Source organism: Allobosea sp. GW823-FHT02B03 (assembly GCF_058797755.1).
Genome location: NZ_JBXAJY010000007.1, coordinates 278,819 through 391,819, shown reverse-complemented (window position 1 = coordinate 391,819; position 113,001 = coordinate 278,819). Strand labels below are relative to the sequence as shown.

Annotated in this window: 101 protein-coding genes and 1 pseudogene (2 of these 102 only partly in view); 38 read left to right on the top strand and 64 right to left on the bottom strand. The window is 66.6% G+C overall.

Annotated elements, in window-relative coordinates; genetic code table 11:
* The 9 genes from AC1REK_RS24640 to AC1REK_RS24600 all read right to left on the bottom strand — a co-directional run.
* Positions 1–257 carry the start of a cbb3-type cytochrome c oxidase subunit I gene (locus AC1REK_RS24640; RefSeq protein ID WP_492269583.1) on the bottom strand. The gene continues 1,504 nt to the left of window position 1, outside the view, so 257 of the gene's 1,761 nt are visible here — the first part of the coding sequence; the start codon lies at positions 255–257; its stop codon lies off the left edge, out of view.
* A gap of 62 nt (positions 258–319) precedes the next feature.
* Positions 320–1,135, bottom strand: a complete 816-nt coding sequence (locus AC1REK_RS24635) for a cytochrome c oxidase subunit II (protein WP_327522225.1) — start codon at positions 1,133–1,135, stop codon at positions 320–322.
* 494 nt (positions 1,136–1,629) lie between these two features.
* Positions 1,630–2,988: a hydantoin-5-propionate amidohydrolase gene (gene ertD / locus AC1REK_RS24630; RefSeq protein WP_492269584.1), complete on the bottom strand. Its 1,359-nt coding sequence runs from the start codon at positions 2,986–2,988 to the stop codon at positions 1,630–1,632.
* Between the two features lie 25 nt (positions 2,989–3,013).
* Positions 3,014–3,718, bottom strand: coding sequence for an ABC transporter ATP-binding protein (locus AC1REK_RS24625; RefSeq protein ID WP_066475673.1), 705 nt, complete (start codon positions 3,716–3,718; stop codon positions 3,014–3,016).
* A gap of 4 nt (positions 3,719–3,722) precedes the next feature.
* On the bottom strand, positions 3,723–4,403 hold the full coding sequence (locus AC1REK_RS24620) for a carboxymuconolactone decarboxylase family protein (RefSeq protein WP_492269585.1): 681 nt from the start codon (positions 4,401–4,403) through the stop codon (positions 3,723–3,725).
* On the bottom strand, positions 4,400–5,125 hold the full coding sequence (locus AC1REK_RS24615; RefSeq protein ID WP_316016399.1) for an ABC transporter ATP-binding protein: 726 nt from the start codon (positions 5,123–5,125) through the stop codon (positions 4,400–4,402). The genes AC1REK_RS24620 and AC1REK_RS24615 overlap by 4 nt, the downstream gene beginning before the upstream one ends.
* Positions 5,122–6,111, bottom strand: coding sequence for a branched-chain amino acid ABC transporter permease (locus AC1REK_RS24610; RefSeq protein ID WP_327522222.1), 990 nt, complete (start codon positions 6,109–6,111; stop codon positions 5,122–5,124). Before AC1REK_RS24610 ends, AC1REK_RS24615 begins: the two co-directional genes overlap by 4 nt.
* The gene (locus AC1REK_RS24605; protein ID WP_316016397.1) at positions 6,108–6,980 is read right to left on the bottom strand and encodes a branched-chain amino acid ABC transporter permease; all 873 of its coding nucleotides are present in this window, start codon (positions 6,978–6,980) and stop codon (positions 6,108–6,110) included. The genes AC1REK_RS24610 and AC1REK_RS24605 overlap by 4 nt, the downstream gene beginning before the upstream one ends.
* A 10-nt stretch (positions 6,981–6,990) precedes the next feature.
* Entirely contained in the window at positions 6,991–8,295 is a 1,305-nt protein-coding gene (locus AC1REK_RS24600) for an amino acid ABC transporter substrate-binding protein (RefSeq protein WP_492269586.1), read from the bottom strand.
* Between the two features lie 133 nt (positions 8,296–8,428).
* On the opposite strand from AC1REK_RS24600, the gene AC1REK_RS24595 reads away from it, so the two are divergent.
* On the top strand, positions 8,429–9,352 hold the full coding sequence (locus AC1REK_RS24595) for a LysR family transcriptional regulator (protein ID WP_492269587.1): 924 nt from the start codon (positions 8,429–8,431) through the stop codon (positions 9,350–9,352).
* A 69-nt stretch (positions 9,353–9,421) separates the two neighbouring features.
* On the opposite strand, the gene AC1REK_RS24590 is transcribed toward AC1REK_RS24595, so the two are convergent.
* Positions 9,422–10,288 carry an NAD(P)-dependent oxidoreductase gene (locus tag AC1REK_RS24590; protein ID WP_327522221.1) on the bottom strand — a complete coding sequence of 289 codons (867 nt, stop codon included), beginning with the start codon at positions 10,286–10,288 and terminating at the stop codon, positions 9,422–9,424.
* 74 nt (positions 10,289–10,362) lie between these two features.
* Positions 10,363–11,265: a ketopantoate reductase family protein gene (locus AC1REK_RS24585; protein WP_492269588.1), complete on the bottom strand. Its 903-nt coding sequence runs from the start codon at positions 11,263–11,265 to the stop codon at positions 10,363–10,365.
* Positions 11,266–11,532: 267 nt separating this feature from the next.
* Here AC1REK_RS24585 and AC1REK_RS24580 point away from each other — a divergent pair, with 267 nt between their 5' ends.
* Positions 11,533–12,642 carry a PLP-dependent cysteine synthase family protein gene (locus AC1REK_RS24580; RefSeq protein WP_492269589.1) on the top strand — a complete coding sequence of 370 codons (1,110 nt, stop codon included), beginning with the start codon at positions 11,533–11,535 and terminating at the stop codon, positions 12,640–12,642.
* Between the two features lie 47 nt (positions 12,643–12,689).
* Here AC1REK_RS24580 and AC1REK_RS24575 read toward each other — a convergent pair whose 3' ends face one another.
* The 12 genes from AC1REK_RS24575 to AC1REK_RS24520 all read right to left on the bottom strand — a co-directional run bounded on the left by AC1REK_RS24575 (position 12,690) and on the right by AC1REK_RS24520 (position 24,602).
* Positions 12,690–14,120, bottom strand: a complete 1,431-nt coding sequence (locus AC1REK_RS24575; protein WP_492269590.1) for a TRAP transporter large permease — start codon at positions 14,118–14,120, stop codon at positions 12,690–12,692.
* Positions 14,117–14,689, bottom strand: a complete 573-nt coding sequence (locus AC1REK_RS24570) for a TRAP transporter small permease subunit (RefSeq protein ID WP_492269827.1) — start codon at positions 14,687–14,689, stop codon at positions 14,117–14,119. The genes AC1REK_RS24575 and AC1REK_RS24570 overlap by 4 nt, the downstream gene beginning before the upstream one ends.
* 137 nt (positions 14,690–14,826) lie before the next feature.
* The gene (locus tag AC1REK_RS24565; RefSeq protein WP_492269591.1) at positions 14,827–15,573 is read right to left on the bottom strand and encodes a response regulator; all 747 of its coding nucleotides are present in this window, start codon (positions 15,571–15,573) and stop codon (positions 14,827–14,829) included.
* Positions 15,566–17,098 carry an ATP-binding protein gene (locus tag AC1REK_RS24560; RefSeq protein ID WP_492269592.1) on the bottom strand — a complete coding sequence of 511 codons (1,533 nt, stop codon included), beginning with the start codon at positions 17,096–17,098 and terminating at the stop codon, positions 15,566–15,568. The genes AC1REK_RS24565 and AC1REK_RS24560 overlap by 8 nt, the downstream gene beginning before the upstream one ends.
* Positions 17,099–17,194: 96 nt before the next feature.
* Entirely contained in the window at positions 17,195–17,986 is a 792-nt protein-coding gene (locus AC1REK_RS24555) for an amino acid ABC transporter ATP-binding protein (protein ID WP_492269593.1), read from the bottom strand.
* Positions 17,987–18,074: 88 nt separating this feature from the next.
* Positions 18,075–18,896: a transporter substrate-binding domain-containing protein gene (locus tag AC1REK_RS24550; protein ID WP_316016388.1), complete on the bottom strand. Its 822-nt coding sequence runs from the start codon at positions 18,894–18,896 to the stop codon at positions 18,075–18,077.
* 50 nt (positions 18,897–18,946) lie between these two features.
* Positions 18,947–19,597 carry an amino acid ABC transporter permease gene (locus AC1REK_RS24545; RefSeq protein ID WP_316016387.1) on the bottom strand — a complete coding sequence of 217 codons (651 nt, stop codon included), beginning with the start codon at positions 19,595–19,597 and terminating at the stop codon, positions 18,947–18,949.
* Positions 19,598–19,607: 10 nt separating this feature from the next.
* The gene (locus AC1REK_RS24540) at positions 19,608–20,276 is read right to left on the bottom strand and encodes an amino acid ABC transporter permease (protein WP_327522212.1); all 669 of its coding nucleotides are present in this window, start codon (positions 20,274–20,276) and stop codon (positions 19,608–19,610) included.
* A 116-nt stretch (positions 20,277–20,392) separates the two neighbouring features.
* Positions 20,393–21,157: a 3-ketoacyl-ACP reductase gene (locus AC1REK_RS24535; protein WP_492269594.1), complete on the bottom strand. Its 765-nt coding sequence runs from the start codon at positions 21,155–21,157 to the stop codon at positions 20,393–20,395.
* A gap of 1 nt (position 21,158) precedes the next feature.
* The gene (locus tag AC1REK_RS24530) at positions 21,159–21,932 is read right to left on the bottom strand and encodes an enoyl-CoA hydratase/isomerase family protein (protein ID WP_492269595.1); all 774 of its coding nucleotides are present in this window, start codon (positions 21,930–21,932) and stop codon (positions 21,159–21,161) included.
* Positions 21,929–23,521, bottom strand: a complete 1,593-nt coding sequence (locus AC1REK_RS24525; RefSeq protein ID WP_492269596.1) for an acyl CoA:acetate/3-ketoacid CoA transferase — start codon at positions 23,519–23,521, stop codon at positions 21,929–21,931. Before AC1REK_RS24525 ends, AC1REK_RS24530 begins: the two co-directional genes overlap by 4 nt.
* Before the next feature lie 28 nt (positions 23,522–23,549).
* Entirely contained in the window at positions 23,550–24,602 is a 1,053-nt protein-coding gene (locus tag AC1REK_RS24520; protein ID WP_492269597.1) for a LacI family DNA-binding transcriptional regulator, read from the bottom strand.
* Between the two features lie 159 nt (positions 24,603–24,761).
* Here AC1REK_RS24520 and AC1REK_RS24515 point away from each other — a divergent pair, with 159 nt between their 5' ends.
* Together AC1REK_RS24515 and AC1REK_RS24510 are read left to right on the top strand one after the other, a co-directional pair.
* Positions 24,762–25,925, top strand: coding sequence for a dihydrodipicolinate synthase family protein (locus AC1REK_RS24515; RefSeq protein ID WP_492269598.1), 1,164 nt, complete (start codon positions 24,762–24,764; stop codon positions 25,923–25,925).
* A gap of 16 nt (positions 25,926–25,941) precedes the next feature.
* Positions 25,942–27,099: an acyl-CoA dehydrogenase family protein gene (locus AC1REK_RS24510; protein WP_492269599.1), complete on the top strand. Its 1,158-nt coding sequence runs from the start codon at positions 25,942–25,944 to the stop codon at positions 27,097–27,099.
* A 91-nt stretch (positions 27,100–27,190) separates the two neighbouring features.
* Here AC1REK_RS24510 and AC1REK_RS24505 read toward each other — a convergent pair whose 3' ends face one another.
* Positions 27,191–27,976, bottom strand: a complete 786-nt coding sequence (locus tag AC1REK_RS24505) for a hypothetical protein (protein ID WP_492269600.1) — start codon at positions 27,974–27,976, stop codon at positions 27,191–27,193.
* A gap of 232 nt (positions 27,977–28,208) precedes the next feature.
* On the opposite strand from AC1REK_RS24505, the gene AC1REK_RS24500 reads away from it, so the two are divergent.
* Positions 28,209–29,396, top strand: coding sequence for a helix-turn-helix transcriptional regulator (locus AC1REK_RS24500; protein ID WP_492269601.1), 1,188 nt, complete (start codon positions 28,209–28,211; stop codon positions 29,394–29,396).
* A gap of 23 nt (positions 29,397–29,419) precedes the next feature.
* Here the strand turns inward: AC1REK_RS24500 and mnhG are convergent, their stop codons facing one another.
* The 6 genes from mnhG to AC1REK_RS24470 are packed head-to-tail and all read right to left on the bottom strand — an operon-like array spanning position 29,420 to position 35,429.
* On the bottom strand, positions 29,420–29,776 hold the full coding sequence (gene mnhG, locus AC1REK_RS24495) for a monovalent cation/H(+) antiporter subunit G (protein ID WP_327522806.1): 357 nt from the start codon (positions 29,774–29,776) through the stop codon (positions 29,420–29,422).
* On the bottom strand, positions 29,773–30,054 hold the full coding sequence (locus tag AC1REK_RS24490) for a K+/H+ antiporter subunit F (protein WP_492269602.1): 282 nt from the start codon (positions 30,052–30,054) through the stop codon (positions 29,773–29,775). The genes mnhG and AC1REK_RS24490 overlap by 4 nt, the downstream gene beginning before the upstream one ends.
* Positions 30,051–30,536 carry a Na+/H+ antiporter subunit E gene (locus AC1REK_RS24485; RefSeq protein ID WP_492269603.1) on the bottom strand — a complete coding sequence of 162 codons (486 nt, stop codon included), beginning with the start codon at positions 30,534–30,536 and terminating at the stop codon, positions 30,051–30,053. Before AC1REK_RS24485 ends, AC1REK_RS24490 begins: the two co-directional genes overlap by 4 nt.
* On the bottom strand, positions 30,533–32,164 hold the full coding sequence (locus tag AC1REK_RS24480) for a monovalent cation/H+ antiporter subunit D (RefSeq protein ID WP_492269604.1): 1,632 nt from the start codon (positions 32,162–32,164) through the stop codon (positions 30,533–30,535). The genes AC1REK_RS24485 and AC1REK_RS24480 overlap by 4 nt, the downstream gene beginning before the upstream one ends.
* Positions 32,161–32,505 (bottom strand): Na+/H+ antiporter subunit C, encoded by a 345-nt coding sequence (locus AC1REK_RS24475; protein WP_327522810.1) that lies wholly within the window; start codon positions 32,503–32,505, stop codon positions 32,161–32,163. Before AC1REK_RS24475 ends, AC1REK_RS24480 begins: the two co-directional genes overlap by 4 nt.
* Positions 32,505–35,429, bottom strand: coding sequence for a monovalent cation/H+ antiporter subunit A (locus AC1REK_RS24470; protein ID WP_492269605.1), 2,925 nt, complete (start codon positions 35,427–35,429; stop codon positions 32,505–32,507). The genes AC1REK_RS24475 and AC1REK_RS24470 overlap by 1 nt, the downstream gene beginning before the upstream one ends.
* Before the next feature lie 67 nt (positions 35,430–35,496).
* Here AC1REK_RS24470 and AC1REK_RS24465 point away from each other — a divergent pair, with 67 nt between their 5' ends.
* Positions 35,497–35,781 carry a helix-turn-helix transcriptional regulator gene (locus AC1REK_RS24465; RefSeq protein WP_390893169.1) on the top strand — a complete coding sequence of 95 codons (285 nt, stop codon included), beginning with the start codon at positions 35,497–35,499 and terminating at the stop codon, positions 35,779–35,781.
* A 104-nt stretch (positions 35,782–35,885) separates the two neighbouring features.
* On the opposite strand, the gene AC1REK_RS24460 is transcribed toward AC1REK_RS24465, so the two are convergent.
* The 7 genes from AC1REK_RS24460 to AC1REK_RS24430 form a co-directional block, all read right to left on the bottom strand.
* A complete protein-coding gene (locus AC1REK_RS24460; protein ID WP_492269606.1) occupies positions 35,886–36,314 on the bottom strand; it encodes a GreA/GreB family elongation factor in 429 nt (142 codons plus the stop codon).
* 111 nt (positions 36,315–36,425) lie between these two features.
* Positions 36,426–36,551 (bottom strand): hypothetical protein, encoded by a 126-nt coding sequence (locus AC1REK_RS24455; protein WP_316016371.1) that lies wholly within the window; start codon positions 36,549–36,551, stop codon positions 36,426–36,428.
* Between the two features lie 610 nt (positions 36,552–37,161).
* A complete protein-coding gene (locus tag AC1REK_RS24450; RefSeq protein ID WP_492269607.1) occupies positions 37,162–38,454 on the bottom strand; it encodes a saccharopine dehydrogenase family protein in 1,293 nt (430 codons plus the stop codon).
* 36 nt (positions 38,455–38,490) lie between these two features.
* Positions 38,491–39,588, bottom strand: a complete 1,098-nt coding sequence (locus AC1REK_RS24445) for a carboxynorspermidine decarboxylase (protein WP_492269608.1) — start codon at positions 39,586–39,588, stop codon at positions 38,491–38,493.
* A 166-nt stretch (positions 39,589–39,754) separates the two neighbouring features.
* Entirely contained in the window at positions 39,755–40,000 is a 246-nt protein-coding gene (locus AC1REK_RS24440; protein ID WP_492269609.1) for a hypothetical protein, read from the bottom strand.
* 227 nt (positions 40,001–40,227) lie between these two features.
* Positions 40,228–40,767, bottom strand: a complete 540-nt coding sequence (locus tag AC1REK_RS24435) for an NUDIX hydrolase (protein ID WP_492269610.1) — start codon at positions 40,765–40,767, stop codon at positions 40,228–40,230.
* Between the two features lie 118 nt (positions 40,768–40,885).
* Positions 40,886–41,365 carry a PTS sugar transporter subunit IIA gene (locus AC1REK_RS24430; protein ID WP_327522818.1) on the bottom strand — a complete coding sequence of 160 codons (480 nt, stop codon included), beginning with the start codon at positions 41,363–41,365 and terminating at the stop codon, positions 40,886–40,888.
* Between the two features lie 639 nt (positions 41,366–42,004).
* Here AC1REK_RS24430 and ccoN point away from each other — a divergent pair.
* The 8 genes and pseudogenes from ccoN to ccoS form a co-directional block, all read left to right on the top strand.
* On the top strand, positions 42,005–43,651 hold the full coding sequence (ccoN, locus tag AC1REK_RS24425) for a cytochrome-c oxidase, cbb3-type subunit I (protein WP_492269611.1): 1,647 nt from the start codon (positions 42,005–42,007) through the stop codon (positions 43,649–43,651).
* A 5-nt stretch (positions 43,652–43,656) separates the two neighbouring features.
* Positions 43,657–44,469, top strand: coding sequence for a cytochrome-c oxidase, cbb3-type subunit II (gene ccoO, locus AC1REK_RS24420; protein ID WP_492269612.1), 813 nt, complete (start codon positions 43,657–43,659; stop codon positions 44,467–44,469).
* Positions 44,466–44,636: a cbb3-type cytochrome c oxidase subunit 3 gene (locus AC1REK_RS24415; protein ID WP_066475718.1), complete on the top strand. Its 171-nt coding sequence runs from the start codon at positions 44,466–44,468 to the stop codon at positions 44,634–44,636. The genes ccoO and AC1REK_RS24415 overlap by 4 nt, the downstream gene beginning before the upstream one ends.
* Entirely contained in the window at positions 44,627–45,499 is an 873-nt protein-coding gene (ccoP, locus tag AC1REK_RS24410) for a cytochrome-c oxidase, cbb3-type subunit III (protein WP_492269613.1), read from the top strand. The genes AC1REK_RS24415 and ccoP overlap by 10 nt, the downstream gene beginning before the upstream one ends.
* Positions 45,496–45,714 carry a hypothetical protein gene (locus AC1REK_RS24405; RefSeq protein ID WP_492269614.1) on the top strand — a complete coding sequence of 73 codons (219 nt, stop codon included), beginning with the start codon at positions 45,496–45,498 and terminating at the stop codon, positions 45,712–45,714. Before ccoP ends, AC1REK_RS24405 begins: the two co-directional genes overlap by 4 nt.
* A 33-nt stretch (positions 45,715–45,747) precedes the next feature.
* A complete protein-coding gene (locus AC1REK_RS24400; RefSeq protein WP_492269615.1) occupies positions 45,748–46,530 on the top strand; it encodes a DUF2189 domain-containing protein in 783 nt (260 codons plus the stop codon).
* Between the two features lie 29 nt (positions 46,531–46,559).
* Positions 46,560–48,836, top strand: a complete 2,277-nt coding sequence (locus AC1REK_RS24395; RefSeq protein WP_492269616.1) for a heavy metal translocating P-type ATPase — start codon at positions 46,560–46,562, stop codon at positions 48,834–48,836.
* Positions 48,833–48,979 (top strand): annotated as a pseudogene (gene ccoS, locus AC1REK_RS24390) (cbb3-type cytochrome oxidase assembly protein CcoS); the annotation flags it as partial. The gene AC1REK_RS24395 and the pseudogene ccoS, both read left to right, overlap by 4 nt.
* Before the next feature lie 49 nt (positions 48,980–49,028).
* On the opposite strand, the gene AC1REK_RS24385 reads toward ccoS, so the two are convergent.
* The 3 genes from AC1REK_RS24385 to AC1REK_RS24375 all read right to left on the bottom strand — a co-directional run bounded on the left by AC1REK_RS24385 (position 49,029) and on the right by AC1REK_RS24375 (position 50,732).
* Positions 49,029–49,493, bottom strand: a complete 465-nt coding sequence (locus AC1REK_RS24385) for a hypothetical protein (protein ID WP_492269617.1) — start codon at positions 49,491–49,493, stop codon at positions 49,029–49,031.
* 146 nt (positions 49,494–49,639) lie between these two features.
* The gene (locus AC1REK_RS24380) at positions 49,640–50,116 is read right to left on the bottom strand and encodes an RrF2 family transcriptional regulator (protein WP_492269618.1); all 477 of its coding nucleotides are present in this window, start codon (positions 50,114–50,116) and stop codon (positions 49,640–49,642) included.
* A gap of 217 nt (positions 50,117–50,333) precedes the next feature.
* Positions 50,334–50,732, bottom strand: coding sequence for a group III truncated hemoglobin (locus tag AC1REK_RS24375; RefSeq protein ID WP_492269619.1), 399 nt, complete (start codon positions 50,730–50,732; stop codon positions 50,334–50,336).
* A 248-nt stretch (positions 50,733–50,980) separates the two neighbouring features.
* Here AC1REK_RS24375 and AC1REK_RS24370 point away from each other — a divergent pair, with 248 nt between their 5' ends.
* The 5 genes from AC1REK_RS24370 to sucD (AC1REK_RS24350) all read left to right on the top strand — a co-directional run bounded on the left by AC1REK_RS24370 (position 50,981) and on the right by sucD (AC1REK_RS24350) (position 56,037).
* Positions 50,981–52,351: an aminotransferase-like domain-containing protein gene (locus AC1REK_RS24370; protein WP_492269620.1), complete on the top strand. Its 1,371-nt coding sequence runs from the start codon at positions 50,981–50,983 to the stop codon at positions 52,349–52,351.
* Between the two features lie 122 nt (positions 52,352–52,473).
* The gene (locus tag AC1REK_RS24365) at positions 52,474–52,890 is read left to right on the top strand and encodes a DUF983 domain-containing protein (protein WP_492269621.1); all 417 of its coding nucleotides are present in this window, start codon (positions 52,474–52,476) and stop codon (positions 52,888–52,890) included.
* A gap of 224 nt (positions 52,891–53,114) precedes the next feature.
* On the top strand, positions 53,115–53,876 hold the full coding sequence (locus tag AC1REK_RS24360; protein ID WP_492269622.1) for a bestrophin-like domain: 762 nt from the start codon (positions 53,115–53,117) through the stop codon (positions 53,874–53,876).
* Between the two features lie 106 nt (positions 53,877–53,982).
* Positions 53,983–55,152, top strand: a complete 1,170-nt coding sequence (gene sucC, locus AC1REK_RS24355; protein WP_492269623.1) for an ADP-forming succinate--CoA ligase subunit beta — start codon at positions 53,983–53,985, stop codon at positions 55,150–55,152.
* 3 nt (positions 55,153–55,155) lie between these two features.
* Positions 55,156–56,037, top strand: coding sequence for a succinate--CoA ligase subunit alpha (gene sucD, locus AC1REK_RS24350; protein ID WP_492269624.1), 882 nt, complete (start codon positions 55,156–55,158; stop codon positions 56,035–56,037).
* A 7-nt stretch (positions 56,038–56,044) separates the two neighbouring features.
* Here sucD (AC1REK_RS24350) and AC1REK_RS24345 read toward each other — a convergent pair whose 3' ends face one another.
* A complete protein-coding gene (locus AC1REK_RS24345; RefSeq protein ID WP_492269625.1) occupies positions 56,045–56,452 on the bottom strand; it encodes an ester cyclase in 408 nt (135 codons plus the stop codon).
* A 120-nt stretch (positions 56,453–56,572) separates the two neighbouring features.
* Complete coding sequence (gene bhcR, locus AC1REK_RS24340; RefSeq protein ID WP_492269626.1) at positions 56,573–57,409, bottom strand: HTH-type transcriptional regulator BhcR; 837 nt, start codon at positions 57,407–57,409, stop codon at positions 56,573–56,575.
* Between the two features lie 241 nt (positions 57,410–57,650).
* Here bhcR and gcl point away from each other — a divergent pair, with 241 nt between their 5' ends.
* Genes gcl through AC1REK_RS24315 form a run of 5 tightly spaced genes read left to right on the top strand, consistent with a single transcriptional unit; the run spans position 57,651 to position 63,101 of the window.
* On the top strand, positions 57,651–59,423 hold the full coding sequence (gcl, locus tag AC1REK_RS24335; protein WP_492269627.1) for a glyoxylate carboligase: 1,773 nt from the start codon (positions 57,651–57,653) through the stop codon (positions 59,421–59,423).
* A 33-nt stretch (positions 59,424–59,456) separates the two neighbouring features.
* Positions 59,457–60,242 (top strand): hydroxypyruvate isomerase, encoded by a 786-nt coding sequence (gene hyi, locus AC1REK_RS24330; RefSeq protein ID WP_492269628.1) that lies wholly within the window; start codon positions 59,457–59,459, stop codon positions 60,240–60,242.
* Between the two features lie 42 nt (positions 60,243–60,284).
* Positions 60,285–61,175, top strand: a complete 891-nt coding sequence (gene glxR, locus AC1REK_RS24325; protein ID WP_492269629.1) for a 2-hydroxy-3-oxopropionate reductase — start codon at positions 60,285–60,287, stop codon at positions 61,173–61,175.
* 19 nt (positions 61,176–61,194) lie between these two features.
* The gene (locus tag AC1REK_RS24320; protein WP_492269630.1) at positions 61,195–62,247 is read left to right on the top strand and encodes a 2-dehydropantoate 2-reductase; all 1,053 of its coding nucleotides are present in this window, start codon (positions 61,195–61,197) and stop codon (positions 62,245–62,247) included.
* Positions 62,248–62,267: 20 nt separating this feature from the next.
* The gene (locus AC1REK_RS24315) at positions 62,268–63,101 is read left to right on the top strand and encodes a fumarylacetoacetate hydrolase family protein (RefSeq protein ID WP_492269631.1); all 834 of its coding nucleotides are present in this window, start codon (positions 62,268–62,270) and stop codon (positions 63,099–63,101) included.
* A 10-nt stretch (positions 63,102–63,111) separates the two neighbouring features.
* Here the strand turns inward: AC1REK_RS24315 and AC1REK_RS24310 are convergent, their stop codons facing one another.
* The 4 genes from AC1REK_RS24310 to AC1REK_RS24295 all read right to left on the bottom strand — a co-directional run bounded on the left by AC1REK_RS24310 (position 63,112) and on the right by AC1REK_RS24295 (position 68,544).
* Positions 63,112–63,837 carry a GntR family transcriptional regulator gene (locus AC1REK_RS24310; RefSeq protein ID WP_327522838.1) on the bottom strand — a complete coding sequence of 242 codons (726 nt, stop codon included), beginning with the start codon at positions 63,835–63,837 and terminating at the stop codon, positions 63,112–63,114.
* Positions 63,838–64,043: 206 nt separating this feature from the next.
* Positions 64,044–64,973, bottom strand: coding sequence for a succinate--CoA ligase subunit alpha (sucD, locus tag AC1REK_RS24305; RefSeq protein WP_327522839.1), 930 nt, complete (start codon positions 64,971–64,973; stop codon positions 64,044–64,046).
* Between the two features lie 12 nt (positions 64,974–64,985).
* Positions 64,986–66,182 carry an ADP-forming succinate--CoA ligase subunit beta gene (gene sucC, locus AC1REK_RS24300; protein WP_492273826.1) on the bottom strand — a complete coding sequence of 399 codons (1,197 nt, stop codon included), beginning with the start codon at positions 66,180–66,182 and terminating at the stop codon, positions 64,986–64,988.
* A 184-nt stretch (positions 66,183–66,366) separates the two neighbouring features.
* Entirely contained in the window at positions 66,367–68,544 is a 2,178-nt protein-coding gene (locus tag AC1REK_RS24295; protein WP_492269632.1) for an acetate--CoA ligase family protein, read from the bottom strand.
* A gap of 324 nt (positions 68,545–68,868) precedes the next feature.
* Here AC1REK_RS24295 and AC1REK_RS24290 point away from each other — a divergent pair, with 324 nt between their 5' ends.
* Positions 68,869–70,581, top strand: coding sequence for an NAD(P)H-dependent oxidoreductase subunit E (locus AC1REK_RS24290; protein ID WP_492269633.1), 1,713 nt, complete (start codon positions 68,869–68,871; stop codon positions 70,579–70,581).
* Positions 70,578–73,352: a formate dehydrogenase subunit alpha gene (fdhF, locus tag AC1REK_RS24285; RefSeq protein WP_492269634.1), complete on the top strand. Its 2,775-nt coding sequence runs from the start codon at positions 70,578–70,580 to the stop codon at positions 73,350–73,352. The genes AC1REK_RS24290 and fdhF overlap by 4 nt, the downstream gene beginning before the upstream one ends.
* Positions 73,353–73,586: 234 nt before the next feature.
* Here fdhF and AC1REK_RS24280 read toward each other — a convergent pair whose 3' ends face one another.
* The 3 genes from AC1REK_RS24280 to AC1REK_RS24270 all read right to left on the bottom strand — a co-directional run bounded on the left by AC1REK_RS24280 (position 73,587) and on the right by AC1REK_RS24270 (position 76,822).
* On the bottom strand, positions 73,587–74,099 hold the full coding sequence (locus AC1REK_RS24280; RefSeq protein ID WP_316016336.1) for a tripartite tricarboxylate transporter TctB family protein: 513 nt from the start codon (positions 74,097–74,099) through the stop codon (positions 73,587–73,589).
* A gap of 100 nt (positions 74,100–74,199) precedes the next feature.
* Positions 74,200–75,219 carry a Bug family tripartite tricarboxylate transporter substrate binding protein gene (locus tag AC1REK_RS24275; RefSeq protein ID WP_390893165.1) on the bottom strand — a complete coding sequence of 340 codons (1,020 nt, stop codon included), beginning with the start codon at positions 75,217–75,219 and terminating at the stop codon, positions 74,200–74,202.
* Positions 75,220–75,307: 88 nt separating this feature from the next.
* Positions 75,308–76,822, bottom strand: a complete 1,515-nt coding sequence (locus AC1REK_RS24270; protein ID WP_316016335.1) for a tripartite tricarboxylate transporter permease — start codon at positions 76,820–76,822, stop codon at positions 75,308–75,310.
* 267 nt (positions 76,823–77,089) lie between these two features.
* Here AC1REK_RS24270 and AC1REK_RS24265 point away from each other — a divergent pair, with 267 nt between their 5' ends.
* The 3 genes from AC1REK_RS24265 to frc are packed head-to-tail and all read left to right on the top strand — an operon-like array spanning position 77,090 to position 80,861.
* Positions 77,090–77,776, top strand: coding sequence for a GntR family transcriptional regulator (locus AC1REK_RS24265; RefSeq protein WP_492269635.1), 687 nt, complete (start codon positions 77,090–77,092; stop codon positions 77,774–77,776).
* 59 nt (positions 77,777–77,835) lie between these two features.
* Positions 77,836–79,572, top strand: coding sequence for an oxalyl-CoA decarboxylase (oxc, locus tag AC1REK_RS24260; protein WP_492269636.1), 1,737 nt, complete (start codon positions 77,836–77,838; stop codon positions 79,570–79,572).
* Positions 79,573–79,586: 14 nt separating this feature from the next.
* A complete protein-coding gene (gene frc / locus AC1REK_RS24255; RefSeq protein ID WP_492269637.1) occupies positions 79,587–80,861 on the top strand; it encodes a formyl-CoA transferase in 1,275 nt (424 codons plus the stop codon).
* Between the two features lie 99 nt (positions 80,862–80,960).
* Here the strand turns inward: frc and AC1REK_RS24250 are convergent, their stop codons facing one another.
* Entirely contained in the window at positions 80,961–81,449 is a 489-nt protein-coding gene (locus AC1REK_RS24250; RefSeq protein WP_492269638.1) for an Lrp/AsnC family transcriptional regulator, read from the bottom strand.
* Between the two features lie 104 nt (positions 81,450–81,553).
* Between AC1REK_RS24250 and AC1REK_RS24245 the strand changes: the two genes are divergently transcribed.
* From AC1REK_RS24245 to AC1REK_RS24235, 3 genes are all read left to right on the top strand, one after another.
* Positions 81,554–82,774: a diaminopropionate ammonia-lyase gene (locus AC1REK_RS24245; protein ID WP_492269639.1), complete on the top strand. Its 1,221-nt coding sequence runs from the start codon at positions 81,554–81,556 to the stop codon at positions 82,772–82,774.
* The gene (locus tag AC1REK_RS24240) at positions 82,774–83,937 is read left to right on the top strand and encodes an amidohydrolase (protein WP_492269640.1); all 1,164 of its coding nucleotides are present in this window, start codon (positions 82,774–82,776) and stop codon (positions 83,935–83,937) included. The genes AC1REK_RS24245 and AC1REK_RS24240 overlap by 1 nt, the downstream gene beginning before the upstream one ends.
* Positions 83,938–84,073: 136 nt before the next feature.
* Positions 84,074–85,081: an amino acid ABC transporter substrate-binding protein gene (locus AC1REK_RS24235; protein WP_492269641.1), complete on the top strand. Its 1,008-nt coding sequence runs from the start codon at positions 84,074–84,076 to the stop codon at positions 85,079–85,081.
* 106 nt (positions 85,082–85,187) lie between these two features.
* On the opposite strand, the gene AC1REK_RS24230 is transcribed toward AC1REK_RS24235, so the two are convergent.
* The 5 genes from AC1REK_RS24230 to AC1REK_RS24210 form a co-directional block, all read right to left on the bottom strand.
* On the bottom strand, positions 85,188–87,119 hold the full coding sequence (locus tag AC1REK_RS24230; RefSeq protein WP_492269642.1) for an FAD-binding monooxygenase: 1,932 nt from the start codon (positions 87,117–87,119) through the stop codon (positions 85,188–85,190).
* Between the two features lie 76 nt (positions 87,120–87,195).
* Positions 87,196–88,578 (bottom strand): aldehyde dehydrogenase family protein, encoded by a 1,383-nt coding sequence (locus AC1REK_RS24225; RefSeq protein ID WP_492269643.1) that lies wholly within the window; start codon positions 88,576–88,578, stop codon positions 87,196–87,198.
* Positions 88,579–88,737: 159 nt separating this feature from the next.
* Positions 88,738–90,393, bottom strand: coding sequence for an acetolactate synthase large subunit (locus AC1REK_RS24220; protein ID WP_492269644.1), 1,656 nt, complete (start codon positions 90,391–90,393; stop codon positions 88,738–88,740).
* 97 nt (positions 90,394–90,490) lie between these two features.
* Entirely contained in the window at positions 90,491–91,612 is a 1,122-nt protein-coding gene (locus tag AC1REK_RS24215) for a CaiB/BaiF CoA transferase family protein (protein ID WP_492269645.1), read from the bottom strand.
* 308 nt (positions 91,613–91,920) lie between these two features.
* Positions 91,921–92,676, bottom strand: coding sequence for an SDR family NAD(P)-dependent oxidoreductase (locus AC1REK_RS24210; RefSeq protein WP_492269646.1), 756 nt, complete (start codon positions 92,674–92,676; stop codon positions 91,921–91,923).
* Between the two features lie 988 nt (positions 92,677–93,664).
* Here AC1REK_RS24210 and AC1REK_RS24205 point away from each other — a divergent pair.
* A complete protein-coding gene (locus tag AC1REK_RS24205) occupies positions 93,665–94,399 on the top strand; it encodes a response regulator transcription factor (RefSeq protein WP_327521880.1) in 735 nt (244 codons plus the stop codon).
* Between the two features lie 28 nt (positions 94,400–94,427).
* Here the strand turns inward: AC1REK_RS24205 and AC1REK_RS24200 are convergent, their stop codons facing one another.
* From AC1REK_RS24200 to AC1REK_RS24165, 8 genes are all read right to left on the bottom strand, one after another.
* Positions 94,428–95,654, bottom strand: coding sequence for a glycosyltransferase family 4 protein (locus tag AC1REK_RS24200; RefSeq protein ID WP_327521881.1), 1,227 nt, complete (start codon positions 95,652–95,654; stop codon positions 94,428–94,430).
* On the bottom strand, positions 95,632–96,858 hold the full coding sequence (locus tag AC1REK_RS24195; RefSeq protein WP_327521882.1) for an MATE family efflux transporter: 1,227 nt from the start codon (positions 96,856–96,858) through the stop codon (positions 95,632–95,634). Before AC1REK_RS24195 ends, AC1REK_RS24200 begins: the two co-directional genes overlap by 23 nt.
* A 4-nt stretch (positions 96,859–96,862) precedes the next feature.
* Positions 96,863–99,106 (bottom strand): NAD-dependent epimerase/dehydratase family protein, encoded by a 2,244-nt coding sequence (locus AC1REK_RS24190; RefSeq protein ID WP_327521883.1) that lies wholly within the window; start codon positions 99,104–99,106, stop codon positions 96,863–96,865.
* Complete coding sequence (locus AC1REK_RS24185; protein ID WP_327521884.1) at positions 99,103–100,368, bottom strand: glycosyltransferase family 4 protein; 1,266 nt, start codon at positions 100,366–100,368, stop codon at positions 99,103–99,105. The genes AC1REK_RS24190 and AC1REK_RS24185 overlap by 4 nt, the downstream gene beginning before the upstream one ends.
* Entirely contained in the window at positions 100,365–101,330 is a 966-nt protein-coding gene (locus AC1REK_RS24180; RefSeq protein WP_327521885.1) for an NAD-dependent epimerase/dehydratase family protein, read from the bottom strand. Before AC1REK_RS24180 ends, AC1REK_RS24185 begins: the two co-directional genes overlap by 4 nt.
* A 16-nt stretch (positions 101,331–101,346) precedes the next feature.
* Complete coding sequence (locus tag AC1REK_RS24175; protein WP_327521886.1) at positions 101,347–103,515, bottom strand: GumC family protein; 2,169 nt, start codon at positions 103,513–103,515, stop codon at positions 101,347–101,349.
* 165 nt (positions 103,516–103,680) lie between these two features.
* Positions 103,681–105,090, bottom strand: a complete 1,410-nt coding sequence (locus AC1REK_RS24170) for a mannose-1-phosphate guanylyltransferase/mannose-6-phosphate isomerase (RefSeq protein ID WP_492269647.1) — start codon at positions 105,088–105,090, stop codon at positions 103,681–103,683.
* Positions 105,091–105,128: 38 nt separating this feature from the next.
* Entirely contained in the window at positions 105,129–106,304 is a 1,176-nt protein-coding gene (locus AC1REK_RS24165) for a polysaccharide biosynthesis/export family protein (RefSeq protein ID WP_492269648.1), read from the bottom strand.
* Between the two features lie 686 nt (positions 106,305–106,990).
* Here AC1REK_RS24165 and AC1REK_RS24160 point away from each other — a divergent pair.
* The 5 genes from AC1REK_RS24160 (at position 106,991) to AC1REK_RS24140 (ending at position 112,672) form a co-directional block, all read left to right on the top strand.
* Entirely contained in the window at positions 106,991–107,971 is a 981-nt protein-coding gene (locus tag AC1REK_RS24160) for a UDP-glucuronic acid decarboxylase family protein (protein WP_492269828.1), read from the top strand.
* A complete protein-coding gene (locus AC1REK_RS24155) occupies positions 107,968–108,795 on the top strand; it encodes a WecB/TagA/CpsF family glycosyltransferase (protein WP_492269649.1) in 828 nt (275 codons plus the stop codon). The genes AC1REK_RS24160 and AC1REK_RS24155 overlap by 4 nt, the downstream gene beginning before the upstream one ends.
* Before the next feature lie 37 nt (positions 108,796–108,832).
* Entirely contained in the window at positions 108,833–109,825 is a 993-nt protein-coding gene (locus tag AC1REK_RS24150; RefSeq protein WP_492269650.1) for an NAD-dependent epimerase/dehydratase family protein, read from the top strand.
* 39 nt (positions 109,826–109,864) lie between these two features.
* Positions 109,865–111,337: an exopolysaccharide biosynthesis polyprenyl glycosylphosphotransferase gene (locus AC1REK_RS24145; RefSeq protein ID WP_492269651.1), complete on the top strand. Its 1,473-nt coding sequence runs from the start codon at positions 109,865–109,867 to the stop codon at positions 111,335–111,337.
* A gap of 216 nt (positions 111,338–111,553) precedes the next feature.
* On the top strand, positions 111,554–112,672 hold the full coding sequence (locus AC1REK_RS24140; RefSeq protein ID WP_492269652.1) for an acyltransferase family protein: 1,119 nt from the start codon (positions 111,554–111,556) through the stop codon (positions 112,670–112,672).
* Between the two features lie 10 nt (positions 112,673–112,682).
* On the opposite strand, the gene AC1REK_RS24135 is transcribed toward AC1REK_RS24140, so the two are convergent.
* Positions 112,683–113,001: the end of a right-handed parallel beta-helix repeat-containing protein gene (locus tag AC1REK_RS24135; RefSeq protein ID WP_492269653.1), read on the bottom strand. The gene runs 1,160 nt beyond the window's last position; 319 of the gene's 1,479 nt are visible here — the last part of the coding sequence; the start codon falls outside the window, past its right edge; it ends in the stop codon at positions 112,683–112,685.

Here is a 113,001-nt window from a genome sequence, read left to right as displayed (position 1 = left end):
GTGATGAGCTGGTAGTAGTAGTTGGCGTCGATGAAGGAGAGCAGGCCGGGAAAGGCCAGCTGCATCCGCATCAGCCAGGACAGCACGAGCGCGACCAGCCCGATCGCCAGCGCCGTCGCCGAATACTGGATCGCGATGACCTTCGCGTCCTGGGAGAAGACATACTTCGTGATCCAGCTTTTCGGGTGGTAGAGCTCGACATCGTCATGCCCCACCGTCGGCACCGGCCCTGCCACGCCATGCGTCACGTCCGCCATCGCGACACCTTTCCGCTCCCGCCGGCTCGGCGAACCCGGTTCGGGCCCGCCCGGAGCCGCTCCTAGTTCTTCGCCTGCGTCCTCGACGGCGCCTGCAACTGGGCGAAGGTCTTCTGCTGTTGCAGCCAGGCCTGGTAGTTCTCGTCGGGCTCGACGATGACGCCGCCGCGCATGAAGGCGTGGCCGGTGCTGCAGAGCTCGGCGCACAGCGCCTCGAAGGTGCCAGGCCGGGTCGGGGTCAGCCAGTAATAGGTGACGACGCCCGGGATCATGTCCATCTTGGCGCGAAACTCCGGAACGTAGAAATTGTGCAGCACGTCGAGCGAGCGCAGCAGCAGCTTGACCGGCTTGCCGATCGGCAGATGCAGCTGGTCGCCCTGGATGATGACGTCATCCTGCCCATGCGGATCGTTCGGCGCGATCCCCAGCGGGTTCTCCGTGGTGACATGGGCGATATCTGTGGCGCCGAGCTTTCCGTCCGCGCCCGGCAGCCGGTAGCTCCACTGCCATTGCTGGCCGACGACCTCGACCGTCGCGGCATCGGCGGGCACCGTGACGAAGCGATGCCAGACCACGAGGCCGGGCGCGAGCATGGCTGCGACGCCGATGCCGGTGCCGATCGCAAGCCACCATTCGAGCCGCTTGTTCTCGGGCTCATAAGCGGCGCGATTGCCTTCGCGATGGCGGAAGCGGATCACGCAATAGGCCATGAACAGCACGACGGCCGCGAAGACCGCGCCGGTGATCCAGAAGGTGATGATCAGGGTCTGGTCGATATAGCCCCAATTGGAGGCGATCGGCGTCCACCACCACGGGCTCACGAAGTGGAAGACCACCGAGCCAATCACAACCAGAATCAGTGCGATCGCGATAGCCATCTCTGTCATCCTTGCCGGGGCGTCGATGAACAGGACCACTGGTCGTCGCGGCGCCGGGCCGCGTCGCGACGTTAGAAAAGCAAGCTACAGTCAGGCGCGAAAATCGTGACGGGCCCCGCGGCGCGCGCGGGGGCGTCGAAGAAGGTGCAGGGGACGGCGAAGCAAGGCTCGGCGCAGGAAGGCCACGGGGCGCATGCTCGGTCGAGCGCGCCCTTGCGTTTCGAACGTTGCCTTCTCCTAGCCATGGCCGAACCTCGGCTCTGCCGGCGACCGAATTGGCGCAAAGCACTCGCTTGCTGCAAGGCATTCAGGCCTTGCGCTCATGGTCGTGCATTGTTGTCGTCCTGCACGCGAGCGTTGTCAAATCGGAAAAGTCAGCCGCGCGGCGCACTGGACGTTTCGATCGCTCAGCAGAAGGCGCGTCGATTTCTTTCAGGTGTCGGGCGAATGCTTGGGAGGTATGCGCTGTCGCCGCCCTGGCCTCGCCGAACCGGTCAGTGCCGGGCCGGTGAGACGAAGCGCCCGCTCCCTGGAGCGGCCAGCACGTCCTTGCCGTCGAAGATCAGCTCGCCGCGCAGGAAGGTCGCGACGGGCCGGTAGGGCAGCTCGATCCCCTCATAGGGGCTCCAGCCGACGAAGTTGTGCCCGCTGAGTGCCGGATCGTAGCGGCGCGGATCATGCGCCATCACCGTGATGTCGGCATCGCGCCCGAGCGCGAGCGCGCCCTTGGCCTGGCCGATGCGGAAGAGCCGGGCCGGGTTGGCGGCGAGCAGCCTGGCCGCCCAGCTGATCGGCAGCTCCCGCTCGACCAGCCCCTTGATCAGCAGTTGATAGAGCGCTTCCAGCCCGGGCACGCCCGAGGCGTTCCGCGCCATCACCGGATCGTTCTTGCGGTCTTCGGACCAGGAGACATGGTCGGTCGAGACGATGGTGACATGGCCGGCGGCGAGATGCTGCCAGAGCCGTTCCACCTCGCTGCGCGAGCGGATCGGTGGGTTGATCTTGGCCTTCCCGACCAGCCGGGAGACGTCGTTCTCCTCGTCGAGCACGAGATAATGCACGCAGGCCTCGATCGTCGTGTCGAAGCCGTTGCGGCGATAGTTCTCGCAGAGCTCGTAGCCGCGCCCGATCGAGCAGTGCACGATGTGGCCGGAGCAGCCGGTCGCCGCCGCGATCTCGTAGACCTCTGCCGTGGCCAGAGCTTCGGCGAGCGGCGGCCGGGCGAGCCCATGGGCGCGATAATCGGTGATGCCGGCCTGCGCGACGCGGGCCTCGGCGTCGCGGATCATCTCGTCGTTCTCGTTGTGTACGCCGGCGATCAGCCCGTGCCGGGCGATCTCCGCGAAGCAGGCCTGCAGGGTCTGCGGCGGAATCCGCGGAAACCGCTGCGGATGCGTGCCGAAGGTCGAGAACTTGAAGCCGGCAGCGCCGGCCGCGACCATCTCGCCGATCCGGGCCGGCCCTTCCTGCGGGTCGACGGTGCCGTAGAGCGCGAAGTCGACGCGCGCTTGCTCGCCGGCCTCGGCCGCCTTGGTCTTGAGCTTCTCGGCCGTGCAGATCAGGTTGCCGTCATCATAGGGCATGTCGACGATGGTGGTGACGCCGCCGGCCGCCGCCGAGCGCGTCGACCAGAGGAAATCCTCCTGGCCCTTCTGCGAACGGGAATGGACCTGCGCATCAATGGCTCCCGGCAGGACGAAGGCATTCCCGAAATCATGACGCGTCTTGGCGGAGGGCGGCGTTCCCTCGCCGACCCGCTCGACGCGGCCGGCGCGAACAGCGACATAGCCGTTCTCGCGGACGCGGTCGGTGCCGACGATGCGGCCGGTGATCACCAGATCGAAATCGCTCATCGAAACCTGCCCGCAGTTCCAGTCTTCAGATGCCGAGAAACGCCGCCCGGATGGCGTCGTCGTCGATCAGATTGCTCGAGCGGTCCTCACGCACCGTCTGGCCCTTTTCAAGAACATAGGCCCGGTGCGAGACGCGTAGCGCCTGGCGCGCGTTCTGCTCGACCAGCAGGATCGCGGTGCCGGTCTCGTTGACCCGCTTCAGCAGCTGGAACATCTCTGCCACCAGCTTCGGCGCGAGGCCGAGCGAGGGCTCGTCGAGGATCAGCAGGCGCGGCTTGCTCATCAGCGCGCGGGCGATCGCCAGCATCTGCTGCTCGCCGCCGCTCATCAGCCCGCCGAGCTGGTTGCGTCGCTCGGCGAGACGCGGGAACAGGGCGAACATCTCCTCGATCGCCTCGCGCCGGCGGGCTGGGTCGCGCTGCGTGTAGCCGCCCATCAGCAGGTTCTCGAGCACGCTCATCTGCGGCATGATCAGCCGGCCCTCAGGGCAGAGCGCCACGCCGCGCGGCACCATCTCGTGGCACTCGGCACGGGTCACGTCCTGCCCTTCGAAGCGGATCGATCCACCCTGCGGCTGCAGGGCGCCGGCGATCATCCGCACGGTGGTCGACTTGCCAGCGCCATTGGCCCCGAGCAGGGCGACGATCTCGCCCTCCGCGACGGTCAGGCTGACATCGCTGACCGCGACGGCGCCGGCATAGGCATAATGGAGCTTGGCGACCTCGAGCATGGGGTCAGCCCAGGACCCAGGGCGGCGGGCAGCCGCCTTCGCGGGCGAACTCGTCCCAGATGTCGCAGGCCTCGACCAGCGTCGGGCCGCCGCAAGGCAGCATCACATAGGAGACGCCCTCGGCGATCTTCTCGGCGGGAGCGTCGAGCGCGGTGGCGCGCTTCAGGTGGAAGCGCATGCCGGCCCGGCATTTGCGCGCGGCATGGGCGACGACGAGCGCGATCTCGGCGATCTGCTCGGGGATCTCGCCTCGCGCCACCTCGACCATGCTGGCGTAACGGGCATCGGCCTCCTCGGGCGAGATCCACTTCGACCAGCTCTTGGAGAAATCCATCGCCGGGTAGGCCTCGGCGACGCCGGCCAGCGCCATGCAGTCATGGATCTGGGCGCGGCTCAGGCCCGATTCCTCGGCGCGCGGCATGTGGATGTCGCCATAGGCCTCGCGCGCCGAGGTCAGCAGCACCAGCCAGACCACCTCGCGCTCGAAATAGGTGAAGGAGCGCTCGAGCAGAGTCAGCTCGCGATAATAGTTGTCATACGCTCCCATCAGATCGGGATCGTAGGTGCAGAGCATGCGGTGATAGGCCAGCAGGTAGCCGCGCGCGTCGAGCGCCTTGGCCAGCGCGGCGGCGCCATTGGCGGCGCGCTCCTGCGGCGTCAGTTCCTTCCTCTTGATGAACGTCATTCCTCGGTTCCCAGATAAGCGGCGATGACGCGCGGATCGCGCGCGATCGCCTGAGGCGCGCCTTGCGCGATCAATGCGCCGGCTTCCAGCACGAGCACGGTGTCGGAGATCTCCATCACCGCCGGCATGTCGTGCTCGACCAGCACGACGGTGGCACCGGCATCGCGGGCCCGGCGCAGGATCGCGACCATTTCGGCGGTTTCGGTCGGGTTGAGTCCGGCGCAGGGCTCGTCCGCCAGCAGCAGCGACGGGCGGGCGGCCAGCGCGCGTGCGACTTCGAGCCGGCGCAATTGCCCGACGGTGAGCTCGCGCGCCTCGCGGTCATGCAGTTCGGCGAGCCCGGCGAGCTGCATCGCCGATTGCGTCACCGCCTCGACATCGCGCGGCCCGGCCCGGCCGAAGAGCGCGCCGATGCGGACATTCTCGGTGACCGACATGCCCGGAAACGGCTTGGCGATCTGGAAGGCGCGGGCCACCCCGAGATGGGCGACGTCGACCGGCGAGGCGCCGGCGATGTCACGCCCCTCGAAGAGGATCGTGCCGCTGTCGGGGCGGAAATAGCCGGTGACCAAGTTGAAGAAGGTCGACTTGCCGGCGCCGTTGGGGCCGATCAGGCTGCAGATCGAGCCACGCGGCACCTCGAAGCTGACATCCCGCACCGCCTTCAGGCCACGGAAGGACTTGCTGACGCCGCGGACGGCGAGGATCACATCCGCGCTCATCGTCCCGCCTCCCGCTTTTGCCGCTTCAGGCGCAGCCTGTAGGCGTCGTAGATGCCGTAGAGCCCGTTCGGCGCGGCGAGCACCAGGATCGCGAGCAAGAGACCGGTGATGAACATGTGGATGTCGAGCAGGTCGCCGAGCAGGACCTGGGTGACATAGGTCATCACGCCGGCGCCGACGATCGGGCCGATGATCGTGCCCATGCCGCCGAGCAGGGAGTAGACGATGACGTTGAGGTTGAACTCGTTGCGGAACACCGAGTTGGCGGTGATGTAGCCGAGGTTGTGGGCATAGATCACGCCCATCATCGCGGTCAGCATCGCCGAGATCACGAAGGCCGAGATCTTGTACGGCGCGGTCGGCACACCCAGCATGCGGGCGGTGTCCTCGTCCTCGCGGATCGCCAGCAGGCCGTAGCCCAGCTTGGAATGGCGCACGCAGATCGCGATCAGGATGATGGCGGTCGCGGCCAGCAGCAGCGCCCAATAGTAGAACCGCTCGGGCCGGACGTCCTTGGGCACGATATCGAGAAGGTTGACGCCGAGCGCGCCGCGCAGGGCGTCGATATTGCTGACGAGCTCGTAGCAGACCTGGCTGACGCCAAGCATGGCGATCGCGAAATAGATGCCGCGCAGGCGCAGGATCGGCCAGGCGATCACCAGCGCCAGCAGCCCGTTCAGCAGCATCGCCGCGAGCAGGGCGACCGTGAAGGCGCCGGCCGGCGACCAGCCCGGCAGGGCAAGCTCGATCAGCGCGGCGACGAAGGCACCGGTGCCGACGAAGGCGGCGTTGCCGAAGCTCCAGTAACCGGAGAAGCCGCCGAGCACCGTCCAGGCGACCGCGAGCCCGGCCGCGAGGACGAAGAGCTGGCCGACGCGGACGCCATAGGGCGAGAGGAAGGCGGGCAGCAGGGCGAACAGGAGGGCGCCGGCGAGGGTGATCGCGATCGACACCCAGGCCGAACGGCCGGAGACGAAGAGTTTCATCGCGAGCCCTTGAAGCTGTTGCCGAGCAGGCCGGCCGGACGCACCACGAGCATCAGCACGAGCAGCAGGAACATCATGGCGTTGGGGAAAGCGGCGCCGATGAGCTGGGCGGTCATGGTGTTGACGACGCCGAGGATCAGCCCGCCGACCAGGGCGCCCGCCGGACTGCCGATGCCGCCCAGGGTCACGACCACGAAGGCATTGACCGTCCAGAGCGTCTCGTCCGGAGGCGAGAAAGGCATGACGAGGCCGATCGCGACACCGGCCGCGCCGGCGAAGGCGGCCGAGAGCCCGCTGGTCAGTGCGAAGACATGGCGGATATTGACCCCGCACAGCGCCGCCGCCTGCTCCTGCTGCGCCGTGGCGCGGATCGTGCGGCCGATATTGCTGTAGCGCAGGGTCGCGGCGAGGGCGGCGAGCAGCACGATGCTGACGAGGAGAGCTGCGACGCGGGTCAGCCCGACCGTGACCTCGCCGAAGCTCAGCGAGTCGAAGGCATAGGCCGGCGTCACGCTCTTGAAGTCGGGCGAATAGATCAGCACCAGCGCGTTGCGGATCATCAGCGCGAAGCCATAGGTCAGCAGCATCGAGGCGAGCAGGCTCGCCCGCTTGGTCGCCCACTGGATCACCGAGCGCTGGAAGGCGTAGCCGAGGCAGAACATGCCGAGCATGATCACCGGCAGCGCCAGCAGAGGATCGAGCCCGAGCTTCTCGTGCAGGGTATAGGCGGCATAGCCGCCGATCAGGACGAAGGCGCCGTGGCTGAGGTTCACGACGCCGAGCACGCCGAAGAGCAGCGAGAAGCCGACGGCCGAAAGGGAGAACAGCCCCCCGAGAACGAGGCCGTCGACAAGGGTTTGCATGGTCATGCGATCAGGCCTAGCCGCGACGCTTTTCGGCCCATTTCGGGGCGGGGAAGACGGGAGCGGCAGTGCGCGAGGCTTCCGGGAACACGACTTCCGCCGTGCCCTTCAATACCTGGCCGACCGTCGAGCCGAGATGGACCGGGTCGCCATCGCCCTCGGGGGTGAACTTGATGCGGCCATACAGCGACTCCACGTCGAGCGTGGCGAGCTTGTCGCGGACCTTGGCCGGATCGAGCGAGTTGGCGGCCTTCATCGCATGGACATAGGCGACGATGCAGGCCGCGCCCGAGGCGGTGTGATAGGCGATGTCGCGCTTGAAGTGCTGGCGGTAATAGTCCGCGAATTTCTGGGCCGAGCCGAAGAACGCATCCTTGTAGGGCGAACGCTCATCCCAGAACTGCTGGAAGTAGAGCCCTTCCGAGTACCCGCCGAGCGCGTCGCGGAAGCTCTTCAGCTGCGGGCCGAGCGAGAGATAGAGCAGCGGCACGTCGACATTCGAGGAGATCAGCTGGCGGGCGATCAGCAGCGAGTTCTGGTCGTGCGTCGTGGCGAGCAGCACGTCCGGCTTCTTGCTGCGGATCTGGTTCACCAGGCTGGACGCGTCGGTGATGTTCTCCGGCAGCGTCACGATGTCGTTGATCGGCAGGCCCTTCTCCTTGCCGAAGGCGATGGCCCCCTCGGCAAGCGTCTTCGAGAAGGCGTCGTTGGCCATGGCGAACATGATCGACTTCGGCGCCGGCTGGAGCACCTTAAAATACTCGATCGTGTTGTAGAGCTGGCGCGAGGCGCGCGGGAACATGCAGAAGATGTTCTTGTAGCCCTGGGTGTAGATCTGGTCGGACGCGCCGCCGGTCTGCATCATCGGCTTGCCGGCGCGCTCGACGATCGCCGCGGTCGGCAGCACGATATTGCTGCCGAAGGAGCCGAGGAAGAACTGCACGCCGTCGTCGAGATGGCGCTGGATCAGGGTCGAGGCGCGGGCCGGGTCGGAGGCGTCGTCGAACAGGCGGACGTCGATCTTGTAGCGCTTGCCGTCGATCTCGATGCCGTTCAGCTGCTCGTTGAAGAATTTCTGTGCGGCGAGATAGCCGTTGTTGACGTTGAGCCCGGTTTCGGCGGCGCGGCCGGAGAGCGGCACGGAGCCGCCGATCACGATGGTCTCGGTGGCCTGCGCCTGCGCGCCGCGCCCGATCGCGGGCAGCGCAACCGCCGCGCCCATCGACTTCAGAACCGTCCTGCGGTCGAGCTTCACATTCCCCTCCATCGGCTTTTCGCCTTTGCGGTGCAGGCGCGGTGCGGCTGCACTTCCCGTCATCATGGAACGAGCCCCCGCCGGCCCTTCGCTGGGAGCCGGTCGCCCGGTTCCACCCCGGTGACGCAGGGAGAATTTCCTGCCGTGGCTAAGGAATAAAGATTGTTTGTCGCATTGGATTTATGCAAAATCGACATTAATGGACATGCTTCAAGCCTACCGGGCCTTCCTGCGCGTTGCCGAGACCGGCAGCTTCAGCCGCGCCGCGGAGGAGATGAGGCAGCAGCAGTCGCAGGTCAGCCGGCTGGTGGCAGGGCTGGAATCGCAGCTCGGCGTCCAACTGCTGCGACGCACGACGCGTTCGGTCACGGTCACCGAGGAGGGCGAGCGCTACCGGCTGCGGCTCGCCTCGATCCTGCACGCGCTCGATGAATGCGAGGGGGAGTTGCGCGGCCGCGGTCGCGAGCCCAGCGGCCTGATCCGCGTCGCCTGTCCGACAACGCTGGGACGCGTTCTCCTGGTGCCGATCGTCAGCGAGTTCCTGAAGCTCTACACCAAGGTTCGTGTCGAGCTCCTGATGAACAACAACCTGGTCAATCTCGCGGCCGACGGCATCGACGTCGCGGTCCGGGTCGGCCGGCAGCCGGTCAACGATCACCCGTCGCGCAAGATCGGCATCGTCGAGCAGCTCGTCGTCGCCAGCCCCGCCTATCTGGCGGGTGTCGATCCGATCACCGAGCCGGAGCACCTGCTCGGCAAGAACTGCTTCTGCTTCTCCACCAATGCCGGCACGCAGAGCTGGTCGTTCTCACGCGGCGATGTCGCCAGGCTGGTGAATGTCGAGGGCGATTTCATCGCCAACGACGCCGACGTCCTGATGCAGCGCTGCATGGCCGGCCTGGGCGTGGCGATGCTGCCGCGCTGGCTGGCCTGGGCGCCGGTCGCCGAAGGCAAGCTCCAGCGGCTGATCCCGGAATGGACCAACCATTCCATGGCGCTCAGCATCGTCTCGGTGAACCGCAATTATCGACCGAAACGGGTCTCGGTCTTCCTCGGCTTTCTCGAGATGCACCTCAAGCCGTTCCTGGTCTCGCCGCCGAGCGCGGGCGATCGCCGGGACTGACGGCGTCCTGGCAGGTCACGCGCAGCGGGAGCCTTCGAGCGGCCGGGCATCGCGACGGCACAGGTGGCTTCAGAGCATGCCGGCAAGCTCCGGCAACATGGCCTGCTTGCCGCCTTGCTCGACGCCCTGCGCCAGCGTTTCCCGCACCGCTTCGGCGACGCCATGGGCGGCGCCGGCATCCTGCGCCATCTGGGTGTAGTAGCCGAGATCCTTCAGCGCATTGGAGATCGAGAACTGCAGGCCGGAGGAATCGTTCGCGAGCAGGAAGGGCTTGAGCCGCTCCAGCGCCGCGCCGGCGCCGCCGCCGCTCGCCAGCACATCGACGAAGACGTCGAGCGAGACCTCCGATCGCCTTGCACAGGCCGAAGCCTCGGCGAGCAGGGTGACGAAGCCGAGCGAGACGTAGTTGTGCAAGAGCTTCATGCGATGGCCAGCGCCGAGCGGGCCGGCATGGGTGATGTTCTCGGCGAAGCAGGCGAGCACCGGGCGCACCTCCTCCAGCGTCTCGGCGGGGCCGCCGACCAGGAGGTTGAGCTTGCCTTCATGGGCGTGCTTGGCGGTCCGGGTCATCGGTGCGTCGATGAAGCGTCCGCCCGCCTTCTCGACGAGCGCGGCCATCTTCTTGGTCGATTCAGGCACCGAGGTCGAGCAATCGACGACGATGGCACCCGGGCGCAGCCCTTCGAGCAGGCCGGACGGACCGCTCAGAACGGCCTCGACCTCGGCCGATCCGGTGACGCAGAGGATGACGATCTCGGCTTCGCGGGCGACGTCGGCCGCGGTCTTCCGGGTCGCGGCGCCGCCGGCCAGGAGCTCGTCGAGCGGCTGGTTGCCGGGATGCTCCATCACCGTCAGCGAATAGCCCTTCTTGAGGATGTTCCTGGCGATGCCGTGGCCCATCAGGCCAACGCCGATGACACCGATCTTGCTGGGCATGGTCGTGCTTCTTTCCTGCTTATGAACGTGATGGCGCCCTTTCCGGGTGCCAGAATTGGTGCTGAGGCCGGGGTTCAGGCGGTTCGGCGATTCGCTTCCTCGAGCAGGCGAACGCAGGCGAGCAGCGTGCGGTTGGCCGGGACGCTCAGCCCGAATTTCTCGGCCGTCCGGACGACATAGCCGTTGAGATGCTCGATCTCGGTCTTCTTGCGGCGCTGCAGGTCCTGAGCGGTCGAGGAGAACTGGCTGGGCATCGCGGCGGCGAGGCCCATCACGGTGCCGATCAGATTGTCGGGGAGGCTGATCCCGGCCACCTGCGCCACGGCGCGGCATTCCTTGACCACTTCGGTCATGACCTCGGCCACGCCGTTCACCGAGACCATCGGCCCATAGGGCAGCTGCCCGATCGCGCACAGCGCGTTATAGGCGCAATTGACCGTCAGCTTGGTCCAGAGCACGGCCGCGACATTCTCCGAGACGTCGGTCGGAATGCCCGCCTGCGCGAAGGTCCGGGCGAGTTCGGCACTCGCCGGCCCGGTGCCGATCACCAGTTCGCCGCGGCCATTGTGCCTGACCTTGCCGGCCGCGACCGTCTCGACCGCGACATAGACCGCGGCAGGGATGACGGCACGGCCGAAGACCGCTTCGAGGCGCTCGGCATTGTCGACGCCGTTCTGCAGGCTCAGGATTCGCGAGTCGGATTTCAGGTAAGGCGCGATCGCCTCCGCGGCCGCGACGGTGTCGTCGGACTTCACCGAAATCAGCACGAGATCGGCGTCGGCGACGCCGGAAGGCTCGGTCGTCGCCTGGACCGGCGCCCGGTGCGTCTCTCCGGCCTTGAGCAGGATGACGCCGTTCGACGCCATGGCAGTGGCATGGGCCTGCCGGCCGATCATCGTCACGGGATGACCGGCCAGGGCCAGCATCGCGCCGTAATAGCAGCCGACGGCGCCGGCACCCATGACCGCGATCTTCATCGATCTCTCCACATAAGGGCTTCCGCGGACACAGCCCGCCAAGATTGCGCTGGCCGGGACCGGGTTCCGTCGGCATGGCGCAGAGCGCCGCCGCGCTTCGCCATGCTACTACGACATGTCGCCAGGTGGGACCATCCATCTGTCCCTTCATTGCCCGCAGGACGGGGGCGGCCTTCGCGCATGCTCCCCGCAGCGCTCTCGCGGGGCGGTGGCGGTCCCCTGCGAAAGCGGCATAATGCCGGCCTCGCCGCCGACAGGGCCTGCCCGATGACGATCCGCGTTCCCGTTCAGAGACTGTGCTCCCGCGGCTGGGTGGAGCAGGCCATTGCCGCGCTCGACGCCGATCAGCATCGTTCGGCCGACACCCATCTCTTCAAGCTCGAATGCCCGAAACTCGCTGGCATCGACATCTATCTGAAGGACGAGTCGACCCATCCGACCGGCAGCCTCAAGCACCGCCTGGCACGCTCGCTCTTCCTCTACGCCCTCTGCAACGGCCAGATCCGCGAGGGCACGCCGGTGGTCGAGGCCTCGTCCGGTTCGACGGCGGTGTCGGAGGCCTATTTCGCCCGCATGATCGGCGTGCCGTTCTATGCGGTGATGCCGAGAACGACATCGCGCGAGAAGGTCGTGGCGATCGAGCACTATGGCGGGACCTGCCATTTCATCGACGATGGCAGCACGCTCTACGCCGAGGCCGCGGCGCTCGCCCGCAGCCTCGGCGGCCACTACATGGACCAGTTCACCTTCGCCGAGCGGGCGACCGACTGGCGCGGCAACAACAACATCGCCGAGGCGATCTTCCGCCAGATGGAACGCGAGCCGCATCCCGTACCGGCCTGGATGGTGATGAGCGCCGGGACCGGCGGCACCTCGGCGACGCTCGGCCGCTATCTCCGCTACAAGCGGCATGCCACCCGGCTCTGCGTCGCCGATGTCGAGCAGTCCGCCTTCTTCGACGGTTACCGGACGGCCGATCCCGAATGCCGCTGCGAGCGCGCCTCGCTGATCGAAGGCGTCGGTCGGCCGCGCGTCGAGCCCTCCTTCGTGCCCGGCGTCATCGACCGGATGGTCAGGATTCCCGATGCGGCCTCGATCGCGGCGATGAACGTGCTGTCGCGGCGGCTCGGGCGGCGCGTCGGCGGCTCGACCGGCACCAATTTCTTCGCCCTGTGCTGGCTTGCGGCGGAGATGAAGGCGACAGGCCGGAAGGGCTCGCTGGTGACGCTGATCTGCGATTCCGGCGAGCGCTATCTCAAGACCTATTACGATCCGGCCTGGCTCGCCGAGAAGGGGTTGGACCCTGCGCCCTATGAAACCCTGGTCGAAGCCGTGCTGGCCGGCGATGGCTTCGATCTTCCGCTAGAAGAGGCCTGAGAGCGACCGCACCAGCGCGGCGGGGCGGCCTTATTGCCAACGTGCCATCAGGGCTTCGGCGGCGTCAGCCCCTCGAGTTCGAACGTGCCGACTGAGGGCAGGGCGTCGAACTGCTTTTGCAGCGCCGCAGGATCGAGCGTGACCGGCTTCTCGAGCCAATAGGTCACCATCTCCGGGAAGACGATCATCAGGCCGACGAGGATGAGCTGCAGCACGATCCAGGGGATCGAGCCGAGATAGATGTCGCGGCTCTTCACCTGCGGCGGCGCGATGCCGCGCAGATAGAACAGCGCGAAGCCGAAGGGCGGGTGCATGAACGCCGTCTGGATGTTGGCGCAGATCAGCAGGCCGAACCAGATCAGGTTGATGTCGAGCTTGGTCGCCGCCGGGGCGAGCAGCGGGATGATGATGAAGGCGATCTCGAAGAAATCGAGGAAGAAGGCGATGAAGAAGATGAACACCATGGTGAAGGTCAGGAACCCGACCTGACCACCGGGGAGACCGGTCAGCATGTGCTCGATCCACAGCCCGCCGCCAACGCCCTGGAACACCAGGCTGAAGACGCGGGCGCCGATCAGGATGAAGGTCACCATGGCGGTGATCCGCATCGTCGACGACATCGCCTGATAGGTCAGCTTCCAGGTCAGCGTCCGGTACATTGCCGCGAGCAGGAGCGAGCCGACGGCGCCCATCGCGCCGGCCTCGGTCGGGGTCGCCAGGCCGAGGAAGATGGTGCCGAGCACGAGGAAGATCAGCGCGCCGGAGGGGACGATGCCGCGGATGCACTTCAGCGCCAGCGGCCAGCCCGACAGGACACGAGCCTCCGGCGGCAGCGCGGGCACCTGCTCCGGCTTGAGGATGCTGAGGATCATCACCCAGATGCAGAACAGCGCGACCTGAACGATGCTGGGGCCGATCGCGCCGGCATACATGTCGCCGACCGACTTGCCCATGACGTCGGCGAGGACGATCAGCACGAGCGACGGCGGGATCAGCTGGGTGATCGTGCCGGAGGCGGCGATCACGCCCGTGGCGTGCCGCATGTTATAGCCATAGCGCATCATCACCGGCAGCGAGATCACGCCCATCGCGATGACCGAGGCCGCGACCGTGCCGGTGATCGCGCCGAGGATCGCGCCGACGAAGATCACAGCATAGGACAGCCCGCCGCGGACGCTGCCGAAGAGCTGGCCGATCGAGTCGAGCAGGTCCTCGGCGAGGCCGCAGCGCTCCAGCACCGCGCCCATGAAGGTGAAGAACGGGATCGAGAGCAGCAGGTCGTTCGAGATGATCGAGTAGAGCTGGAAGGTCAGGTTGCCCATATAGGTGTGGCTGATCACACCCATCTCGATGGCGACGAAGCCGAAGAACAGGCCGACCGCCGCGAGCGAGAACGCCGCCGGGTAGCCGATCAGCAGGAACAGCACCAGGCCCGCGAACATCATCGGGCCGAGATTCGCGCGGATCACGTCCATCATTGCAGCGGCTTCTCGTAAGCGTATTCGTGTTGATGGAAGCCGCGCAGCGCCGCCGCACGTTTGATCATCTCGGAGAAGTCCTGGAGCAGGATCAGGGCGAAGCCGACCGGCAGGAGCAGGATGACTGGCCAGCGGATCAGGCCGCCGGCATTGCTGGAGCTCTCGTTCAGCGTCCAGGCCTGCACGAACCAGGGCCAGGTGAACCAGATCATCACCAGGCACATCGGGGTCAGGAAGATCGCGCCGCCGAGCAGGTCGATCCAGTGGCGGGCGCGGTCCGAGATCGCGCCATAGATCAGGTCGACGCGGACATGCTCGTTGACCTTGAGGGTGTAGGCGGCGCCGAGCAGCACCATGCCCGCGAACATGTACCACTGCAGCTCGAGCCAGGCGTTCGAGCTGTAGGAGATGAGATAGCGCACGGTCGCATTGATCGCGCTGACCAGGCAGGCGAGCAGGACGAGCCAGCTCGCGATCACGCCGAGCCATTCGCCAAGCTTGTCGATGGCGCGGGAAAGCGGCAGCAACTGCCGGCAGAACAGCCAGGCTATCGCGACGAGTGAAGCCATGCCGCCGATCGAGGCGAGCGCCAGCCAGATCTTGAACATGAACGCTCCCTGCCGCGGCCCTGCGCGGCTCTTTCGCCACGCGGACTTCGTCGGGAGCTAGCAGCTATACGCTTAGCCGTTCCATGGCGCGTAGGAGGCTAGGGCATAGCCATCGCATAGCCGGCTGCGTCGAATTGCTCCTGCGTGCGCAGTCGGTAGCCGATAGCGAGCTCGGTCACGACATAGACCGGGCGGGCGGGGTCGGGCTCGATCCGGTTGCGGAGCTTCTTCATCAGGATGCGCAGATACTGCACGTCCTCGTCGGGATCGTGCGGCCAGAGCTCGCGCATCAGCTGGCGGTGGGTCAGGACCAGGCCGTGATGGGCGGCGAGCGCCCGCAGTAGCGCGAACTGCTTCGGCGACAGGGTCAGGACGACGCCGTCGCGGCTGACGATCCGCTGGGCGAGATCGAGCGTCAGCCCGCCGACGCGCAGGACGGGCGCCGGCGCGGTTCGCGTCGCCACCCGGCGCAGCACGACCCCGGCACGGGCGAGCAGTTCGGCCATGCCGAACGGCTTGACGATGTAGTCGTCCGCGCCGGCTTCGAGCAATGCGACCTTCTCGGCCTCCGAACTGCGCACCGAAAGCACGATCACCGGCACCTTCGACCATGAACGTAGCTCGGCGAGCACGCTCGCCCCGTCGGCATCGGGCAGGCCGAGATCGAGCACCACGAGGTCCGGCGCCCGCATGACGGCGAGTTCGATGGCCTCGCGCGCCGTCTGGGCTTCAACGACCCGGAAGCCCCGCATCTCCAGCCCGGTGCGCAGGAAGCGGCGGATCTCCGGCTCGTCGTCGACGACGAGCGCCAGCAGCGGCGGGGTCGAACGCGTGGCTTCACTCATCATCGTCTCCGAGCGGCGGCGGATCGGCGGCGAGGGGCAGCGCGATCCGCATTGTCGTGCCCCGGTTCGGGCCGTCGCTCAAGGCCTCGATCGTCCCGCCATTGGCTTCGACGAAGACCTTGGCGATCGCAAGGCCGAGTCCGCTGCCGCCGGCGATGTCGGCATGGCGCTCGCCGCGATGGAAGCGCTCGAAGATCTGCGCCCGCTCGCCGGCGTCGAGCCCCGGCCCCTGGTCGCGAACCGAGATGACGAGCCTTTCAGCCTCGACCGACGCCGAAATCGCGATGGCGGCCGCCGCCGGACCGAACTTGGCCGCATTGTCGAGGACGTTGATCAGCGCCTGCTCGACCAGGGCCGGGTCGATGCGCAGGAAGGGCAGGTCGTCCGCGAAATGCCGTTCGATCCTGCGGCCCCTCAGGTTTGCGGCGGCGCCTTCCATGGCGGCGTTGATGAGATCGGCGGCGTCGACTGTGTCGAGCCGCGGCTGCAGGGCGCCGGAGCGGATGCGGGTGACGTCGAGTAGGTTCTGGATGCGCAGGTCGAGGCGCCGGGCTTCGCTGCCGATCGCGCCGGCGAGGCCGGTAAGCTCGGGCGCTGCGGCGATGGCGGGCGCCGCCGCGAGCACGCTCGCCGCCCCCATGATGCTCGCGACCGGGGTTCGCAGGTCGTGCGAGACCGATTCCATCAGGATGTCGCGCAATTCGTCCGTCCGCTGCCGCAGATTGCGCTCCTCGATCGTCTTCGACAGGCCGAGCCGCTCCAGCGAGCGCGACCCTTCGGCCAGGATCGAGCTCGCATGGGCGACCAGCTCTTCGGCCGGAACTTCGCCGAGATCGTCGAGCGCAACGGCAAGCACAGCATCCGTTCGATCCTTGCCGCCGAGCCGGCAGAGCAGCCAGTCTCCGTGACCACCGAGATCGACGCGCGCGACCTTGCTCGCCGTGCTCGTCGCTTCCGTGCGGGCAAAGTCGCCGGCTGCCGCCGTCAGCGCCTCCGGCGTCGCGCTGCCGCCTGGGGCGCGGACGGTCTCGATCTCACCGCGCCGCGAAACCCGGAAAACTGTCACCGGGCAGGAGAGGGCGAGCGCCATATGACTGGCGACCTCAGCGTAGATCGTGTCGGCATCGCCCGCGGCGGCCATTGCGCCGCCGAGCTCGTAGAGCTGCCTGATTTCGCGTTCCCGGTTCCGGGCCCGCAGCATCTCCTGGCGAATGCGTCCGGCGAGTCGCCCGATCACCAGCGCGACCACCAGCGAGGTCACGAGATCGATGAGCTGCGGGAGACGGAAGACCTTTACGCTGAAGAGCGGCGGGTAGAACAGCGTCGTCAGCAGCGCGCCGAGGAGCGCGGCCATGATCGCCGGCCCGGTCCCATAGCGGACGGCGGCGACCAGGACCGGTAGCATGTAGATGGCCGAGACGCTGTCCAGCGTCGCGAAGGAAACGACCGCGGCGGCGAGGGCGGTCGCGGCTGCTACGAGCAGCAGCACATTGGCGTAGACGAGAAGCGGCTGCTTCAGACGCATTGCGGGCGGGGCTCCGGGGCTCGACCCGCCCAGCATAGCGAAGATGACGGGTGATGCGCGTCGCGCGTCACCGCGATCCGGAGGTCGGAGGCGGCCTCAATGCCCGGCGGTGTGCAGGATCTGGCCGAGGAACTTCCGGGTGCGCTCGTTCTTCGGCGCGCTGAAGAACTCTTCCGGCGGTGCGACCTCGACGATCTCGCCGGCATCCATGAAGATCACCCGGTCGGCGACCTTGCGGGCAAAGCCCATCTCATGGGTGACGACCAGCATGGTCATGCCGCTCTCGGCGAGCTCGACCATGACGTCCAGCACCTCGCTGACCATTTCCGGGTCGAGCGCCGAGGTCGGCTCGTCGAACAGCATGATCTTGGGGTTCATGCAGAGCGAGCGGGCGATCGCGACGCGCTGCTGCTGGCCGCCGGAAAGCTGGATCGGGAACTTCATCGCCTGCTCGGGGATGTGCACCCGCTCGAGCATGACGCGCGCCGCAGCCTCGGCCTCCGCTCTCGGAATGCCGCGCACCTTCATCGGCGCCAGCGTGCAGTTCTCCAGCGCGGTCAGGTGGGGAAACAGGTTGAAGCTCTGGAACACCATGCCGATCTCGCGGCGGACATCCTCGATGCCGCGCAAGCCGGCATGCACCGTGGTGCCGTCGATGACGATCTCGCCGGCCTGATGCTCCTCGAGCTGATTGAGGCAGCGGATCAGGGTCGACTTGCCCGAGCCCGAGGGGCCGCAGATCACGATGCGCTCGCCGCGCGCCACCGAGAGGTCGATGTCCCGGAGCACATGGAACTCGCCATAGAACTTGTCGACCTTGCGCATCTGGATGATCGGGGCTTCGTCCGACCTTGCCGCGGGCTTCGTCGCGGTTGCTTCGCTCGCCATCGTTCTTTCTCGTCGCTTGCGTCTTGTGGCGCTGCGCCCGGTGCTTGGCCGGGCGCAGCGTCGTTGTCTTCGAGCGGAAAGGCCCGGATCAGAACTGCGGCATCGGCGGCAGCTTGGTCAGCTCGACGCCGAACCAGCGCTTGTTGATCGCCGAGAGCTCACCGTTCTTCTCGATCTCGGCGATGAACTTGTTGGCGAACTCGGCCAGCGCCGTATCGGCCTTGCGGAAGGCCATGCCGTTGGCCTGCTCGCGCATCGTCAGCTTCGGCTCGATGTTGAGCTGCGGATAGTCCTTGTTGAGCTGGGCGAGGATGGTGTTGCTCGCGCCCATTGCCTGGACCTGGCCGGAGATCAGCGCCTGGAGGGCAGTCGCGTCGTCGTCGAAGCGCTTGATCTGCGTGCCCTGCGGGGCGGCGGCGGTGATCGCGGTGTCCTGCGTCGAGGCGCGGGCGACGCTGATGGTCACCGGCTTCAGATCGTCGGTCGTCTTGATGTTCAGGCTCTTGGGCGCGAGCACATAGATCGTCAGCGAGCTGTAGGGGTTCGAGAACAGAACCTGCTTCGAGCGCTCGGCGGTGATGCCGAAGGTCGCGATCAGCACGTCGACCTTGTTGGTCAGCAGATAGGGGATGCGGTTCGGGCCGGTAACCGGCACGAGCTCGAGCTTGACCCCGAGCGCCTTCGCCATTAGCGCGGCGACGTCGGCGTCGTAGCCGGCCGGCTGCTGCTGGGCGTCGGTGCCGCCGAAGGGCGGGTAGTCGGTCAGCAGGCCGACCATGAGCTTGCCGCGAGCCTTGATCTCCTCGGGGGTGGCGGCCTTGGCCGGGGCGGTGCCGAGGGCTGCGGCGGCGAAGCCGGCGAGGACCAGTGCGCCGAGGCTGCGGCGGGCGATGGACTTGAACAGGGACATCAGGCGTTTCTCCTCAGATTGCCTTTTCGGGGTGGGCTTGGGCCGTCGCGCTAGCGCGCGGCGACCAGGAGCTTGCGCTCCATCCGCTTGCTGTAGGCCGAGAGCGGCCAGCAGATCAGGAAGTAGACCAGCGCGACCAGCGCGAAGATCGTGAACGGCCGGAAGGTGGCGTTGTTGATCACCTGGGCGGCGCGGGTCAGCTCGACGAAGCCGATGATCGAGGCCAGCGAGGTGCCCTTGATCAGCTGCACCAGGAAGCCGATCGTCGGCGGGATCGCGATGCGGATCGCCTGCGGCACGATGATCAGCGCCATCTTCGGGGTGTAGCGCAGGCCGAGCGAGGTCGCCGCCTCCCATTGGCCGCGCGGCACGACCTCGATGGCGCCGCGCCAGATCTCGCCGAGGAAGGCGCTGGCATGCAGCGACAGCCCGAGCGCTGCCGCCGTCCACGGGTCGACCGACCAGCCGAACAGCCCCGGCACGAAGAAGGCGAGGAAGAGCTGCATCAGCAGCGGCGTGCCCTGGAACAGCTTGATATAGCCGTTCGAGGCGAGCCGGAGCCATTTGAACTCGCTGGTGCGGGCGAGCGCCACCAGCGCGCCGCCGAGCGCGCCGCCGAGGAAGGCGACGAGCGAGAGCAGCAGGGTCCAGCGCACGGCGGCGAGGATGAAGATGATTTCGTTGGGTCCAAGTTCACGCATCGTCTCAGACCTACCGGGTTGGCTTGCGCAGGAAGGTGCGCTCGATCGCGGCGAAGGCCGTCCAGAAGAAGACGGACAGGGCGAGATACATGCAGGTGACGATGAAATAGACCTCGAAACTGCGGAAGGTGCGCGATTGGATGTCGCCGGCGACGGCGGTCAATTCGCTCGCTGCGATCACCGAGCAGACGCTCGAATTCAGCATCAGCAGGATGAACTGGCTGGTCAGCGAGGGATAGATCGCCTGGATCGCGGGCTTCAGGATGATGTAGCGGAAAATCTGCAGCGGCCGCATGCCGAGCGATTTTCCGGCCTCGACCTGGCCCTTCTGGATGCTCTCGATGCCGGCCCGGATGATCTCGATGCCATAGGCGCCGACATTGACGACCAGCGCGATCAGCGCCGCCGTGTTGGACGAGAATTTGAGGCCGAGCTCCGGCAGTCCGAAATAGATCATGAAGATCTGGATCAGGAACGGCGTGTTGCGGATCAGCTCGATATAGCCGTCGATGATCGACACGAGCCATTTCGGGCCCGAGGTCTTGCCGAGGGCCCCTCCGACAGCGACGATCATGCCGATGGCCATCGCCGCGGCCGAAAGCACCAGCGAATTGATCAGCCCGTGCAGCAGTTCCGGCCATGCTTCGAAGACCGACGCGAAATCGAACTCATAGCTCATTCAGCGTGTCCCCTCCGGGGATGAGCAAGTCTTTGCTGTCATTGCGCGCCCTGCTCCTTGTCCTTTGGCGGCGGCCGCCACTTCATCTGCATCGAATCTGAAGGCGGCGAACCTAACTACAGGCGCGGAATCATCAAGCCGCCATCGGCATTGATCACAGTTCCCGTCGCATAGGCGAAGCCGCCGCTTGCCAGACCGACCACGCAGCGCGCGACGTCCTCTCCCTCGCCCCAGCGCCCGGCCGGGATCAAGCCGTCGGCGATGCGGGCATCGTATTTCGCCGCGACCTTCGCGGTCATGTCGGTGCGGATCACGCCCGGCCGGACCTCGAAGACGGGGATGCCTTCCGGCGCGAGCCTGACGGCGAGCGCCTTCGCCCACATCGAAAGGCCGATCTTCGAGACGCAATACTGGGCCCTGTCGATCGAGACCAGTTCCGTGCTGGCCGAGGTGATGAACACGATCGCCTGATGCCGGTCCTTGCTCTGGCCGATCATCGCCTTGGCGACTTCCTGGCTCAGGAAGGCGGCCCCGCGCAGGTTGACCCCCATGACGAGATCATAGGATTCCGGCGTGATCTCCAGCATGTCGCCGCGCACCGGCGCGCCGATTCCGGCATTCGAGACGAAGAGGTCGAGCCGGCCGAATTCGCGCAGGACGCTGGCGACGAGATCGGCATGGCTCTCGATCGCGGTGACATCGTGCCGCATGAACAAGGTGCGGGCGCCGGCCTCGGCGAAGGCCGCCTTGGCCGAGGCGACGGCCTCGTCCTCGGCGATGTCGGTGAAGGCGATGTCATGGCCGGCCTGCGCGAGGGCAAGGCCGATGGCGCGGCCGATGCCGCGGCGTCCACCGGTGATCAGGGCGACGGGACGTGCCATCTCAGGACCCCCGGTAGCTTGGCGGACGCTTGTCCTTGAAGGCGCCGACGCCTTCCTTGACGTCGTCCGTATAGGAGACGAGCGAGGTCGCCAGCGTCTCCATAATCGCGGCGCGGTCTTCGTCCTCGGCGGCGTTGATCAGTTGCTTGACCACCATGTTCGCCACCGGGCCGCGTGTCAGCACGCGCTCGGCCACGACCTTGGCAGCTGCCAGAGCGCCACCCTTCTCGACGACCTCATCGACGATCCCGAGCGACAGTGCCGTCTCGGCGGTGATGATCTCGCCGGTGAGGGCGAGGCGCCGGGCGACGCGCCCGCCGAGGCGCTTGACCAGGCGCTGCGTGCCCGACCAGCCGGGGATCATGCCGAGCCCGCTTTCGGGCAGGCCGATCTTGGCCTGGACCTCGCAGATCCGGATGTCGGCGGTGACGGCGAGCTCGAGCCCGCCGCCGAGCGCATGGCCGTTCATCGCCGCGATCACCGGCGGCTTCATCCGCGCCAGCTTGTCGAAGACGCGATGGCCGGAGCGGACCCAGCCCTGACCCATCTCCAGCGGCGAAAGCCCGCCCCAGGCGACGATGTCGCCGCCGGCGCAGAAGGCCTTGCCTTCGCCGGTCAGGATCACGGCGCGCACCGAGCGGTCGGCGTCGATTGTCTCGGCATGGCGGCCGAGCAGCGCGACCATGACGTCGTCGAGCGCGTTGAGCTTCTCCGGACGGGCGAGGGTGATGATCGCGAGCCCGCCCGCGATCTCGAGGGTGACGGGATCGCTCATGCGGCCCTCCGGGGAATGGCGAGGCCGAGCAGGGCCTCCTGGAACAGCGCCGCGTCCATCAGCTTCGGCGGCTGCGGCACCAGCAGCGGGAACTCGGCCTGGGCGAGGATGTCGCGCTTGAGGTCGACGCCGGGCGCGATCTCGCTGACGACGATGCCCTCGGCGGTCAGCTTCATCACGCAGCGCTCGGTGATGTAGGTGATGTCCTGGCCCTGGGCGATGGCGCGCGGGCCCGAGAAGGAGATGTGCTCGACGGCCTCGACCAGCTTCCTGACCTTGCCTTCCTTCTCGATGACCAGCTTGCCATCGGCGATGCCGAGCTTGGCGCCGGCGCTGAAATAGCCGGAAAAGACGATGCGCCGGGCGCGGGCGGTGATGTCGATGAAGCCGCCGGCGCCGGCGGTGACATGCGGTCGCACGCCGAGCTTCGAGACGTTGACCGAGCCCTGCTTGTCGATCTGCAGGAAGGAGAGCAGCGACATGTCGAAGCCGGCGCCCTGGAAATAGGTGAACTGGTAGGGCGAGGGCACGATCGCCTCGGCATTGGAGGCGCAGCCGAACTGGAATTCGAGCAGCGGCACGCCGCCGACCGCGCCCTGCTCGATCACCCAGGTGACGGCGCCGTGCTGGCCTTCCTCGATCAGGATGCGCGGTACGTTGGCCGAGATGCCGAAGCCGATATTGACGGCGTCGCCATGGCGCAGCTCCTGCGCGACACGCCGCGCGATCACCTTGGCGACGTCGAAGGCCGGGGTCGCGAAGCTCGACAGCGGCCGGGCGATCTCGCCCGAGATCGCGGGATCGTAGACCGTCTGCGTCGTCTGCATCTGCTCGGGCGCGACGACGATGGCGTCGACGAGGATGCCGGGCACGAAGACCTGCTGCGGCTTCAGCGAGCCGGCGGCGACGACGCGCTTCACCTGGGCGATGACGATGCCGCCATTGTTGCGGACGGAGAGCGCCTGGTCGAGCGGGCCGAGATAGCCGCCCTCGTGCTCATAGGAGAGGTTGCCGCGCTCATCGGCCGTGGTGGCGCGGATGATCGCGACCTTCGGCACGATGCTGCGGAAATAGAGCCAGTCCTCGCCGTCGAACTCGACGCGGCTGACGATCGGCTCGGCAGCGGCGCGCTCGTTCATGGCGCAGCCCTGGTTCCTGGGGTCGACGAAGGTCTCCATGCCGATCTTGGTCAGCACGCCCGGGCGCTTCGCGGCCGCCTCGCGATGCATGTCGAACAGGATGCCGCTCGGCACGTTGTAGGCCGGGATCTCGTTGCCGGTGACCATCTTCCAGATTGCCGGGGGCTCGGCGCTCGACGGTCCCGAGGGATAGGAGCCGCCGAGGATGCGTGCGAGCAGGCCGGGCTTGGCGAGGTGGTCGATGCCCTTGATGCCCGACATGTCGCCGGCGGCGATCGGGTGCAGCGTCGTCAGCTTCTTCGGGTGGCCGCTGGCGTCGAAGCGGCGGCCGATCGCGGCCAGAACCGCATCCGGGCAGCCCAGTCCGGAAGACGAGGAGACGGTGACGATCGCCTCGTCCGGGATCAGGGCTGCGGCTTCGTCTGCGGTGAGGATGCGGGGGAACGCCATCTTGCTTTCGTCCGGTTGTAAAAGGGGGTCAGCCGGCGGCCGTCAGCGCATGCTGATAGGCGCCGCAGGATTCGCGGATCACGAGTTCGGCCGGACCGACATGGCTGGTCGCCGGCGCCGTGCGATTGGTGATGCGCTCGAGCAGCATCGCCGCTGCGCGCTCGCCGAGCCCGACGGCGTCTACTGCGATCGTGGTCAGGGCCGGCGAGACATGTCGGGCTTCGCTGGTGTCGTCGAAGCCGACGATGGCGATGTCGCGGCCGACGACGAGGCCGCGCCGGGCGGCGGCGAGCATGGCGCCGATGGCGACGACGTCGTTGTAGCAGACCACGGCGGTCGGCCGGTTCGGCAGCGCGAGCGCCGAGCTCATCGCGCTGAAGCCGCCGTCGCGGGTCGGCATGCATTCGAGGTTCAGGCCGGGATCGATCGCGACGCCGGCCTTGGTCATGGCCTCGCTGAAGCCCTGATGCCGGTCCTGCCGGACCACCATCGAACTCATGCCGCCGAGATAGGCGATGCGCCGGTGCCCGAGATTGAGGAGATGGCGGGTGATCCTGGCCGAGCCCGCGACATTGTCCGGCACCACGGAGCTCGCCGCAACACCCGGCAGACGGCGGATCGCGACCAGCAGCGCCGTCTCCGGCCCGCTCGCCAGCGCCAGCTCCTCGGCCGTGGTGTCGAGCGCCGGGCAGAGGATGATGCCGCCGGCGCCGTGCTCGCGCATCATCCGCATCACCTGGCTCTGGCGGACGATGCTCTCGGAGGTATTCGCCATGAAGGCGACATAGCCGGCCATCTGCAGCACGGTTTCGACGCCGATCGCGAACTCGGCGAAGAACGGGTTGGAGAGGTCGTTGAGAACGAGGCCGACGATCTTGGACTGCGTGTTGCGCAGATTGGCGGCGCCGCGATTATAGAGGTAGCCGAGCTCGTCCATCACCTGGAGGATGCGCTCGCGCGTCTCGGGCTTGACGCTGCCGCGGCCGGTCAGGACGAGCGAGACCGTCGATTTCGAGACGCCGGCGGCGTCCGCGATCTCGATGATCGTCACCTTGTCCCTGGGCTGCGCCCCTTGCGGCATCGCTTCGTCCCGTTTGCCCGAAGGCATTTGTTGAATTTGGAACGTTCCATATCAGTGCGCGAGATGTGTGGCAATATCTCTCTTCAAATCGCCAAAAGAATGAATTATAGCGGTTGAAGCAGACAAAATAACTGGAACGTTCCAGTTTGGGAGGACGCGATGGCCGAGATCACTTTGCCCCGGGCCGATGGCGGGACGGAGCGCTACACGCTGGCGCCGGCCTCGCGCTTTCCTCAGGCCCATGCTCCCTCGCGGACACGCACGGTCTTCGCCGCGGCGCATGTCGTTGCAGATCCGCGCAAGCTGAACGAGCCCTGGCGCGTGCCGGCGCTCGACTGGGATGCGACCCTGGCCTTCCGGCGCCACCTCTGGGGGCTCGGCTTCAAGATCGCCGAGGCGATGGACACCTCGCAGCGCGGGCAGGGCCTCGACTGGAGCAATGCCGCCGAGCTGATCGCCCGCGTACTCGCCGAGGCGAAGACCGTGCCGGGTGCCGATCTCGCCTGCGGAGCCGGAACCGACCAGCTCGATCTCGCCGCGGTGCGGACGCTCGACGACGTCATCCGGGCCTATGAGGAACAGATCGCCCATGTCGAGAAGCATGGCGGCAAGATCATCCTGATGGCCAGCCGCGCGCTCTGCCGGGTCGCGAAGGGGCCGGACGACTACCTTTCGGTCTATGGCCGGCTGATCGGCCAGTGCCGCGGCAAGGTCATCCTGCACTGGCTCGGCGAGATGTTCGACCCGGCTCTCGCCGGCTATTGGGGCAGCCGCGAGTTCGAGCCGGCGATGCAGACCGTGCTGACGCTGATCCGCGAGCACGCCGCCAAGATCGACGGCATCAAGATTTCGCTGCTCGATGCCGGCAAGGAGATAACCATGCGCCGGCAGCTGCCGGACGGCGTCGTGATGTATACCGGCGACGACTTCAACTATGCCGAGCTGATCGGCGGCGACGAGCAGGGCTTCTCGCACGGGCTGCTCGGCATTTTCGATCCGATCGCCCCGGCGGCGGCGGCCGCCTTCGCCTGCCTCGATGCGGGCGACCGGCAGGGCTTCCACGCCATTCTCGACCCGACGGTCACCCTGGCGCGCCGGCTCTTCGAGGCCCCGACCCAGTATTACAAGAGCGGCGTCGTCTTCCTCGCCTGGCTCAACGGCTTCCAGGATCATTTCCGCATGGTCGGCGGCGCTGAATCGGCCCGCGGCATCCTGCACTATGCCGATCTCTTCCGCCTGGCCGACCGTGCCGGGCTCTTCGCCGATCCCGAGCGCGCGACAACGCGGATGGGTCATCTCTGCGCCCTGAACGGCATCGCCTGAGGACGGGAGAAAACCCATGCACGCGCCGCTTCAGGACACAGCGCTCTACCAGCAGATCCGCGACACCGCCCGCCGCTTCGCCAATGAGGTGGTGCGCCCGGTTGCTGCCGAACTCGACCGCGACTCGGCCTTCCCGGCTGAGATCTATCGCCAGATGGGCGAGCTCGGCCTGTTCGGCATCACCGCCGATCCCGAGCATGGCGGGGCCGGGCTCGACACCTATGCCTATGCGCTGGTGATGGAGGAGTTGTCGCGCGGCTATGCCTCGGTCGCCGACCAGTGCGGTCTCGTCGAGCTGATCGGCACGCTGCTGACCCGCTATGGCACGGCCGAGCAGCGCGCCCGCCATCTGCCGGACATCCTGCTGGGCAAGACCCGCGTCGCCTATTGCCTGACCGAGGCCGAGGCGGGTTCCGACCTTTCCAATGTCCGCACCACCGCGCGCGAGACCGCCGACGGCTATGTCATCGATGGCGGCAAGCTCTGGATCCATAATGCGCCGGTCGCCGACCTCGGCTTCGTGCTGGCCTCGACCGATCCCTCCGCAGGCCATCGCGGCATGAGCATCTTCATCGTTGACCTCAACGCGCCCGGCGTTTCGCGCGGGCCTAAGGAACACAAGATGGGCCAGCGCGCGAGCCAGGTCGGCGCGCTGAACTTCGACGGCGTCAAGGTGCCACGCGCGGCGCTGCTCGGGCCACAGGGGCGCGGCTTCCACATCATGATGAGCGTGCTCGAAAAGGGCCGCGTCGGCATCGGTGCGCTAGCCGTCGGCATCGCGCAGGCCGGGCTCGAGGCGGCGCTGGACTATGCTCGCGAGCGGCGCCAGTTCGGCAAGCCGATCCTGGAGAACCAGGGCCTGCAATGGATGCTGGCGGACATGGCCAAGGACATCGCTGCGGCCCGGGCGCTGGTCGAACGCGCGGCGCTGCTGATCGACCATGGCGCGCCGGCGACCTCGGCCGCCTCGATCGCCAAATGCTTCGCCAGCGACATGGCGGTGGCGCAGACCGCGAACGCCGTGCAGATCTTCGGCGGCTCCGGCTATATCCAGGGTTTCGAGGTCGAGCGCCTCTACCGCGACGCCAAGATCACCCAGATCTACGAGGGCACCAACCAGATCCAGCGCACCATTATCGCGCGAGAGCTGATCAAGAACGGCGCCGGAGGCTGATCACCCTTGCTCTGGCCGTTCCATGCCTAGTCAACAGAGGTAGGGCAATGGGAGGTCGCGAGAGGCGGCGGGCCCGTGCTGGCGCCGGACCTCACAGATCGTCGCTGAGATTGAGGATCGAGACCTCTCCGGTTCCGGCCGACCCATTGGCCTCGAACGCCTCGAGCTCCGCCAGCAGTGGTGAGTTGGCTGTACGGAGCGCAGCGCGGTCGCGCAGCGCGAGCGTCAGGCAACGACGCTCGCCCACGCCAGGCTCGCTCCACGCGGTGCCGGACGGTTTGAAGCCAAGGCGCAGGAAGGACCCAACCTCTGCGGGGCGGGAACCGAGCAATGCCATGCTGGCGCCGGCCGCGAGCCCGACCCGGTAGGCATGCCGGGCGAGGGCCGGAGCAAGCGCCCGCGCGCGAGCCTCGTGCCGGATCGCCAGGCGCGAGAGCACCAGACAGCCGGGATATGCTGCCTGCGGCAGTACGCTATGTCGAAGCATTGCCAGGAGCTGGGGATCGGTGACGGCGTCGGCTCCCTGGGTGATCCGGACCGCGGCGAGGCAGCGCCGCTCCGGCCCGGCCCAGAGATTGAGGCTTGCCGTATCGATCGGCTCCAGCAGCCAGCCTTCGCCATGGTTGGAATAGGTGGAACTCTCGCCGTCGCGCCCGACGAAAAGCCGGTAGCGAAGGCGTCCGATGGCATGGAGCTCCTTGGAGCTTGTCACGGCACGGATGGCAGGGTGCTGGCTCGGTCCCAGCGCTGCGGCGCCCCATAGCTGGCTAAGCGTGACCATTCTTATGGCGTCGGCGTCGACACCCTGGCAGGTACACGGCTCGGTATCAGCCTTGTCACAAAGACGACAGCGTCCCCTCGTTTCGGCAAGGCACATTACGCATAGGCCCTTCACTGCCCATCCCCCGATTCGAGCAGGCTCGCCTTGATCGGCTAGTTTCAAATCTGCCGCAATTCAGGATCTCGGCCCTCACCCAATTGGGGTAAGACAGTTACTTCGCCGATAGTTAAGTTTCGACTGATCGCACATGGCGAGTCGGCAGCCATTGCTCTTCGGTTCCTGCTGGAGAATGATCGGCCTTAACTAGAAAAGGGTCGGGGGATCCGGGATGGCGCTGCGCGGGCTGAATAGTGCCGAGTTCGCTCGCACGGTCGCGCAGATTGGGGAAGTCATCGATGCGGCTGCGCTGGCCCCTGATCGGTGGCACGACGTCTGCGCTGCTTTCCAGTCCCTGCACCCGGATGCGCGGGTTCTTTTTCAAGGCCATGACCGGTTGGCCCCTTACGCCATGCCTCTCGCCGGAGCGGGCTGGGAGGATGTCAATCTCGAGCCGTACTTTCTGTATTACGCCTCTCGCAATCCATGGTTGGGAATCTGGAAGGAGATGGCGACCTCGAAGGTCGAGATTGCCGATGCGCTCCTGCCCCGCCGCGTCCTCGAAGCCACAGAATTCTACAACGACTGGCTGAAGCCCATGGGCCGGGCCGACATGGCCTTGGGACTCAAGATCGCCCATGAGCGTGACCGGGTCGCGTTCTTCTGTGCTCACTACGATAGCCGCTCCCATGAGCGGATAAACGAAGTAATGGCGCCGGTAATGCAGGCCCTGGCATCGCGCATGCGCCGGGCGCTCGACTGCAATCGCGCCGTTCTGCGCGGTCAATGCTCAATTCCCAGTGATGGTCTCATGCAAAACCTGCTCGATCCCGCCTTGATCGTGAACTCCGAATGCAAACTCGTCGCGGCAAATTCGGCGGCCGAGGCGCTGATCGGCAGCGGCATGCTGATCAATGTGCGTGCCCGCGATATCGTATCGTTCGGCTTGCCCGAGATCGACGCCAGGTTCGCAAGGTCGGTCGAGGCCACCTGTGCGAGGCATCCTGGAGGGGCCGGGAGCCATGCCGAATTCCCCGTCGAACTGGCCGGCATCCGGCTCACGGTCTCGGTCCTTCCGCTCGCTTCGAATCTGCACTCGCTGGCTTTGCGCGGTCCGCTTCCTTATTTCAGTCCGGCGGTCACGGCGTTGGTGATCCTCAGGGTGCTTCCTCCCGATCGGTTCGACGCCGTGGTTCGTTTTCGGGCACGCTATCGCCTGACCGAGCAGGAAGCCCGCGTCACGAATGCGCTGCGGCTCGGCGGCTCTCTGGTCGACATCGCGAAGGAGCTGGGTGTCACCTACGAGACCGCCCGCGCCCACATCAAAAGCGCCTTCAGCAAGACAGGGACGCATAATCAGCGCGAGCTTCTCTCACTGCTGCTCGCGGAAAGTGCCCGCTCACCCGAATCCACGATCTAAAGGCAAGGGTTGAGAAGGGCGCTCTATGCGTCCGGACGATTGCTTCCGTCCAGCGGGTCGCGGCCTTCCTGCCGGTCCCGGTAAAGCGTCGCCTGGACCAACAGCAGCAGCGTCACCGGCGTCGTGATCGTGATGAACAGGCCGATCAGGATCTCGTGCACCACGGGCCGTGTCTGGCCGATCGAGAAATACAGCATCGAGGCGAGAAGGATGCAGCCCATCCCCAGCGTCGAGCCGAGCGTCGGCGCGTGCACGCGCTCATAGAAGCTCTTGAACCGCAGCAGGCCGAGCGCGCCGATCAGGGCTAGCCCCGAACCGGTGAGGATGAGCAACGCGACCAGCAGGGCGGCCCAGGCGGGCAGGGCGTGGAGCGTTATCATTCGATCACCTCCCCCCGCATCAGGAACTTCGCCATCGCCACCGTCGAGACAAAGCCGAGCAGCCCGATCGCAAGCGCAGCCTCGAAATAGAGCGTCGTTCCGGAGCCGATGCCGAAAACGAGGAGCAGCAGCATCGCGTTGAGATAGAGCGCGTCCATGCCGAGCACGCGATCCTGGGCGCGCGGCCCGCGCAGGATGCGGTAGCAGGCGGCGACCATGGCTAGGGCCAGCATGACCTGGCCGGCGACGAGGGCGAAGGCGAGGATCGTGGCGCTCATTCGAAGATCTCCACCAGCAGCCCGACATAGCGCCGTTCGATCAGCGCGGCCCAGTCGTCCCCCTCGCTGAGGTCGAGCACATGGATCACCAGCACGCCCGTCGCGGGGTCATAGCTGACCCAGCTCGTGCCGGGCGTCGCGGTGATGAGGCAGGCCAGGGTCGCGAGTGCGTAGCGCGAGCGCAGCCGCAGGGGAATGCGGACGAAGCCGTTCTTGCGGCGAGGATCGTTCGCCAGGATGACGCGGGCGACCGCGATGTTGGAACGGATCATGTCGGCGATGAAGATGCCGAGCAGCCGCAGGATCGAGCCGGGCCGACGCAGCTTCAGCGGTGGCACGTCGAGCCGCTTCAGCAGGAAAGGTCCGAGCAGGCCGAGGATGCTTCCGAGCAGGATATGCCCCGGCGAAACGCTCTGGTTGAGCAGAAGCCAGAGCGCCAGCAACCCCAGCGTCGTCGGCGGCGAAGGCAGCCAGCGGCTCATGGCTTGCCTCCCGTCGAAGCGGCGGTCGGGCCCAGAACCCCCTGGATATAGGCTGCCGAGCCGTGCAGCCCGGACGCGGTGGTCTGCATGAAGCGCATCGCCGGCCCGGCCTGCAAAGTGAGGGTGAGGCACAGCAGGAGCAGGACGGCGACCGGGGCGAGCTCGATTACCCGCACGCGCGGCACCTCGCGCTCGATCACCGCCCAGAAGGAGCGGATACCGGCGCGGACCATCGCGATCAGCGTGACGAAGCCAGAGAGGAGGAGCAGGACAAGCAGGACCCAGGCGGCCGGGGCGACACCGGTCAGCGTCGACGGGTCGTTGCGGCCGAGCGCGCCGGCCAGGATCGCGAATTTGGCAACGAAGCCGGACAGCGGCGGCAGGCCGGAGAGCAGCAGCGCCGAGATGATGAAGGCGGCTCCGAGCACGGCGAGGATCGCAGGTACCGCGACCCCAGCTTCGCCGTCTTCGCCCGGCTCCTCCTCATCCTCCATGCCATAGGCCTCGAGCGTGACGGCGAGGATGTCGTCGGTCGGCGCGCGGCCGCGTTCGATCAGCTCGATCAGCAGGAAGAAGGCGCCGATCGCGAGCGTCGATGACACCAGGTAATAGAGGGCGGGCCCGATGATCGCGACATCATTGGTGCCGAGCACGGCGAGCATGGTTCCCGAAGAGACCACGACGGAGAAGCTCGCGAGCTTGGCGAGGTCCTGCGAGGCCAGCATCCCGACCATGGCGAAGAGGATGGTCGCGGCCCCCGCGGCGAGCAGCCAGACATCGCCGAACTGGGCCGATCCGGCAGCAGCCTCGGGGCCGGCCAGCAGGAAGCCGATCCGGAGGATGGCGTAGATGCCGACCTTGGTCATCACCGAGAACAGCGCCGCCACCGGCGCGCTCGCGGCCGCATAGGTGCCGGGCAGCCAGAAGCCGAGCGGCCATGCGGCGGCCTTCACCAGGAAGGCGACGCCGAGAATGCTCGTGCCGGTTTCCAGCAGGGCGCGCTCGCGCGCCGGTAGGCTGCCGATGCGGGCGGCGAGGTCAGCCATGTTGAGCGTGCCGGCGGCGCCGTAGACCATGCTGACGCCGACGAGGAAAACCAATGCTGCGACGAGGTTGACGGCGATGTAGTGCAGCCCGGCGCGGACGCGCGCATGGCCGGAACCGTGCAGGGCAAGGCCATAGGACGCGGCCAGCAGCACTTCGAAGAAGACGAAGAGGTTGAACAGGTCGCCGGTCAGGAAGGCGCCGTTCAGCCCCATCAGCAGGAACTGGAACAACGGGTGGAAATAGCTGCCGGAGCTGTGCCAGCGCGCCAGCGAGAAGATCAGCGCGGCGCAGGCGAGGATCGCGGTGAGCAGCAGCATCATGCTCGACAGCCGGTCGACCACCAGGACGATGCCGAACTGGGCCGGCCAGTCGCCGAGCCGGTAGACCTTGACCGCGGCGGCCGGATCGGGACCGGCGCTGCCCATCACCAGGGCGATCGCGATCGCGAGCAGGCCGAAGGTCGAGACGAGGTTGAGCACGGCCGCGACCGTGCGGTCGCGACCGTCGAAGAGCAGCATCGTCGCGCCTGCGATCAGCGGCAGGATGATCGGCGCGATGACGAGATGGTCGTGCCAGTTCACGAACCGCCCTCCCGGCCGTCGACATGGTCGCTGCGGGTCAACCCGCGCGAGGCCAGCAGGACGACGAGGAAGAGGGCGGTCATGGCGAAGCTGATGACGATCGCCGTCAGCACCAGCGCCTGGGGTAACGGGTCGGCATAGCGCGAGATGTCGCCGGCGGCGGCGGGGTCGAGCACCGGCGGGGCGCCGACGCGCAGCCTGCCCATGCCGAAGATGAAGAGATTGACCGCGTAGGACAGCAGCGAGAGGCCGATGATCACCTGGAAGGTGCGCGGCCGCAGCAACAGCCAGATGCCCGAGCCGGCGAGGATGCCGATGGCGAGGGAGACGATCAGTTCCATCAGTTTCTCCCGCCGGTCGTCGATGTGGTGCGTGCGGCGGCCGCGGCGCGGTAGACGCGCAGCGACTGGTGCGCCAGTGCGATCAGGACGAGCACTGTCGCGCCGAGCACCAGCGCCACGACGCCGAAATCGAAGAGCAGCGCGCTGGCCAGAGGCAGCTTGCCGAGGACGGGCACCTCGACATAGGCAAAGGCGGTGGTCAGGAAGGGGCGGCCGAACAGCCATGCGCCGGCACCGGTGAGGGCTGCGGCGAGAAGACCGATGCCGATCCACCGGACCGGCAGGATGCGCAGGCGGGCTTCGACCCAGCGGGCGCCGCCGGCCATGTATTGCAGGATGAAGGCGATCGCGAAGGTCAGGCCGGCGACGAAGCCGCCGCCCGGCAGGTCGTGCCCGCGCATGAACAGGAAGACCGCCATCATCGCTATCACCGGGAACAGCAGGCGCATGATCAGGCCCGGCACCAAGAGGTAGTGCGCGCTGATCGGGTCCTTGCCGCTGCCCTGGATGTCGGCGTCGTAGAGGTTCTGGAACTTCTTCTGCTCGGGCAGCCCGACGCTGTCGCGGGCCGGGCGGAAGCGGCGCAGCAGCGCATAGACCGTGATCGCCACCACGCCGAGCACGGCGATCTCGCCGAGCGTGTCGAAGCCGCGGAAGTCGACGAGCAGGACGTTGACGACGTTGCGCCCCCCGCCCTCGGTATAGGCGCGCTCGAGGAAGTTGCTGGAGATGCTGCCGGTGAGCGGCCAGGTCATCACCAGATAGGAGAGCATAGCCAGCCCGGCGCCGCCGCCGACCGCGATGGTCAGGTCACGGAAGCGCCGCAACCGGGCCGAGAGGATCGTCTCGGAGCTGATGCCCTCGATGCGCTTCGGCAGCCAGCGCAGGCCGAGCAGCAGCAGCACGGTGGTGACGACCTCGACCAGCAACTGGGTCAGGGCGAGGTCGGGAGCTGAGAACCAGGCGAAGGTCAGGCAGACCGCGAGGCCGGTCCCGCCGGTCAGGATCACCGCCGCGAGACGGTGATATTTGGCCTGGTAGGCGGCGCCGAGCGCGCAGGCGGCGCCCACCAGCCAGACCAGCATGAATTCGAGATCCGCTCCCTGCACACTGCCCGGCGCCAGCGAGACCGGCCGGATGTAGAAGGACCACAGCGCCAGCATGATGGTGACGCCGATCAGCAGGCGCATCTGGGGCTGCAGCCGGGCCGTGCTGACGACCTGCTCGAGGCCCTTGGCCCAGCGCCAGGACAGGAAGACGATCGCCCGCTCGAACAGGCGCTTGCCCTTCAGCTCGCGCAGCAGCGGTGCGCCTTCGATGTTGCCGGAGAGATAGCGCAGCATCGAGAGATAGATGACGATGCCACCCGCCGTCGCCACCAGGCTCATCAGCAGGGCCGGGGTGAAGCCGTGCCAGACGGCGAGGCTGTAGCTCGGCGTCTGCCCCCTCAGCACCGACTCGACCGCGACCGCGAGCACGCCGCCCACGGTCTGCGCCGGCACGATGCCGACCAGAAGGCAGATCAGCACCAGCAGGCCGACCGGCAGCAGCATCCAGATCACCGGGTCGTGCGGCTTGTGCGGCAGGTCGGTCGCGGGCGGACCGAAGAAGACCTGATGGATCAGCCGCAGCGAATAGCCGACGCTGAACATGCCGGCGACGGTCGCGATATAAGGCAGCAGATGATCGAGCGCCGTGTCGACATGGTACTCGATGGTCTCGGCGAAGAACATTTCCTTCGAGAGGAAGCCGTTGAGCAGCGGCACGCCCGCCATCGAGGCCGCAGCGACCATGGCGAGCGTCGCCGTGATCGGCATGGCACGGTAGAGCCCGCCGAGCCGGCGGACGTCGCGCGTGCCCGCCTCATGGTCGATGATCCCCGCCGCCATGAACAGCGAGGCCTTGAAGGTCGCGTGGTTCATGATGTGGAAGATCGCCGCGACCGCTGCGAGCGGGCTGCCGAGACCGAGCAGCAGCGTGATCAGGCCGAGATGGCTGATCGTCGAATAGGCCAAAAGCCCCTTCAGGTCCTGCTGGAACAGTGCCAGGAAGGCGCCAATCACCAGCGTCGCGACGCCGACCGGGGCCAGCACCCAGAACCAGTATTCGTGCCCTGCCATGGCCGGCCACAGCCGCGCCAGCAGGAAGACGCCGGCCTTCACCATGGTGGCGGAGTGGAGATAGGCCGAGACCGGGGTCGGCGCGGCCATGGCCCGCGGCAGCCAGAAATGGAAGGGGAACTGCGCGCTCTTGGTCAGCGCGCCGAGCGCGACCAGGATCAGCGCCGCGAGATAAAGCGGGTGCGCGACGATCTTCTGGCCGGAGGCCAGGACGACGTCGAGGTCGTAGCTGCCGACGATATGGCCGAGCAGCAGCATGCCGGCGAGCAGGCTGAGCCCGCCCGCTGCGGTGACGGTGAGGGCGATGCGCGCGCCGTCGCGAGCGCTCTGGCTATGGTGCCAATAGGCAATCAGCAGGAAGGAGAAGAGGCTGGTCAGCTCCCAGAACAGGACGATCTGGATCAGGTTCCCGCTCAGAACGACGCCCAGCATCGCGCCCATGAAGGCGAGCAGGAACGAGAAGAAGCGCGGAACCGGGTCTTCCGGCGACATGTAGTAGCGCGCGTAGAGCACGACGAGCAGGCCGATCCCGGCGATCATCAGGACGAAAAGCCAGGCGAAGCCGTCGAGCCGCAGCACGAAGTTCAGGCCATATTCCGGCAGCCATTCGAACTGCGCTCGCACCACGGCGGGCTCGGCGACCTTGGGCCACAGGATCGCGGCGATGATCAGGATGCCGACCGTGATCAGGCCGGCCAGCCAGGCTTCCGCATTGCGGGCATTGGCCGGCAGGAGCGCGGCTAACAGGCTGCCAACGAAAGGCAGGGCGATGATCAGGCTCAGTAATACGGCATCGTCCGCCATGATCGATCAAGGATCCTTTCAGTTGGACTGCCGCAAAAAACTCCAGCCTTGCCCGATTCCGTCCATTATGGTTGACTCAGGCAGCCGAAGGCAATGGGCCAACGCCATGAATTTACGTCCTGAACTGTGTCGCGCCGCGCGCGGACTGCTGAACTGGACGCAGGATCAGCTCGCAGCCACTGCCGGAGTCTCGCGCAGCACGGTCCGCGACTTCGAACGTGAGCGCCACGAGCTGCAGCGGGCCTCCGAGGCGCTTGTCCTCGCCGCTTTCGAGCGGGCCGGCGTTCGCTTCCTGCCGGATAGCCGCGAGGGGCCAGGCGTGCGGCTGCAGCGGAATCAGGAGCGCGACTGAGGTCGCGGGTTTTTCGCGAAGGCTGGCGGGCCGGGCCGAGTTGGGCCCCGGCGGCGACCATCCGCCGCAGAGCATGGCGCGGCCAGCATTGCCTTTCGGCTTCGTCAGGGGCGCGGTTCGGTTGCCGGCCGCTTGGCGTTCGCTCGATCTTGGTGGTGGACCCGCAGCAGACGCAACATGCGCGGCTTGCCGCGCGGATCCAGCCAGCCCGTGCGCTGTCCTGCGGAGAGCCCGAGCAGCGCGGTCCCGACCGGGCTCAGCACCGAGACCAGCCCGACCGCGGCATTGCCCCGGCCGGGAACGAGCGTCACCTCGCGGACGGCGCCGCTGCGCTCCTCCAGATACTGCCCGGGAACATGCAGGAACAGGCAGTCCTGCGGGGCCTGCGCAGCCTCGACCACGTGTGCGCGGTGTAGTTCGTCAGCCAGACGCGAGGCTGCAGCATAGCGGCCCGCTGCCATCGCCTGCGGGACGAGCGCCGAGAGAATGGCGAGGTCTTCATAGGTGATCGTGATCTGCGGAAGCGGGTTCACCTGTGCCTTTCCATCGGCCGCGGGGGCCATTTTGGGTTGACGAACGGTGCGGGCGGACCACCGGAATGGCCCGCCCGCTGATCATGCGTGCAGCTGTGGGCGCTGCGTTGGTTACTTGCTGGGCTTCCTGCCCAATTGCTGCTTGCTCAGATCGGCGATCGAGGAGGCGGCCTGTGCCGGTTGCTTCACCTGCTTCGGCTTCTTCGCTTCACGATTGCCTTTGCGCTTGTTGCTCATGTCGGTTCCTGTGGGCACGGATCTGCCGGGCCGGCGCGCGAAAGGGCTCGGCCGGGAGGCGGGCAGCATCCGGAGGGTCTCGATTGGCGCGATGTCGCACGGCGTCGCCGACCGGGCTCCGAGAGTCCGGTCCTGCGCCGCAAGACATGCGGGCGATGCGGTTCTCCCTGGCTCGGTCGCGCGGAGGCCGAAAAGGCGATGCGCCGAACCAGGGCTACCGGCGTGCGAGGCGAAGGGCCGTGCAGAAAACCCCTGCGGGGGGCTGGTTTCCGATCATGACGCGGAGACCATCGGACGAAGGTGAGTGAAAGTCAAATCTCGCGAAGGAGGAACTAAAATCTCAGAAATAAGTGCTATTAAAGAATTATATTTGGAAATGATGCTCTGTGAACCTGCCGTGTTTCGAAAAATATCTGTGCGGGTGATCGGTATTTCCTCTTTCTGTTGACGTTTTCGCTTTCGGGTGGACCGCAGGTGCTGTCCTGCCGGCTGCGCGCAGTCCTGTAGTCGCTGCCCGCGGCCCGGCCGCGTAGGGCAGCCGGGCTTCGGACGTGGGAGGCAGAGGGCCGCCCATGGCCTGCCCTCTGCCTGTCGGCCGGTACCGGCGCGATCAGCCCGCGAGGGCCGGCTCGGCTGCCCGCGTCGCGGCGGTGGCTGGCTTGCCCTCGAAGCTCAGCGGCCGGTCGCCTTCGGCATCGCGGATCCGCGTCGGCAGGCCCATCTGGTCGAGCAGGCGCAGGAAGGGGCGCGGCGCCAGCTCCTCGACATTGACCATCTTGCGCGCATCCCAGTCGCCCTTGGCGACGAGGATTGCCGCGGCGGCGGCCGGCACGCCGGCCGTGTAGGAGATCGCCTGGCTGCCGACCTCGGCATAGGCCTCCTCATGGTCGGCGACGTTGTAGATGAAGACCTCGCGCTTCTGCCCGTCCTTCACCCCCTTCACCACATCGCCGATGCAGGTCTTGCCGGCATAGTCCGGCGCCAGCGAGGACGGATCGGGCAGGACCGCCTTCACCACCTTGAGTGGCACCACTTCGAGCCCTTCCGCCGTCTTGACCGGCTGCTCTGAGAGCAGGCCGAGATTCCTCAGCACGGTGAAGACGTTGATGTAGCGCTCGCCGAAGCCCATCCAGAACCGGACGTTCGGCACGTCGAGATTCTTCGACAGCGAATGGATCTCGTCATGCCCGGTCAGATAGGTGGTGCGGTTGCCGACGACCGGCAGGTCCCATTTCTTGCTGACCTCGAACATCTTGTTCGCGGTCCACTCGCCCTTCTGCCAGGACCAGACCTGACCGGTGAACTCGCGGAAATTGATCTCGGGATCGAAATTCGTCGCGAAATAGCGGCCGTGGTCGCCAGCGTTGACGTCGACGATGTCGATGGAATCGATCTTGTCGAAATACTCGTCGCGCGCCAGCGCCGCGTAGGCGTTGACGACTCCGGGGTCGAAGCCGGCGCCGAGGATCGCGGTGATGCCTGCGCCGGCACAGTCGGCGTGCCGCTTCCACTCGTAATTGCCGTACCAGGGCGGCGTCTCGCAGATCTTCAGCGGGTCTTCGTGGATCGCCGTGTCGATATAGGCGGCACCCGTCGCGATGCAGGCCGACAGGATCGACATGTTGAGGAAGGCCGAGCCGACATTGATGACGATCTCGGCGCCGGTGTCGCGGATCAGCTGGGCGGTTCGTTCGACATCGAGCGCATCCAGCGCGTGGCCGACGAGCCGGCCGCCGGTCTTCAGGCTGCGTTTCTCGCGAACGGAGCGAAGGATCGCCTCGCATTTCTCGATGCTGCGCGAAGCGAGGTGGATGTCGCCGAGCACGTCGTTGTGCTGGGCGCATTTATGGGCGACGACCTGGCCGACGCCGCCGGCGCCGATGATCAGAACGTTCCTTTTCATTCTGCTGGGGTTTCCTTTCTGCAGAGAGGGGGAGGGTCAGGACAGGCTCGAGAGGTAGTCCTGGAAGGAGAATTCGCGGACGATGCGCACGCTGCCATCGGGCTCGCGCACGGCGATGGCCGGCATCTGGACGCCGTTGAACCAGTTCTTCTTCACCATGGTGTAGCCGGCTGCGTCCTGGATCGAGATCCGGTCGCCGGGCTTTAGCTCATGGGCAAAGTCGAACTCGCCGAAGACGTCGCCGGCCAGGCAGGACTTGCCGCAGATCGCATAGCGGTGGGGCCCGGCTTCGGCGGCGAGCTTGGCACTCTGCCGGTAGATCAGCAGGTCGAGCATGTGGGCCTCGATCGAGCTGTCGACGATGGCGAGGTGCTTGCCGTTGAACAGCGTGTCGAGGACGGTGACCTCGAGTGTCGTGCTCCTCGTCACCGCCGCCTCGCCGGGCTCGAGATAGACCTGCACGCCATAGCGTTGCGAGAAGCCCTTCAGCCGGTCGCAGAAGGCCTCGAGCGGGTAACCGTCAGCGGTGAAGTGGATGCCGCCGCCCAGGCTGACCCAGCTGACCTGCTTGAGCAGGGCCCCGAACTTCTCCTCGATCTGCACCAGCATCGCGTCGAAGCGCTGGAAATCGGCGTTCTCGCAGTTGTTGTGGATCATGAAGCCGTCGATCCGGCCGATGATCGCCGCGACCTTCTCCGCATCCCATTCGCCGAGGCGGCTGAACGGCCGCGCCGGGTCGGCGAGATCGAAGCCGGAGGCGCTGATCTGCGGGTTGAGGCGCAGGCCGCGGCTCGTCGCGTTGGTGGCGCCGGAGAAGCGCTCGAACTGGCTGATCGAGTTGAAGATGATCTTGTCGGAGTTGGCCAGGACCTCGTCGATCTCGTGATCGGCGAAAGCGACGCTGTAGGCGTGGGTCTCGCCGCCGAACTTCTCGCGGCCGAGCTTGACCTCGTTGAGCGCGGAGGAGGTCGTGCCGTCCATGTATTCGCGCATCAGGTCGAACACCGACCAGGTCGCGAAGCACTTCAGCGCTAGCAGCACCTTGGCGCCAGAGCGCGCACGGACACGGTCGATCGTCCGCAAATTGCGCAGCAGGCCTTCCTTGTCGATCAGGTAGTAGGGGGTCTGGATCATCGATGCGTCGCACCTGTCGAAAAGCGTGGAGCCGCGCCCGGGCCGGGTGGCCTCGGTCGCGACGTTGCAAGCCGGCACGCTCACCGTGGCGCGGTGTCGTGGCGGCGTTCTGAATTCGGGAATGGATCGGTCGTACGTGGCCGCCCGGGCAAGGCGCGGCCGGCGGTTACGGCATCGGCGATGCGAATGCCGTCTCCGCGCGCTGGATCAGCGCTTTCGCGCTGTTGCTCCGGCTCTTCTTTTCGGTGCGAAGCATGATTGCGGCACGACGCCGCGGCCCGGCGGGCTGGGCGGCGCTGTTGATCACCTCGATCGATGCGGTCGAGACCGGCATCGCAAAAGTTTCTTCCTTTTGGGAGGCGTCCAGTAAAACTGCGCCCATCCCCAATTGGAAGAGGGCGTCGTCAGACATGCCGTCCTCCCCAACCAGCAGATGTAGCCTGCATTAGGCGATACACGATCCTATAGCAGCTATCCCGGGAAAATCAACCGGCCGTCACTTTTTTGGAATTTCGTGACAGCAGTCTACAAAAGCTCTCAGAGGCCCGAGCCGTTGAAGTTTGAACTTTATATTACGATGAGCGGGAACGTGGTATTTTTTGCGTCTCTGTCGTTATTCTTGAAGCCCACATGCAGCGCTCAGCCGGCCGGGGCGGTGACCTCTCTGTCGAACGCGCGCAGGATGGCGTCCTGCGCTGTCAGGATGAGCGTCTTCAGCTCGGCTTCGTCGACCAGCGCGGCGGCGTCCTCCGACGAGAACCAGGACCGTTTGCGCTGGCGTTTCTCGGGCCAGCGCTGCAGCTCGTCCAGCACGTCGAGCGGGAACACCTCGACCCGGCAGAGCACGGACGTGCCGCGGCGCCGCCGCTTGCGATAATGATAGCTGCCGACCGGGGCGGCATCGGCCTGGCCGATGATGCCGGCCTCTTCATAGGCTTCGCGCGCAGCCGCCTCGGGAGCCGTCTTGCCGCGCATCGGCCAGCCCTTGGGGAGGACCCAGCGGCCGGTGTCCCGCGAGGTGATCAGCATGATGTCGAGGCTGCCGGCCTGCGATATCCGATGGGGAAGCGCTGCGTACTGGATGCGGATCGGCTCGCCCGGCGTCCGGCTTTCATGGCCTGGGTCAATCGTTTCATCGGCGATCTTCCGCATGGGAGCGGCGCGACCGGTAGTCCGCACGTCGTTGATCTCCTTTTCCAGATTGGGGCCGAGCGCCTTCAGGGCTGTCGGCGCTGAAACGCATAACAGCCCCAGGGGAGCGCTTCGGTGTTGGAGGGCTGGCGAAGCTTGCTTGGGCTCAGGCCCGCGCTGCGCTCTGCGCCGGAGCTGTCTGCTCTGCGGCGACCCGCAGGAGCTGGCTTGCGGCTTCGGAGTCCGCGGCGTCGCGCAACCCCTGTAGCAGGCGCGGCTCGCGCATCATCTTGCAGAATTTTGAGAGCGTGCCCAGGAAGTCGTCCATCGCCTCGGCCGGCCAGACCACGGCCAGCACAAGATCGACCGGGTCGCCATCGGCGGCGCCGAAATCGACCGGCTGCTCCAGGCGCATGAGCGCGACCCTGGGTTCGCCCAGAACGTCGGTTCGTGCGTGAGGCAGCGCGACGCCGCGGCCGAGCGCCGTGGAACCAAGCTGCTCGCGGGCGTTGAGGGCCTGAAGCACCGCCTTCCTGTCGCCGTCATCATCGCCCCGGCAGAGCCGGTCGGCGGCGCTCTCGATCGCCGCCTGCTTGCTTGCGGCAGGCAGGTCGAGCGCGATGTCCTCGGCTCCCAGAAATTTCATGATGTTCACTGCAGCTTCCATCTATGCCGATCCGCGCCGGTCATGGCGGAGCGGATGGTGCGCGCTCTCGCCGAATGGGCGTCATGTGCTCGAGTTGCCGTCGGAGAATGCCTGATTGCCCGGACGAGGCTGCAATGCGCGCGTCCGGGTTAAGCGCCGATCTTGGGGAATCCTGCCCTGAGAGGATCGTATAGCCAAAAACTGATCATGGCGCGCTAGGATTAGTATGCTTCGGCGGGAAGTCAAGCGTAGGCCCGCCTTCGGTCAAAAGCGCTTATCCTGTCGCGACTTGCCGCCGACGCGCGCCGCGAAGACAAGGTGATCATGCGCGATTTGTGAAAGGTGGCCTCGCATCGTTCCGTGATGTTTGGCGCTGGGCGCGCGCGTCTTTGCGCTGCGTCGAGATGCGGTCGGCGCTGCGGCAACTGCGCTTCGCTCATACAGGGATGCGCGCCGTCCCGCCAGCGCCTGCGACGCTCTGCCTTGATTTAAAACAATCATATTTGATGTATGTTAAATGGCCTTGACGATTCGGCCCTGCCCATGCGGCACTGTGGCCGGACCGGCGCGGATCGGGTTCGCGGACTCGATGTCGCAGATTGCATCGACGTGCGTGTAGCGAGCCGAGGACGACCGCCCATGATCGCCCAGTTGACGATTCCGGAACGACGGCTGGCGCTGTCCATCCTGGTCGCCGTGGCCCTGTGCGGGCTCCTGCTCACCGTCGCGGGCCAGGGCGACCCGATCGGCGTGCACGGCCTGATGTTCCTGGCCGCGGGGGTCGCCGGCATCTTTGTGGTGATCGCCGGCTATCTTTCGCCCGAGCCGAGCGCGGAGCGGCTGCAGAGCTATTACGACGAGCCGACCAAGTTCGGCATCGTCATGGCCATGGCTTGGGCGGTCGTCGGTCTCTTCGTCGGCGACTGGGTCGCCTGGCTCCTGGTCTATCCGGAGCTGACCTTCGACGCCGGCTGGGCGAGCTTCGGCCGCATCCGGCCGATCCACACCACCGGCGTGATCTTCGGCTTCGGCGGCAATGCGCTGATCGCAACCTCATTCTACGTCGTCCAGCGTACCTCGCGGGCACGGCTACCGGACCAGCTAAGTCCTTGGTTCGTGCTGCTCGGCTACAATCTCTTCTGCCTCATCGCCGTCACCGGCTACATGATGGGCATCACCCAGTCGAAGGAATATGCCGAGCCGGAATGGTACGCGGATATCTGGCTCGTGGTCGTCTGGGTCACCTATTTCATCCTCTACGTAAGGACGCTCGCCCGCCGCAAGGAGCCGCATATCTACGTCTCCAACTGGTATTACATGGCGTTCATCCTGGTCGTGGCGATCCTCCACATCGTCAACAACCTCGCCATGCCGATCTCGCTCGGCCAGGCGAAGAGCTATTCCGCCTTCTCCGGCGTCCAGGATGCGATGACGCAGTGGTGGTACGGCCACAACGCCGTCGCCTTCTTCCTGACCGCCGGCTTCCTCGGCATGATGTATTACTACCTGCCGAAGCGCGCCGACCGGCCGATCTACTCCTACCGGATGTCGATCATCAGCTTCTGGGGCATCACCTTCTTCTACATGTGGGCGGGCTCGCACCACCTGCACTACACGGCCCTGCCGCAATGGGTGCAGAGCCTCGGCGTGACCTTCTCGGTCATGCTGCTGGTGCCGTCCTGGGCCTCCGCGGGCAACGCGCTCCTGACCCTGAACGGCGCCTGGGACAAGGTGCGCGACGACGCGACTTTGCGCTTCATGATGGTCGCCGCCGTGTTCTACGGCCTCTCCACCTTCGAGGGCTCGTTCATGGCGATCCGCCAGGTCAACGCGCTATCGCACTACACCGACTGGACGGTCGGCCATGTCCATGCCGGCGCGCTCGGCTGGGTCGCGATGATCACCTTCGGCGCGATCTACGCCACCGTGCCCTGGCTCTGGAAGCGCAAGGCGATGTACTCGGCCGGGCTGGTCGAGGTGCATTTCTGGCTCGCCCTCGCCGGTACCGTCATCTACGTCTTCTCGATGTGGAATTCTGGCATCATCCAGGGGCTGATGTGGCGGACCTACAATGAAAGCGGAACGCTGGCCTATTCCTTCCTCGACTCGCTCGTGGCGATGCGGCCCTACTACATCGCCCGCGCGATCGGCGGCCTGCTCTTCCTGATCGGCGCGCTGGTCGGCTGCTACAATATCTGGATGACGGTCCGGGCCGCGCATCTGCACGATCCGGCCGCGGACAGTTCGGTGCCGGTTCCGGCCCCGGCCCTTCAGCCCGGGGAGTGACGCCGATGTTTGGTCTTCACTACCGCCTCGAACGCAAGACGCTCGGCTTCGTGCTGGCGGTGATCGGCGTCGCCAGCATTGGCGGGCTCGTCGAGATCGCGCCGCTCTTCACCATCAACCAGACGGTGGAGGACGCGCCCGACATGCGCGTCTACACGCCGCTGGAGGTGGCCGGCCGCAACATCTACATCCGCGAGGGCTGCTATGCCTGCCATTCGCAGATGATCCGGACCCTGCGCGACGAGGTCGAGCGCTACGGGCCCTATTCGCTCGCGGTCGAGTCGAAATACGACCATCCGATGCTGTGGGGGTCGAAGCGGACCGGCCCGGACCTCGCCCGCAATGGCGGCAAGTACTCCGACGCCTGGCATGTCGCGCATCTCAACAATCCGCGCGACGTCGTCCCGGTCTCGATCATGCCGGCCTATTCCTGGTTCCTGCGCACGCCGCTGCGGACCGACGATCTCGGCAAGCATCTGCGTTCGCTGCGCGCCGTCGGCGTGCCCTATACCGACGAGATGATCGCCAACGCCTCGGCCGACGCTTATGGCCAGGCGGCGCCGGACTCGCCCTTCGCCGAGGGCGTGAGCAAGCGCTATGGCGAGGCGACTTCGGTGCGTGCCTTCGACGGCAAGCCCAATGAACTGACCGAGATGGACGCAGTTGTCGCCTATCTCCAGATCCTCGGCCGCCTGACCGACGCCGCCCATAAGCCGGCCGTCGCAACGGAAACCGTGCCGGCAGGCACCAAGTCGGCGGAAGCCAAGCCTGCAGAAACCAAGCCAGCAGAAGCAACGCCATCCGGAGGCAAGCCATGAGCCTCGCCCACGACACGGCCGTCTGGTTCTCGAAATCCTACGGGCTGTTCTACTTGATCGGGCTCTCGGTCGCCGTTCTGGTCTACACTTACTGGCCGTCGAACAAGCAGCATTTCGACAAGGCCGCCGATTCCATCCTGCGCGACGAGGACCGACCATGGCGGTAGAAGAGCGGGACCCTCACAGCGGCTTCCTGACCACCGGTCATGAGTGGAGCGGCATCAAGGAGCTCAACACGCCGGTTCCCCGGGCGGTGTACTTCTTCCTGATCGCGACCTTCGTCTTCTCGCTCTTCTATTGGCTCTTGATGCCGGCCTGGCCGACAGGCGTGAGCTACACCAAGGGGCTGCTCGGCGCCGACGACCGCAAGAACATCGCGCGCTCGCTGGAGCAGGCCGAGCAGGCGCGCGCCTGGAGCAAGAAGATCGAGACCGCCGACTTCGCCGCGATCCAGGCCGATCCTGCTTTGATGACCATCGTGCGCCAGAGCGGGCGCACCCTGTTCGGCGACAATTGCGCGGTCTGCCACGGCACCGACGCCAAGGGCAGCAAGGGCTTCCCCGATCTCAGCGCCGCCTCGACGCTCTGGGGCGGCACGCCCGAGGCGCTGATGGAGACGATCCGGGTCGGAATCAATTCCGGCCATGGCGAGAGCCGCACCGCCCAGATGCTCGCCTTCGGCCGTGACGGCATGATCCCGCGCGCCGATGTCGAGAACGTCACCGCCTTCGTCCAGTCGCTGTCGGCGGCGCCCGGAACCTTCGACGCGGCAAAGGTCGAGGCCGGCAAGGCCGTCTACGCCGCCAATTGCGCCGCCTGCCATGGCGACGAGGGCAGGGGCAATGCCGAGCTCGGCGCGCCCGATCTGACCGACAAGGCCTGGACCTATGGCGGCGACACGCAGTCGATCTTCAATTCGATCTGGCATGGCCGGCAGGGCCAGATGCCGGCCTGGGAAAACCGGCTCTCGCCGGTCGACCGCAAGATCCTGGCGCTCTACCTCGCCGATCTCAGGAAGCCGCGGCCATGAGCGAGATCGTGTCCAGTCCGCAGGCGCGCCGACGCAAGCTCGTCGTGGGGCTGGCGGTCGGCGGCGGCTTGCTGCTGCTGGCCGGCGCCAATTGGCATCTGGTCCATGTCGCGATCTCATCCCAGCCCGATTGCGTTCCCCATCTCCGGCGGGGTGAGGGCGAGGGCCGGCCGGGTGCGTACAGCGCCGCCCGTTCAGCCTGCCAGTCGAGGTGACGGAATGAAGCCCACTCCGCAGCGAGGCGAACCATGATCATCCCGGCCGTCGTCCCTCCGCTTCCGCGCGAGAACAAATGGAGCCGCGGCCTGCCCGCTTCCGCCGCCTTCGACTGGTTGCGGGCCGGCTGGCAGGACATCGTCGACAACCCGGTGCCGAGCCTGAGCTACGGGCTCCTGGTCTTTTTAGTCTCTCTCGCCGTCGTTGCCTGCTTCTTCTCCTTCGGCTGGGACTACATCCTGTTCCCGGCCCTGGCCGGGTTCATGGTCGTCGGCCCCCTCTTCGCGATCGGACTCTACGAGAAGAGCCGCCGCCATGCCCTCGGCGAGCGCATCGGTCTCGGTCGCATGCTCTTCGTCAAGCCGGCTTCTGGTGGGCAGGTGCTGTTCACCGGCGTGCTGCTCTGCCTGCTGATGCTGGTGTGGATGCGCGCGGCGGTGCTGATCTACGCGCTGTTCTTCGGCCTGCGTCCCTTCCCGGGGCTCGACCACATCGTCGGCATGCTGTTCACCACGCCGGTCGGGCTGGCGATGCTTTTCGTCGGCAGTGCCGTCGGCGGCCTGTTCGCCGCCTTTTCCTTCGCGATCAGCGTCTTTGCGATCCCGATGCAGCTCGACAAGCGGGTCGACGCGCTGACGGCGATGGGCAGCAGCACCGCGCTGGTCTGGAACAACCTGCCGGTGATGCTCACCTGGGGCGCGATCGTCCTCGGCCTGTTCCTGCTGAGCCTGGCCACCGGCCTGCTCGGCCTGATCGTCGTGTTCCCGCTTCTTGGGCACGGCACCTGGTACGCCTATCGCGCGATCGCGGCCTGAGCGGCTGCTATCGCTTTCGGGAGCCTTCGATGAGTTGCTGCGCGCCCGGCGCCGACTATGCGACGGCGGATCACAGGCTGACCGCCGACGAGATCCTGCTGGCAAGCCGGCCTGTGGGCGGCGGAGCGCGCCAGACCGATCTCTCCGTGCCGGGCATCCATTGCGGCGGCTGCATCGCGACCATCGAGAAGGCACTGTCGGCACTGCCGGGCGTCCAGCGGGCCAGGGTCAACCTCTCGACCAAGCGGGTCTCGATCCGCTGGCGGGACGGAACGCCGCCGGCTTTCGCCGAAACGCTAGCCGGCGTCGGATACGAGGCGCATCTCGCCGATTTCGCCGAAACCGGCACCGACGCCGCGCTCTCCGAGCTCATCCGCGCGCTGGCGGTCGCCGGCTTCGCTTCGATGAACATCATGTTGCTCTCGGTCTCGGTCTGGTCCGGCGCCGAGCCGGCGACGCGCGACCTGTTCCACTGGATCTCGGCGCTGATCGCCCTGCCGGCGCTCGCCTATTCCGGCCGCGTCTTCTTTCGCTCCGCTTGGGGGGCGCTGCGCAAGGGCCGCACCAATATGGATGTGCCGATCTCGATCGGCGTCTCGCTCGCCTTCGCGCTCAGCCTCTACGAGACGGTGCATGGCGGCCCCCACGCCTATTTCGATGCGGCGATCTCGCTGCTCTTCTTCCTGCTGATCGGCCGAACGCTGGACCATGTCATGCGCGAGCGGGCTCGGGTTGCGGTAAAGGGTCTCGCCCGGCTCGCGGCGCGCGGCGCGCTCGTCATCGGCGCGGATGGTACCGGGACCTACCTGCCGGTCGCCGAGATCGAGCCCGGCATGACCATCCTGCTCGCCGCGGGGGAGCGCGTGCCGGTCGATGCCAGGGTGGTCGAAGGCGCATCTGAACTCGACTGCTCGCTGGTCTCGGGCGAAAGCCTGCCGCAGCCCGCCGTTGCCGGGCAGGCGCTGCAGGCCGGCACGCTCAACCTGACGCGCCCGCTGCAGATCACCGCGACCTCTGCCGCCCGGGATTCCTTCCTCGCCGAAATGGTGCGCATGATGGAGGCGGCCGAGGAGGGGCGCTCGCTCTATCGGCGCATCGCCGACCGGGCGGCGCGGCTCTATGCGCCGGTGATCCACCTCACCGCCTTCCTGACCTTCCTCGGCTGGATGTTGGCGACCGGCGATGCCCACCGTGCGATCACCGTCGCCATCGCGGTGCTGATCGTGACCTGCCCCTGCGCATTGGGCCTCGCCGTGCCGATGGTCCAGATCATGGCGGCACGCCGGCTGTTCGAGAAGGGCATCATGGTGAAGGACGGCGCCGCCATGGAGCGCCTCGCCGAGATCGACAGCGTCGTCTTCGACAAGACCGGCACGCTCACACAGGGCAATCCGCGCCTGCTCGATCCCGGGGCGAAGGAGCCTGCCGCCCTGTCGCTGGCGGCGGCGCTCGCGGCCCATTCGCGGCACCCCTATTCGCGCGCTCTGGTCGCAGCTTCCGGCGGGCTCGGCCGCCCCGCAGCCGGAACTGTCTTCTCCGAGATTTCGGAACTGCCGGGGGCGGGGCTCGAGGCGAAGGCCAGCGGCTCGCTCTATCGCCTCGGGCGGCCGGAATGGGCGCTCGGCGCCGATGCCGCGCCGGAGGCTGGGACGAACGAAGCTCGCGTCATGCTGAGCCGGGATGGCAAGGCGCTGGCGAGCTTCGACTTCGACGACCGGTTGCGGCCCGATGCGCGCGAGGCGATCGCGGGGCTTTCTGCCGCCGGTCTTGGAGTCGAAATCCTCTCCGGGGACCGCGAGGAGCCGGTCCGCCGACTGGCCACTGCGCTCGGCCTGCCGCATGGCGCAAGGGTCTCGCCCGGCGGCAAACTCGCCCATATCGAGGCCGCCGCGGCCGAGGGGCGCAAGGTGCTGATGGTCGGCGACGGCCTCAACGATGCACCGGCGCTGGCGCGTGCCCATGCCTCGATGGCACCGGGAACGGCCGCCGATATCGGGCGCAACGCCGCCGATTTCGTCTTCCTGCGCGAGAGCCTGCTCGCCGTGCCGCAGGCGCTCGCCGTAGCGCGCGAGGCCAGCAAGCTCGTCCGGCAGAACCTCTTCCTCGCCGTCGCCTACAACGCGATCGCGATCCCGATCGCTGTGCTCGGCTATGTCACGCCCTTGATCGCGGCCGTGACCATGTCGCTGTCCTCGCTTCTGGTGATCGGGAATGCGTTGCGGCTCGGCCGGCATGCCGCCGGCGGGCTCACACCGGTGCCGTCGGCGGAAGAGGTGGCGGGTGCGCCCGCCCTTGCCTTGCGATGATGGATTTCTTCTACCTGATCCCGATCGCCATCGCGCTCGGCGTCGTCGGGCTTTGCGCCTTCATGTGGTCGCTACGCAGTGGCCAGTACGAAGATCTCGACGGTGCGGCCGCTCGCATTCTTCTCGACGACGAGGCGATTCCGCCCGTAGAGCCGGCTTCGGAAGAGGGTGGGGGGGCCGCCTCCTCCGAGTCTATCGCAGGCCCGCCCCCGCCCGAAGCGCCGCCTCGGCCTCGCTGAGGCGCCGGGCCAGCGGCATCGCCGCTGCGGCTTCCGTCGCGGGCTCGAGCGCGCGCAGCACGAGGGCGCCGACATGCTCGGAGAGCTCCGACAGGCTGGCGGCGGCGTGGAAAGGCAGAACCTCCAGCGCTGCTTCCATGAAGACCTCGCAGGCATCCCGGACATGGTCCGGCGCCAGTTCGGGAAAGACCTCGTGCAGCGCGACGATCCCGCCGCCCTGTTCTCCGGTCTGCAGCAGCAGCGCGCCGAGAAAACGCGCGAAATCCTCCTCGAATTCCTGCCAGCGATTGCCGATGACCCTGTCGAGCCCGCCGCGCAGCCGCCTGTGGCGGCGCAGGCGCTCGCTGAGCGACTGCACGATCTCGTGCAGGATGTCGTCATCGACGAAGATCGACGGATCAAGCACCAGCGTCGCCATGCTGCTCGTTCCTTACCGGTTTGCGCTCCCGCGCAGAGCGGCGAGCGCGGCCGCGCGAAATCAATAAGATACATCGATAATGAATCTTATTATGCTTGGCCATGCATTGTTCGGCCTGCCGGGCAGGGGGGCGGGTGTCGGCCGTATTAGGAGGTGGCTTCCGACGCCCTGCGCCGCGCCGGCTTGGGGGTATCCTGTGTCGGCGCTGCGATGCCGAAATCCTCCGGCCTGAGCACAAGATCGGCCAGCGTGTAGCGGTCGAGCGTCGTCACGAAGGCGGTGAGCGCCTCGTTGAGCACGCCGCGCAGGCGGCAACGTGGCGTGACGAGGCAGCGATTACCGGCCTCGAAGCACTCGACCAGGGCGAAATCCGGCTCGGTTGTCCGTAGCACCGCGCCGACGCCGATTTCGCCGGGCGGCCGCGCCAAAACGAGGCCACCGGAGCGCCCGCGTATCGATTTGAGGAAGCCGGCACGCACCAGGAGATTGGCGACCTTCATCAGATGGGCCCGGGAAATACCGTAGACCGCGGCGGTTTCCTCGATCGTGATCAGCTGGCCGTCCCGCGTCGCCGCATACATCAGCAGGCGCAGGGAATAGTCGGAGAAGTTCGTCAAACGCATTGCGGCTTCCGGCGCTGTCGTCCCGGGCTGCAGTCGGGTCACGGTGAAAGATGTGGCCCCGTAGCATCTTTCGCAACCGCCCAGGCGGAATTCAGCTCTGAATCGGCTGGCAAGCGTTCTGCAGTTCCTCCGGCTCGCGCCAATCCGGCCCGCCAACAGAGCCTCGCGCGAACCGATCGATGCGATCGGAGCCGCCTCAGCGTTGGTGATGGCAGTCCTAGGCAGCGCTGACGGGAGCCGCTGCCCGGCCCGGCAGGTGTAGTGCCTTGTCGCCTATGTTCAGCCCGATCTGCAGGCTGTCGGCGACGCGCCGGGCCCGCCCGATGAAGAGGGCGGCGGCCGGGCCCGCGCAATGCGCGTTGACGACCCCTTCGAACAGCGCGAGCCAGCGCTCGAAATGCTCCACCGTCAGCCCGAGCCCGAAATGCGCGACATGCGGCTTGCCGCCATAGCGTCCGCTCATCAGCGTCAGCGACGACCAGAAGTCCACCATCGTCGCGAGATGCGCATCCCAGCCATCGCCGATCCGTTCCTCGAAGATCGGCCCGAGCAGGGCGTCCTGGCGGACGAGGGCATAGAAGCCATGCACGATCCGCTCGACCAGCGGCTCGGACACGTCCTGGGGAAGGGGTGGGATCAGGGTGATGATCCTTTTTAAGATGCATAATCGATGACACTTTTATAGGCGCGCAGTTGCCGGCTGTAAATCGCGGGTTCCATGAAGAGCGATCGCGGCCGGCTCTGGAACCCGCCCGCCCGGCTCTTCCTTGCTGCGACCTTGAGACGTAGTGACAGGAGTTGCGTGCAACAATATACAGTCAATTCCGTGAACCGCCTTCCCTGTCCCGAGCGAGTGCGAAGCCGATGGTTGACTGGACGCCCGACCTGACGCGCAGCGACAAGCCGCGCTATCTGGCGATCGCTGAGGCCATTGCCGAGGATATCGCCAACGGCCGACTCTCGGCCGGCGATCGATTGCCGCCCCAGCGCCAGCTTGCGAACAGGCTGGCGGTGGACTTCACCACGGTGGCGCGCGGCTATGTCGAGGCCCAGCGCCGCGGGCTCGTCGCGTCGCGCGTCGGCCAGGGCACCTTCGTCAAGGCGCCGGTCAGGCGGCGCGCAATCGCGCCCGAGCAGATCGACCTCTCGATGAACCTGCCGCCCGAGCCCGATGATCCAGCCCTGATCGCCCGGATGCGCGAAGGCATTGCCGAGGTCGGCGCCGATCTGGTTTCGCTGCTGCGCTATCAGGGCTTCGGCGGCTCGCGCTCCGACAAGGAAGCGGCCGCGATCTGGCTTGGCCGGCGCGGCCTCTCGCCGGCAGTCGAGCGCCTGTTCGTCGTTCCCGGCGCGCATTCCGCCCTGCTCGGCATGCTGAACGTGCTGGCGCGCCCGGGGGATGTCGTGCTGACGGAGGCACTGACCTATCCGGGCATCCGCTCGATTGCCGCGCAGCTCGGGATCCGGCTGGTCGGAATTGCCATGGATCGCGACGGCATCATGCCTGCCGCCTTCGCCGAAGCCTGCGAGAAGGCGAAGCCGAAGGCGCTCTACCTCAATCCGGTGCTGCATAATCCGACCACGCTGACAGTGCCGGAGGCCCGCCGTATCGAGCTTGCGGCGATCGCCCGTCGCCATCGTGTCGCGATCATTGAGGACGATGCCTACGGCTTTGTGCCAGCCGCTTCGCCGCCGCCCTTTGCTGCAATCGCGCCGGACTTGACCTGGCATGTCGCCGGCTTGTCGAAATGCATCGGGGCGGGCTTGCGCATCGCCTATGTCGTGACGCCCGATGCCCGCTCGGGCTGGCCTTTCGCGGCGGCGCTGCGCGCTGCCAGCGTCATGGCCTCGCCCTTGACCGCGGCGATCGCGACCCGCTGGATCGAGGATGGCACGGCCGACGCCATTCTGCGCTTCGTACGGGCGGAGGCCGGCGCCCGCCAGCGGCTCGCGGCGGAGGTGCTGGCGCCCGGCAGCTTCCGGGCCGATCCGCTGAGCTTCAATCTCTGGCTCGAGCTTCCTGCTCCCTGGACGCGCTCGGCTTTTGCCGGCCATATGCAGGCGACAGGGATCGGCGTGGCCGCAAGTGATGTCTTCGCCGCCGACGGAAATCCCCCCGAAGCGGTACGGGTCTGCCTGGGCGGCCCGCAAAGCCGCGATGCCGTCCGCGGCGCGCTGGAATTCATGGCGCATGCGCTCGGACATCCCCCCGAGATCAGCTCGACTGTCCTGTGAGTGGCTGAGGCATAGGGTCGCAATCCCAGCTGATTTGGCAATTGAGTGCATATAATATCGGAAATGACTGCTATGGTGCGGCCATGATCGACAAAGACGGTACGCACGCCCCGGAGGGGAAGATGGAACCTCGTACTTGGCCCAAGCTGTCGCCGTTCAAGACCGGCATGCGCGGGCGCTGCCCACGTTGTGGAGAAGGCAAGCTGTTCGACGGCTTTCTGACGCTGAAGCCGCGCTGCGAGGCCTGCGGGCTCGATTACAGCTTCGCCGATCCTGCCGACGGGCCGGCCTTCTTCGTCATGATGTTCGTCTGCATCCCGGCGCTGTCCTTCGCGCTCTGGCTGGAGCTCGCCTATGAGCCGGCTGCCTGGGTCCATCTGGTGACGACGCTGCCGATCGTACTCGTGACCTGCATTCCGCCCTTGCGACCGCTGAAAGGTTGGCTCGTGGCCTCGCAGTACTTCTTCAAGGCTGAGGAAGGCCGGCTCGCCAAGCCGCGCCCGGTTGAGGCGCCGGCGCCCGAGGCCGCGCCGCGCTGAAACGAGGCGCGGCGCCGGCCTTCGGTCGAGCGTTGCTGCCGCTCTCATCGGTAAGGAAGCGGTGACGCGACGGCCGATAGATGGCCTGCTGCGACGGGCTTGCAGGCCCGTCGCCGGTGCATCCGGAATATTGCCTTGCCCTCGGTCCGGGCGCGCCCGGAAAAAGTCGTAGCGGCTCTGTAATAACGGCGGCTCGGGAGCTCCATCTTCCGGAGGGCGCGCCGTTGGCCGGTCACGAATTCAGCGTTGCGATCCTCGTCTTCTTCCTGCTGTCCGGCGCCGGTCTCGCGAGCCTGCTCCTGCATCGCAAGCTGCCCGATCGCTATCGTCAGGACGACACCGCCGCGATCATCAGGATGGTGGCGAATGTCTTCGTCGTCGTGACCTCGCTGGTGCTCGGGCTGATGGTCAACTCGGCAAAGAACACCTTCGAAACCGCCGACCGGGACGTCCATGCCATCGCGACCGAGATCATCCTGCTCGACAAGCTCCTGCGGCGCTTCGGCGAGGCCGGAGACGAAGCCCGCCGCGATCTCCTCGGCTATGTGAAACAGGCAAGTGCGGTCGCCCGGACCAAGGCGAACGGCTTGGCCGATTCAAGCCAGCGCGGCGAGGATCTGCTCGACCGGGCGGGCGATAGCCTGCGCGCCATCACGCCGACGGGCGGCGCCCAGATGGCGTTGTGGGAGCAGGCGCTGACGAAGTACCAGGCCGTCTTCGACCTGCGCTGGAAGCTCGTTCAGCAGGCTGACGGGACGATCCCATCCGCGCTGCTCGCGATGGTCGTGCTCTGGCTGGCCCTGATCTTCGGAAGCTTCGGCTATCGCGCCCCGGCCAACTTCATCGTCGTCCTGTCCATCCTGCTGGCCGCGGCGCTCATGGCGGCGACCATCTATCTGATCGTGGACATGGATGTGCCCTTCGGCGGCCCGATGAGCGTCTCCCGCGGGCCGATCGACCGCGTGCTCGATGCGCTCTCCCGATAGACCGGCCTTCCGTTCGCCGCGAGGACAGTTGCCGTGATCTCGATTCTGGCATAATGTATGCCAGATCAGGGTGCCGCTGAACTGCCCCTGGCGGAGGAACCGGGTCATGAGAATCCACGAGTTCCAGGCAAAGCAACTCTTGGCGGGCTACGGGCTGAACGTCCCGGACGGCAGTGTCGCGATCACGGGCCGCGAGGCCGGCGAAATCGCACGGCGTCTCGGCGGGCCCACGATGGTCAAGGCGCAGATTCATGCCGGCGGGCGCCAGAATGCCGGCGGCATCCGGCTGGTCGACGATCCCGCTGCCGCCGAGGCAGCCGCGGACGGGCTGCTCGGCAGCTCGCTGGTCACCGCGCAGACCGGGCCGGCCGGCCAGAAGATCAGGCGGGTCCTCGTCGAAGCCGCGGTGGCCGCGGTGCGCGAGCTGCATCTCGCCTTGCTGATCGATGCCTCCTCGGGTGAGCTGATGCTGATCGGCAGCGCCAAGGGCGGCGTCGATGTCGAGGAGCAGGCGGCAAGCGGCGACATCCGGCTCAACTGGCTCGGCCTCGGCGACGGCAGCGAGGCGCGGGGGAAGGAGGTCGCGACCTTCGTTGCGGCGCTCGGGCTCGACGGCGCGCTGCACGAGCAGGGCTGCGTCCTTGTCGACGGGCTGCGCCGTGCCTTCCTCGATTTCGATGCCAGCCTGATCGAGATCAACCCGCTTGCGGTCACGGCGGCGGGCGCACTCGTCGCTCTCGACACCAAGATGGTGCTCGACGACAACGCGCTGTTCCGGCATCCGGAGCTGGCGGCGCTGCGCGACGAGGATGATGGCAGCGCCGCCGAACTGCAGGCGCAGCGCCACCAGCTCAACTATGTCCAGCTTGATGGCGACATCGGCATGGTGGCGAACGGCGCCGGGCTCGGCCTCGCCACGCTCGACATGCTCGTCGCTGCCAAGGGCCGGCCGGCCAATTTCATGGATATCCGGACCACCGCCAAGAGTCTCGACATCGCTCATGGCTTCGGGCTGCTGCTCGACAATCCGGCGACACGCGCGATCGTGGTCAACGTCCATGGCGGCGGCATGCAGCCCTGCGATACCATCGCCGAAGGGCTCGGCATCGCCTTGCGCCGTAGCGGGCGATCCTTGCCGCTGGTCGTGCGGCTGGCCGGCAACAATGCCGATTTCGCCCGGTCACGCCTGCAGAACTTCGGCTGCGCCGTGATCGATTGTCCCGACATGTGGTCCGCCGCCTCGCAGGCTGTCGCGCTGGCGCAGAGGGGAGCCTGAGCCATGGCCGTCTTTCTGAACCGTGAGACCCGTGTCCTCTGCCAGGGCATGACCGGCTGGGCCGGCACCCATCATGTCGCGCGGATGATGGAGTACGGAACCCAGGTCGTCGGCGGCGTGACGCCGGGCAAGGGCGGTCGCTCGCACCTGAATTTGCCCGTCTACGAGCGCGTTGCAGAAGCGCGGCGCGAGACCGGCGCCAATGCCAGCATCGTCTTCGTGCCGCCGGCCAATGCCGCCGCCGCGATGATCGAGGCGATCGAGGCCGAGATGCCGCTGGTCGTCACCGTCACCGAGCGCGTGCCGACGCTCGACATGGTGCGGGTGAAGGCTGCGCTGAAGGGCGGGCGCACTACCCTGGTCGGCGCCAACTCGCAGGGCATATTGGTGCCGGGCGTCGGCAAGCTCGGCGTCATGGCGACCGGCAGCGAACGTCCGGGTGGCGTCGGCATCGTCTCGCGTTCGGCCTCGCTGACCAGCGAGGTCGTGGCGCAGGTCACCGCGGCGGGGCTCGGCCAATCGTCGACGATCGGGGTCGGGGGCGATCCTGTGCACGGTATCGGCATGCGCGAATGCCTCGCGCTCCTGCTGGAGGATGCCGACACCGACTGTGTCGTGCTGATCGGCGAGATCGGCGGCACGCAGGAGGAAGAGGTCGCCGACTATCTCTCCGACGTCCGGACCTCGAAGCCAGTTGTCGCCCTGATCGTCGGCCGCGAGGCGCCGATCGAGCGCCGGATGGGCCATGCCGGAGCGTTCGCGCTCAGCGGCAAGGGCGATGCCGCCGGCAAGATCAGGGCGCTGGAGGCGGCCGGGGTCAGGATCGCGCCGAGCGCCCATCTTGTCGGCGAGACGGTCAGGCAGGCGCTGGCCGGGCGGGGGTGACCTCGCCTCAGGACCCGATCTGCCGCATCAGCCCGAGCGCATCCATCAGGATCCGCGTGTCCTTGATCCGGCCGCGCTCGATGCGATCGATCACCATGCCCCAGACCGATACCGTTCGGCCGGAGGCAGGAACGCCGAAGAACTCGCCATCATGCGTGCCGGTCCATGTGAAGCGCGTCAGGACCTTGTCGGCTTCGGCGATCTGCTCGTCGATGGTCCAATGCATGTCCGGGAAGGCCGCGAACAGCCCGCGCAGCACGTCCTTCAGCCCGGAAAGGCCGGGCCCTTGTCCCGGAAACGGTACCTGTTCGACGACATCCTCGGCGACATAGGTGCCCGCCGCGTCGAGGTCCCGGCCGTTGATGACCCGCCCGACGAAATCGCGCACCAGCAGCTTGTTCTCATCGGCGCTCATACCGGCCTCGTTCAAAAAGCGGCTCCGGCATCGGAGCAGGTTCGGCAGTTTTGCTGAGTTCGGTCCGTCTGGCAGCGTCGTCACCTTCCCCTGTGCCGCAGCAATCCGCAACGCGCTGGCTCAAGCCTCTTCCCGCTTCGGCAGTCGGCCGCCGATCGAGCGGGTGATCTCGTCGGCGGCGCGGCGGACCATCGGGCCGTAATCGTCCAGCTTGCGCGGGGTCACGCGCACGGCCGGCCCCGACACGGAAACGCCGGCGATCGCCTCCGCGTGCTCGTTGAAGATCGGGGCGGCAACGCAGCGCATGCCCAGCGAACGCTCCTCGTCGTCGAGCGCCCAGCCATTCCGGCGACCCTCCGCGAGCTCGCTCAGGAGCTCGCCGAGATCGGTGATCGTGTGCTCGGTGAAGCGCTCGAGCCGCCGCACGGCGCAGATCTGCCGCACGCGGTGCTCGGGAAACTCGGCCAGCAGCGCCTTGCCGACGCCCGAGGCGTGCATCGCGCCGCGGCTGCCCGCCCGGAAGAAGGCGCGAAGCGTGTCATGGCTCTCGATCTGCGAGATGAAGACGACCTCGCCATCGTCCTCGATGCCGAGATTGACGGTCTCGCCGGTCGCCTCCATCAGCGCATGCATGGCGGCGCGTCCCATGCTCGCGACGCGGCGATTGCGCAGGAAGGCCGAGCCGGTCTTGAACGCGCCGACCCCGACCAGCCAGAGGCCGCGCTCCATGTCGTGCTGGACGTAGGCGCGGCTCTCCAGGGTCAGCAGGATCCGGTGCACGGTGGAGGCCGAGACGCCCGAGCGGCGGCTGAGCTCGCTGAGCGTCAGCCCGTCTTCCTCGGCGAGGATCTCGAGCAATGTCAGCCCGCGATCGAGCGCCTGCACCGCCCCGCCGACGACCGCCGCCTTCAGCGAGCGTGGTCGCCCGCGTCCCTTGCGTTGCTCGATCGCGCTCATGCGCGCCTCCGTGATCGCCAGCTTGCAAGCATGAGAGCACAGGCGGGCTGCCATGGCGAATTCAAAGCGAAATGATTTTTCGGGCTTCTGGCTAGCGATGACATGATTAAAGATAAGGCACGGATATAAAACAGATAATTATATTTCTCGAGAGTATGAAAAAATATTCTGAAATAAATTGACCGACGCCAGTATCTGGCATTTGGTATGCCAATAGCGGTTTTCTCGCGGGAGAACGGGCATGCCGAAAATGCGAGCTGTCGAGGCTGCGGTCAGGGTTCTGGAGCGCGAAGGCGTGACCCAGGCGTTCGGCGTGCCGGGCGCGGCGATCAACCCGCTCTATGCTGCCCTGAAGAGCCGCGGCTCGATCCACCATATCTTGGCGCGCCATGTCGAGGGCGCCTCGCATATGGCCGAGGGCTATACCCGGGCCAAGGCCGGCAATATCGGCGTCTGCATCGGCACGTCAGGCCCGGCCGGCACCGACATGATCACCGGGCTCTATTCGGCCGGCGCCGATTCCATCCCGATCCTCTGCATCACCGGTCAGGCGCCGCGCGCCCGGCTCTACAAGGAGGATTTCCAGGCCGTCGACATCGAGGCGATCGCCAAGCCGGTGACCAAATGGGCGGTGACGGTGCGCGAGCCGGCCCTGGTGCCGCGCGTCTTCCAGCAGGCCTTCCACATCATGCGCTCGGGTCGTCCAGGCCCGGTGCTGATCGACCTGCCGGTCGACGTCCAGATGGCCGAGATCGAATTCGACGACGAGACCTATGAGCCGCTGCCGGTCTACAAGCCGGCCGCCTCGCGCCGCCAGATCGAGAAGGCGATGGCGATGCTGGCTGCCGCGGAGCGGCCGCTGATCGTCGCCGGCGGCGGCGTCATCAACGCCGACGCCGCAGAGCTTCTGGTCGAGTTCGCCGAACTGACCGGCGTGCCGGTGGTGCCGACGCTGATGGGCTGGGGCGCGATCCCCGACGACCACCCGCTGATGGCCGGCATGGTCGGGCTGCAGACCAGCCACCGTTACGGCAATGCGACGATGCTCGCCTCCGACTTCGTGCTCGGCATCGGCAATCGCTGGGCCAACCGGCATACGGGCTCGATCGAGACCTACACCAAGGGGCGCAAATTCGTTCATGTCGATATCGAGCCGACCCAGATCGGCCGCGTCTTCGATCCGGATTTCGGTATCGTCTCGGACGCCAAGGCGGCGCTGGAGCTCTTCGTCGCCGTTGCGCGCGAGCAGGAAGGCAGGGGGCAGCTCAGGAACCGCAGCGCCTGGGCAAACGAATGCCTCGGCCGGCGCGAAACCATGGGGCGCAAGAGCCATTTCGACGAGGTGCCGCTGAAGCCCCAGCGGGTCTATGAGGAAATGAATGAGGCCTTCGGCCGCGACGTCTGCTACGTCTCGACCATCGGCCTGTCGCAGATCGCCGGCGCCCAGTTCCTGCACGTCTACAATCCGCGACACTGGATCAATTGCGGCCAGGCCGGCCCGCTCGGCTGGACCCTGCCGGCGGCGCTCGGCGTGCGCGCCGCCGACCCCGAGCGCGAGATCGTGGCGCTCTCGGGCGATTACGACTTCCAGTTCCTGATCGAGGAGCTGGCAGTCGGGGCACAGTTCAAGCTGCCCTACATCCACATCGTCGTGAACAACTCCTATCTCGGCCTGATCCGCCAGGCACAGCGCGCCTTCGACATGGATTTCCAGGTCGGGCTCGCCTTCGAGAACGTCAATGCGCCCGATCTCGGCGGCTATGGCGTCGACCATGTCGCCGTCGCCGAAGGGCTCGGCTGCAAGGCGATCCGGGTCAAGAGCCCGAACGAGTTCAAGGCGGCCTTCGCCCAGGCCCGGGCCTGGCTCGCGGAATACCGGGTTCCGGTGGTGATGGAGTTCATCCTGGAGCGGGTCACCAACATCGCGATGGGCGCCGAGATCGACAATGTCGTCGAGTTCGAGGCGGTGCTCGACCTGCCGCTGCCCGAGCCCGAGCTGCAGCCCGCCCAGTAAGCCGACCGGCCAAAGCCATCAGGGAAGAGACCCATGCCTCGCTTCGCCGCCAATCTGACGATGCTCTTCAACGAACTGCCCTTCCTGGAGCGCTTCCAGGCGGCGGCGGAAGCCGGCTTCCACGGCGTCGAGTACCTGTTCCCCTATGGCCACGACAAATACGAGCTGGCTGAGCGGCTGGAGCGCTGGCAGCTGACGCAGGTGCTGCACAATCTGCCCGCCGGCGACTGGGCGGCCGGGGAACGCGGCATCGCGATCCTGCCGGGCCGGATCAGCGAGTTCCAGCACGGCCTGTTCCAGGCGATCGACTACGCCATCAAGCTGGGCTGCAGGCAGGTCAACTGCCTCGCCGGCATCGCACCGCAAGGCGCTGAGCCCGCCAGACTCCACGAGACCCTGGTCAACAATCTGCGCTTTGCCGCCCATGAGCTGGCGCAGGAGGGCATCGCGCTCTTGGTCGAGCCGATCAACACGCGCGACATGCCCGGCTTCTTCCTGAACAGCACCGCGCAGGCGCTGAAGCTGCTCGAAGACGTCGACTCCACCAATGTCTTCCTGCAGTACGACGTCTATCACATGCAGGTCATGGAGGGTGATCTGGCGCGGACGATCGAGGCCAATCTCGATCGGATCGGCCATATCCAGATCGCCGACAATCCCGGCCGCAACGAGCCCGGCACCGGCGAGATCAACTTCCCCTTCCTGTACCGGCATCTCGACGCCATCGGCTACGCCGGCTGGGTCGGCTGCGAATACAAGCCCGCGCGCGAAACGCGCGAAGGCCTGTCCTGGCTGCCCGCGACGACGCTCGCCGCCTGACCGGTACACGGACGAACGACGCGCGAAACGGCAGGTAGCGACATGATGGATATCGGCTTCATCGGACTGGGGATCATGGGGCGCCCGATGGCAGAGCATCTGCTCGCCGCCGGCCATCGGCTGCATGGTTCCAGCCACCACAAGCCGGTGGCTCAGGACCTCGTCGAGAGGGGCGCGGTCGTCCATGCGACGCCGAAAGCGGTCGCGGCGGCGAGCGAGATCGTCTTCCTGATGCTCCCCGACACACCGCAGGTCGAGGATGTCCTTTTCTCGGCCGATGGCGTCGCCGCCGGCCTGTCGGCCGGCAAGGTCGTTGTCGACATGAGCTCGATTTCGCCGATGGCGACCAAGGAGTTCGCGCAGAGGATCGAGAGGGCCGGTGGCCTCTATCTCGACGCGCCGGTCTCCGGCGGCGAGGTCGGGGCCAAGGCGGCCAGCCTGACGATCATGGTCGGCGGGCCGGAAGCGGCCTTCGCCCGGGTGAGGCCGCTCTTCGAGCTGATGGGCAAGAACATCACGCTGGTCGGCAGCAATGGCGACGGCCAGACCACCAAGGTCGCCAACCAGATCATTGTCGCGCTGACCATTGAGGCGGTCGGCGAGGCCTTGCTCTTCGCGTCCAAGGCCGGCGCCGACCCGGGCAAGGTGCGCCAGGCGCTGATGGGCGGCTTCGCCTCCTCGAGGATTCTCGAGATCCATGGCGAGCGCATGATCAAGCGGACCTTCAACCCGGGCTTCCGCATCGGGCTGCACCAGAAGGACCTGAACCTCGCGCTGCAGAGCGCGCGCTCGCTCGGCGTGTCGCTGCCGAACACCGCGACGGCGCAGGAGCTGTTCAACGCCTGCGCTGCTCATGGCGGCAAGGACTGGGACCATTCGGCCATGGTGCGGGCGCTGGAGATCATGGCGAACCACGAGGTCGCGAGCTCATAGCCAAGGAAAGGGGAGGCCCATGAAGATCTGCATCTACGGCGCCGGCGCGATCGGCGGCTATATGGGCGTGATGCTCAAGCGCGGCGGGCTCGATGTTTCGCTCGTCGCGCGCGGTGCGCATCTGGAAGCGATCAAGGCCAGGGGCCTGACCCTCGTCACCAAGACCGAGACGATCACCGAGCGGATGCCGGCGAGCCGGGATCCGCGCGATCTCGGCCATCAGGACGTGGTGATCGTCGCGCTCAAGGCCCACCAGGCCTGGGAGGCGGCGGAGGAGCTGAAGCCGTTGCTCGGGCCGGACACCGCCGTCGTCACCGCCCAGAACGGCGTGCCCTGGTGGTATTTCTACGGGCTGGATCACCCCTATGCCGATCTGCGCCTGCGCAGCGTCGATCCAGGTGATCGGCAATGGCACGCGATCGGTCCGGAGCGCGTCATCGGCTGCACGGTCTACCCGGCGACCGAGATCACCGAGCCGGGCGTGATCAGGCACATCTATGGCGACCAGTTCGGGCTTGGCGAGCCCAACCGCCAGGAGAGCGAGCGGCTGACGCGCTTTTCCGATGCGCTCGCCGCCGGCGGCATGAAGCCGAGGCTCTTCACCGATATCCGGGACGATATCTGGCTGAAGCTCTGGGGCAATCTCTGCTTCAACCCGATCTCGGCGCTGACCCATGCGACGCTCGACATCGTCGCGACCGATCCCGGTACGCGCGCGCTCGCCCGCAAGATGATGCTGGAGGCAAAGCAGATCGGCGAAAGGCTCGGCGCCCGCTTCCGTGTCGATGTCGAGCGCCGGATCGACGGCGCGGCCGGCGTCGGCGCCCATCGCACCTCCATGCTCCAGGATCTGGAGAAGGGCCGCCCGCTCGAGATCGATGCCCTGCTCGGCGCCGTGCAGGAGATGGGGTGCCTCGTCGAGATCCCGACGCCCTATATCGACGCCGTGCTCGGCCTCGTGCAGCAGGCGGCGAGCGTGAAGGGGCTCTATCCGACCTTCCCGCCGGAGGCTTTTGCGAAGGCGCCGCAGGGAACGCGGGCGTTGCCGCTGCCCGAACTGGCGGCGTCCTGAGGCCGGAGGAGATACGAGCGATGTCGACGATCACGGCAATCCGGCAGACGGCGCGGGCGGTACCCGGAAACGCGCCGTCGCACTGGCTGCGCTTCGCACATGACGGACGCGAGGGCTTCGGCCGGCTGGAGGGGCAGCGGATCGCGGTCCATCGAGGCGACATGTTCGCGGAGGCGCGGCCCACCGGCGAGACCATGGCACTCGCCGAGGTCACGCTGCTGGCACCGACGGCGCCGTCCAAGATCATCGCCCTGTGGAACAACTTCCACGCGCTCGCCGCGAAGCTGTCCAATCCCGTTCCGGCGGAGCCGCTCTATCTGATGAAGGCTCCGTCCTGCGTGGCGGCACCGGGCGCGACGATCCCGCGGCCGCGATCCTATGCCGGCAAGGTGGTCTATGAAGGGGAACTCGGCATCGTCATCGGCCAGCGCTGCAGCGCTGTCAGCCCGTATGAGGCCGGCGCCTTCATCTTCGGCTACACCTGCGTCAACGATATCACGGCGCTGGATCTGATCGCCGCCGACCCGACATTCCCGCAATGGGTGCGGGCCAAGAGCTTCGACGGCTTTTGCCCGTTCGGTCCGGTGGTGACGAGTGGCCTCGACCCGCGCGAACTGACGGTTCGCACGCTGTTGAACGGCCAGGAGCGCCAGAACTACCCGGTCGCCGACATGGTCTTCCAACCGCACGAGCTGGTCAGCCGGCTCTCCCACGACATGACGCTGCTGCCCGGGGATCTGATCTGCTGCGGCACCTCGCTCGGCGTCGGCACGATGAAGGAGCCGGTCAACACGGTCGAGGTGGTGATCGAGGGGATCGGCACTTTGACCAACAGCTTCGTGCAGGGCGGTTGAGCTAGGCGTCTCAGTCGAAGATGTCGGCGTGCTGGTCGACGAAGGCCGCAAGGCCCAGCGTGTGGTCGCGCGACAGGCGCTCGGCCAGGGCGACGTCGCGGCGTTCGAGCGCCTCGATGATCTGCAGGTGGTCGACGATGGAGCGGCTGGCGCGGTCCTCGCGCCCGATCGTCATCTGGCGGATGCCGCGCACATGCAGCAGCAGATTGTCGGTCATCTCGACGAGCAGCTGCGACTTGCTCAGCCCGATCAGCGTCTGGTGGAAGACGAGATTGGCCGACGAGTATTCGCCGACATGGTCGGACGGCCTGTGTGCCTCGTCAAAAGCCTTGAAGAGCGTACGAAGCTTGCCGATCTCGGCATCGCTGGCCCGCTCCACGGCGAGGCGCGCGGCCATGCTCTCCAGCGCCGCCCAGGCCTGGATCATCTCGACGATCTCGCTCTTGGTCTTCTTGAGCACCATGATGCCGCGGCGCGGCATCGACTTCACCAGTCCCTCCTGCTCCAGCATGGCGACGGCCTCGCGCACCGGGGTGCGGCTGACGCCGAGCTGCTCGGAGAGCTGGCGCTCGTCGATCCAGGTCGGCTCGGGCGAGGCGTAGATGTCCATGGTGATGATCGCCTGCTTCAGCGCGGCATAGACCTTGGTCTTGAAGGTCTCCTCCGGAGCGAAGCGCTTCAGCGCAAGGCCCTGGGTCGCGGCGGCGAGAGTGGTGTTTGCGCTGGGGGCTTTCACGGTCGCGGCTCCTGCATCGCTGCAGCGCATAACGCCGTGAGCGCGCCACGTCCATGCAGGAGGTGAGGTTGGCTGCCCCTGCGGCAGCCAAAAATGAGGCCCGCGACCTTGATGGACACGGGCTCTCAGTCAGGAGGAGGCCGGATCCGCCGGTTGTCCGGCGGCTATAACGGGTTTGCCTGGTGCGGGAAGGAGACCGTCGGGAATCAGAAGGACCACTCGATCTCGGCGCAGCGCTTCTTGACGCCGACCTCGCCGTTGAGCAGCTCCACCAGCGTCTTTCCAAGGCGCGCCGGCGAGGGCGAGACCCGGATGCCGGCGGCCTCCATGGCGGCGATCTTGTCTTCCGCGCCGCCCTTGCCGCCGGAGATGATCGCGCCGGCATGGCCCATGCGGCGGCCGGGAGGCGCCGTGCGGCCGGCGATGAAGCCGACCATGGGCTTGGATCGCCCGCGCTTGGCTTCGTCCCTGATGAACTGGGCCGCTTCTTCCTCGGCCGAGCCGCCGATCTCGCCGATCATGATGATCGTCTCGGTTGCGGGATCGGCGAGGAACATTTCGAGCATGTCGATGAACTCGGTGCCCTTGACCGGGTCGCCGCCGATGCCGACGGCCGTGGTCTGGCCGAGGCCCTCGCACGAGGTCTGGAACACCGCCTCATAGGTCAGCGTGCCGGAGCGGGAGACGATGCCGACCGAGCCGGGCTTGAAGATGTTCGCCGGCATGATGCCGATCTTGCTTTCGCCGGCGGTGACGACGCCCGGGCAGTTCGGCCCGATCAGCCGAGACTTCGAGCCGCTCAGCATGCGCTTGACGCGGACCATGTCGAGCACCGGGATGCCCTCGGTGATGCAGACGATCAGCGGGACCTCGGCGTCGATCGCCTCGCAGATCGCATCCGCCGCGCCCGGAGGCGGCACATAGATGACGGACGCCGCTGCGCCTGTCTTCGCCCTGGCTTCCGCGACGGTGTTGAAGACCGGCAGGCCGAGATGGTTCTGGCCGCCTTTCCCGGGGGCGACGCCGCCGACCATCTTGGTGCCGTAGGCGATCGCCTGCTCGGAGTGGAAGGTGCCGTTCTTGCCGGTGAAGCCCTGGCAGATGACCTTGGTGTTCTTGTCGATCAGGATGGACATGTTTGTTCCCCCTCACGTCTTGCGCACGGCGGCGACGATCTTTTGCGCCGCGTCGTCGAGGTCATCGGCCGGGATGACGTTGAGCCCGGAGGATCGGATGATCGCCTTGCCCTGCTCGACGTTCGTTCCCTCCAGCCGCACCACCAGCGGCACTTCGAGTCCGACCGTCTTCACCGCCGCGATGACGCCGCGGGCGATGACGTCGCACTTCATGATGCCGCCGAAGATGTTGACCAGGATGCCTTTCACATTCGGATCGGCGGTGATGATCTTGAAGGCTGCGGTGACCTTCTCCTCGGAGGCGCCGCCGCCGACATCGAGGAAGTTCGCGGGGCTTTCGCCGTAGAGCTGGATGATGTCGAGCGTCGCCATGGCGAGGCCGGCACCGTTGACCATGCAGCCGATCGTGCCGTCGAGCGCGATATAGGCGAGGTCGTGTTTGGAGGCCTCGATCTCCTTGGCGTCCTCCTCCGTCTCGTCGCGCAGATTGTAGACGTCCGGGTGCCGGTAGAGGGCGTTGTCGTCGAACGAGATCTTGGCGTCGAGGCAGCGCAGCTTGCCGTCCTTGGTGACGATCAGCGGGTTGATCTCGAGCATCGCCATGTCCTTGGCGATGAAGGCCGCATAGAGCTTCGCCGTCAGATCCTCGGCCTGCTTGGCGAGGTCGCCGGACAGGCCGAGCGCCTCGGCGACCGTTCGGCCGTGCAGCGGCATGGCGCCGATGGCAGGGTCGACCGAGAAGGTCTTGATCTTCTCGGGCGTGTCATGGGCGACCGCCTCGATGTCCATGCCGCCCTCGGTCGAAACCACGAACGCGACGCGCGAGGTCTCGCGGTCGACCAGCGCCGAGAGATAGAACTCGCGGTCGATCAGCGAGCCGTCCTCGATATAGAGCCGGTTGACCTGCTTGCCGGCCGGGCCGGTCTGCACGGTGACGAGCGTGCGGCCGAGCATCTGGTCGACGAACGACTTCGCTTCCTCGATCGATTTCGCCAGGCGCACGCCGCCCTTCTCGCCGGCCTCCGGCTCCTTGAAGGTGCCCTTGCCGCGGCCGCCGGCATGAATCTGGGACTTCACCACCCAGACCGGCCCGCGCAAGCGCTTCGCGGCGGCGTCGGCATCCTCGGTCGAGAGCACCGGGAAGCCGTCCGGGACAGGTACGCCGAATTCTCTCAGTAACCCCTTCGCCTGGTATTCATGGATGTTCATCGCGATCTCTCTCGAATGTCGGGGAGAGCGACCGGGCCTTTCCGAGGCGCCGGCCATTCGGAACACAAGCCTTGACGATTTTATGGGGCCGCTGCCCTCCTGCAGGAAGGCAGCGGCGGTCACGCGGTGCGTGTGGCCGACGGCGGGCGGAATCCGGACGTCGGCGGAAGCGGGAGCCTGGCGCTCAGCCCTTGATCAGGCCGGCAGCGCGCGCCCACTTGTACTTGGCGCCCAGCACCTCGACTGGCGTTTCCGTGGTGTACGGATAGGCCACGATGCCGTGGTCGTAGAGCTTCTCGCAGGCCTTCTCGACTTCGACATCGCCGACCAGCGAGGCGACGATCGGCTTGTCGATGCCCTTGGCGCGCGCCTCGGTGACGACCTCGATCATCTTGTCGGCGAAGACCAGCGGCGGGGTCACGATCGTGTGCCAGTAGCCCAGGATCAGCGCGTGGATGCGCTCGTCGTTGAGGCCGAGCCGGACCGTGTTCTGGTAGGTCAGCGGCGGCTCGCCGCCGGTGATGTCGACCGGGTTGCCGGCCGCGCCGAAGGGCGGGATGAACTTGCGGAAGGCCGCGTCGAGATCGTCCGGCATCTTCATCAGCGTCAGGCCGTTGTCGAAGCAGGCATCCGAGAGCAGCACGCCGGAGCCACCGGCGCCGGTGATGATCAGGACGTTTTCGCCCTTGGGCGCCGGCAGGACCTGCACGCCGCGGGCATATTCGAGCATGCCGCGCAGCGAGGGCGCGCGGATGACGCCGGAAGCCTTGAGGATGTCGTCATAGATCTTGTCGTTGCCGGCGAGCGCGCCGGTATGGGAAGCGGCGGCTTTCGCGCCATAGGCCGTACGGCCGGCCTTCAGCACGATCACCGGCTTCTTCTTGGAGACGCGCTCGGCGACCTCGGAGAAGGCGCGGCCGTCCTTCAAATCCTCGCAGTGCATCGCGATGACCGAGGTGTTCGGGTCCTGCTCGAAGAAGGTCAGGAGATCGTCCTCGTCGAGGTCCGACTTGTTGCCGAGTCCGACGATCGAGGAGACGCCCATCTTGGTCGAGCGGGCAAAACCGATGATCGACATGCCGACGCCGCCGGACTGCGAGGACAGGGCCGCCTTGCCCTTGACGTCGAACGCCGTGCAGAAGGTCGCGCAGAGGTTCTCCGGCGTATAGTAGAAGCCGTAGATGTTCGGCCCCATGATCCGGACATTATGCTTGCGGGCGGTGGCGAGCAGCTCTTCCTGCAACTCCGGCTCGCCCGATTCCGCAAAGCCGGAGGGGATCATCACCGCGCCGGGCACGCCCTTGCGGCCGACCTCGTCCATGGCGCCGTTGCAGAGCTTGGCCGGAACGGCGAAGACCGCGACGTCGACAACGCCGTCATAGTCGAGGATCGACTTGTAGGCCTTGATGCCCTCGATCGTGTCGGCCTTCGGGTGCACCGGAACGATGGTGCCCTTGTAGCCGCCATTGATCAGGTTCTTCATCACCGAATTGCCGATCTTGCCGGCTTCGTTGGAGGCGCCGATCACCGCCACGGCCTTCGGATGGAAGATGCGGTTCATCGCCGTGACGATGGCATCCTGGTCCGGGCGGAAGCGTTCCTTGCGCGCCTCGAAATTGCAGACGATGCGGGCATCGACCGCGGTCGCGCCGGATTTCGTCGCGAACACGGGGTTGAGGTCGAGCTCCTCGATCTCCGGGAAGTCCTCGAGCAGAGCCGAGACCTGGACAAGGATGGCGGCGAGGGCGTTGCGGTCGACCGGATCGCCGCCGCGCACGCCGTCGAGCATCTCCTTGGCCTTGATCGAGCCGATCATGTCGAGCGCCTGCGCTTCATTGACCGGCGCGAGGCGGAAGGTCAGGTCCTTCAGCACCTCGACCAGGATGCCACCGAGACCGAACGCCACGAGCTTGCCGAAGGACGGATCGGTGATCGCGCCGACCAGCGTCTCGGTCGCGCCCGAGGGCAGCATCTGCTGGACCTGGATGCCCTCGATCTTGGCGTCGGCCTTGTACTTTTTGGCATTGGCTAGGATCGTGTCATGGGCGGAGCGGGCCTCGGCGTCGCTCTTGACGCCGACGATCACGCCCCCGGCATCCGTCTTGTGCAGGATGTCCGCCGAGACGATCTTCATGACGACGGGGTAGCCCATCCCGCTCGCCAGTTTGACGGCCTCGTCGGCCGATTTGGCGAGGCCTTCTTTGGGCAGCGGGATGTCGTAGGCGTCGCAGACCAGCTTGGCCTCGGGGGCGGTCAGGCCGGTGCGGCCATCTGCCTTGACCCCGTCCAGGACCTTGCGGACGGTCGCCTGGTCTCCTGCTGTTTCACCGGGTTTGATCTTGAGGGCAGCCTGCGTCGCCATGATGCACTTCCTCCCTTGGAATCTTCTTTTGCCGATCCTCGTCGGGCTGCCCGTTTTTCGGTGCGTCCGCCTGGTTCGGGATCTTGATTGGTATTTGGCATGCCAATCCATGCCGCTGTCAAGAGGGGAGTGAGGGTCCGAATCTGAGAAGGTGAGTGGTGTGTGCGGATGCCCCACGGGCGGTTGTTTTCAATCTGGCATTATGCATGCCAGAGGTTGGCACCTTAGAATCTTTCGGATATCGTCGCGCTTTGCCGCAAGTGCTGGGATAACAGCACGGGGCAGACGGGGCCTTGGTTCCCGGTGGGGAGGACGGTTCGGCCTATGAGCGGGCAGCACAGCCAGAATGTCCATGCTTTCGAGCATCCCGGCCTCGGCCGGAAGCGCGCCAGATCGACACCCAAGGGCCGGCAGGTCGAGCCTCGTGCGCTGCAGGAGATCGCCGAGCTGCTCGGCGAGCGCCCGCGCCGGCGCGACCTTCTGATCGAGCACCTGCATCTGATCCAGGACCGCTATCACCAGATCTCGGCGGCGCATCTGGCGGCGCTGGCCGACGAGATGCGGCTCTCTTTCGCCGAGGTCTTCGAGACCGCGACCTTCTACGCCCATTTCGACATCGTGAAGGAGGGCGAGCCGACGCTTCCGCCGCTGACCGTGCGCGTCTGCGACAGCCTGACCTGCGCGATGCATCGCTCGGAAGAGCTGCTCGAAAGCCTGACCAATGCGGTCGGCCCGTCGGTCCGGGTCGTCCGGGCGCCCTGCCTCGGCCTGTGTGATCAGGCGCCCGTGGCGGAAGTCGGCCATCACTTCATCCATGCCGCGACGACGCAGAACGTCCTCGCCGCGATCGAGGCCGGCGACACACACCCGCACATGGCCGATTACGTCGACTACGACGCCTATCGCGCGGGGGGCGGCTACGGCCTGCTCGACAGCCTGCGCTCCGGCGAGCGCAGCGTCGATTCGATCCTCGCCATCCTCGACGATTCCGGGCTGCGCGGCCTCGGCGGCGCGGGCTTTCCGACGGGCCGCAAATGGCGGGCCGTGCTCGGTGAGCCGGGCCCGCGCCTGATGGCGGTCAATGGCGACGAAGGCGAGCCCGGCACCTTCAAGGACCGGCACTACCTCAACACCGATCCCCACCGCTTCCTCGAAGGCATGCTGATCGGCGCTCACGTCGTCGCGGCCACCGATGTCTACATCTACCTGCGCGACGAGTATCCGCTGGCGCGAGAGATCCTGACGCGCGAGATCGCCAAGCTGCCGCCGGGCGGGCCGGCCATCCATATGCGCCGCGGGGCAGGGGCCTATATCTGCGGCGAGGAATCCTCGCTGCTGGAAAGCATCGAGGGCAAGCGCGGGCTGCCGCGGCACAAGCCCCCCTATCCCTTCCAGGTCGGGCTCTTCGGCCAGCCGACGCTGATCAACAATGTCGAGACGCTCTACTGGATCCGCGACATCGTCGAGAAGGGCAATGGCTGGTGGAACTCCCATGGCCGCAACGGCCGCACCGGCCTGCGCAGCTATTCGGTCTCGGGCAGGGTCAAGGAGCCTGGCGTCAAGCTCGCCCCGGCCGGCGTCACCATCCGCGAGCTGATCGACGAGTTCTGCGGCGGCATGCAGGACGGCCACCGCTTCCACGCCTATCTGCCGGGCGGCGCTTCCGGCGGCATCCTGCCGGCGCGGATGGACGACATTCCGCTCGATTTCGGGACGCTGGAGAAGCACGGCTGCTTCATCGGCTCGGCGGCGGTCGTCGTGCTCTCCGACCATGACGACATCCGCGGCGCGGCGCTCAACCTGATGCGCTTCTTCGAGGATGAGAGCTGCGGGCAGTGCACGCCCTGCCGCGCCGGCACGCAGAAGGCGGTTGTGCTGATGCAGCGCCCGGTCTGGGACCAGGACCTGCTCGGCGAGCTTTCGCAGGCGATGCGCGACGCCTCGATCTGCGGGCTCGGCCAGGCGGCCTCGAACCCTTTGACCTGCGTGATGCGTTACTTCCCGGAGGAATTCATGACGAGGGATGCCGCCGAATGACCCAGGGCATCAGCTTCGAACTGAATGGCGAGCGCGTCGAGGCCGCCTATGGCGAGACGATCTGGCAGGTGGCGCAGCGCTTGGGCACCGCGATCCCGCATCTCTGCTACTCGCCGGAGCCCGACTATCGGGCCGACGGCAATTGCCGCGCCTGCATGGTCGAGATCGAGGGCGAGCGCCTGCTCGCCGCCTCCTGCATGCGCAAGCCGACCGTCGGCATGAAGGTCCATACCGGGACCGAGCGGGCCGAAAAGGCCCGCAAGATGGTGATGGAACTGCTCGTCGCCGACCAGCCGGCGCGCGAGACTTCGCACGATCCGACCTCGAAATTCTGGAACTGGGCCGAGCGGACCGGCGTCACCGAAAGCCGCTTCCCCGCGGCCCGGCGCTGGAGTTCGGATGTCAGCCACACCGCGATGAGCGTCAATCTCGACGCCTGCATCCAGTGCGGCCTGTGCGTGCGAGCCTGCCGCGAGGTCCAGGTCAACGACGTGATCGGCATGGCCTATCGCAGCGCCGGCGCCAAGATCGTCTTCGATTTCGACGACCCGATGGGCCAGTCGACCTGCGTCGCCTGCGGCGAATGCGTGCAGGCCTGCCCGACCGGCGCACTGATGCCGGCCGCCTTCCTCGACGAGAACCAGACGCGCACCGTCTGGCCCGACCGCAAGGTCGATTCGCTCTGCCCCTATTGCGGCGTCGGCTGCCAGGTCACCTACAACGTCAAGGACGAGGAGATCGTCTACGCCGAAGGCCGCGACGGCCCGGCCAACCGCAACCGGCTCTGCGTCAAGGGCCGCTTCGGCTTCGACTACATCCATCACCCACACCGACTGACCAAGCCGCTGGTGCGCCTGCCCAACATGCCCAAGGACGCGCGCGACCAGGTCGATCCCGCCAATCCCTGGACCCATTTCCGCGAGGCGTCCTGGGAGGAGGCGCTCGACCTCGCCGCAAAGGGGCTGAACCGCATCCGCGACGAGAAGGGCCGCAAGGCGCTCGCCGGCTTCGGCTCGGCCAAGGGCTCGAACGAGGAGGCTTATCTCTTCCAGAAGCTGGTGCGCACCGGCTTCGGCTCGAACAATGTCGACCATTGCACCAGGCTCTGCCACGCCTCCTCGGTGGCGGCCCTGATGGAGGGCGTCAATTCCGGCGCGGTCACCGCGCCGTTCGCGGCCGCGCTCGACGCCGAGGTGATCATCGTCATCGGCGCCAACCCGACCGTGAACCATCCGGTGGCGGCGACCTTCATCAAGAACGCGGCCAAGAAGGGCACCAGGCTCATCGTCATGGATCCGCGCCGGCAGACGCTCTCGCGCCATGCCTGGAAGCACCTCGCCTTCAAGCCGGGCAGCGACGTCGCCATGCTGAACGCGCTGCTGCACACCATCATCACCGAGGGCCTGACCGACGAGCAGTACATTGCCGGCTACACCGAAGGCTATGAGCGGCTGAAGGAGAGCATCCAGGCCTTCCCGCCGGAGAAGATGGAGGCGGTTTGCGGCATTCCCGCCGAGACGCTGAAGGAGGTCGCGCGCGCCTATGCCCGCTCGCGCGCCTCGATCATCTTCTGGGGGATGGGTGTCAGCCAGCACATCCACGGCACCGACAATGCCCGCTGCCTGATCGCGCTCGCCATGGTCACCGGCCAGATCGGCCGTCCCGGCACCGGGCTGCATCCGCTGCGCGGCCAGAACAACGTCCAGGGCGCCTCCGATGCCGGCCTGATCCCGATGGTCTATCCGGACTATCAATCGGTCGAGAAGGACGCCGTTCGCGCGATCTTCGAGGATCTCTGGGGGCAGTCGCTCGATCCGAAGCGGGGCCTCACCGTCGTCGAGATCATGGATGCGATCCATGCCGGGCAGATCAACGGCATGTATATCGAGGGCGAGAACCCCGCGATGTCGGATCCGGACCTCAACCACGCCCGCGAGGCGCTGGCGATGCTCGACCATCTCGTGGTGCAGGACCTGTTCCTGACCGAGACCGCCTTCCACGCCGATGTCGTGTTGCCGGCTTCCGCCTTCGCCGAGAAGGTCGGCACGTTCACCAATACCGACAGGCGGGTCCAGATGGCCCGTCAGGTCCTGCGTCCGCCGGGCGATGCCCGGCAGGATTGGTGGATCATCCAGGAGATCGCCCGGCGCATGGGCTGCGGCTGGAACTATGACGGCCCGGCCGACGTCTTTGCCGAGATGGCGCTGGTCATGCCGTCCTTCCGCAACATCACCTGGGAGCGGCTGGAGCGGGAGGGGGCGGTGACCTATCCGGTCGACGGACCGGACCAGCCGGGCAACGAGATCATCTTCGCCCGCGGCTTCCCGACCGAGAGCGGCCGGGCGAGGATCGTGCCGGCCAAGATCGTGGCGCCGGACGAAGTCCCGGATGACGAGTATCCGATGGTGTTGTCGACCGGCCGCGTGCTCGAGCACTGGCATACGGGCTCGATGACCCGGCGCGCCGGCGTGCTCGACGATCTCGAGCCGGAGGCTGTGGCGCTGATGTCGCCGCGCGATCTCGGCCGCCTCGGCATCGTGCCCGGCGGTTTCGTCAGGCTGGAGACGCGCCGCGGCGCCGTCGCCGTCAAGGTGCGCTCCGACCGGGACGTGCCGCAGAACATGGTGTTCCTGCCGTTCTGCTATGCGGAGGCGGCGGCGAACCTTTTGACCAATCCGGCGCTCGATCCGTTCGGGAAGATCCCGGAGTTCAAGTTCTGCGCGGTCAGGGCGCTTCCGGTCGATCAGGCGCTGACCACGGCGGCCGAATAAGGCCCGGCGCGCAGCACACTGCGCGAACTGTGAACACAGCAGGGCGATTCTGCGCATCCACCATCGGCATGGTGGATGCGTCCCGGCACGACTCTGCCCGGACATCCGAACGACCCGACAATGGCGGTTCAACGCTCGTCGAAGCACTGGTTCGCCGACGCATCTCGCCGACCGAGGAAAACGAAGTGGGCCGGGCGTCGTGCGCCCGGCCCGCTTTGGCAGAGACAGTGAAGGTCAATAGCCGAGGGCGGTTTCCAGCGGCCCCTTCGGCAGCGGAACCAGGAACCAGACCTCGAACATCATGAAATTGACGATCGCGATGCTGAGCGAGATCGTCAGGGCCTTCCACACCGGGAACTTGCCGAAGAACACCATGAAGGCGCCGATATAGATCGCGGCCGAGACATAGATGCCGATATAGTTCGTCGCGAGCACGAAGATGACGGCCGGAACGAAGATCGCCGCCATCCGCTTGATGCCAGGAACGCTCGTCGCTGTCTGAGCGCCTGCTTCGGTATGCGGCAGCGCATGGGCCAGGTTGACGAGCGAGGCGATCCCCATGGCGAGGACGATGTAGAAGGGGAAGAGGCCCGGCTGCGGTCCCACGTTTGGCTTCCAGGCGATGCCGAGGCGCAGGCTGTCAGTCATGACGATCGCGCAGACGACAAGGAAGAATAGCGCCACGGCGATATCCAGCGTGCGGTAGCTGAAGAGCGGGCGACCTTCGGCTTCTTCGTTGCTGCTCATTGTGTTGCTCCTCGCGGGCTCCTGCCCCGGCGCGTAGGCTCTGTGATGGTTGGCAGACCGGAGCGCGAACGCTTGCGCCGCGCTCCGGTATTGGCGGGTCTCACTGCGTCGCGAGGAAGCCGTTCTTCTTCATCAGATCCGCATGCAGCGTTTCGGCGCTGGTCAGCCACTTCTCGAAGTCGGGGCCGGACATGAAGGTCTGGTTGAAGGCGCCCTTCTCCATGAAGTCCTTCCAGTCCGGCGTCGCCATCACCTTCTTGAGCAGGTCGACATAGAAGGCGACCTGCTCGGGCTTGGCGTTCTTGGTGGTGAAGATGCCGCGCAGCATCTGGTACTCGACCGGCAGCCCCGTTTCCTTGCAGGTCGGGATGTCGCTCCAGGCTTCCTTGTCGGTGACCTTGTTGGTGTAGGTCGAGCGCTTCGCGTCGAAGATGCAGAGCGGGCGCAGCTGCCCGGCCCGCCACTGGCCGACGGCCTCGATCGGGTTGTTCACCGTCGAGTCGACGTGATTGCCGACGAGCTGGACCGCCACCTGTCCGCCGCCGGCATAGGGCACGTAGGTGAACTTCTTGCCGCCGGTCTGCTCCTCGATCGCCGCGGTGACGATCTGGTCTTCCTGCTTCGAGCCGGTGCCGCCCATCTTGAAGGAGCGGTCTTCGCCGGCCTTGACCGCGTCGACATAGTCTTTCGTGGTCTTGTAGGGCTTCTCGCTGTTCGTCCAGAGGATGAACTGGTCGAGCGCCAGCATCGCGACGGGCTTCATGTCCTTCCAGTTGAAGGGCGAGCCGGTGCCGAGCGGCGTCGTGAACAGGTTCGACAGGGTGATGGTGATCTTATGCGGATCGTTCGCGCTGGACTTCATCTCCAGGAAGCCTTCGGCGCCCGCGCCGCCGGCCTTGTTGATCACGATCAGCGGCTGCTTCATCAGGTTATGCTTCTGGACGACGCCCTGGATGAACCGCGCCATCTGGTCGGCACCGCCACCGGTGCCCGCCGGGATCACCAGCGTCACGGGCTTGGTCGGCTCCCAACTTAGCGCCCAGGTCGGCCAGGCCAGGCAGGCGCTTGCCGCCAGCGCTGCCGCAATCGTCCTAGGTTTCGACACTCCCCTCCGGATCATCACGCTTCCTCCCTTTATTGGCGGCTTTGGCGCCGCGTTGGTAAAGTCATGAAGGCGAACATGTTTGTAGGAGCCGCGCCGAACGGCGTCAGGCCGTGCGGGCGACGGCTCCGCTACCCGAGAGTTTGGCGCGAAGCGCCTGCAGCGCCGGCCAGAAGGCCATCAGCAGGCCGAGCGTCATGATGCCGCCGCAGAGCCAGTTCGACCAGAACACGCTGATATTGCCCTGCGAGACCAGCATGGCCTGGCGGAACGAGCTCTCCGCCTGGTCGCCGAGCACCAGCGCCAGGACGAGCGGCGGCAGCGGGTAGCGCAGCTTGTTGAACAGGTAGCCCAGCACGCCGAAGACCAGCATCATCCAGACGTCGAACATCGCGTTGTTCACGGTGTAGGCACCGATGGCGCAGATGAAGACGATGGCCGGCGCGATGATCGAGAAGGGCACGCGCAGGATCGCGGCGAACAGCGGCACGCAGGTCAGCACCATCACGAGGCCGACGACGTTGCCGAGATACATCGAGGCGATCAGGCCCCAGACGAACTCCTTCTGCTCGACGAAGAGCAGCGGGCCGGGCTGCAGGCCCCAGATCAGCAGGCCGCCCAGCAACACGGCCGCGGTCGGCGAGCCAGGGATGCCCAGCGTCAGCATCGGCAGCAGCGCACTGGTGCCAGCGGCATGGGCCGCGGTCTCCGGCGCCACCACGCCCTCGAGCTCGCCCTTGCCGAAATTGTCGCCCCGCTTCGACAGGCGCTTGGCAATGCCGTAGCCCATGAAGGAGGCCGGCGTCGCGCCGCCCGGCGTGATGCCCATCCAGCAGCCGACGATGCAGCTGCGGAGGAAGGTCATCGTCATCTTCGGAAGCTGCTTCCAGGTACGGATCACCGCATCCATGCGCAGCTTGGCCGTGGCGCCGTTGAACTTCAGCCCATCCTCCATCGAGCAGAGAATCTCGCCGATGCCGAAAAGGCCGATGACGGCGACCAGGAATTTGAAGCCGTTCAGCAGCTCGTCCTGTCCGAATGTCATCCGCAGCGTGCCGGTCACGCCGTCGAGCCCGACGGAGGCCAGCGCGAAGCCGAGGCACATCGAGGCGACGGTCTTGAACGGAGAGCCCCTGCCCATGCCGATGAAGCTGGCAAAGGTCAGGAATTGCACGGCGAAGAACTCCGCCGGGCCGAATTTCAAGGCGAATTTCGCGACCACCGGCGCAAGGAATGTGATCAGGCAGACGGCGAAGATCGCGCCGACGAAGGAGGCGGTGAAGGCGCCGACCAGCGCCTCGTCGGCCTTGCCGTTCTGCGCCATCGGGTGACCGTCGAAGGTCGTCGCCACCGACCATGGCTCGCCTGGAATGTTGAAGAGGATGGAGGTGATGGCGCCGCCGAAGAGCGCGCCCCAGTAGATGCTTGTCAGCAGAATGATCGCCGCGGTCGGCGGCATCGTGAAGGTCAATGGCAGAAGAATGGCGACACCGTTGGCCCCACCCAGCCCTGGCAGAACGCCGATGACGACACCGAGCGTGATGCCGATCACCATGAGCATGAGGTGGTAGGCGGAGAGGGCAACGGCGAATCCGCCGAACAAGGCGTTCAGTTCATCCATAGCGCTTCGTCCCCACAGATTGGCCGTGTTCTGGGACCGCGCAAATGACCAACGCAGAACCGACTGGCCTTGTTTGAGTTAGCCTAGGATGAAACTTCGTGGCATGCAATATGCCATATTTGGATGCGCTGCAGCATAATAGTTGCGGGATTTGTGCCGTTGCGCGACCATTTCTTTCATTATATGGTATGCCAGAAACCACCGCTCCGAAGTGTGCGTTCAGCGCCGAGGGCGTGCGGGCAAGGCAGCACGGAAATCGACTTCGTCATGGTCAAGGCACAGCTTGAAATTCAGCCCATCGAAGAGGTGCAGAGCCTCAAGAGCCGCACCTATGATGCGCTGAAGGCCGCGATCGGCGCGATGAAGATCTATGACGCCGGCGCCGAGCTTCGGCTCGACGAGCGCGCGCTCTCGCTGCAATTCGGCGTCAGCCGGACGCCGCTGCGCGAGGCGCTCGCCCAGCTCGAGCAGGAGGGCCTGGTCAGGATCGCCCCGCGCCGCGGCATCTTCATCGTGCGCAAGACCAAGGCCGAGATCCTCGAGATGATCACGGTCTGGGCTGCGCTCGAAAGCATGGCGGCCCGGCTCGCCACCGAGGTCGCCTCCGATGAGGAGATCGCCCGGCTGCATGGCCTCGTCGACACCTTCGACAGCGACGCGATCGAAGAGCACATGGGCGAGTATTCCGACGCCAATATCCGCTTTCACGCGGCGATCATCGCGCTCTCGGGCTGCAAGCTCATCGCCGAGATCACCCACGGGCTGTTCACCCATGTGCGCGCCATCCGCCAGCGCACGATCTTTGAGAGGGACCGGGCCCGCCGTTCCATCGTCGATCACAAGGAGATCATCGAGGCGCTGGAAGCGCGCAACGGGGAACGCGCCGAGCGGCTCGTCCGCGAGCACACGCTCAAGCTGAGACAGCATGTCGAGCAATTCGTCCTGCTCGACTGAGCAGGGCCGAAGAAACCACCGATAGCCAATAAAAAACAATAGACTAGGGAGAAAGCGGGATGTCCGCAGTCGTACAAAGCATCTCTTCTGCCGCGCCCGAAGCAGAGCGCGAGCTGACCGACGGCTTCAACCTCATCATCGATGCACTGAAGCTCAACGGCCTCGACACGATCTATGGCGTGCCGGGCATCCCGATCACCGATTTCGGCCGCATGGCGCAGGCGGCGGGCATCCGCGTGCTCTCGTTCCGCCATGAGCAGAACGCCGGCTACGCGGCCTCGATCGCCGGCTTCCTGACCAAGAAGCCCGGCATCTGCCTCACCGTCTCGGCACCCGGCTTCCTCAACGGCCTGACCGCGCTCGCGCATGCGACGACGAACTGCTTCCCGATGATCCTGATCTCCGGCTCCTCCGAGCGCGAGATCGTCGACCTGCAGCAGGGCGACTATGAGGAGATGGACCAGCTCGCCGTCGCCAAGCCGCTGTGCAAGGCGGCCTTCCGCGTCCTGCACGCGCAGGACATCGGCATCGCCCTCGCGCGGGCGATCCGCGCCGCGGTCTCGGGCCGTCCGGGCGGTGTCTATCTCGATCTGCCGGCCAAGCTGTTCGGTCAGGTCATGGATGCCGAAGAGGGCCGCAAGTCTCTGGTCAAGGTGATCGACGCCGCCCCGGCGCAGCTGCCGGCACCGGACTCGATCCAGCGCGCGCTTGCCGTGCTGAAGGGCGCCAAGCGGCCGCTGATCATCCTCGGCAAGGGCGCGGCCTACGCCCAGGCCGATGACGAGATCCGCCAGCTCGTGGAAAAGAGCGGCATTCCCTTCCTGCCGATGAGCATGGCCAAGGGGCTGCTGCCGGATCTCCACCCGCAATGCGCGGGCGCGGCGCGCTCGACCGTGCTGAAGGATTCCGACGTCGTCCTGCTGATCGGGGCGCGGCTCAACTGGCTCCTCTCGCACGGCAAGGGCAAGAGCTGGGGCGACCAGCCCAAGAAGTTCATCCAGATCGACATCGAGCCCAAGGAAATGGACTCCAATGTCGAGATCGTCGCGCCGGTTGTCGGCGATATCGGCTCCTGCGTCTCGGCCCTGCTCGCAGGTATGGGCAGCGCCTGGCAGGCGCCCCCTGCCGAATGGACGCAGGCCGTCGCCAAGAAGCGCGACGAGAACGTTGCCAAGATGGCGCCGCGCCTGATGAACAACAACGTGCCGATGGACTATCACGGCGCGCTCGGCGTACTGCGCACCATCATCGCGGAGCGGCCGGACGCGATCCTGATCAACGAAGGCGCCAACACGCTCGATCTCGCGCGCGGTGTCATCGACATGCACCAGCCGCGCAAGCGCCTCGACGTCGGTACCTGGGGCGTGATGGGCATCGGCATGGGCTACGCCGTTGCCGCCGCCGTCGAGACCGGCAAGCCCGTACTTGCCGTCGAAGGTGATTCGGCCTTCGGCTTCTCGGGCATGGAGGTGGAGACGATCTGCCGGTACAACTTGCCGGTCTGCATCGTCATCTTCAACAATAACGGCATCTACCGCGGCACCGACGTCAACGTTGCCGGCGACGATCCCGCCACGACCGTGTTCGTCAAGGACGCGCGCTACGACCGCATGATGGAGGCGTTCGGCGGCGTCGGCGTCAACGCGATCTCGCCAGACGAGCTGAAGCGCGCCGTCAACGCCGCGATGGACAGCGGCAAGCCCACCTTGATCAACGCGGTGATCGACCCGACCGCCGGCAGCGAGAGCGGCCGCATCGGCAATCTCAATCCGCAAAGCGCACTCAAGAAGAAATAAGGGAGGAGGCAGACATGAAAGCGCTAGAAGGCGTCAAGGTTCTCGATTTCACCCATGTGCAGTCGGGCCCGACCTGCACGCAGCTCCTCGGCTGGTTCGGCGCCGACGTGATCAAGGTCGAGCGTCCCGGCACCGGCGACATCACGCGCGGCCAGCTCTGCGACGTGCCGGATGCGGACAGCCTCTATTTCACGATGCTGAACCACAACAAGCGCTCGATCACGCTCGACACCAAGAATCCCAGAGGCATGGAAGTGCTCTGGGAGATGGTGAAGGTCTGCGACGTGATGGTCGAGAACTTCGCCCCCGGCGTGCTCGACCGCATGGGCCTGACCTGGGCGAAGGTCCATGAGGTCAACCCGCGCATGATCGTCGCCTCGATCAAGGGCTTCGGCGCGGGCCCCTATGAGGACTGCAAGGTCTATGAGAACGTCGCGCAATGCGCCGGCGGCGCGGCCTCGACCACCGGCTTCCGCGATGGCGTGCCGCTCGTCACCGGCGCCCAGATCGGCGATTCGGGGACCGGCCTGCATCTGGCGCTCGGGATCGTCACGGCGCTCTACCATCGCACCCATTCCGGCCTCGGCCAGAAGGTCGATTGTGCGATGCAGGATGGCGTGCTCAATCTCTGCCGCGTCAAGCTGCGCGACCAGCAGCGCCTCGATCACGGTCCGCTCAAGGAATACAGCCAGTTCGGCGAGGGCGTGCCCTTCGGTGACGCCGTGCCGCGCGCCGGCAACGATTCCGGTGGTGGCCAGCCCGGCCGCATCCTGAAGTGCAAGGGCTGGGAGACCGACCCCAACGCCTACATCTATTTCATCACCCAGGCCCCGGTCTGGGAGAAGATCTGCGATGTCATCGGCGAGCCGACCTGGAAGACCGATCCGAACTACGCCAAGCCGCCGGCGCGTCTGCCCAGGCTGAACGAGATATTCGGGCGGATCGAAGAGTGGACCATGACCAAGACCAAGTTCGAGGCCATGGACATCCTCAACGAATACGACATCCCCTGCGGGCCGATCCTCTCGATGAAGGAAATCGCCGAGGAGAAGTCGCTGCGTGAGACCGGCACGGTGGTCGAGGTCGACCATCCCAAGCGCGGCAAGTACCTCTCGGTCGGCAACCCGATCAAGCTCTCCAACAGCCCGTCCGAGGTCAAGCGCTCGCCGCTGCTCGGCGAGCACACCGACGAGGTGCTGCGCGACGTGCTGAAGCTCGACGAGGCCCGCATTGCGGCGATCGTCGAATCCGGCGCCACCGGCGCGGTGACGCGGGCGGCGGCGGAATAGTCCAGGCCGGACTGCGATTACGATAGAAGGACGGCGCTTCGGCAAAGAGGCGCCGTTTTTTCGTTCAGGTGAGCATGTGGGGGAAGGCTCTGACCGCCCTCAACTCAGAGGAACCGTGAGGCCGACCTTCACGCGGTCCATCGCGACGAAGGTGCGGAATTTGCGGACGTTGTTGTTCTCGAAGAACAGGCGCCGGGTCAGCGCTTCATAGTCGGTCATGCTGGGCACGACCACGATCAGGATGAAATCCGCCTCTCCGGTGACATAATAGCATTGCTGCACCTGCTCGGCGGCGGTGAACTCGCGCTTGGCAGCATCGATATCCTTGGCCGTCTCGCTGACCAGCTCGACCTCGACGAAAAGCGTTATCGCCTGGCCGACTGCCGCAGGATCGACCACCGCGACATTCGCCCGGATCACGCCGGCCTGCTCGAGGCGCTTGATCCGGCGTTGGACCGCCGGAGCGGAGAGATTCACCGCCTGCCCGATCACCCGCTGCGGCGTCGTGTTATCGCGCTGCAATATGCCGAGGATCGCGATGTCGAAGCTGTCGAGGGGCAGCGCGTTCGGGGAGGCGGGCTTGGCCAATCGGCGCTCCGATGAAACAAATTTGCATTTGAAGCGCGCGATTGCAGCGCTCTTTTCGCGTCCGGTCTAATATCTTTGCGCCGTTACCTAGCGCAAGGACGGCGATGTTTCTCCTCAACCAACACCCCGATCACCGCACTCTGCTCGACCCCGTCGACGCTGAAACGCTTGGTGTCGCTGCGGCGGGCACGGTGGAGCGCTTCCTGTCCCATCGCCGCAAACACGCCGCGACGCCGCTCCATCTCCTCCCCGGCCTCGCTGCCGAGCTCGGCATCGGCGAGCTCGCGGTGAAGGACGAGGGGCAGCGGCTCGGCCTCGGCAGCTTCAAGGCGCTGGGCGGCGCCTATGCCGTGATGCTGCTCGTGCTCGAAGAGGCGTCGAGGCGTCTCGGCCGCCCCGTCGATGTCGCGGATCTGCATGCGCCCGAGGTCAAGGCGGTCGCGGGCGGCATGACCTTCGCCTGCGCGACTGACGGCAACCATGGGCGCTCGGTCGCGCAGGGCGCCGAACTCGTCGGTGCGAGGGCGGTGATCTTCGTGCATGGTGGTGTCAGCGACGAGCGCGTCGCGGCGATCGCCCGTTTTGGCGCCGAGATGCGCCGGGTGGCCGGTACCTATGACGACTCGGTCTTGGACGCCTCGCGCGTGGCAAACGACGAGAGCTGGACGGTCGTCTCGGACACCTCCTGGCCCGGCTATGAGCGGATTCCCGGGCTGGTGATGCAGGGCTACACGGTGATCGTGCGCGAGGCCCTGCAACAGCTCGACCGCCCCCCGACGCATGTCTTCGTCCAGGCGGGGGTCGGCGGGATCGCAGCGGCGCTCTCGGCCCATCTTGCCCTCGCCTTGGGCGAGCAGCGGCCGATCTTCGTCGTCGTCGACCCCGCCCGCGCCGCCTGCATCGTCGAGACCGCCAAGGCGGGCCATCCGGTCAAGGTCGCGCACGCCGAGCCAACGGTGATGGCGATGCTCGAATGCTATGAGCCGTCTCCTATCGCTTGGCGCGTGCTGTCGCGCGTCGCCGACGCGTTCATGACCGTCGAGGACGCCGACGCGGTCGCCGCGATGAACCGGCTGGCCCGCCCCTCGGCCGACGACCCTGCGATCGTCGCAGGTGAGAGCGGCGGGGCCGGCCTCGCCGGGCTTCGGCGCGCCGCGGCCGATCCGGCGATGCGCGCCGCGTTGCGGCTCGACGCCTCCTCGCGTGTCCTCGTCGTCAACACCGAAGGCGCGACCGATCCCGGCCGCTACGAGGCGCTCGTCGGCCTTGCGCCGGACGCCGTACATTCATCCAATCCGACGTCAACGCGACAAGGCAGCTTCTGATGGCCAAGCTCGATCACGACGCCCTGCAGGACGAGATGACCGGCTGGCGGCGCCAACTGCACGCCAATCCCGAATTCGGCTTCGAGGAGAAGCAGACCGCGGCCTTCGTCGCCGCCAGGTTGCGCGAATTCGGACTGGACGATGTCGCCGAGGGCGTCGGCGGCACCGGCGTGGTTGGGACGCTGAAACGCGGCAGCGGCAACCGGTCCATCGCACTCCGGGCCGATATGGACGCGCTGCGCATCGCCGAACAGGGCGACCACGCCCACCGTTCGCGCTCGCCCGGTGTCATGCATGCCTGCGGCCATGACGGCCACACGACGATGCTGCTGGGGGCGGCCAAGCTGCTCGCCGCGGAAGGCGGCTTCGACGGCACGGTGCGCTTCCTGTTTCAGCCGGCCGAAGAATGGGGCAAGGGCGCCCTCGCCATGCTGGCTGACGGGCTGCTCGAACGCTTCCCCTTCGAGGAGATCTACGGGCTGCACAATGCGCCCGGCCTCGCGGTTGGTCGCTTCAAGACGCGAGCCGGGCCGTTCATGTCGGCCGAGGACAATTTCGAGATCGTGCTCAGGGGCGTCGGTGGACATGCCGCGCGCCCGCATTCTGGCAATGAGGTCCTGGTCGCGGCCTGCGCGCTCGTCACCAATCTCCAGACCATCGTCTCGCGCCGCCTGAGCCCGACGGATATCGGCGTCGTCTCGGTCACCGAGCTGCTGACGGACGGCACGCGCAACGCCTTGCCGGGTCTGGCGCGCATTCTCGGCGACGCCCGCAGCTTCCGCCCGGAGATCAGCGCCGAGATCGAGAAGCAGATGGGCATCATCGTCGAGGGTACGGCGCTGGCCTACAACGTCACCGCCGAGCTGACCTATACGCGCGAATTCGTGCCGCTCGTGAACGACGAGGCCCTGGTTCAGGAGGCCGCGACCGCCGCGCGCACGGTCTTCGGGGAGGGCGGCGTCGCCATCGCGCGCGAGCCGATGACCGGCTCGGAGGATTTCGCGCGCTTCCTCGAGCACGTGCCGGGCTGCTTTGCCTATGTCGGCAATGGCGAGGGCTCAGCGCCGCTGCACAATCCCACCTATGATTTCAACGACGAGGGCCTGATCCACGGTGCGCGGTTCCACGCCGCGATCACGCGGCAGCGCCTTCGTCCCGCATAGACCGTCTCCCGCCTGCTGAAGGCTCACCCTGCCGCTTCGCCAGAGGCGCTGGTGCGGTGCCGTGCGGGCGGCAGCGCCGCGGACTGCACAGATAGTCCCTAGCAAAAACAAGCAACGATAACCGGAGGATGGAACGATGAGAACAATCACGGCCGCGGCAATTCTTGTGGCGGCGATGGCCGGTGCCGCGAATGCCAATACGCTCGAGAACGTAACCAAGCGCGGCACGATCAAGTGCAGTTCTACCGTCGGCACGCCCGGTTTCGCCACACCGGACAAGAGCGGCAAGTATACGGGCCTCGATATCGATTTCTGCCGGGCGATCGCCGCGGCAATCTTCGGCGACCCTGAGAAGATCTCGATCATTCCGCTGAGCGCGGCGGCGCGCTTCACGGCGCTTCAGACCGGCGAGGTCGACGTGCTGTTCAACACGACGACCTGGACGCTGGGCCGGGAAGCGACCAACGGCATCCTGTTCGCCGGCGTGAACTACTATGACGGCCAGGGCATCATGGTGCGTTCCGGGGAGATCCAGAGCGCCAAGGAGCTGAACGGCGCGACGATCTGCACCAATCAGGGCTCGACCACCGAACTGAACCTGACCGATTTCTTCCGCATCAATAAGCTCAAGAACGAGATCGTCGCCTATTCCTCGCAGGAGGAGGCCGCCCAAGCCTATCAGGCCGGCCGTTGCGATGCGTTCAGCTCCGACCGCTCGGTGCTCTACGCCTTCCGGACCAAGCTGACGGAGCCCGAGAAGCACACCATTCTGAACGAGACGCTGTCCAAGGAGCCGCTCGGCCTCTCCGTCCGCCAGGGCGACGACCAATGGTACAACGTCGTCAAATGGGCGGCCCATGTCCTGCATGCCGCGGAGGAGTTCGGCCTGACATCGGCCAACATCGCCGAGACCGCGAGCACCACGGCCAATCCGAACATCCTCCGCCTTGTCGGCAAGGAAGGAAAGCTCGGCGCTGCGCTCGGGCTGCCGAATGAGTGGGCCTACAACATCGTCCTGAAGGTCGGCTCCTATGCCGAAGTCTTCGAGCGCAACATCGGCAAGGACAGCCCGCTGAAGATCAAGCGCGGCATCAACGCCTCATGGAAGGATGGCGGCCTGCACTACGCGCCGCCGATCCGCTGACAGCCCGCGCGACACAGCGGTCAAAGGACGGCTTCAGTCCCAGGAATGCCGCCAGCGGGCTGCTGGCGGCATCCAATCTCCCTCGAAGAGGAAGTGCCGGCCCGCTTCACCTCTGCGGCAGCATGAAGCGGGCGAAGAAGGCGCCGAGTTCGTCATGCGCCTCCAGCGGCAGCACCTGCGCGACATATTGGTCAGGCCGAACGACGACCAGGCAGCCGGCTTGCCGGTCGATGCCGCGCAGCGCGAAGATATCCTTGCTGCCGGAAAGGTCGGGACAGAAGACCTTCTCATAATCGCGCAGGCCGTGGCGACCCTTTCGGGGCAGCAGCAGCGGGTGCACCCGTCCGATGTCGAGTTCGCCGTGGCCTTGCTGGAGCACCGCGCGCAGGTCGAACACTGCGTCGATGTCCTCTTCGTCGCGCGTGTAGCGGCGGACCGGCGAGCGCTCCGAGTGCGCGAGGAACTCGCAGAGTGCGCCGATCGGGCCTTCATGCGTCGCCCGGTCTTCGGTTCCTCCGAAGGCGAAAAGTCGCCAGCGGCCATCGGCCTTGCCGGCATGGCCGAGATGGACCGGCTTGGCGTCGGCAAGGCGAATGACCGGCGCCGAGTGGAAGCGCGTGCCGACCAAGAAGCCCTTGGCGAGATGCTGGAACGAGGCCTCGCCGGTCAGCAGCGATGGCGCATAGCGCGTCGCCGTCCCGGCGGTGTAGCGCCCGTGCCGGACGAAGTAGTCCTGCACTTCGGCGGGGTCGACGCCCGCGCCCTGCGGATCGCCAGCGGCCTTCAGCGGCGCGCTGAGCAGGGCCGCCCACTCCCGGTCGAAGGCGATCAGCTCGCCGGCGATGGCCTGGCGCTCGGCGGAGTAGCTGTGCAGCAGTTCCGGAGCGCAGCGGCCCAGCAAGACCGCCGCCAGCTTCCAGCCCAGGTTGAAGCTGTCCTGCATCGAGACGTTCATGCCTTGCCCCGCCTTGGGACTGTGCGTGTGGCAGGCATCCCCGGCGATGAAGATCCGGGGCAACCGCTCGCCGGCTTCCGCATCCGGCAAATCGTCGAACCTGTCGCAGAGCCGCTGGCCGATCTCGTAGACCGACCACCAGGCGACCTCCTTCACCGTGATCGTGTAGGGGCTCAGGATGCGCTGCACCGCCGCGATCAGGTAGTCGACGGTGATGTTGCGGCTGCCGACACGCTCGTCCGCCCTCAGCTTGTCGAGCTCGACATAGATGCGCACGAGGTAGCCACCCTCGCGCGGGATGAGCACGATAGTGCCTTCGCCTGCCGACTGGATGAGGGCTTTAAGACGGATGTCCGGAAAATCGGTCACCGCCAGCACGTCCATCACGCCCCAGGCCTGATTGGCCGCGTCGCCATGCAGCGCGCGCCCGATCGATTTCCGCACGATGCTGCGGGCGCCGTCACAGCCGACGACATAGCGCGCTCTGATCGTCTCGACCTTGCCGGCATGGGCTGGGTCCAGCCGCTCCAGCCGAGCCGTGACCGGATGGGACAAGCGGGCATCCGAGTCGGTGGTGAGGTCGAGCAGGCGTCGGGAATAATGCGGCTCGAGCCGGCCTGGCGCATTGCGGATGGTTTCCAGGTAGAAATCATGCACCCGCGCCTGGCTCAGGATGACATGGGGGAACTCCGACAGCCCGTCCTCGACGTCCTGGACCCGGCCGTGCCGGGCGATGTTCTCCCGCTTGGCCCCGTCCGGCTTCCAGAACACCGTTTCGTTGACCCAGTAGGCTTCCTTCAGCACGCGCTCGGCAAAGCCGAAGGCGTGGAACATCTCGATCGTGCGGCAGGCAATGCCGTCGGCCTGGCCCATCAGCAGCGGGCCGTCCTTCTGGTCGACGATGCAGGTCCGGATCTCGGGGAAGGCGGCGAGCTGAGCGGCGAGGGTCAGGCCGGCCGGGCCGCAGCCGACGATCAGGATGTCGACTTCAGCAGGGAGGGCGTCCGTAGGCGGCAACGCCTGTGCGGAGGCCGGCGCGACTGCCGGGTCTCCGGGGCGGAATCCGTCGAGATGGAACTGCATGCTGCTCCCGCTGGATCGAGACGAAGGTCTGGAAGGCGGCCGGCTGCCGCCGCTGGAGGGGCGCGACGGCTCTCGCTCAGCGCCGGTTGAGCAGGATCATCTTCTCCTGCGTCATGTCGCGCATGGTGTAGGGGATGCCGCCGGTGCCGTAGCCGGACTCGCGCCGCCCGGCGAAAGGCATCCAGTCGGTGCGGAAAGTGGTGGGGTCGTTGACCATCACCGCCGAGGCGTCGAGCCGCTCGGCGGCGCGCAGCGCGACGTCGATGTCCTGAGCGAAGATGCTGGCCTGAAAGGCGACGGGCAACGCGTTCGCCTGTGCGACGGCGTCGTCGAGCTTCACATAGGGATAGATGCCGACCACCGGCCCGAAGATCTCGAGCTGCGAGACCTTGGCATCGACGGCGGGGTCGAGCAGCACGGTCGGCTCCAGCGTCGTCTCGGAGAACCGCTTGCCGCCGGTTGCGAGCTTCGCGCCGCCCTTGACGGCCTCGTCGATCCAGGTGGCGACGCGGTCCGCTTCGCGCGGCTGGATCAATGGTCCGACTTCGGTGTCTTTCAGCACGGGGTCGCCGGTACGCAGCGCCTGGACGCGTGCGACCAGCCGCTCGGTGAAAGCATCGATGATCTCGCGATGGACGAAGATGCGCTGCGTCGACACGCAGACCTGGCCGGCATGGTAGTAGCCGCCCTTCACCAGCGGCTCGATGATCCTGTCGAGATCGGCGCTGCGGTCGACGATCGCCGGCGCGGCCCCGCCATGCTCCAGCGCCGAGCGGGCACCGTGCGCGAGCTTCGAATGCAGGTACCAGCCGACCTTGGCCGAGCCGATAAAGCTGAGGAAGGCGACGCGCCTGTCGGTGGCGAGCTTTTCTGCCAGCTCCGTGCTTTCGGGGATGAAGCTCTGGCACCAGGCTTCCGGGAGTCCCGCCTCATGCACCAGGGCGACGAAATCCCGGCAGGACAGCGGCGTCGTACCCGCCGGCTTGACGATCACCGGGCAGCCGGTGGCGATCGCCGGGACGACCTGGTGCACGATCAGGTTGAGCGGGTGGTTGAAGGCCGAGATCGCCGCGACGATGCCGATCGGCTCCTTGGTGGTGAAGGCCCAGCGATTGGCCGCGGCCGGCGACAGCCCCATCGGGATTTCACGGCCGGCGAAGTTGCGCAGCTCCTCGACGGCGTTGTGGATGCCGTCGATGGCACGTGTCGTCTCGACGATGGCGTCGGTGAGCGGCTTGCCACCCTCGCGTGCGATCTGGCGGGCGAAATGATCGCGCTTGCCGTCCAGCAGGCCGGCCAGCCGACGCAGGATCGCCATGCGCTCATGCGGCTTCAGCCAGCCATCGCGATCCCGGAACACCTTCTCGGCGGCCTGGAGCTTGGCCTCGAGCGCCGCCGCGTCGTCGGTCGCGATCTCCTCGATGGGCGCGCGATCATAAGCCTGAACCACCTGCAGCATGGCATGTCCCTTCCTTCCAGCCACAGCTCTCATCCTGAGGAGCCGCGATAGCGGCGTCTCGAAGGTTGGTTCCAGTGAGCACTGGAGCATCCTTCGAGACGCCATTTCAGATGAAATGGCTCCTCAGGATGAGGGCTGGAGATACGGATCTTCTCCGGCTCAAGCCAGCTCGACATCCGGCGAACGGTTGCGCAGTTCCTCGACCAGGACGCGGGTGTTCTCCGAATAGTCGATCGGGACCTCGACGAGATGGACGCCGCCGCCTGCGAAGGCCGCTTCCAGTGCCGGTACGAGGTCTTCGACCGCGCCGACGCGCGAGCCCTTGGCGCCATAGGCCTGCGCATAGCGGACGAAATCGGGGTTGCCGAAGCTCATCCCGTAATCCGGGAAGCCGTCGACCGCCTGCTTCCAGCGGATCATGCCATAGGCGCTGTCGTTCAGGATCACCACCACGAGATTGAGGCCGAGCCGGACGGCGGTCTCCATCTCCTGCGAGTTCATCATGAAGCCGCCATCGCCGCAGACCGCCATCACCCGGCGGCCGGGGTGGAGCATCGCCGCCATCATCGCCGAGGGCAGGCCCGCCCCCATCGTCGCCAGCGCATTGTCGAGCAGCAGCGTGTTCGCGACATGGGTGCGGTAGTTCCGCGCGAACCAGATCTTGTACATGCCGTTGTCGAGGCAGACGATGCCGTCCTCCGGCATCACCTTGCGGATGTCGTGCACGATGCGCTGCGGCGTCGGCGGGAAGCGGTCTTCCTCGGCGCGGTCGTTGATCCGCGCCAGGATCTTCTGGCGCAGCTCCAGCAGGTGCGGATCGGCGTCGAGCTTGCCGCCGAGCCTGTCGGCGAGCGCGGTGACGCTCGCGCCGATATCGCCGATGACCTCCGCGTCGGGATGGTAGACCTGCTCGACCGTGGCCGACTGGTAGCCGATATGGATCACCTTCGAGCCGCCGGCGCTCTTCATCAGGAAGGGCGGCTTCTCGACCGTGTCATGGCCAATCGAGATGATCAGATCGGCTTGCTCTACGGCGCGGTGGACATAGTCGCCCTCGGAGAGGGCGGCGGTGCCCATATAGAGATTGGAGCCGCCGGTGACGGCGCCCTTGCCCATCTGGGTATTGAAGAAGGGCAGGCGCGCGCGGCGCACGAAGTCCGAGAGCGCCTCGACCAGCCGCGGGCGATTGCCGGCGGCGCCGATCATCACGAGCGGGCGCTTGGCGGCGAGGATCATCCCGGCGGCGCGGTCGAGCGCCGCGGGATCGGCAACCGGCCGCTCCAGCGGATGCACCGGAATCAGCGGGACATCGTCGATCTCCTCCGCCGCGATATCCTCGGGCAGCTCGAGATGCACCGGCCCCGGCCGCTCCTCCATAGCGACGCGGAAGGCATCTCGCACCACGGAGGGAATGCTGGCAGCGCTGACGATCTGCCGGGTCATCTTGGTCAGCGGCTTCATCGAGGCGACGACGTCGACGATCTGGAAGCGCGCCTGCTTGGCGGTCATGATCGCCTTCTGGCCGGTGATCAGGATCATCGGCATGGCGCCGAGATGGGCATAGGCCGCACCGGTCGAGAAGTTCAGCGCGCCGGGGCCGAGCGTCGCGATGCAGACCCCGGGCTTGCCTGTCAGCCTGCCATGCGTCGCCGCCATGAAGGCTGCGGCCTGCTCATGGCGCGTCAGCACCAGTTCGATCTTCGATGTCCGCAAGGATTCGACGACGTCGAGATTCTCTTCGCCCGGCACGCCGAATATGCGGTCGACGCCTTCGTTCTCGAGCGCCGCAACCAGAAGATCCGATCCCTTCTTCATCGTCCGTCGCCTTTCCGCCTAGCCTCGTCATCGCGAGGCTAGGCGCTTGCGCGGCGCAGGGAAAGCGCAATGCGTTCAGGGTTGCGCCCGGCGCGATTCAGCTCTTCCGGTGCCGGGGGAGCTTCGGTGCCGGGAGCCCCGCCGTGCAGGGCGTGCCGGAAAAGCGGACCGGGTGGCGCGGACTGATGATCGCGCCCTCGCTCGGATGGTGCGTTTCCTCGAAGAAGCCGACGGCACGCAGATGCGGGTCGTCGAGCAAATCTTCGATGCTGTTGACCGGCGCGCACGGCACGTCGAGCGGCTGCAGCAGGGCGAGCCATTCCGCCGTCGGCAATGTCGCCAAGCACGAGGCCAGCCGGGCATAGAGCTCGTCGATCATCCCGGCCCGGGCCCTATCCGAACCGAGCGCTTCCTCGGCCGCCCAGTCGTCGCGGCCGGCAGCGCGGAAGAAGGCGCGCCAGTGAGCAGCGGTATAGGGCATGGCGGCGATGTAACCGTCCTGCGTCCGGTAGGGCCGCCGGTTCGGCGAGAGCGTGCGACCATACCCGCTTTCGCCAAGAGGGGGGCGGTAAGTCAGGCCGGAGAGATGCTCCACCGAAAGGAAGGAGACCATCGCCTCGAACATCGGCACCTCGATCGCCTGGCCACGGCCCGAGCCCGCGCGATGGTAGAGCGCGGCATTGATCGCGCCGACGGCGAAGAGCGCCGTGGTCTTGTCCGCGACGATCGTCGGCGCATAGCGCGGCTCGCCGCCGACCCGCGCCTGCAGCCCGGCCCAGCCGGCGGCGGCCTGGACGATGTCGTCATAGGCTGGTCGATCCCGATAGGGGCCGTCCTGGCCGAAGCCGACGATGGCGCAGTAGATCAGGCGCGGATTGCGAGCGAGCAGCGCTTCCTGGCCAAGGCCGAGACGCAAGGCTGCGGCCATGCGCATATTGTGGACGAAGACGTCGGCGCCCGCGATCAGCCCGAGCAGTTCCGCCAGCTCCGCAGGGTCCTTCAGGTCGAGGGTCAGGCTGCGCTTGTTGCGGTTGCAGTTGAGGAAGGTGGCGCCCATTCCCGGTGACCGGCCCGGCCCTGGCGCACGCATGATGTCGCCCGCCGGCGGCTCGATCTTGATGATCTCGGCCCCCATCTCGCCCAGCATCTGGGTAGCATAGGGGCCGGCAATCACCGTGCTCAGGTCGACGACCCTGACACCGTCCAGTGGTCCGGCCATGCGGAGCGCTCCTTCGTCTCGGCGGGCGGTCAAGCCGCCATCTCGCGGCAGCGCGACACCGGTCATGAAAGAGGCAACGTCCGAGGCCAGCCAAAGGACAGCATGCGCCGCATTCTTGGCCTTGCACAACTGTCCAACCGCCACGGAGCGGCACGCGACGATGGCCGGGATCTCCGGCGAACTCGGCTGGCCGCATCCGGGTGCCTTCAATCCGGCCCGTACCGCCACCGCTGCCGGGCTGTCGACCTACGAAGCTTAGGGCAGGTCGCGCCAAGTGGGAGTTCATCCGCGCCGCGGCGGGATAGCCCTCATTGCGCCAGGAAGCCGCCATCGACCGGCAGGACATGGCCGGTGATCATCGCGGCTGCCGGACTGGCGAGGAAGAGGATCGCGTTCGCCACCTCCTCGGGCTGGGCCAGCCGCCCGATCGGCGTCAGGCGCTCGACCGCCGAAACGAATTCCGGGTTGTCCTTGAGCGCCGCGATGAAGTCGGTCTCGACCCAGGTCGGCGCGACGGCGTTGACGCGCACGCCGTTGCGCGCCCATTCGACCGCGAGCGCGCGGGTCATGTTCACCACCGCGCCCTTGGTCGTCTGATAGGAGATGTTGGGATAGAGCCCGCCGCCCGACAGGCCCATGATCGAAGCGACGTTGACGATCGCACCCGCGCCCTGTGCCGTCATCACGCGGCCGGCAGCCCGCGCGCACAGGAATACGCCGGTCATGTTGACGTCGACGACACGCTGCCAGTCGGCGAGCGAAAGCTCTGTCGTCGGCCGCCTGATCGCGACACCGGCATTGTTGACGAGGATGTCGATGCGGCCGTGCTCGCGGGCGATCGCCTCGAAGACCGCATCGACCTCCGCTTCCTGGGTGACGTCGAGCTGGCGTGCCGACGCGCCAGCTCCGAGCGCCTCTGCCGCCTGGTTTGCGGCATTGCCGTCGCGGTCGAGCAGGATCGGACGCGCCCCAGCACCGGCGAGCGCCTTAGCCGTGGCCAGGCCGATTCCGCGCGCGCCGCCGGTGATCACGGCGACGGCATCGTCGATGCGAAAAGAACCCATGGATCTGCTCATGCGATCTACTAACCTTCATTACTAAGATACTTGGTTAATGGTCGCGCTTCTTGTGCGGCCAATGCAATACGATGCGTTGGAATTTCAGGGGATTGCGCTGCGGGGTCGCGGTGCTCCGGAGCGTCCAGGTCGTGATGCCCATAAGCTTCTCCGAGGCTGGATTTGCCGGCACCACTGTCAATTCGGCCCGTTTGACGGCAAATTCCGATCATATCGGGCTCGAAATGGCCGCGAAATCGCCGACGCGCCCGCCGAGGCGATCTTCAAGCTCCGGCTCGGTCAGGGGTATTCCGGCGCGCCGGAGCCGAGCAGCTGTTGATGATCTGGATGGGCGGTGCGGCAACGGCAACGCAAAGGCTCGCGGGGCAGCCGATTGGAGCGTCGACAGGGCGTGCAACTACCCCGAAAGTCCCTGTGAATGGGAAGGGTAGCGAATGTAGCGCATTTTTTTTCTGTGCCGTGAGCTCAGAAGGTATTGATATCGCGGCGATTTTCCGATTTCGGCGATGCTGGGCTCCCGGGTGGTGCTCAGGCTCCTAAGAGGTACCCCGTTCGAGGTGGGTCAAGGGGCACTGATGAAATTCCTCGGTAACACATGTCGATTGCTCGGAATCTGAAATATATGTCAAATTCCCTTTGACGAATGTCAGATTCTTACCATTTCATTCCAGCATGCAAACGAAGACACGGATTTTTAATTAGAATTAAATTGGTATTTATTTTTAGTTCGATTTGGGACTTTGGTCGCGCCTGCTCGCAGCTGTAGTTTGTATTTGCCTGCAGTTCCAATGTTGTTCCTTCGAGATGGTTTAATCAATGCAAATTAAACGTTAATGTTTTAATCAAATTTTCGTGTGCAGACTGTCGATAGCTTGTCATGCCGCATCGGAATGGGTATTCTATTATAGTTATACAATAGGATAACTGCCTATGAATACCTTCGAAGAACAAGATGCGGTAGACAAAGGGGCCTTCTATGAGTGGGGTAAGTACTGCATTTATCGATCGGTGCGCTCTCTTTTCTGAAGGTGTACGCGAGATACTTGGCAATCGTGGCTTCGACATCGTTGCTTCGGCAAGCGATTTCGATGATTTTTCTGAAAGGTGGAAGGGTTCTGGCAGTATTTCTTTGATCATAGTTTGTATCAATGATGATTATGAATTGATGGAAAGGAATATTGTAAGCTTCAAGAAATTATTCCCGGAAGCAAAAATGGTCATGCTTTCGGATAATTATAACATAAGACAGGTTCAGCTTGCCTTCAGACTTTCCGTGTCTGGCTATCTCCTCAAGCGGATCAATTTCGTGACGCTTGTGAAGTCGCTTGAGCTTGTCATGCTCGGAGAGAGCCTGTTCCCGGCTGATGTCCTGACCGAGATCGGCAAGGAACACGGTGTCGATATTCAGGTCGAAAAGGAGGTGATCGCGTATTCGCCGCCGCCTTCGAACTCTGGTCGAGGTCTGTCTGCTCGCGAAATGCAGATCCTGAAATGCCTGATCCAGGGCGATTCCAACAAGGTGATAGCGCGGCGCCTGGCGATCGGCGAGGCGACGGTCAAGGTCCATATCAAGGCGATCCTGCGCAAGATCAGGGTCCAGAACCGGACGCAGGCCGCGATCTGGGCAGTCAATCATCTCGAGGCGCCGCCGCCCGCGGAGTTGAACGGGATCGTGCATGGCGGTGATGCGATCATCGGCGCTGCCACCTAGGCTGCTGGTCTGACGGGCCGTCTGCGGCTCATTTCGCGAGATAGAGCTTTCGAAGCTGTGCGGAGATCGGCGTCCAGTCGCCGATCTGCGTGGCCATTGCATGGGCCCCGAGCATCATGCTCCGCCAGCTTTCTTCGGACAGCAGCGCGGCCTTGTGGCAGGCTTCCGCGACGGCGTTCGCCGTGAGATCGCGCATGACGAGCCCGGCATTCGCACTGGCGACCTGCTCTGCCAGCCCGGTCTCTTGAGAGACCACCAATGGCAGGCCGGCCAATGCGGCTTCCAGAGCTGCGATCGGGACACCATCGAAGCGCGAAGGCTGCACGAAGAAGTGCCAGCCGGCCATCTTCCTGTGTTTCTCCTCTCCGAAGCATGGCCCCTGGATCTCGATCGCATCGTTGATGTCGAGTGTCGCGGCCATCGCGGCAAGCACGTCCCGCGACGGTCCGGTGCCGATCAGGACGAGCCGTCCGCGGCCGCCTTGCCTGCGGTAGAGGGCGAAGCCTTCGACCAGGAGGTCGAGTCCCTTGTGCTGGATCTCGTAACGGCCGCAGAAGCCGAACACCGGGAAGTCGGCGAAGTCGACATCGCGGGCGGGCCGTCGCGGAATGCCGTCGAACACGCTGGAATAGGCGGCGTTCGGCACGACATGAACGCGCGCGGCCGGGGCGAGCCTGGCGATGATCCGCGCTTCCGCCGCGGAGACCGCCTGGACGAAGCGCGCCTGCTCGAGTGCCCGTCGCTCGAACAGGCGCAGATAGGCGGCCGTTCGCCAGTTGGCGATCGAGCCGTTCGGCGCGAAGACATGCGAATAGCGGCCGTGCACGGTGACGCCGAAGCGCAGCCCTCGTCGGGATAGTGCCGAGGCCAGCGAGGGCAGCAGCACTTGTCGGGCTGTATGGATATGGAAGACCGTGCCTGGGCCGGCTCCCGCCGCCATCGCTTCGATGATCGGCTCCGCCAGCCCGTAGACATGTCCCGCCAGCCGCCTTCCGTCGAGCGGAAGGATCAGCGTCGGCAGGTCGACCGCCTCTCCACCGCCATCCTGGTCGGGGCTGCGCAGGAAGAGGATCTTGGCAAGATCGCCGGCGGCGAGCTGCTCGCGCACCATCCTGCGCACGACATGGTGGACGCCGTTGGCGGCGGATGGATGCGGACCGGCGTCGTCGATCACGACATGCCTGATGTCGAGGCTTTCGCGCGGCATGGCGAGCGGTACCGGACTCGTGGCCTCAGGCAGCAGAAGGTCGGCCATGGGCGATCATCCTCATCAGGAACCAGTGCGCGGTCAAAAGGCGGACCAGATTCGAACCGCCAAGCGCAAAGCAGGCGCCGGCCAGCCCGTATTGCTGGGTCAGTGGCAGGAACAGGGCAGCGGCGGCGAGCGTGCCGGCGGCGCTGACGAGCAGCGCCAGCCGGGCGGCATCGACGCCATGCATGAAGGAGCAGACCATGTCGGCCGAGTAGCCGAGCAGCCAGCTGATCGCGAGGATGCGGATCGGCAAAGCAAGGCCGAGATAGCTTGAATCCGCGCCATAGAGTAGCAGCAGCACGAGGTCCGGAGCCGCCAGCAGCACCGCATAGCAAGGCAGCAGTGGCAGCGTGCCGATCAGCGCATAGTCCCGTGCGGCCTTCCAGGCGGCCCGGTAGCCTTCGCGGGACTTTCGGGCGGCCGCCTGCGGGATGACGTTGCACAGGCCGAGCAGGATCGGGTTGGCGAGGTTCACCACGTTCAGCGCGGCCTGGAAGGCTGCGGTCGAGGCCGCGCCGAACATCGCGGTCAGCCCCCAGAGGAAGAGCTGGATCCGCAGCGCGCCGACGAAGTTGTTGGCGAGCGACCAGCGCCCGAGCGACCAGAATTCGCTGAAGGTCGGTCGCAGCGTCCCGGCCGCCGGTCGCTCGGCGCGTACGAGGCGGGACGAGACCAGGAGCGCCACGCCCGATGCCGCGGCCATGCAGAAAAAGACGCTCGGCAGTGTCAGCGTGCCCTGCTGCAGCAGGAACAGCACGGCCAGCGGCGCGCCGAGATAGGCGATGCTGTCGCCGGCGAGGGCGTCGCGATGCCGGAACTCGGCGAACAGGATGCGGCGCAGCGCTTCCTGCCCCTGCCAGATTACGAGGTGGAGCGAGACCGGCAGGGCAAGGTCGGCACGCCCCATGATGGCGAGGCCGAGGGCGAGCAGCAAAGCTGCCGGCAGCAGCAGCATGGGCAGCAAGGCGAGACTGCGCCCGGCCAGCGCCGCGCGTTCCTCCTCGGGCAATCGCGCGATCCGGATCGACATCGGATAGAAGATCACCGAGCTGATCGAGAGCTGGATCATCAGCAGGATGCCGAAGATCAGCGCGAAGACACCGTATTCGACCGGCGCGATATGGCGCGCCAGCACGATGTTGAGCAGGAAGGCGCCGAGGCTGACGACGCCCTGATCGATCAACGTCCAGGAAGCATGGCGTAGCAAGGGCTCAGCTCGCTTTGGCCAGGGCTGCGGGAGGCTCGGGCGCTGCAGGAGCCGAGGCCCGGGCGGCTTCGCCCGCACGGCAGAGATCGCCATAGGCCCAGCGCAGATAGGCGCCGGTGACCGCCATCCCTTCGACGAAGCCATGCCGCGGCCGGTAGCCGAGCAGGCGCGCCGCCTTGTCGTTGCTCGCATAGGCCTGGGATTCATAGAGGGCGAGCGCGCGCGGATCGGGCAGGTGACGCAGGCCGAAGCGCCGGCCGCCGCCGCCACCGAAATAGGCCTTGGTCACCAGCTTGTGGAGGCCTGGCGGCAAGGCGTCATAGCCGGCCTGCAGCGCCTGTCGGGCCGGCGGCCAGCGGACGATGATCTGGACCAGGCGCTTTGGATTGGCGAGCACCGCCTTGATGTCGCGCACCACGCCGCTGTTCTCGCCCCGGATACGCGCGCTCGGCCAGTAGACCGGCGGCGGAACCTGGATCGCCTGCGCGATGGCGCCGAAGAACTTGCCCCAGCTTACCGGCTCCGGACCGGAGATGATGAAGCGTTCACCGACCGCTTCCGGGCGTTGCGCGGCGAGCAACATCGCGTCGATCAGGTCCTCGATGTAGACCGCGTTGCAGATGCCCTCTCCGGCATCGGGCAGGATGACGTCGCCGGTGATCAGCATCTGGGCCGGCGCGTCCGCCCAGGGCTTGGAGAACGGGCCATAGACCACGGCGGGCTGGATGATCGAGGCCGGCACGCCCTCCTCGCGGGCTGCCTTCAGCGTGCGCGCCTCGAGGTCGAGCTTGTTGCGGGCATAGGGCCAGGAGACATCGCCGTCGCGGGTTTCCTCGGTCAGCTTGCCGTCCGGAAACGGCTCATAGACCGAGAAGCTGCTGAGATAGACGAAGCCCTTCACCTTCTGCTTCACGGCACCGGCGAGCAACTGCTCGAGCCCGTCGAGATTGGCCTTGCGGGAGCGGTGATCATAGGCGCAGTGGAAGACGTAATCGACGCCGTCGAAGGCCTGGGCCGCAGGCCCGGCTTCGCCGAGCTTTCCGTTGACGATCTCGACCGGCAGCCGGGCGAGGCGCGTCGCCTGCCCGTAGCTGCGCACGAGGCAACGCACCTTGACGCCCTGCTCGACCAGCCGCTCGGCGAGCCTGCCGCCGATGAAGCCCGCTGCGCCGGTAAGCAGCGCCGTGCTGCCGGCCGGCAGGCGGGGCAGCTCGTCCTTGTCCGCGGCTTTGGACTCGGCGCGCCAGCCGAGCGTCAGCGGTTCACGATTGGCATAGCAGCGCTCGATCAGTGCCACGGAACGCGCGCCCTCGCTGCCGGGAATGCCGGCGGAGGCCTCGCCGGAGACGCTCCGGGCGAAATCGCGAAGCTCGGAGTCGAACAGTTCCGGGAAGAGCTGCAGCGGCAGGTCCGCCGCGGCCCGCCCCTCATGGCGGAAGGCGAGGGCGTTGGGGGAGCCGTCGAGGACGATGTTCTTGGAGAGGTGGACCTCGACGAAGCCGGCACTGCCCTGGATCTGGATCGTGTCGCGCAGATCGCGCGTGCGGCTGAGCTCGACCGTTCCGGTCGCACCCGAAGCCATCTTGCACTCGATCAGGCAATCCGCCTCGACGCCCTGGTCGGCATCGTCCCGGTAAGTCAGCGAGGCGACCTCGCCCAGCCACCAGAGCAGCAGATCGAGCGTGTGCGCGCCGGTGTCCATCAGCACGCCGCCGGCAGCGAGCTCGCGCCGCAGCAGCGCGTCGGAGCTGGTCGCCCAGTTGAAGACGAAGCCTTCGCGGATGCTGAAGCTGCGGATCGTGCCGAGCGTGCCGGATTCGATCAGTGCCTTGAGCCAGCGCGCGCCGAGCAGGTAGCGCCGCAGCAGCCCGACCCTGAGGGTGAGCCGGCGGGCATCGGCCTCGCGGATCATCGTCTCGCACTGCTCTGAGGTCACGGCGAGCGGCTTCTCCATGAAGAGATGCTTGCCGGCCTTGAGCAGCTCGATCCCCATCGGGCCGTGGAAGACATGCGGCACTGCGACGATGGCCGCATCGAACTTGTCGGCGGCCTCGCGCCAGTCGGCGACGCGGACGACGTCGCGGCCGTGCCGGCCGAGCTTGCCGGCGAGCAAGGCGAGGCGCTCCGGCGAACGGTCGACCAGCACCGAAGGCTGCCAGCCGGCGCGGCGCAGCGCCGGCAGGATGTGATGGTCGACGACCGCGCCGCAGCCGATGATGGCCAGACGCTGGGGGATGCCAGAGCTCATGCTCGCGTTCCTCGCTGAAGCGGATGGAGTGTGGAGACGTTGGACCAGTCGGCGGCGCGCGCCTGCGCGGGTGCCTCGAGTGCCTTTTCGTATTCGGCGAAGGCCCGCTTGGCCGCGTTCTCCCAGGTGAAATGCCGGGCGACCCGCGCCCTGGCGTGTTGTCCCATTTTCGGGAGCATGTCGGATCGGGCGGCCAGCGCGGCGACCGCGTCGCGCAGCTGGCGGGCATCGCCGGGCTCGACCAGCTGGCCGCTGGCCTGATCGAGCTGGTGCGGAATGCCGCCGACCCGCGAGGCCAGCACCGGCACGCCATGCGACATCGCTTCCAGGACGACCAACGGGAAGGTGTCGGCGAGCGTCGGGAAGACGAAAAGGTCGGAGCGGCGGAACAAGGCCTGGACCTCGGCGTCCGACAGGCGCCCGGTCACGACGATCCGCTGGTCGGGCCGGCGTGTCGCCGAAGCGATTCCGTAGTCAAGCTCGGGGCGCTTCTCGCCGCCGACGATCAGCGTATACGGGCAGTTCAGGCCGTCGAATGCTTCCAGCAGGACCGGCAGGCCCTTGTTCGGCGTATGGTTCGCTAGGAACATGCAGGTCAGCTCACCATTTCGCCGCGCCGGCACGCCGAGCCGGGTGCAGATGGCGGCGTCCTCGCCCGCATCGGACGTGCCGGGCATCGGCACGCCGTTCGGGACCACGGCGAAGCTCCCGGAAAAGCCCATCGCCTCGACGATCTCGCGATCCGCCGGCGACAGTCCGAGGATGGCGGCCGCCCCGCGCACGGCTTGATGGACCGGGCGCGTCACCAGCATCTGCCAGGCGAGGCGGCGAAGCGGACCGAAACCGTAGATCCGGTTGCCGTTGGCGATCTCGTTGAAACCATGGGTGGAGACGACATAGGGAACGCCGACCTCGCGGCAGGCCCGGGCGATCCTGGCCATTTCCAGCGCCGGCATCGGATTGTGCAGGTGCACGAGGTCGAACTGTCCGGAGCGGACCATCGCCGGAATGTCGGAGCCGTAGAACAGGGTGCGATAGCGGTTCGGGACCCGGCTCCAGGGCAGCACCGGCGGCAAGCCCACCTTGACCGGCACGCGGCGGAGACCCGGAGCCTCCGCCTCGTACGTCTGCGCGCCCATCATGCTGGCGATGGTGATCTCGCAATGCCCGGCGAGCGCGGCGCTCAGCTGCTCGGCGGCTCGGCCGGCACCGCTGACGCTGAGATGCGGCGGGGCGACGATGGCCGCCAGGACCTTGATCATTGGTACTTCTCCACCAGCGCGCTGGCGAGATCCGGGGCGCGCCAGAGGTCGCGCACGGCATCGTCGATGGTGAGAGCGGGGACCCAGCCGAAGCGCTGACGAATCTGTGTGGTGTCGGCGGCCAGGAACGGTCGGTCGACCGGCCGGACCCGGCTGCCATCCTGCTCCAGCTCGAACTCGACATCGGCGACGGCACGCAGCTTCTGCAGCACTTCCTCGACCGAATAGGGCTGCGACGTGCCGAGATTGACCGTGATCGTGCTTTCCGACTGCTGGCGCCGGGCGGTCGCTATGGTGGCGAAGCCCCGTGCCGCATCCTCGACATGGATGTAGTCGCGCTTCGGCCAGAGATTGCCGAGCCGGACCACCCTTCTGCCGGCCTTCAGCTGCGCGACGATTTCGGGCAGGAGATGCGGATTGGTCTCGCCGGGGCCGACCACATTGAACAGCCGGACGATGACCGCCGAGAGCGAGCGCTGCTGCGCGAGATAGCGCACATATTGCTCGCCATGCAGCTTGTTCATTCCGTAGATGTCGTTCGGCTCCAGTGCCGCCGAGCCCTCGCAATGCGGGGCGAGGTCGGGCTTGTAGACGGCGCCGCTGCTCGCGAAGACGAAGCGCGTGCCCGGCTGGGCGGCGAGCAGGACGCTGACCAGTCCGAGCAGATTGGCCCGCAGCGCCAGCGCCGGGTCGTTCTCGCATTCCGGGATGTAGTGGATCGCCGCCAGATGGACGATGACGTCCGGGCGGAATTCCCGGACGAGCCGCGCCATCGCCAGCTCGTCGGTGATGTCCAGCCGCTCGAAGCGGATGCGTTCGAGATCGGTCGGCGTGAAGCGGAGCTCGCCATAGCGGAGGTTGTCGACGACACAGACATCGTGCTTGTCGTAGAGCTGGCGGGTCAGCTGGCGGCCGACATAGCCGTTGCCGCCAGTAATGATGATGCGATCGCGCAGGCCCAAGGTTGCCTCCCGGTATTCAGTCGAAGTCGGCGTAGTATTTGCGGATCTTGCGAGCCGATGGCGGCGCACGGAAACTTCGGAAACTCTCGTAGCGCTCCATGTCGACCTGGGTCAGGATGACGCCGTGCACTCTGACCGCTCCGTCGTAGAGCCGCTTCATGGCTGCGGCGACGGTAGCCTTCGGCGTATCGTGCCAGCGCGCCGCATGTAGGACGATGTCGGCGAACTGGGCGAGGATCAGCGCGTCCGCAGCGAGCAGCACCGGCGGCGCCTCGACCAGCACCACGTCGAAGGAAGAGCGCGCCTCGGTCACCAGGTCCGCGAGCGTCGCCGGCGAGAAGGCCGGACCGCTATCCGACAGGCCACCGCGCCGCTGCAGGATCGACAGGTGGCGCGACTCTCCGACGGCAGGGGGCGCGCGTCGGCGCAGCAGCGGGTTGCGTGCTGTCACCTCGGCCGGCGTCCATTGCCGGCCGCCCTCGAGCACACGCTTTCGGGCCGCGCTGCCGGCGATGACGTCTTCCAGCGCCACCTTGCCGGTGCTGTCGATTTCGCTGCGCGGCGAGGCATCGACGATCAGCACGCGCCGCCCCATCTCGACCAGACAGTGGGCCATGTCGTGGAGCACTTGCGACTTGCCCTGCTCGGGAAGGGCCGAGGTCATCAGCACGACCTTGGCGCTGCCGGATTCGGCGAGGTGCTGGGAAGCGATGATCGCCCGCAGGGTTTCGCGCTGCGTTGCGGCGTTGACCCGGGCATCGCCCGGCTGCAGCGCCGGCAACATGCCGATACAGGGGCTGCCGGTCGTCGGCAGCACTTCCTCTTCCTTGCGGAAGCCGAGGTCCCGGCGCTCGAGCAGGAAGGTCAGCAGCCCGCCGAGCGCAGCCGCTCCGATCCCTGCGAGAGCGAGCGTCAGCCCTTTCTTCGGCCCGGTCGGCACCTGGTTCGGCTCGGCGGCGGCCATGATCTGGGCGACCACCGGCTTCAGCTCCGCCAGGGCCCGCGCCTGCATATGGCCCTCGTTCAGGGTCTTGAGACGTTCGCGGAGTGCGTCGGCCCGGCCCTGCAGGGTCCGCAGCTCGGCCTCTCTCCCCCGCGTGTCGATCAGCGTCGACTTGGCCTTGCTGGCCCCGGCCTCGATTTCCTCCTCGACCCGCTTTGCGCTCTTCACGTCTTCGGCGATCGTCGCCAGGGCGTTCGTGACCTCGCTCTGAAGGCGCGCTTCCGCCTCCTGCTGCAGGGTGCGCGCCTGAATCACCGACGGGTGGCGTTCGCCGGTAGCGGCGGCCAGCGTGCTCACCTGGCGGCGGGCCGCCTCGCGGCTTTCGATGAGCCGCTGGATCTGGGGCAGCGCGGCGATGTCCGCCGGGATGTTGCCCTCGGCGACGGCCTGCTTGGCGCGCTGCAGCCGCGACTCTTCGTTCACCCGGGCGAGCGTCGCCGCGCTCGCCTGGCTGGAGATTTCGCGCATCCTCTGCTGGAGCAGTGCCGCGCCCTCGGTGCCGGTCTCGACGATGCCCGAGCTGCGCCGATATTCGGCGGCGGACCATTCGGCCTGTTCGAGGCTCTTCCTGGTGACCTCGATCTGATCCGAATACCACTCGGCGGCCCGGCGCGACGAGGCCGAGCTCGTCTCGCCGCGGTTGGCGAGGTAGGTGTCGGCGAAACGGTTCGCGATCTCCGCCGCCTTGTCCGGGGAGCCGGCGGTGTAGCCGATCTCGATCAGATAGGAGCGGCTGTCGTTCCTGACCGTGAGATTGCGCATCAGCTCTTGGATCTGGGCCTCCCGCTGGGCCGGGCTGGGAGCGATATCGCTGGGCCGGGCGTCGGGCTTCGCGGCTTCCTCGGCCGCCAGCTGCTCGGCGACCTGGCGCGTGATCGTGCGTGAGCGCACGAACCGCGCCTCCGTCTCGACGAGCGCGCTTGCATCGAGCGGCAGGCCCGCGCTGCGTCGCCCGCCGGCCGGATCGTCCCGGCTGAAATCGATCTGGACGAGGGCCGTGGCGGTGTAGCGCTTCGCGCTCAGCAGGACGAAGACTGCCGCGCCGAGCAATGCCAGCACGACCAGGCCCGCGATCATCCGCCGACGGCGCCACAGGGCGAGGCCGGCCTCGTATCCGACATGTTCGAAATGTCGGGGCGCACCGTCTTCCAGCCTGATCGGATTCTGGAATGCCCAGTTCATGACCTTGACGCGGCCTTCTGAGGGGGAAGCGGTGCGCTTGCCTGGGTTGATCGGAGTGGGTTGCATCGCCTTCGTCTTGTTTCGTCGCGGGGCGGGCGGATCGAGCTGGGCTTCGCCGTTCGCTTCGCTGAGGCAGGTCGGCCGCGGGCGGCGGCGCGCCCGTGTTCAGGCGCGCTGATAGATGTCCTCAAGGCGGACGATGTCGTCCTCGCCGAGATAATCGCCGCACTGAACCTCGACGAGCTCGACCGGCGTGTTGCCGGGGTTCTCGAGGCGGTGGACGGCGCCGAGCGGGATGTGTGCGTGCTCGTTCGGGGTCAGCAGGCTGACCTTGTCGCCGACGGTGACCTGCGCCGTGCCGCGGACCACGACCCAGTGCTCGGCCCGGTGCCCGTGCTTCTGCAGGGAGAGGCGCCCCTTCGGATTGACGACGATACGCTTGACCTGGAAGTCGTCGCCAAAATCGGTCACCTGGTACCAGCCCCAGGGGCGGTAGACCTTGCAATGGGTGTCGGCCTCCTGCCGACCGGTGCGGCGCAGGCCCTCGACGATCTGCTTGACCTCGCCGCTGCGGTGGCGGTCGGTCACGAGGATCGCATCCTTGTTGACGATGACGATCAGATCCTCGACGCCGTGCACCGAGGTCAGCGGCCCGTCGCTGGAGACATAGCAACGCTGGGCGTCCGAGAGGACGACCTCGCCTCGGCTGACATTGCCGGCCCCGTCCTGGTCGCTGACCGACCAGAGCAGGTCCCAGTTGCCGACATCCGACCAGCCGCAGGCGAGCGGGACTACCGCCGCCCGCACCGTCCGCTCCATGATGGCGTAGTCGATCGAGAGCTGCTCGGCTTCGGCATAGGCGGCGGCGTCGAGCGCGACGACGCCCGGCGACGCCTTGGCCCGCTCCGCGGCGAGCGTGACCGCCGCCGAGCTCGTCGGCTGGTGCAGCGCATACTCCTCGAGCAAGGTCCGGGCGCTGGCCATGAAGTTGCCGGAGTTCCACAGCAACCCGTCCATCACATAGTGCCGGGCCCGCTCGGCATCCGGCTTTTCGACGAAGCGGCGGACGGCGCGGGCGCCATTCGCCAGCACCTCGCCGGCCTCGATATAGCCGTAGCCGGTGGCGGGATCGGTCGGCCGGATGCCGAAGGTCACCAGCCAGCCGGCCTTGGCGGCGGGAAGCCCGGCCAGCACGGCGGTACGGAACGCCTCGCCGTCGCGGACCTGGTGGTCCGAGGCCAGGACCAGCAGGGGCACGTCGGGGTCGAGCTGGCCTGCGACGGCTGCGGCGGCGACGATCGCCGGTGCGGTGTCCCGCCGGGCGGGTTCGAGGACGAAATCGGCCAGAACGTCGATCTCGGCGAGCTGTTGCTCGGCGATGAAGCGATAGGCCTGGTTGGTGATGATGAGTGGCCTGCCGAATTCCGGCCCGGAGACCCGCAGCAGCGTCTGCTGGAAGATCGAGTAGCCTCCGACCCGCAAGGCGAACTGCTTCGGGTAGGATTCGCGCGACATCGGCCAGAGGCGCGTCCCCGCGCCGCCACACAGGATCAAGGGCCGGATTGGGCAGCTCATGTTTTGCTCCAGGTTCGGTGGCGGCGGAGAAGGGGGCGTCAACGCATTGCGGCGGCGGTCGGCGGCAACGCTGCATCGGTCTCGCGCTGGCGCTCGACCCGCAGGATGTCGCCCGGCGCGAGCAGGGCGCCTTCTGCGATCGGGAAGGTCTCGCTGCCCTGATCGGTCTGGCGCGTCACGAACAGGGAGCGCCGTGGCGGTCCGCTGGCCTCTTCGGCGAAGCCGATCTGGCGCAGCCGGAGCTCGCGGGTGAGACGTGCCGCCGGTAGTGCGGCCTCCACCTCGGCGAGGCGCTGCACGCCGTCCTGCATCTCGGTCCAGACGCGGCGCTGAAAGGCTTCGCGCACTTCCCGGATCCGCAGGCCGAGCTCACCCTGTGCGATTGCGATGTTCGACATGTCGGCGTTGAAGCGCGCGATATTGCCGCGGTTGCGCGCTTCCTCGCGCTGCAGCTCGATTCCGGTATAGCGCCGCGCGAGGCCCGAGCTGAGCAGGGCGTTGTAGTCGACGAGATGCTGCTGGATCAGCTCGAGCTGGCGCTTCTCGGCATTGAGCTGCTCCTGCACATAGCGCTTGTTCTCCAGAAGCTTCGGCTCCTGCTGTTGCAGCATCTCGACCTGTTGCTGCAGGGCGGAGGTCTGGAAGGCATGGAGCTGCGCCTCGCTGGTCTTCAGCTGCGCGGTGAATTCCTCCATGCCCCGGCCGCTCTCCAGGCCGCCGAAATCCGGCTCGCGGCCGTCGCGCTGGGCTTCGAGGCGAATACGGCGCGCGGTCAGGGTAAGCCGGCTCGCCTCCAGGCTTTTGACGCGCTCGTCGGCCTGGACGAAATCGGTCCGCAGCGCGGCCCGGGCCTGTTCCTCGGGCACGGTGAAGCCGCCGGCCAGCGCGACGGCGCCGAGCACCGAAACACCGTGGCGATAGGGGTAGACGCCGGCGGTACGGACATCGCCGACGACGTAGATCGGGCGCGGCTCGGTGAGCTTAACGGAGACGACCGGGTTCTGCAGATAGCCGTCGGCCAGGCTCTTCGCGACGCGCTGCTCAATCTCCTTCAGCGTCAGGCCGCGCACCGATATCGATCCGACCAGCGGTACGGCGATGCTGTGCGTGCCATCGATCATCGTCTCGCCGGACATGTCGGCCTGGCCGAAGACGGTGATGCCGATCCGGTCCCCCGGCGCGACGCGGTAGGCGGTGGCTTCGGTCGCTCTCACGGGAGATGCCTGGAGCGCGATCGCGCAGAACGCCGCCAGCCAGGTCAATTGCCGCGTCCCATTACGCCTCTGCGGACCGTGCCCGGGCGCTCTCGGCATGGTTGCCGGTGCGATCTTCTGGGAGACGGACATCGCTCCACCCTTCCTGGCTCGGCCTCTTCCTCGATGCCTTCGCACCCGGCCGGCGAGGTCGTCGTTCCCGGCCGGAAGAAGCAGGCATGGCAGACAGGCTAGAGCACCGCGCCGCTTTCGATCGGGCGCATTCGGGCGAAGAGGAGGGCGCGAAAGGGCTACCCCGCGGCCGTCAATATTTAAATTGCTGAATATGTTCGATTATTTTTGGAATTTGCTGATGAAAAAGCGCCTCGTGGCCAGCACAGGCAGCCGTCGCAAACGAGGATTTCGCCGGCAGTTAATCGCCACGCCTCCCCCCAATGGGCCGCCACTTTCCAAGCGGTGCGATGAGGTACCTCCCAAGATGAGAGCGGCCTGTCGAGGGTGCTCCAAAATAGCAATTGTGGCGGGGCGCAATTATAAATACTTAGCAATCTGATAATATAAGTAAAAATTCAAAATCGATGCGGGGCGACAAGAAGTCATTCTCGGCGCACAAAAATACAAGATCAGGAATGACTGTTCTCTTAAGTGCGGCTGATCTAATCAGAGTATGCAATCCGGAGAGTAGAATGAAACGGGTTATGGTTTCCGGCGGCGCCGGCTTTCTCGGATCTCATCTTTGCAGGAAATTGCTGGCTCAGGGGAATGAGGTCGTATGCGTCGATAATTATTTCACTGGGACGCGTGCAAACATATCAGAGTTGCTTGAAAACAAGAACTTCGACGTTCTTAGGCATGACGTAACTTTCCCGCTCTATGTCGAAGTCGATGAGATTTATAATCTCGCCTGTCCGGCCTCGCCGATCCACTATCAGCATGATCCGGTCCAGACGACCAAGACGAGCGTCATGGGCGCGATCAACATGCTCGGCCTCGCCAAGCGTCTGCGCAGTCGTATCCTTCAGGCTTCGACCAGCGAAGTCTATGGCGATCCGGAGGTGCATCCCCAGCGCGAAGACTATCGCGGGCTGGTGAACATCAATGGGCCGCGGGCCTGCTACGACGAAGGCAAGCGCTGCGCCGAAACCCTGTTCTACGATTATCAACGCCAGCACGGCATCGGCATCAGGGTCGCCCGCATCTTCAACACCTACGGCCCCCGCATGCACCCGCAGGACGGCCGCGTGGTCTCCAACTTCATTATCCAGGCGCTGCGCAACGAGCCGATCACGCTCTATGGCGACGGCAGCCAGACCCGCTCCTTCTGCTATGTCGACGATCTCGTCGACGGGCTCGTCCGCCTGATGAACGTCGATGGCGACGTGATCGGGCCGGTCAACCTCGGCAACCCGCACGAGATCAGCGTGCGCGAACTCGCCGAGACGGTGACCGAGCTGACCGGCTCGCGCTCGGTGCTCGATTTCCGCCCGCTTCCTGCCGATGACCCGCGCCAGCGCTGCCCCGATATCGGACGCGCTTCCGAGTTGCTGCATTGGAAGCCGCGGGTCGAACTGCGGGACGGCCTCTCGCGCACGATCGCCTATTTCGACGAGCTCCTGGCCAGGGAGCCGGCTCCCCCGCAATCGCTGGAGCTGAAGGTGGTGGCATGAACGCGCCGATCTCCCGCCCCCAGCTGTCGCGTGTCGACATCCTCGGTGTCCGCGTCGCCGCCATCGACCTGCCCAAGGCGCTCGACACGATCGAGTCGTGGATCGCTGCCGGCAAGCACCATTATGTCTGCATCACCGGCGCCCATGGCGTGATGGAGAGCCGGCGCGACCCCGTCCTGCGGGCGATCCACAACAAGGCCGGCATGGCGACGCCGGACGGCATGCCGCTGGTCTGGGTCTCGCGCCTGCTCGGCCACGCCGACACCAAGCGGGTCTACGGCCCGGATCTGATGCGGGCGCTCAGCGCGCTTTCGGCCAAGCGCGGCTACCGGCAGTTCTATTACGGTGGCGACAAGGGCGTCGCCGACCAGCTGGCAGCGGTGTTGAAGCGTGATTGTCCCGGCCTGGTGGTCGCCGGGACGCTCTGCCCACCGTTCCGCCCGCTGACCAGCGAGGAGGACGACGACGTCGTCGCGCAGATCAATGCGGCCAAGCCCGACATCGTCTGGGTCGGGCTGAGCACCCCGAAACAGGAGTACTGGATGGCGAGCCATAGCGCGCGCCTCGATGCTCCCGTGCTGATCGGTGTCGGCGCCGCCTTCGATTTCCTCGCCGGCCGCAAGGCCCAGGCCCCGCTCTGGATGCAGCGCAACGGCCTGGAATGGTTCTTCCGGCTCTGCCAGGAACCGCGCCGCCTCGGCCGCCGCTATCTGCGCATCGTTCCGGGCTTCCTCACGGCCGTCGCCGGCGATCTCGTCCGGCGCTCGGCGACCACCGTCTGGCTCGGCACGAGACGGCGTCTGCGCCGTCTCATCGCCGGCTGAACCTCACATCCCGTTTCATCCAGAGCTGGAGATCGACATGCCTGACAAGATCGCACTGGTCACCGGCGCCGGCGGCTTCATCGGCCACCATCTCGTCTCGTACCTGGTCGCTCAGGGCCACAAGGTTCGCGGGGTCGACATCAAGGCGCCGGAGTACGAGGCGAGCAAGGCGCATGAGTTCGAGCTGCTCGATCTGCGCGTCCCCGGCAATTGCGAGAGGGCGGTCGCAGGGGTCGACGAGGTCTATCACCTCGCTGCCGATATGGGCGGGATCGGCTACATCACCTCGTCCCATGCCGCGATCACGCTGCACAACACGCTGATCAACGTGAACATGATCAAGTCGGCGCGGGAGGCCGACGTAAAGCGCTTCCTGTTCTCCTCCTCGGCCTGCATCTATCCGCAGTATCTGCAGCACAAGCCCGATGTGACGCCGCTGCGTGAGGACGATGCCTTCCCGGCCGATCCGGAGGAAGGCTACGGGCTCGAGAAGCTCTATATGGAGAAGATGTGCCAGTACTTCTCGGAGGACTGGGGCTTCCCGACCCGCACCGTGCGTTTCCACAATGTCTACGGACCGCTCGGCACCTATGATGGCGGCCGCGAGAAGGCGCCGGCGGCGATCTGCCGGAAGGTCGCCCTGGCGGCCGACGGCTCCTCCATCGAGATCTGGGGCGATGGACAGCAGACGCGCTCCTTCATGCATGTCGATGACTGCGTCGAGGGCATTTTCCGCATCATGCGGTCCGACTACGACCGGCCGCTGAATCTCGGCACGGACGAGCTCGTTTCCGTCGACCAGCTCGTCGACATGGTCTCCGAGATCGCTGGCAAGCGGCTCGTAAAGCGGCATGACCGCTCACGTCCGCAAGGTGTCCGCGGGCGCAACAGCGACAATTCACGGCTGCGCGAAGTGCTCGGCTGGGAGCCCAGCATCCTGCTGAAGGATGGGCTGAAGCCGACCTATCGCTGGATCGCTGAGATGCTGGCGCGGAAGGCCGACGCGCCGCATGTGCAGGCGGCTGAATAGCGCTGCGGCAGACAAAGGGGAAGCGGGAGGGCGTGCATCATGCCTGTGGCCGTATCGCCGGCGGCTTCGCCGGAGCTGAGCGCGGCGCGCCTTCCGCCGGCTGCGCGCACGGAATGGCGCCGCGGCGCCTGGTCGCGACGCCGTAGCGTCGTGGTCGCGGCGCTGGTGACCGGCGACCTGATTGCCGTCGGCCTCGCCGCTGCGCTGGCCGCGCAGGTCGCGCCAGCGACGGGATGGGACGCCTGGGAATTTGGATGGGCCGCGGCCGTTCTGGCCGTGCCGCTGCACGCCTTGTTCGGCATATACGCTTGCTGGGGCCCTTGCCCGATCGATCGGCTGCGGCTGCGGGCGCAGGCGGCACTGATGCTCGCCGTGATGGCGGCTCTGGCGCTGAGCATCTGGCATGCGCCAGAGAACCTCCTCGCTATCCTCTGCCTGGGCGCGGGGTTGTTCGTCATCGGCTACTATACGGAGGGGCTGGTCCGCCTGATGCTGATGCGGGCCGGCCTGTGGGGGGCGCCAACGGTTCTGGTCGGCTCCCCGGAGATCTGCGGCCCGATGGCCCGGCGCCTGCTGCGCGATCCGAAGCTGGGGCTGCGCCCGGTCGGGCTGATCAGCAACCGGTCGGATGGAGACGGTGTCGAGAGCTTGCCGGTTCCGATCCTGGGCGGCCTTGCCGATCTGCCGCGGCTGTCCCAGATGGCTGAAGTCGCCATCGTGACGGCGGCCGATCTCGCGCCCGGTGAGGGCAGGGCTGCGATCTCCCTTTCCGACGTGCGCGCGCCGCACGTCGTCGTCTCCGAGAATGTCGGCGGGCTGCCGAATATCGGCCTGAACACCCGCAATCTCGGCGGGGCGCTCGGTCTCGAAGTGCGCTTTGACCTGTTCAGGCCGGGGCATCTCGCGGTCAAGCGCTGGATCGACCTGGCGGTGACCGTGCCCGTGCTGACGCTGGCCGCTCCTCTGATCCTGCTTCTGGCTCTCGCGGTGAAGATCGCCGATCCCGGCTCCGCATTCTATCGGCAGCGCCGGGTCGGGCGCGACGGCCGCGAACTGCACGTCCTGAAGCTGCGCACCATGTATGCCGATGCAGAAACCCGCCTCCAGGAGCATCTGGAGCGGAATCCGGCGGCGCGGGCCGAATGGGAGCGCTTCTTCAAGCTCAAGGACGATCCGCGGATTCTGCCGGTGATCGGGCACTTCCTGCGCCGCTCCAGCCTCGACGAACTGCCGCAGCTCTGGAACATCGTTCGCGGCGGCATGAGCCTGGTCGGGCCGCGGCCTTTCCCCGACTATCACATGGCGAGCTTCGATCCGGGCTTCCAGTCGGTCCGCGTCAGCGTCCCGCCCGGCCTGACCGGCCTGTGGCAGGTCAGCTCGCGCAGTGGCGGCGACCTCGAAGTGCAGCAGGAGGAGGACCTGTTCTATATCCGGAACTGGTCGCTCTGGCTCGACATCTACATCCTGCTCGAGACCTTCCCGGCGGTGCTGACCTCGCGAGGCGCGCGCTAGCGCGGGAGCTAGAAGAAGACGATGGCCCTCCGCGATGGCTGGAGCCCGGCAAAGTCGCCGGGAGCGGAGGAAAGCAACGATGCGGAGAACCGGCCGACATGGCCGCCTGGACGGCAGCGTTCCGAAGTTTTCGCTCCGGAGCGCCGCTTGCCGGAAGGCGGCGATGGAAGCCAGGGCGCCCGGCCCCGACGGGCTGGCCCGGCGGGGGACAAAGCTGTGCAACCGTCGAGACGTCTGGAACTGCAATGGCTGCGCGCCTTCGCCGCGAGCGAGGTCGTGCTTTGTCATTCCGACCTGCTGACCAAGCACTTCTCTGGCTTGGCCATCGCCCGGTCCTGGTATCAGCCGTTCTCGGCGCTGGGCGTCGAGCTCTTCTTCATCGTCTCCGGCTATGTCATCGCCATGCGGGTCGGCGCCAAGGATACGGGCGGCGCCTTCTTCGCCGCGCGCGTGCTGCGGCTGCTGCCGATGTACTGGTTCTTCACCAGCATCGTGGTTGTAGTCTACCTCGTTAAGCCGGCCTGGCACCTGATGGGGTTCAGTCCCGATCCGATCAGCATGGCGAAAACCTATCTGATCTTGCCGCAGCAGGGATTCCCGATCCTCGGCGTGGGGTGGACGCTCGAGCACGAGGTCCTGTTCTACCTCGGCGTGGCGCTGATGCTGGCGACCGTCGGCTCCGGCCGCGGCGCGCGGCTCGGCCTCGCCTGGCTGCTGACGGGGCTCGGTGCGATCGGGCTGGCGCTCGGCTCGCCGGCCGGGCCGATCGCCGGCGGCGGCACGCTGGGCGCCGCCTTCCTGACCCATGTCTTCAACCCGTTCATGCTGGCCTTTGCCCTGGGCTGGCTGGTGCGCGAGCTCGAAGGGCGCAAGCCTGCCGAATTGGCCTTGCAGCTGTTGCCGCTGACCCTGCTCCTGCTCTGGGCCGCCTGGGAGGCACCTGCCGGCAAGCTGATGCCGCTTTGGCGTATCGCCGCCGCCGGCCTCGTCTTCGCCGGCTTCCTCCTGTGCCGGCATGCGCTGGAGAAGGATAATCGGCTCGGACGCACCATGGTGCTGCTCGGCGAGGCATCCTTCAGCATCTATCTCTCGCACTGGTTCGTGCTTTCCGCCGGCGGCAAGCTGCTCGGCCATTTCGGCATGCCGGCGAGCTATGATTTGCCGGTGCGCCTGGTCGGGGTGGCGCTGGCGCTCGCGGTCGGCGTGGCGTTCTATGTCGCTCTGGAGAAGCCGGTCGATCGCTGGCTCCGGCCGGGCGGGCGCTTGCGCAGCTTCGGTCTCCTGCCACCCGCTGTGACCCCCGCACCGGCGCCGATCCGGAAGAAGCCGGGCTGAAGAGACGGGCTCAGCGGGGAACGCTCACCCCCGCCGTCAGGCTGCCCTGCTTTTCCTGGCCGCGGCCACGGAAGTTCGTAAAGTCCATTTCCACGGTCCCCCAGACGAAGCGCGGTGCCGGCGCGCCGGTGACGGTCCGATAGCGGTTGCGGTCGAACAGGTTGCCGCCGCGCTCGATGATTCCGAAGTTCTCCGCGTTCGGGGCGGCGTCCGAGACGCCGCCGGCCGAGCCCCGGCCGAGGAAGGTGATCTCGTTGTCGGTGACGCGGTTGTCGCGCGTCTTGTAGAAGCCGCCACCCACCTTCCAGCGGTTCTGGTCGATCAGCATG

Coding starts and splice junctions, on each gene's coding strand:
- AC1REK_RS24265 (WP_492269635.1), top strand. CDS start 77,090: ATGGTCAAGGCACAGCTTGAAATTCAGCCCATCGAAGAGGTGCAGAGC.
- mnhG (WP_327522806.1), bottom strand. CDS start 29,776: ATGATAACGCTCCACGCCCTGCCCGCCTGGGCCGCCCTGCTGGTCGCG.
- AC1REK_RS24225 (WP_492269643.1), bottom strand. CDS start 88,578: ATGCTGCAGGTGGTTCAGGCTTATGATCGCGCGCCCATCGAGGAGATC.
- AC1REK_RS24455 (WP_316016371.1), bottom strand. CDS start 36,551: ATGAGCAACAAGCGCAAAGGCAATCGTGAAGCGAAGAAGCCGAAGCAG.
- AC1REK_RS24605 (WP_316016397.1), bottom strand. CDS start 6,980: ATGACCATGCAAACCCTTGTCGACGGCCTCGTTCTCGGGGGGCTGTTC.
- AC1REK_RS24405 (WP_492269614.1), top strand. CDS start 45,496: ATGAGCGAGATCGTGTCCAGTCCGCAGGCGCGCCGACGCAAGCTCGTC.
- AC1REK_RS24240 (WP_492269640.1), top strand. CDS start 82,774: ATGGCCAAGCTCGATCACGACGCCCTGCAGGACGAGATGACCGGCTGG.
- AC1REK_RS24535 (WP_492269594.1), bottom strand. CDS start 21,157: ATGGCACGTCCCGTCGCCCTGATCACCGGTGGACGCCGCGGCATCGGC.
- AC1REK_RS24525 (WP_492269596.1), bottom strand. CDS start 23,521: ATGGCGTTCCCCCGCATCCTCACCGCAGACGAAGCCGCAGCCCTGATC.
- sucD (WP_327522839.1), bottom strand. CDS start 64,973: ATGTCCATCCTGATCGACAAGAACACCAAGGTCATCTGCCAGGGCTTC.
- AC1REK_RS24505 (WP_492269600.1), bottom strand. CDS start 27,976: ATGTGCCTTGCCGAAACGAGGGGACGCTGTCGTCTTTGTGACAAGGCT.
- AC1REK_RS24400 (WP_492269615.1), top strand. CDS start 45,748: ATGATCATCCCGGCCGTCGTCCCTCCGCTTCCGCGCGAGAACAAATGG.
- AC1REK_RS24590 (WP_327522221.1), bottom strand. CDS start 10,288: ATGCCCAGCAAGATCGGTGTCATCGGCGTTGGCCTGATGGGCCACGGC.
- hyi (WP_492269628.1), top strand. CDS start 59,457: ATGCCTCGCTTCGCCGCCAATCTGACGATGCTCTTCAACGAACTGCCC.
- AC1REK_RS24365 (WP_492269621.1), top strand. CDS start 52,474: ATGGAACCTCGTACTTGGCCCAAGCTGTCGCCGTTCAAGACCGGCATG.
- AC1REK_RS24440 (WP_492269609.1), bottom strand. CDS start 40,000: ATGTCTGACGACGCCCTCTTCCAATTGGGGATGGGCGCAGTTTTACTG.
- AC1REK_RS24215 (WP_492269645.1), bottom strand. CDS start 91,612: ATGGCCGGACCACTGGACGGTGTCAGGGTCGTCGACCTGAGCACGGTG.
- AC1REK_RS24545 (WP_316016387.1), bottom strand. CDS start 19,597: ATGCGTGAACTTGGACCCAACGAAATCATCTTCATCCTCGCCGCCGTG.
- AC1REK_RS24520 (WP_492269597.1), bottom strand. CDS start 24,602: ATGCCGCAAGGGGCGCAGCCCAGGGACAAGGTGACGATCATCGAGATC.
- AC1REK_RS24570 (WP_492269827.1), bottom strand. CDS start 14,689: ATGGCTTCACTCGTCGCGATAGCCTGGCTGTTCTGCCGGCAGTTGCTG.
- AC1REK_RS24275 (WP_390893165.1), bottom strand. CDS start 75,219: ATGATCCGGAGGGGAGTGTCGAAACCTAGGACGATTGCGGCAGCGCTG.
- AC1REK_RS24600 (WP_492269586.1), bottom strand. CDS start 8,295: ATGATGACGGGAAGTGCAGCCGCACCGCGCCTGCACCGCAAAGGCGAA.
- oxc (WP_492269636.1), top strand. CDS start 77,836: ATGTCCGCAGTCGTACAAAGCATCTCTTCTGCCGCGCCCGAAGCAGAG.
- AC1REK_RS24585 (WP_492269588.1), bottom strand. CDS start 11,265: ATGAAGATCGCGGTCATGGGTGCCGGCGCCGTCGGCTGCTATTACGGC.
- AC1REK_RS24245 (WP_492269639.1), top strand. CDS start 81,554: ATGTTTCTCCTCAACCAACACCCCGATCACCGCACTCTGCTCGACCCC.
- AC1REK_RS24150 (WP_492269650.1), top strand. CDS start 108,833: ATGCCTGACAAGATCGCACTGGTCACCGGCGCCGGCGGCTTCATCGGC.
- AC1REK_RS24445 (WP_492269608.1), bottom strand. CDS start 39,588: ATGATCCAGACCCCCTACTACCTGATCGACAAGGAAGGCCTGCTGCGC.
- AC1REK_RS24575 (WP_492269590.1), bottom strand. CDS start 14,120: ATGATGGACGTGATCCGCGCGAATCTCGGCCCGATGATGTTCGCGGGC.
- AC1REK_RS24625 (WP_066475673.1), bottom strand. CDS start 3,718: ATGCTCGAGGTCGCCAAGCTCCATTATGCCTATGCCGGCGCCGTCGCG.
- AC1REK_RS24220 (WP_492269644.1), bottom strand. CDS start 90,393: ATGAAGAAGGGATCGGATCTTCTGGTTGCGGCGCTCGAGAACGAAGGC.
- ccoO (WP_492269612.1), top strand. CDS start 43,657: ATGTTTGGTCTTCACTACCGCCTCGAACGCAAGACGCTCGGCTTCGTG.
- AC1REK_RS24235 (WP_492269641.1), top strand. CDS start 84,074: ATGAGAACAATCACGGCCGCGGCAATTCTTGTGGCGGCGATGGCCGGT.
- AC1REK_RS24610 (WP_327522222.1), bottom strand. CDS start 6,111: ATGAAACTCTTCGTCTCCGGCCGTTCGGCCTGGGTGTCGATCGCGATC.
- gcl (WP_492269627.1), top strand. CDS start 57,651: ATGCCGAAAATGCGAGCTGTCGAGGCTGCGGTCAGGGTTCTGGAGCGC.
- AC1REK_RS24465 (WP_390893169.1), top strand. CDS start 35,497: ATGGTTGACTCAGGCAGCCGAAGGCAATGGGCCAACGCCATGAATTTA.
- AC1REK_RS24280 (WP_316016336.1), bottom strand. CDS start 74,099: ATGAGCAGCAACGAAGAAGCCGAAGGTCGCCCGCTCTTCAGCTACCGC.
- ertD (WP_492269584.1), bottom strand. CDS start 2,988: ATGAGCGATTTCGATCTGGTGATCACCGGCCGCATCGTCGGCACCGAC.
- AC1REK_RS24320 (WP_492269630.1), top strand. CDS start 61,195: ATGAAGATCTGCATCTACGGCGCCGGCGCGATCGGCGGCTATATGGGC.
- AC1REK_RS24635 (WP_327522225.1), bottom strand. CDS start 1,135: ATGGCTATCGCGATCGCACTGATTCTGGTTGTGATTGGCTCGGTGGTC.
- ccoP (WP_492269613.1), top strand. CDS start 44,627: ATGGCGGTAGAAGAGCGGGACCCTCACAGCGGCTTCCTGACCACCGGT.
- AC1REK_RS24550 (WP_316016388.1), bottom strand. CDS start 18,896: ATGTCCCTGTTCAAGTCCATCGCCCGCCGCAGCCTCGGCGCACTGGTC.
- AC1REK_RS24490 (WP_492269602.1), bottom strand. CDS start 30,054: ATGAGCGCCACGATCCTCGCCTTCGCCCTCGTCGCCGGCCAGGTCATG.
- glxR (WP_492269629.1), top strand. CDS start 60,285: ATGATGGATATCGGCTTCATCGGACTGGGGATCATGGGGCGCCCGATG.
- AC1REK_RS24475 (WP_327522810.1), bottom strand. CDS start 32,505: ATGGAACTGATCGTCTCCCTCGCCATCGGCATCCTCGCCGGCTCGGGC.
- AC1REK_RS24580 (WP_492269589.1), top strand. CDS start 11,533: ATGACGATCCGCGTTCCCGTTCAGAGACTGTGCTCCCGCGGCTGGGTG.
- AC1REK_RS24560 (WP_492269592.1), bottom strand. CDS start 17,098: ATGCGTCTGAAGCAGCCGCTTCTCGTCTACGCCAATGTGCTGCTGCTC.
- AC1REK_RS24290 (WP_492269633.1), top strand. CDS start 68,869: ATGAGCGGGCAGCACAGCCAGAATGTCCATGCTTTCGAGCATCCCGGC.
- AC1REK_RS24500 (WP_492269601.1), top strand. CDS start 28,209: ATGGCGCTGCGCGGGCTGAATAGTGCCGAGTTCGCTCGCACGGTCGCG.
- fdhF (WP_492269634.1), top strand. CDS start 70,578: ATGACCCAGGGCATCAGCTTCGAACTGAATGGCGAGCGCGTCGAGGCC.
- sucC (WP_492273826.1), bottom strand. CDS start 66,182: ATGAACATCCATGAATACCAGGCGAAGGGGTTACTGAGAGAATTCGGC.
- AC1REK_RS24295 (WP_492269632.1), bottom strand. CDS start 68,544: ATGGCGACGCAGGCTGCCCTCAAGATCAAACCCGGTGAAACAGCAGGA.
- AC1REK_RS24185 (WP_327521884.1), bottom strand. CDS start 100,368: ATGATCAAGGTCCTGGCGGCCATCGTCGCCCCGCCGCATCTCAGCGTC.
- AC1REK_RS24190 (WP_327521883.1), bottom strand. CDS start 99,106: ATGAGCTCTGGCATCCCCCAGCGTCTGGCCATCATCGGCTGCGGCGCG.
- AC1REK_RS24565 (WP_492269591.1), bottom strand. CDS start 15,573: ATGAGTGAAGCCACGCGTTCGACCCCGCCGCTGCTGGCGCTCGTCGTC.
- AC1REK_RS24415 (WP_066475718.1), top strand. CDS start 44,466: ATGAGCCTCGCCCACGACACGGCCGTCTGGTTCTCGAAATCCTACGGG.
- frc (WP_492269637.1), top strand. CDS start 79,587: ATGAAAGCGCTAGAAGGCGTCAAGGTTCTCGATTTCACCCATGTGCAG.
- sucD (WP_492269624.1), top strand. CDS start 55,156: ATGGCCGTCTTTCTGAACCGTGAGACCCGTGTCCTCTGCCAGGGCATG.
- AC1REK_RS24510 (WP_492269599.1), top strand. CDS start 25,942: ATGCACGCGCCGCTTCAGGACACAGCGCTCTACCAGCAGATCCGCGAC.
- AC1REK_RS24540 (WP_327522212.1), bottom strand. CDS start 20,276: ATGAGCTATGAGTTCGATTTCGCGTCGGTCTTCGAAGCATGGCCGGAA.
- AC1REK_RS24430 (WP_327522818.1), bottom strand. CDS start 41,365: ATGAAATTTCTGGGAGCCGAGGACATCGCGCTCGACCTGCCTGCCGCA.
- AC1REK_RS24620 (WP_492269585.1), bottom strand. CDS start 4,403: ATGACGTTCATCAAGAGGAAGGAACTGACGCCGCAGGAGCGCGCCGCC.
- AC1REK_RS24155 (WP_492269649.1), top strand. CDS start 107,968: ATGAACGCGCCGATCTCCCGCCCCCAGCTGTCGCGTGTCGACATCCTC.
- AC1REK_RS24380 (WP_492269618.1), bottom strand. CDS start 50,116: ATGCGTTTGACGAACTTCTCCGACTATTCCCTGCGCCTGCTGATGTAT.
- AC1REK_RS24615 (WP_316016399.1), bottom strand. CDS start 5,125: ATGAGCGCGGATGTGATCCTCGCCGTCCGCGGCGTCAGCAAGTCCTTC.
- AC1REK_RS24395 (WP_492269616.1), top strand. CDS start 46,560: ATGAGTTGCTGCGCGCCCGGCGCCGACTATGCGACGGCGGATCACAGG.
- AC1REK_RS24485 (WP_492269603.1), bottom strand. CDS start 30,536: ATGAGCCGCTGGCTGCCTTCGCCGCCGACGACGCTGGGGTTGCTGGCG.
- AC1REK_RS24385 (WP_492269617.1), bottom strand. CDS start 49,493: ATGGCGACGCTGGTGCTTGATCCGTCGATCTTCGTCGATGACGACATC.
- AC1REK_RS24450 (WP_492269607.1), bottom strand. CDS start 38,454: ATGAAAAGGAACGTTCTGATCATCGGCGCCGGCGGCGTCGGCCAGGTC.
- AC1REK_RS24205 (WP_327521880.1), top strand. CDS start 93,665: ATGAGTGGGGTAAGTACTGCATTTATCGATCGGTGCGCTCTCTTTTCT.
- AC1REK_RS24145 (WP_492269651.1), top strand. CDS start 109,865: ATGCCTGTGGCCGTATCGCCGGCGGCTTCGCCGGAGCTGAGCGCGGCG.
- AC1REK_RS24200 (WP_327521881.1), bottom strand. CDS start 95,654: ATGGCCGACCTTCTGCTGCCTGAGGCCACGAGTCCGGTACCGCTCGCC.
- AC1REK_RS24530 (WP_492269595.1), bottom strand. CDS start 21,932: ATGAGCGATCCCGTCACCCTCGAGATCGCGGGCGGGCTCGCGATCATC.
- AC1REK_RS24345 (WP_492269625.1), bottom strand. CDS start 56,452: ATGAGCGCCGATGAGAACAAGCTGCTGGTGCGCGATTTCGTCGGGCGG.
- AC1REK_RS24230 (WP_492269642.1), bottom strand. CDS start 87,119: ATGCAGTTCCATCTCGACGGATTCCGCCCCGGAGACCCGGCAGTCGCG.
- AC1REK_RS24170 (WP_492269647.1), bottom strand. CDS start 105,090: ATGAGCTGCCCAATCCGGCCCTTGATCCTGTGTGGCGGCGCGGGGACG.
- AC1REK_RS24160 (WP_492269828.1), top strand. CDS start 106,991: ATGAAACGGGTTATGGTTTCCGGCGGCGCCGGCTTTCTCGGATCTCAT.
- AC1REK_RS24595 (WP_492269587.1), top strand. CDS start 8,429: ATGGACATGCTTCAAGCCTACCGGGCCTTCCTGCGCGTTGCCGAGACC.
- AC1REK_RS24210 (WP_492269646.1), bottom strand. CDS start 92,676: ATGGGTTCTTTTCGCATCGACGATGCCGTCGCCGTGATCACCGGCGGC.
- ccoN (WP_492269611.1), top strand. CDS start 42,005: ATGATCGCCCAGTTGACGATTCCGGAACGACGGCTGGCGCTGTCCATC.
- sucC (WP_492269623.1), top strand. CDS start 53,983: ATGAGAATCCACGAGTTCCAGGCAAAGCAACTCTTGGCGGGCTACGGG.
- bhcR (WP_492269626.1), bottom strand. CDS start 57,409: ATGAGCGCGATCGAGCAACGCAAGGGACGCGGGCGACCACGCTCGCTG.
- AC1REK_RS24370 (WP_492269620.1), top strand. CDS start 50,981: ATGGTTGACTGGACGCCCGACCTGACGCGCAGCGACAAGCCGCGCTAT.
- AC1REK_RS24515 (WP_492269598.1), top strand. CDS start 24,762: ATGGCCGAGATCACTTTGCCCCGGGCCGATGGCGGGACGGAGCGCTAC.
- AC1REK_RS24315 (WP_492269631.1), top strand. CDS start 62,268: ATGTCGACGATCACGGCAATCCGGCAGACGGCGCGGGCGGTACCCGGA.
- AC1REK_RS24270 (WP_316016335.1), bottom strand. CDS start 76,822: ATGGATGAACTGAACGCCTTGTTCGGCGGATTCGCCGTTGCCCTCTCC.
- AC1REK_RS24470 (WP_492269605.1), bottom strand. CDS start 35,429: ATGGCGGACGATGCCGTATTACTGAGCCTGATCATCGCCCTGCCTTTC.
- AC1REK_RS24175 (WP_327521886.1), bottom strand. CDS start 103,515: ATGAACTGGGCATTCCAGAATCCGATCAGGCTGGAAGACGGTGCGCCC.
- AC1REK_RS24555 (WP_492269593.1), bottom strand. CDS start 17,986: ATGGCGAGCGAAGCAACCGCGACGAAGCCCGCGGCAAGGTCGGACGAA.